This is a genomic window from Ruegeria sp. H7 (genome assembly GCF_056532945.1).
Genome location: NZ_JBQFNZ010000008.1, coordinates 1 through 106,599 on the forward strand (window position 1 = coordinate 1; position 106,599 = coordinate 106,599).

The following is a 106,599-nucleotide window of genomic DNA, read 5'->3' on the forward strand; positions in this document are numbered from 1 at the left end:
CGGCGTGGCCGGGGCAGTCAACGTGCGCATAGTGGCGGTTGTCGGTCTCGTATTCCACGTGGGCGGTCGAGATGGTGATGCCGCGCGCTTTCTCTTCCGGCGCGCCGTCGATCTGGTCATACGCTTTGAAGTCACCGAAATACTTGGTGATTGCTGCGGTCAGCGTGGTCTTTCCGTGGTCAACGTGGCCAATCGTGCCGATGTTGACGTGCGGTTTTGTACGCTCAAACTTTTCCTTTGCCATTCCTCAGGCGCCCTTTTGCGATTTGGGGGACCCTTGGTCCCGTGGTTACATCTGCGCGCGCGAGATATTTGGTTCACGGGGGAAAATCAAGCACATCCTTGGGGAAATGCGCCGATCACGCCGGATTTTGCGTAACCTCGGTGGATTCGAGCGGTCGGATCAGGTCTGGGCGCTTGTCGAACCAGCCATTGTCCTTGTGTTCTTCTGCCAGCCATTCCTCGACCCGGTCGGCCACTTTCAGGGCCAGACCGCTCATTTGTTCTTCTTTGGTCCGCTCATTGCCGGACCCTTTCAGCGCGCTGCCTCCGGTCGTGTCTTCCAGAACCTGGAACTGCTTGGCCTTGGCCAGAAATTCTTTCTTGTTCACATCGTAGACATTGACCAGCACAATCGCCGTGCTTTTGGGGTTGTAGATGACCGGAATGCCCGGAGGGGCCAGCATGTAGCCTTCGAGGCTGATACCGATGTCGTAATCCTGCGCGCCCTCATAGCGACCCAGCCGGATATCCACGGCGTTCTGAATCGCAGCTTCCCATTCCTGCGGCGTCGCATCGCGCGAGACTGGGCCTTGTTTGGCTTTCTCGGCAAACGCGTAATTCACCCGCAGCTTGAACTCGCCCAGCGACTCGGGTTCTTCATAGACCTGCGTCTGGGTGCACGCGCCCATCAGGGCCAGTCCGGTGATCAGGGTCAGAATGCGCAACATGATTGTGTCTCGATAGGCCTGTTTTCTTTGATCTAGCGCACCGATACGGGTTGTGCCAAGCCGTATCGGCAGAAATCCACCCGAGACCTGTTCAGATCACGAGAACTTATAGTCGCGCGGGAACCCGTAAGGCGGCTTTTTCCCGACGCTGGCGCGTTTTGCCAGCCATTGGGACATATCGGCCTCGTGCCGTGTCTTGTCGCCGCCCATGGACCATTTCAGGCCCTCTTCCCAGTTGAAGGTGGTGATGTCCGACAGGCCGCCATCTAGTTCCAGCGTTCCCTGCCGGCCACGTGCCATATTGTATCTCTGCAGGCGCACGCCCTTGCCGCGGGTCATCTCGGGCAGTTCCTCTGCCGGGAAGACCAGGAACTTGCCGTTCTGAGATACCACGGCCACGTGGTCGCCCGCGACCGGCTTGCAGATCATCGCTGTTTCGTCACCTTTGACGTTCAGCACCTGTTTGCCGTTCCGTGTCTGCGCCAGCACCTCATCCTCGGACACCATAAAGCCGTTCCCCGCATCCGAGGCCACCAGCAGCTTGCGCCCCGGCTTGTGGATCAGAATGTCGATGATCTGCGCCTCGTTCGGCAGATCAACCATCAGGCGCAGCGGTTCGCCCGTGCCCCGCCCGCCGGGCAGGTTGGCCGCGCTGACCGTATAGAACCGTCCGTTTGAGGCAAAGACCAGCAGGCGGTCGGTTGTTTCCGCATGGAAGATGAAACGCGGGCCGTCGCCGTCTTTGAACTTCAACTCGCGCTTCAGGTCGATATGGCCGGTCATGGCGCGAATCCAGCCCATCTGAGAGCAGACGACCGTGATCGGTTCGCGGTCGATCATCGCCTCAAGCGGCACTTCCTCGACCTGTCCGGCCTCAGCAAACTGAGTGCGCCGCGCGCCGCCTTCGTAGTCTTTACCGAAGGTCTTTTTGGTCTCTTTCAACTGCTCGGCGATTTTGGCCCATTGCAGGGTGGGATCGGCCAGCAGGTCTTCGAGGTTGGCGCGCTCCAGCATCAATTCGTCACGCTCACGCACCAGCTCCATCTCTTCCAGACGGCGCAAACTGCGCAGACGCATGTTGAGGATCGCGTCGACCTGAACCTCGGACAGTTCCCCCTCGCCCGGTTTGGGCGTGACGTAATCAGACTCGTCGGTGGCGCGAACATGATCAATGCCCCAATCCTCGCGCATCAGCGCGGCCTTGGGGTCATCGTCATAGCGGATGATGTCGATCACACGATCAAGGTTCAGGAAGGCGACGATAAAGCCCTCCAACACCTCTAACCGATGGTCGATCTTGCCCAGACGGTGACGCGAGCGGCGGATCAGCACCTCTTGCCGGTGATCGAGGAAGGCCCGCAGCACTTCCTTCATCGAGCAGACCTTGGGCGTTACCCCGTCGATCAGCACGTTCATGTTCAGGCTGAACCGCACCTCGAGGTCCGAGTTGCGGTAGAGCATCCCCATCAGCACCTCGGGGTCCACGTTTTTCGAACGCGGCTCAAGGATCAGGCGGATGTCGTCGGCGGATTCGTCGCGCACATCGGCGAGGATCGGGATTTTCTTGGTCTGGATCAGTTCCGCGATCTTTTCGATCAGCTTGGATTTCTGAACTTGATAGGGAATCTCGGTGACAACGATCTGCCATTGACCGCGGCCGAGGTCTTCGACCTCGAACTTACAACGCAGGCGGAAAGATCCACGCCCGGTGCGATAGGCCTGCGCGATATTCTCGGGCGGTTCGACAATAACGCCGCCGGTCGGGAAATCCGGGCCGGGCACGTAGTTCAACAGCGTGTCGTCACGGGCATCCGGCGTCTTGATCAGATGCAGACAGGCATCGCAGAGTTCCGAGATATTATGCGGCGGAATATTCGTTGCCATACCCACCGCGATACCGCTGGCCCCGTTGGCCAGCAGGTTCGGGAACTGCGCAGGCAACACAACCGGCTCGGTCAGCGTCCCATCATAGTTGTCGCGGAAATCAACAGCGTCCTCGTTCAGACCCTCAAGCAGCGCCTCGGCCACGATGGTCATCCGTGCCTCGGTGTAGCGCGAGGCCGCCGGGTTGTCGCCGTCGATATTGCCGAAGTTCCCCTGCCCGTCGACCAGCGGGTAACGCACGTTGAAATCCTGCGCCAGACGCGCCATCGCGTCATAGATCGCGGCGTCCCCATGCGGGTGATAGTTGCCCATCACATCGCCGGAAATCTTGGCCGACTTCCTGAAACCTCCGGTTGCACTGAGTCGCAGCTCTCTCATCGCATAGAGGATTCGCCGATGAACCGGCTTCAACCCGTCCCGCGCATCCGGCAAGGCGCGGTGCATGATGGTGGACAGCGCATAAGTCAGATAGCGCTCACCAATCGCGCGGCGCAGGGGTTCGGCTACCTCACCCCCGTTATCGGGGGCCTCCATATTGGGGTCGTCGATCGTGTCATTCATACATGATGTGATACGACGCTAGGCCGTCTGGGTAAAGCAAGCAGAGTGCATTTTGCTGGGGACAAGTCGCGCTTTTTGCAACAGGGGGAGACAAGCTGGTGTTTTCCCCGAATTTTCGACTCGGCCACTCAATTATGGTACCATCCCAACAATTGAATGATTGCTGCCAAATTTTTGTTCTGTTGTTGTAACGATTGACCTTGGGGGATGCGCCATGACGCGCCTGATACTGATTACTTTTGCCGCACTCGGCTGGGCCTTTTACGTGATGAGCGACGGTCCTGATTTCGAACCGCGTGGATTGCGGGCCGATAATCCGCAACGCATGGCGGCGGCCTTCCAGCCAACCCCCGAACCCAAGGCCCCGGCCCCGGCCCCAGTCGAAGATCTGGTAACGCAGGTCAGCTTTGCACCTGAACCGGCTGTGGAACCCGCGCCTGCGCTTGATGCGCTGGCTCAGCCTGAACCGGCACTTACCGAGGATGAGACCAAAGCCCTGTTGGCGCAGGTTGCTGCGGGGCTGCAGGCCAATCCGTCGCTGTTTGAAGACCAGACCGTGACGCTGGCACTGGCGTCTTTGGAAGACGGCATAACCTCGTTGCAACAAGTCGCAACTGACGCCGACCCCGAGGTCGTAGAGGTGCCGGCGCTGCCTGAACCCGAGAAGGACATCCGGGAAATCTCGGGTACGCGCGTCAATATGCGTGACGGGCCGGGAACGATCTATCCGATCATTGGCAAGGCCCGGATCGGCCAAAAGGTCGAAGTGCTGAGCGAGTCCGGAACCGGCTGGTTGCGACTGCGCGTGTTGCCCGGGCAACAGATCGGATGGATTTCCGCATCTCTTGTTCAAAAAACCCAAGACTAAGGTTGCCCGTCATTGTCCTGCCCCAATGCCCGCCATAGCTATTGGTGACATTCTGGGGCGGGATTCTCATGCAGAAATCGATTCTCATTACCGGGTGCTCATCCGGCATCGGCCTTGACGCGGCACACGGTATGCGTGCGCGCGGCTGGCGGGTTTTTGCCTCGTGCCGTCAGCAACGCGATTGCGACCGGCTGCGCGCCCAGGGGTTCGAAAGCCCCAGAATTGACTATCAGGACGCCGACAGCATCAAGGCCGGTCTGGCCGAGGTTCTTGCAGCCACCGGCGGCACGCTGGACGCGCTGTTCAACAACGGCGCGCACGGGCTGCCCGGCGCGGTCGAAGACGTCCCGACAGATGGTTTGCGCCATATCTTTGAAGCGAATGTATTTGGCTGGCACGAGCTGACACGCCAGGTGATTCCCGTCATGCGGGAACAGGGGCATGGCCGGATAGTGCAATGCTCGTCGGTGTTGGGACTGGTCGCGTTTCCGTGGCGCGGGGCTTATGTCGCGACCAAATACGCGATTGAAGGCCTCAGCGATACGCTGCGCCTTGAATTGCGGGGCACCGGTATCCGGGTGATCCTGATCGAACCGGGTCCCATCACCTCGAAGCTGCGGGAAAAAGCCATCCCGGTCTTTGAACGGTTCATCGACTGGGAAAACTCGGCGCTGCGCGAGAAATATGAAGAAACGCTGCTCAAGCGGCTGTACGAAAGCTCGGGTCCAGATAGGTTCGAACTTCCGGCATCAGCCGTAACGGCCAAACTCGCGCACGCAGTTGAAGCGCGCAGACCAAAGCCCCGGTACTACGTGACCACACCCACCTACATCGCCGGGTACCTGCGTCGGATTCTGCCGACCGCAGCGATTGACCGGATTCTGTCCCGCATCTGAGACGAAATTACTGGTTCGCTTTTTGATCCTGTGGGGCTAGATCAGGTCCAACGAAACTAAAACGCAGACGGTGATACCTGATGGACCTATTGATGGTCGTTTTGCTTCTGGCCATGGCGGCGGTGGTCGTCGTGCTGACCCTTGGCATCGCGAATTTCGGCAAAGGCGGCATGGCGGCTGCAAAGAAAAGCAACAAGATGATGCGGCTGCGTATCCTGTTTCAGTTCATTGCCGTCGTTTTGATCCTTCTCTACGTCTATCTCAGCGGACAGGGAGCGCAGTAAATGGTCGTACTCAACAAAATCTACACCCGCACAGGCGATGACGGTAAGACTGCGCTGGGGAACGGAGAACGTGTCGCCAAATACTCTGGGCGTGTGGCGGCCTATGGCACCGTGGACGAGTTGAATTCCTTTGTCGGCGTGGCGCGGACCGAGGCTGATGGTCCAACCGATGCCGCACTGGCCCGAATCCAGAACGATCTGTTCGATCTGGGCGCGGATTTCTGTCGCCCCGATATGGAAAAGGATGCCGAGGCCAATTACCCGCCCTTGCGCATCGCCCCGGCCCAGATCGACCGGCTGGAGGCCGAGATCGACGCGATGAATGCCGATCTGGAACCCTTGCGCAGCTTCATTCTGCCGGGCGGATCGCGTCTGGCGGCCCAATTGCATGTGTGCCGCACCGTGTCACGCCGGGCCGAGCGGCTTGCCGTTGAACTGACAAACATGGAGCCGGTGAACGCGGTGGCCGTCAAATACCTCAATCGCCTGAGCGACTGGTTCTTTGTCGCCGCACGGTGCGCCAACAACAACGGCAAAGACGACGTCTTGTGGGTTCCGGGCGCGAACCGCTGAAAGCGGCGAAACGTCCAGTGGACGTTCTGGCGGCCGGAAGGGCAAAGCCTAGGGCTCAATCCCCGCAGGCACGAACGAGCGTTGCCCCGTAACAGGCTGAGACCCAGTTGTTTGACGCCACGACATGCCTGATCCCGCATGCTCAAAAATCGGCCCCACCCCGCACTGTTATTTTCCGCCGTGGCGTCAAAAATTACGAAACGCGACGTCCCGAGCCCCTGACGTGACGATTTTGCCCTGTTGCACCGTGAATTGAGACGCTATTCAGTCGTCCGAGAGCATTGGTGGAGTCGCGTTGCGACTTACCGTTTTTGTGAGGAGAAAGCGCAAAATGAAGGTACTCGTGCCTGTCAAGCGCGTGATTGACTATAATGTGAAGGTCCGCGTGAAAGCGGACGGTAGCGGTGTTGATCTCGCCAATGTCAAAATGTCGATGAACCCGTTCGACGAGATTGCCGTGGAAGAGGCGATCCGCCTGAAAGAAGCGGGCAAGGCTGACGAAGTGGTTGCCGTTTCGATCGGCGTCAAGCAGGCGCAGGAAACCCTGCGGACCGCGCTGGCCATGGGTGCGGACCGCGCCATTCTGGTTGTTGCCGCCGATGACGTCCATCAGGACATCGAGCCGCTGGCCGTCGCCAAGATCCTGGCCAAAGTGGTCGAGGAAGAGCAGCCCGGCATCGTTCTGGCGGGCAAGCAGGCGATCGACAACGACATGAACGCCACCGGCCAGATGCTGTCGGCCCTGCTGGGCTGGTCGCAAGGCACCTTCGCGTCCGAACTGGACATCGAAGGCGACACCGCCAAGATCACCCGCGAGGTTGACGGCGGCCTGCAGACCATCAGCGTCAAGATGCCGACCATCGTGACCGTTGACCTGCGCCTGAACGAGCCGCGCTATGCGTCACTGCCCAACATCATGAAGGCGAAGAAAAAGCCGCTGGACGAGAAAACCGCCGCAGATTACGGCGTCGACGTCACGCCGCGTCTGGAAATCGTCAAGACCGAAGAGCCGCCGGCACGTGCCGCAGGCATCATCGTGGGCTCGGTTGACGAGCTGGTCGGGAAACTCAAAGAAGCGGGGGCTGTGTAATGGCTGTTCTTCTTCTGGCTGAAGTCAACAATGGCGAGCTGTCGCTGGACGCCACCGCCAAGGCCGTAGCCGCCGTCAAGTCGCTGGGCGACATCACCGTTCTGGCCGCTGGCGGTTCCGCTGCCGCAGCTGGTGAGGTTGCTGCAAAGATCGAAGGTGTCTCGAAAGTTCTGGTTGCCGAAGACGCATCGCTGGGCCACCGCCTGGCGGAATCGACCGCAGCCCTGATCGTTTCGCTGGCCGATGGGTATGAGCACATCGTTGCCCCTGCGACCACCGACGCCAAGAACGTGATGCCGCGCGTTGCCGCGCTGCTGGACGTGATGGTGATCTCGGATGCGTCCGGCGTGGTTGACGGCTCGACCTTCGAGCGTCCGATCTATGCGGGCAACGCGATCCAGACCGTGAAATCGAACGACGCCAAGAAAGTTGTCACCATCCGCACCGCGTCCTTTGACGCAGCGGGCGAAGGCGGCGCGGCATCGGTTGAAACCGTTGCGGTTCCCGGCTCCGAAGGACTGTCGTCCTGGGTTGAGGACAAGGTGGCCGAGAGCGACCGTCCGGAACTGACCTCGGCTGGCGTTGTTGTTTCGGGCGGCCGTGGTGTCGGCTCGGAAGAGGACTTCAAACTGATCGAAACGCTGGCCGACAAGCTGGGCGCGGCGGTTGGTGCCTCGCGCGCGGCGGTAGACTCGGGCTATGCGCCGAACGACTGGCAGGTGGGTCAGACCGGTAAGGTTGTTGCTCCCGATCTGTATGTTGCCGTCGGCATCTCGGGCGCGATCCAGCACCTTGCTGGTATGAAAGACTCGAAGGTCATCGTTGCGATCAACAAGGACGAAGAAGCGCCGATCTTCCAGGTCGCCGACTTCGGACTAGTCGCTGACCTGTTCCAGGCCGTGCCGGAACTGACCGAGAAGCTCGGCTGAGCAAAGACCCCAGGTCTTTGAAAGTGATGTTAGCAAAGGCCCGCCATTGGCGGGCCTTATGCGTTCAGGTCCCTCAGGACCGGCACAACCGCCTCGGCAATCTGCCTGTGCGCGGCCGGGCCAAGCATGTGTTCTGCTATCGGCTGTTGTAGCGTCCCGAACAACATATCCTCAAGCGTGTCCGACGCGCCGGACACGGCGACAGAGCACGTGACTACCCGCGCGGCCTGCGGCCTCAACGCCTCGACCATGCCGGCGTTCACCGGGATGGGGTCGTCCTCGATCGTATGAACCCGCTGAATCTGCAGATGCAGCAGCACCGTCTGCGGGTCCAGCTGCTCCAGAAACGTGCCAAGGGACCGCAACCAACCCTGACGCAGTTCATGTGCGATCACTTCGAACCGCGCATCATGTCTTGCCTGCAGACGCTTTAGTAAGTGGCGCACAAAATGCACCTCGGTAAAGTCGATATCGGGATACAAATCCAGCAGGTCCTGCGTTGGTTCTAGAAACCGGTCATTGCGGCGGGGATGCACGCGGTAAAACCGGTTCGACTGGCCATGAACCTGAGGCAGTTGGATCACGCATCTCTGCGCCCGGTTTGCCAACCTCAGCAGACCTTGATCGCGCGTCAGCGCCTCGACACCCGCGAACAGGCTGCCAAAATTGGCGCAGGTTTTGCCCAGTTGCTTCTGTACTGCATCCGGAAACGGAGAATCGACAAAGCGCCCGAAGGTTTCATCCCCGCCGATGCAGGCGATAAACGGAAGGTCCAGCGTGCAGGGCGGCCCCCTAAACCACAATCTGGTTCCGTCATACTGGCATACGTCATTCTCGGCCATGCCCGAGCCTGTCTGATGATAGCTCATCTCACTCACCCAATTTTCACCCGGTTGCCATCTTGCCGCCCCGGATGTTGAGATTCCCCTAATGTGCGCATTTGAAGCGAATTCGAGCGACCTCAGCCCCTTGCCGCAAGCCCCGAACTGTCGATACTGTCGCCGTAACGCGCAAGGCAAAGGCAGCTGAATATGGATGTGAAATCGGTCGGAGTGATTGGCGCAGGTCAGATGGGCAACGGGATCGCCCATGTGCTGGCATTGGCGGACTATGACGTTTTGCTGAATGATGTCAGTCAGGAGGCCCTGGATCGCGCCTTGACGACGATTGAGGGCAACATGGCCCGGCAGGCGTCACGCGGGAAGATCAGCGATGACGCGATGCAGGCCGCCTTGAAACGGATCACAACGACGCTGGAGCTGCCGCAACTGGGGCAAACCGATCTGGTGATCGAAGCCGCGACCGAACGCGAGACCATCAAACAGGCGATTTTCGAGGATTTGCAGCCGCATCTTCAGCCGCATACGATTCTGACCTCGAACACCTCCTCAATTTCCATCACCCGACTGGCCAGCCGCACGGACAGGCCCGAACGGTTCATGGGGTTCCACTTCATGAACCCGGTGCCGGTCATGCAGCTTGTCGAGTTGATCCGGGGGATTGCCACGGATGAACCAACGTTCAAAGCCTGCAAGGCAGTGGTGGACCGTCTGGGCAAGACAGCCGCAAGCGCCGAGGATTTCCCGGCCTTCATCGTCAACCGCATTCTGATGCCGATGATCAATGAGGCCGTCTACACCCTGTATGAAGGCGTTGGGAATGTGCAATCCATCGACCAGTCCATGAAGCTGGGCGCAAACCACCCGATGGGGCCCCTGGAGCTGGCCGATTTCATCGGGTTGGACACTTGCCTGGCAATCATGAACGTGTTGCATGATGGCTTGGCGGACACCAAGTATCGCCCCTGCCCGCTGCTGACGAAATATGTCGAGGCCGGTTGGCTGGGCCGCAAGACCGAACGCGGGTTTTATGACTATCGGGGCGAAGTGCCTGTTCCGACGCGGTAAGAGGGGGCCAGCCCCCTCGCCCGGATTTCATCCGGGCTCACCCCCGGGATATTTCTGGCCAGATGAAGGGCGGATTAGGGTTTGTCTGATGTGCCCAGCGACATGGTGCGGTTTCTGAGCCACGCCATGAAGCCGCGCGGATCGCGTTCCAGCAACTGCATGTCGTCGTCATTGATCGGTTCGCCGATAACCGGAGATTGCGGTTTTTTGCAGGACCGGACGATTTCGTGCAGCAGCAGACCCTGCCGCAGGATCGGCGACAGTTTGTTGGCGATCTGATACCAACGCGAGTTGCTGCCGGGGAAGAAGATCGGCAGCACTTGCGCACCCGAGCGTCGGATCATCTTGGCGGTGAAGACGTTCCATTCCCGCTCGATCGCCGGGCCGAACCAGTCGTCCGAGGACATAACAACGCCCGAGGGGAACAGGGCCACAACGCCGCCGTTTTTCAGATGCTCCATGGCCTTGCCGCGCATTTCAAGCATCTTGGCCTGTGCTTCGGGGTCGTGCGGAAAGGGAACCGGAATCATGAATGAGGTCGCAGCCTCGTCCAGCCCGGTCAGCACGGACCGGGTCAGGATGCGATAATCGCTGCGCACGCGCCCGATCAGTTCGGCCAGGATCATGCCGTCCACCATGCCGTGCGGATGGTTGGCCACGACAACAACCGGGCCTGTCTTGGGGATGCGGGCGATCTGTTCCTCGGGTGTGGTCAGGTCGATGCCCATGGTTGCCAGAGCACCGCCCCAAAACCTTTGACCTCGATAATATTCGTTCTTTTTCTCGAACTTGTTGACCATCCGCAAAATGGTCAGTTTGCCGGTACACCATTCGATGGCGCGAATGGCGGTCGAGGTCCAGGCATCGTCGAACGAGTTCGCGTAGGTCAGGGTTCTACGGTCGTAGATTTCGCCCTGGTCTTCGGTCCCATCAACCACCGGGCCTGTCTTGGTCTCGTGCGTTGTTTCCGCCAATTCCTGGTCTTCCCGTTCTTTCTGTCCCGCGGGGCAGCCTTAGAACCCCTCTCCGAACTTGTCATTCACAAGCGTTTCCAGAGCTTCTGCCAATGCCTCAGCATCCGGCCCGGACGTCTCGACGTCAATAGTCGTTCCGCGCGAGGCTGCCAACATCAAAAGGCCCATAATGCTGTCTCCGGATGCAGAAAGGCCGTCCTTGGACACTTCGGCACTGGCGTCAAAGCCTTCCACAACCTCGACCAGCTTGGCGGACGCGCGGGCGTGCAGGCCCTTTTCGTTAATGATTTTCAAGCTTCGGTTGGTCATTTCAATGAGTCCGGTCTTAATCCAATGTCACATTTTGCGCATTGATGTACTTGCGTCCAGCCTCCATTGCCTGCCGCACGGCATCAGGGACCGGCAGGTGGCGGCTTTTGGCCAATTTGATCAGCATGGGCAGGTTGGCCCCATAAAGGATTCGGCGATCCTGAGGGGCACAGGCCCGCAGGCTGAGATTCGAGGGGCTGCCGCCGAACAGATCCGTGACGATCACAACGCCGTCGCCAAGGTCCACTTCATCCGCGGCGCGACAGATTTCAGCCTGTTTTTCGTCACGGTCATGATCGGCCTCGATCGCAATGGCTTTCAGGCCGGGCTGCGGCCCGACCACATGCTGCATGGCGGCCAGATACTCCTGAGCCAAGCCCCCATGCGCTACGATCACAATCCCGATCAATCCGGCCTCACATTCAACGATCGACGTTCCATCTCGCGGTGCCTAATTGCCACCTGCTGCCCCCCTTCCGCAAGGGCCTTTGCAACCGCTTCCGCCATCGCCACCGATCTGTGCTGGCCACCGGTGCAACCGAAGGCCACAGACAGGTGCGCTTTGCCTTCGGCGCGGAAGGCTGGCAGCAGCAGGTTCAGCAGATCTATGACGCGGTCAAAGAACGGCGCGTAATTAGCATCTGACTGGACATAGCGCGCCACATCCGGGTTTCGACCATCCTCGGACCGCAATTCGGGCCGCCAATAGGGGTTGGCGAGAAATCGGCAGTCAAAGACCATATCCAACCCGCGTGGCAGGCCGCGTTTATACGAGAAGGATTCGATTGATACCGCCAGATGCCGCCCGCCCTGGGGGGCAAACCAGCGCTCGACCTCTTCGCGCAGCTGATGCACGTTCAGGGTGCTGGTGTCGATCAGGGTGTCGGCAATCTCGCGGATGGGGGCCAGCAGCTCTTTCTCGCGCCGCACACCGGTTTCCGGCCCTGCATCCTGGGCGACGGGGTGACGCCTGCGGGTTTCCGAAAAGCGGCGCAGCAGGACTTCGTCGCTGCAATCAAGGTACAGAACCGTCAGATCCACCTGCGTCATCCGGCCCAGCTTTGCGGCCAGTTCGATAAATCCTATGGTCGAGAAATCGCGGTTGCGCGCGTCGATACCCAGCGCCATGGGCCGGTCAGGCTCGGCGCCTTCAAGCAGACGCGCCAGCAGGCCCATGGGCAGGTTGTCAATCGCTTCGAACCCCAGATCTTCCAGCACGTGAATGGCGGTCGAGCGGCCCGCGCCCGATGGTCCGGTCACCAGAACGATTCGCTTTTGCGCTGTCATTTGTTCGGCCATTCCGGGTCTACGCGTCCCATTCTAAGAAGTTGCATCAGGGCTGGTGCCAAATTGGGCACGCCCGCGCCGCGAAGCAAGGGAACAGTTTGCCTCAGCAACGGGGTCGTGACGGGTTCTGGCAGGCGTGCGGGTTCGGATTGGTCAAGGTCGAGGACAAAGCGCAGCGGCACAGGCTCCGTAGGTTGCGCACGAAGCAGGCCAATCCCGCGTGCCTCGATCAGACCCGCGATTTCGGGGACTGCGGAGGCAATGATTTGATCGTCGCGCATCGCCAGATCAATGCGATCATCGCCGACTAGCACCGCGCCCAGAGCCATCATCTGCAACGCCAGCGACGACTTTCCGGCCCCTGATGCGCCCACAATCAGCAGGCCGTGGCCACCTGAGGCGACGCAACTGGCGTGAACGCGGGCGCTGTCCCGGTTCACCGCATTTGTCAGGGACGGAATAGTCATGACCTCAGACAGGCAGCCCCACCACAAAACGGGCGCCCAGCGGGTCCGAGGTGACGTCCGCTTCGGTCGGGCGGATGTTTTCGGCCCAGATCACACCGCCATGCGCCTCGACAATCTGTTTCGAGATCGCCAGCCCAAGGCCCGAGTTGTTGCCGAAATGCTCAGCCGGGCGTTGCGAATAGAACCGTTTGAAGATTTTGGTCAGGGCCTGTTCCGGGATGCCGGGGCCGGTATCTTCGACCACCACAAGCACGCGATTGTCGCGCTGGCGGACCCAGACCCGGATGGCGTCGCTTTCTTCGCAGAAGGAAATCGCATTGGTGATCAAGTTGACGAAGACCTGTGCCAATCGCGCCTCAAGCCCGTTGATCACAATCGGATCCGACGGCAGGTCAGTGATATAGTCGATCCCCTTCGCGCGGGCATCCTCACCCAGAAACTGCCCGATATTGCCCAGCAGCTTGAGCAGGTCAAAAGGTTGTTCTTCTTCCTTGACCAGTTCCGCATCCAAACGCGAAGCATTCGAGATGTCGCTGACCAGCCGATCCAGCCGCTTCACATCATGCTCGATCACACCAAGCAATTTTTCGCGCTGATCATCGCGTTTGACCATGCGTAGTGTGCCGACAGCAGATTGCAGACTGGCCAGAGGGTTCTTGATCTCATGCGCGACATCGGCGGCAAATTGTTCGTTCGCATCGATCCGGTTGTAGAGCGCAGTGACCATCCCACGCAACGCACGGCTGAGCCGACCGATTTCATCCGGGCGCGCGCTGAGGTCCGGGATGCGGATACGCCCCGGATTGACGCCCGTACCCCGATCCTTGCCCATTTCCGCCGCCGAGGCGAGGTCGGCCAGCGGGTTGGCAATGGTCGAAGCCAGAACAAGGCTCAGACCGACTGAGACCAGCAGGGCGACGACAAACATCTGCAAAATGCGCTCCTGCTCGCGCCTAGCCAGCGCGTCAATCTCACCGGCAGGGCCGGATATTGCGACAGCACCGGCCGGGATGCCTTCGTAGAGAATAGGTGCCGCGGCCACGATCACAGTGTCGCCCGCGTCATCCTGCACTGCCTTTACCTGATTTTGACCCGCCAAAGCTTGTGGGACTATGGCCTGAACCTGCTGCGCCAGCGTCGGTGCTTCGGAGTCGGACGACCAGTTGAAAACCCGCGACAGACCCGTCCAGACCGCGTTGAGTGCATCGCTGATGACGGTGCCTCCGGTCTGCATATCCGCGTCCGATCGCAACAGGATGGGCATGTCAGATGCCTGTGGCGCGCCGCGGGTCCAGCCGATCAGGGTACCGCGGGAGTCGTAGACAAACACCTCTCCCCCTTCGGGCAGGCGAAGGCCGGACAGCGTGTCTTTCACATCAAGCTGGGCCGCATCGCGTGATGATTGCACCGCGCCCTGCCGCAGCTGCGTCTCGAACACGTTGCTGACAAGATGCGCGTCTCCGATCAGGTTGCGCGCGGTCTGCTGCACCTGCTCGGATCGCGAGTCATCCAGGTAAAGCAGCCCCGTGACAAGGATCACAAGGGCAATCAGATTGAACGTGATGATCTTGCGGGCCAGAGGCGAGCCGCGCAGTGAAAACAGGTTTCTGCGGGATCGTTTTGCGCTTAGCTCTGCAGAATCGGGGTCTTGCGGGATGACCCAGTCATCCCCAAGAACGACATCACCGTCGCGCAATTCATTGGCTTGTTCGGTGTCGCGCACGGAACCCCATTACCCCTTGTAGATGGCCGCGCCTATTCTTCGTTGTATCTGTACCCGATACCATAAAGGGTTTCGATAGCCGAAAACTCGGGATCAGCAGCACGCATCTTCTTGCGCAGCCGCTTGATGTGGCTGTCGATGGTGCGGTCGTCCACATAGACCTGATCGTCATAGGCCACATCCATCAACTGATCCCGGCTTTTGACAAAACCCGGACGTTGCGCCAGCGCCTGCAGCAACAGGAACTCGGTCACGGTCAGGGACACATCCGTCCCCTTCCAGGTGACCGCATGGCGCAGCGGATCCATCCGCAGGTCGCCGCGTTCCATCACTTTGGTATCGCCGGTGTTGGCGGCCGAAGCGTCACCGCTGGTTGCCTCTTGCCGCCGCAGCAACGCGCGAATGCGCTCGACCAGCAGACGCTGCGAGAACGGCTTTTTCACGTAGTCGTCCGCACCCATACGCAGACCCAGAACCTCGTCAATCTCATCGTCTTTCGAGGTCAGGAAGATCACCGGCATCTGCGTCTTTTGGCGCAGGCGCTGCAACAGATCCATGCCATCCATGCGCGGCATCTTGATATCTAGTACGGCCATGTCCGGCAGCTTTTTGTTAAACGCGTCCAGCGCGGCCTGACCGTCATTGTAAGTTTCAACCTCGAACCCTTCGGCCTCGAGCGTCATGGATACGGACGTCAGAATGTTTCTATCGTCATCCACCAGTGCAATCTTTGACATCGGGCTTACCCCTATTCCTGCTCACTTACGCAATAATACGCTTTTTTGTAAGGCATTGTTGGCGTTTTTGATGCGCCGAATCAATGCGTAACTGCGAATCGTGCCATTGTTGCGGCAGCTATGAGGCAAAAATGCCTTGCTGCCCGCAAAATGCTGCCCGGTTTTCCGACAGGAAATCTTTGGTGGCGCTAAACTTTAACTTGGTTGCGCTAACTGCGCCAAACCGTCCTGTTCATGCCCCAAACGACCGTGATAAGACCCGCCCATCGGCCGGTATGTCCCGGCAAAATGCCCCAAGAGCGCACCCGGCCAACCGCCGCCGCGCCGCACAGGAGAAGATACGCATGACATCTGGACGGGTTAACCCGCAATTCCGCCTCGAAGATCAGGGCATCGAGGGTCTGGGCAATGTCTATTACAACTTCATGGAACCGGCGCTGCTCGAAGAGGCCCTAAAGCGGGGCGAAGGCACCCTTGGCAATGGCGGGGCCTTCCTGGTCACCACCGGTAAATTCACCGGCCGTTCGCCCAAGGACAAACACGTCGTCAAGACCGACAGTGTGGCCGACAGCATCTGGTGGGAAAACAACGCGGCGATGAGCCCGGAAGGTTTCGACGCCCTTTATGACGACATGGTCGAGCATATGAAGGGTCGTGACTATTTCGTGCAGGATCTCGTCGGCGGGGCCGATCCGGCCTATTCGATCAATGTGCGCATGGTGACCGAACTGGCCTGGCACAACCTGTTCATCCGCCACCTGCTGCGTCGCCCGGATCGTGAGGATCTGGACGAGTTCATCGCAGATTTCACTGTCATCAACTGCCCCAGCTTCCAGGCCGACCCGGCCAAGCACGACTGCCGCAGCGATACCGTGATTGCAATGAACTTCGACCGCAAGCTGATCCTGATCGGTGGCACGGAATATGCAGGCGAGAACAAGAAATCCGTCTTCACCCTGCTGAACTACATGCTGCCGGAAAAAGGCGTGATGCCGATGCACTGCTCGGCCAACCACGCGGTTGGCAACCCGGTGGATACTGCCGTGTTCTTCGGCCTGTCGGGCACCGGCAAGACAACTCTGTCGGCAGACCCGTCGCGGATCCTGATCGGGGATGACGAACACGGCTGGTCGGATCGCGGCACGTTCAACTTCGAAGGTGGCTGCTATGCCAAGACCATCAACCTCAGCGCCGAGGCCGAGCCGGAAATCTACGCGACGACCAGCAAGTTCGGCACCGTCATCGAGAATATGGTCTTCGATCCCGAAACCAAAGAGCTGGATTTCGACGACGATTCGCTGACCGCGAACATGCGCTGCGCCTATCCGCTGGAATACATCTCGAACGCGTCGAAAACCGCGCTGGGCGGGCATCCGAAGAACATCATCATGCTGACATGCGATGCCTTCGGCGTTCTGCCTCCGATCGCGCGGCTGACACCGGCGCAGGCGATGTATCACTTCCTCTCGGGCTTCACCTCGAAGGTGGCGGGCACCGAACGTGGCGTGACCGAGCCGCAGCCGACCTTCTCGACTTGTTTCGGCGCGCCCTTCATGCCGCGCCGCCCCGAGGCCTATGGCAACCTGCTGCGCGACAAGATCGCCCAGCATGGCGCGACCTGCTGGCTGGTGAATACCGGCTGGACCGGTGGGGCCTATGGCGTTGGCAGCCGGATGCCGATCCGCGCGACCCGCGCGCTGTTGACCGCGGCTCTGGAAGGCTCGCTGCGCGACGCCGAGTTCCGCAAGGATGCCAACTTTGGCTTTGACGTCCCGGTCACAGTGCCCGGCGTCGCTGAGGTTCTGCTGGATCCGCGCCGCACCTGGGATGATCAGGAAGCGTTCGACAAGCAGGCCGCAAAGCTGGTGCAGATGTTTGCCGAAAACTTCGAACAATATGTCCCCTTCATCGACGAGGACATCAAAGCCGTCGCAATCGGCTGATCCGGATTAAGGGGCGTCCGCGCCCCTTTTTTCTGCGCTTGCGAATCCACTGATGATCAACCCAAAGTTGCATCTGACGCACCTCACGAACAAATTTATTGTTCTGAATGCCTGGTTGGGATAGGGATTTGGGTCATTAAACCGAAAAGACCCGGCGCATTTGCACCGGGCCGAAACTTAAAAGACCTTTGGGTTGCCTAAGCCAGCACACTCACCTCGGCAAATTGGGCAACCTAATCAGACTGGTAGTCTACTGGCATGGGGATGAGTGTCAATATGGGACTTGCTGACATATCTCGCGATCAGCGTGTTCTGAACCGTCGTGACTGGACGGCGTTTGGCACGGACAAAGACAGGTAAGAATTATGACCGAAATCTCGAAACTGACCGAACTGCGCAAGCTGATGCAAAGCATGGAGCGAACGCTGGGGCTGGAAAAGCTATCCCCGGTTGAGCGTGACATCTACTACGCCGCCGAGGAACTTTCCAAGGCCGATCAGGAGGTTCGCACCTTTGGTCTGATCGAACACACATTGGTTCAGAGCGTCTCGCGCCCGACATTTTTCCGCGCGCTGAAATCTCTGGTCGAAAAAGGCTATCTGTCGCAAAGCGGCAATGCCAACCGGGGACGTTATATCGTACATGCGCCCAGATAAGCTGGGCCTTGGGCGCATCGGTGGCTAGTTCCGGTGCGCAAGTGGGCCTCTGAAACCTTCTTTGCCTCTTTGGCCTATGTGGTCGCGTCGTTCCTCACCTTCGAGGTTCTGATGCCGCTTCAGAACATGTTCTTTCCGGAATACCCAAGCCGGGCCAGCCTGCTGTTCCTGCCCCATGGCGTGCGCGTGCTTTCCGCCTGGCTGTTGGGCTGGCGCGCGATCTTTGCTCTGCTGCCCGGCGTTTTTCTGGTCTTCGCCTTTCTGGGGGGAACGGATGTTTTCCTGCCCAGCCGCCTGATGGCGATGGCAATCGCTGTCACGACCGTTCCGTTCGTCTTCTACCTGCTGAAATGGGCCGGATGGGACCTGTTCCCACGCTCCGACAAAAAGCCCTGCTGGATTTGCGTGATGGGCGTTGGGATCGTCACATCTTTTTTGGTCTCGGGCCTGACCAATCTGGCCTTTGGCAGCGCGACGGTCGAGTATATCGCCTTTTTGATCGGCGACATCTCGGGCCTGTTCTTCCTGATGCTCGGGCTCTATTTCGCCTTTCGCTTTGCCGACAAACGGCGCTGAGGCGCTGCCATCGCCAGACGGTTGACGCCTCGGGCCTGCGACAAATACCCCCAATTTGACCCCGGCCCGGCCCTGTGGAAATCAACGGATTTGCCGCTAATTCCCCAAATGGACCCATTCTGCACTGCAAAACGATCGGGAAATTTTCGAACTTTATCGCCACGTAATACGTATTTTTGTTGCGCTGCATGTGCAAAATGATATGACCAGACGACCCAGAAAAGGACACGATTCATGGCCCATGACGGACAGGATATGACCCAGATGACCACACACGCGATTTTGCCCGATCTTCTGACCTTGACCCGGCAGGCCGTCCCGGCTGTCGAAGCCGTTTTCGAGAAGGCGCGCAATTCGGTTCGCGAGATGGTGACATCCGACGGTCGCGTGTCTGGCGCCCTGATCGAAGCCAACCAGACCGCCGCCCATGGGCTGGCCTGGCTGGCCACCTACTACCAGTCGTTGAAGCAGATGCAGCGCTGGGCCGAAGCGTTGGACGCAAACGGCAAGTTCGGCGAAATCGAGCAATTGCTGCACCAGATCGCCTTTGGGGAATACCTGCATCAGGTCGCGGGCGGCATCCCAATGAACCAGAGCGAGCTTGTGCGCCTGCAGGATCTGGGCCTTGGCTGGGACGCGCTGTCCAGCTTCCAAAGTTCCGAAATTCAAACTCTGATGGCGCAGGCCAACTCGCAAGCCGCTCGGACGCGGCTGGTCGAGCTGATGGAGGCGCAAGCCGGTTCTGCCATGTTCGGAGCTTCGGGCCTTGATGAAGAGCTTGAAATGATCCGCGACCAGTTCCGCCGCTACGCGGTCGAAAAGGTCGAGCCGAACGCCCATGACTGGCACCTCAAGGACGAATTGATCCCGATGGAAATCATCGAGGAACTGGCCGAAATGGGCGTGTTCGGCCTGACCATCCCCGAAGAGTTCGGCGGCTTCGGTCTGTCCAAAGCGTCGATGTGCGTCGTGTCCGAGGAACTGTCGCGCGGCTATATCGGCGTCGGCTCGTTGGGTACCCGGTCCGAGATCGCGGCCGAGTTGATCCTGGCGGGCGGTACGGATGAGCAAAAGGCCAACTGGCTGCCCAAACTGGCCAGCGCCGAGATTCTGCCCACCGCCGTCTTCACGGAACCCAATACCGGCTCGGACCTTGGCAGCTTGCGCACCCGCGCGGTCAAGAATGCCGAAGGTGATTATGAGATCACCGGCAACAAGACCTGGATCACCCATGCGGCCCGCACCCATGTCATGACCCTGCTGGCGCGCACCGATCCTGACACCACCGATCACCGTGGCCTGTCCATGTTCCTGGCCGAGAAAACCCCCGGCACGGATGACACCCCCTTCCCCACCCCCGGCATGACCGGCGGCGAGATCGAGGTGCTGGGCTATCGCGGCATGAAGGAATACGAGCTGGGCTTTGACGGCTTCAAGGTCAAGGGTGAAAACCTGCTGGGCGGCGAAGAGGGCAAAGGCTTCAAACAGCTGATGGAGACGTTTGAATCCGCCCGCATCCAGACTGCTGCCCGCGCCATTGGCGTCGCCCAAAGCGCTCTGGATATCGCCATGCAATACGCACAGGACCGCAAGCAGTTTGGCAAGTCGCTGATCAATTTCCCGCGCGTGTCGGGCAAGCTGGCGATGATGGCGGTCGAGATCATGATCGCGCGCCAGTTGACCTATTTCTCGGCATGGGAAAAGGATCATGGTCACCGCTGCGATCTTGAGGCGGGCATGGCCAAGCTGCTGGGCGCGCGTGTCGCCTGGGCTGCTGCCGACAATGGGTTGCAAATCCACGGCGGCAACGGCTTTGCACTGGAATACAAGATCAGCCGCGTCCTATGCGACGCACGCATTCTGAATATTTTCGAGGGAGCCGCCGAAATTCAGGCACAGGTCATCGCACGACGTCTGCTCGGCTGACCGAATTCGGCACTCCTGTTTCCCCAACTGACCCGGCCTTTGCGCCGGGTCTTTTTCTTTCGTTGACCGTTTTGCCTGAATCCAGGGTACCGCACCAATGGGAAATGGATGTGATCCGCCGATGTCAGAACTTCCCCTTTGAACTTGGCCCAAAACCCGGTTAGAGCGCCCCGACGACCCTCAAGACGGTTTACAGGCACCCGAAATGACCAGACGACTTTTTTTGCTTTTGGCCACCTTGGCATCCTTTGCCTTGGCGGGGTGCGCAAAGACCGTGCCAATCGCCAGCCAAACCGATGTCGATGCGCTGGCACAGGCCATTCAGTCCCTTGGGCCAAATGTCGATCCGGTCGAGGCGCGTACGGCGGCGCAGATTTCCTACAGCTACTCTCGGCAACTGGCGCAAGAGTGGAACGTCACCGACCCTGCGATCATTCACAACGCAAAGATCATCAACGGGTTTCGCGAAAAGGGCCTGTGCAATGACTGGGCACAGGCAATGACCACACGGTTGCGGCAGGAGAATTTCCGGACGCTGGACCTGCACTGGGCCACATCCCCACCGACAGAGTTTCGGATCATCCACCATTCGGCCCTGATCAGCGCCAAGGGGGATTCGATGTATGACGGCCTGATCCTGGACCCCTGGCGTCAAAGCGGCGCATTGTTCTGGGCGCCCGTCCGAGAGGACACAAGATACAACTGGCGTCCAAGGCTGGAGGTGCGAGAGCAATTGCTGAGCGGCGAACTGGCGTTCTAGCATCGCCCTTCTCGCCTGTCGCACAAGCGCTCGCAACGACTTGACCAGCTGAAACGAAGCGGCCTAAACGCGTATTGCAAAGGCCCGTGACCGAAGGAGGTTGCAATGATCCGCTATGCCTTGATCCTGCCGCTGATGGGGCTGTTTCAATGCCGACAGGACGAAACGGTGGCTGCCTATGGCGCAGACGGTCAGACCTGGAAGCTGCAAGAGATCGATGGTCAGCCCTATTCCGCCAACGCTCTGCTACAGTTCCCGGAAGAGGGGCGGATCGCAGGACAGGCCCCCTGCAACAGCTATCAGGGCAGCCTGAACGCGCCATACCCGTGGTTCGAGGTCCAGGACCTGAGCGCCACACGCGCCGCCTGCCCCGAGCTTGAGCAGGAAGGCATGTACTTTGCCGCCCTGCTGACCATGACCCAATCCGAAGTGTCCGGCGATGTGCTGATCCTGCGCAACGACGACGGGCACGAGATGGTGTTCACAGCCGCCGAGTAAGCTGATCCACAAACCTTGCCCGCGCTTCGGGCAATGGTGTGTGCCCCAAGGCCGGGGCCACGCGGTGGTGCAAGAAATACCCTGTCGTTTTCAAGGCATCGACGATTTCGGTATCCGGTGCGGCCCCCTCGCCGCGCAGGCAAGGCGGCAGCGGCAACAACCGGTCCGCCCAGTCACCCGCCCCTGCCGCGCTAACCGCCCGCCCGGTTTTGGGCGAGACAAAGACCAACCCCTCGGTGGATCCGGTCACAGCACAGGTGGTCAGGTCCAGCCCAAACCCCAACTCCTCAAGCAATGCCACCTCCCACCGCAGATAAGCAAGCGGCCAGATGTCGTCCTGCCCCAGAAGGTCCATAAGCTGTTCGGTCTGCTTGTAGATGGCGGGATGCGGTTCGCGTTCAGGCAGGCAGAAAGACAGCAGGGACACCACCGCATTCAGACCCGCTAATGCCAGCCGCCCCGAAAACGCTGCCGCCGCGCGGGATCGCAGCGGTTCGACCTGAAATGTGCCGATATGCTCTTCCAACCGAGCGCGCCACAGCACGTCCAACTGCGCGCCCGGCTGCAGGATCGGGGCGATCTTGCGGCTGGTGCCGCCCCGCACCACCCCGGCGTGGCGTCCGTGGGCTTCGGTAAAGACCTCAATAATCGCGGCGGTTTCACCGTGGCGGCGAGAGGTCAGAAGTATGCCGTGATCGCGCCAGTCCACGTTTGGCCTCGTTAGGTCATCAGATATGTGCGCAGGAAATCTCAACGCTGTTACAGGTTCAAGATAGAAACGGATCAGGGTGGCTTTGCACGCAGCCAAAAACACGTTGCGTGAAACCTGTTAACGCAGTAATGTTCCCTTATTATTCCCTTTATGTTCTCAACGTAAGGATTCAGCAGATGTCCCTTAACTACGTCATGATCGGCTCAAACGATGTCGAAAAAGCCCGCAGCTATTACGACGCGGTTGTGCCCAAAATCGGCGGCAAGGTCATCGCGGAATATATGCCGCACGCGGTCTGCTATGAACTGCGGGGCGGTGGGTCCATGTGGGTCGCGACGCCATTTGACAAAGAGGCGGCGACAGTCGGAAACGGAAACATGGTTGGTCTGCTGTGCGACAGCAAAGCGGAAGTGGGCGAGGCGCATGCGGCGGCTCTTGCCAATGGGGGATCGAACGAAGGTGATCCGGGTGACCGGCCTCAGTATGGCCCTAACTTCTATGCCGCTTACGCGCGCGACCCGGACGGGAACAAAATGAGCTTTGTCTATTTTGGCGATGCAGGCTGAACGCCCGCCTCAGAAGGTCATACCCGCGTGGATCAGAATGCCGATCACCATCAGAAGGTTCAGCACCATCGAAATCCCGTTGCCCACATAGATGGGCAGTTTGCCGACGACCAACCCATAGGCAAACCACAGAAACGACAGCGCAGCATAAAGGGACCAGGACAACAGGGACTGGCCGGTCGCGTGCTGCGAGTGGGTGAAATAGAGTTTGATTAACTGCGGAAGCGTGGCAAAAGGACCAACGACCCCGATGAAAACCATGAACCCCTCGAACCGCTGCATCCAGTGACCGAGCTCGGATTTTTCCAGTTTCTCCGCAAGCGTTTCAGCCAAGCAAACACCTCATTGTCTTGCGATATTCCAAAATCAGGCCAGTTTTCCCAACCACATCCTGCATCAAAATAGTCGCTTTGAGCGGTGCGTCAAAGACCCAACTGCCAAGCTTATTCCAACCCCTCTTCCCCTAGCAAATGCCGACCCTGCCGATCTTCGACCTCGATCACCCAGAGGTCGGGATCATAGCGGCGTTGGCGTTGGATGGCCTCGTCCACGTCGCTTTCGGGGCCGGTGGACAGCGCAAATCATTTCGGCTGACCGTTCATTGGGTCAGGGTTGGCGCGATAACGGCTTGCCACAAGGCAGAGATGTCCCGAACACGTTTAAACTGCAGAAAACCTACACAACAACATACGAAAATCTGCTCAATACCAATCACAGGTTGGTCCGGCACGTTCAACTTCGTTTACCGCACCTTTTCCAGTTCAAGGATTGTTCTATGAAAGTCATTAGATGCTTTTTCTTCGCAATTGTCGCGTTCTTCTGCCTCGTTGCAGCTACGATAGCTACAATTCGCCACCCTACAGTTTCTGTCGCCTTCGAAGCACCCGACCGGAAAGTCGGAGGAACGTCTGTAAAAGGTTTGACTATTGCAGTGCAGAAGGCCCCGATACCACGTTCACTCAGTTGGAAAAAACACCGTCGGGTGGTGGTCTGTGATGACCCTGTCTTTTGCACCTCAGAATACCTCATCGCTGACTTCTCACGGAAGCTGAATCTTTACCGGCACCAAGACAGTTCAATCGTCCTGACAAACGACATTTGGATGATCGAATTGCAGGCCGGCCCGGAAGTTCGTGTCTTTGACAGCCAGGAAGAAAAGGCCGCTCAATTGAGAGACCCCGGCTGGGATTGCGGCATAATAGGACCATTGGCAGAGGTCGGGTTTCCTGCATCCCTCTATTTTAGAGACATGGAGTTCATTGGTGCGTTCTACATGACTGGAAGCCAGCCGCGGGCAATGGATTGTTTTGTTTATCGTGGGTCAAAATTCTTACCATCTGCGATGCATGGTGAAGATTTGTGCAGCTATCCCAGCAGAGGTTGAAGCGCCGCCCGCTATTCCAACCCCTCTTCCCCGAGCAAATGCCGTCCCTGCCGATCTTCGACCTCGATCACCCAGAGGTCCGGATCAAAGCGGCGTTGGCGTTGGATGGCCTCGTCAACGTCGCTTTCGGGGCCAGAGGAAAGTTCAATCCACTTCCGCTCGCCGCTCATCAGGTCAAAGCTGCGCTGGAACGCGACGGCCTGACCGTCCAGCGTGTTCAGTTTGATCAGTACTGCCCCGGCGGTGTTGTCTCCATGGGCGACGACAAAGGCCGGGATTTCCTGAAAGCGCAGCCGTGCCAAATAGGCGTGGACCCAGAACTCGGCTGTCAGACGGGTCATGCGTTGCCGTCTTTGAAATCCAGACCCATTTCCGAATAGCGCTCGGATTCCTCAAGCCAATTGGGTCGGACTTTGACCTGCAGGAACAGGTGGATTTTGCGGTCGAGGAACTCTTCCAGCTCCGCCCGTGCGGCCTGACTGACGGCCTTGATGGTCTCGCCACGTTTGCCCAGAACAATCCCTTTGTGACCGTCGCGCATGACGTAGATGACCTGATCGATCTTGGCCGAGCCGTCCTTACGCTCTTCCCAGTTCTCGGTCTCGACGGTCAATTGATAGGGCAGTTCCTGATGCAGGCGCAGGGTCAGCTTCTCGCGCGTCATCTCGGCGGCGATCATGCGCAGGGGCAGATCGGCGATCTGATCTTCGGGATACAGCCACGGGCCTTCCGGCAGTTCCGAGGCCAGCCATTTGCGCAGGTCGTCGACCCCGTGACCCTTTTCGGCGGAAATCATGAAGGTTTCGGCAAACGGATAACGCCCGTTCAGATCGCTGGTTAGCGCCAGCAGCTTCTCGGATGGCACCTTGTCGATCTTGTTGATCGCCAGCGCAACAGTGCGTCCCTGCCCGATCTCCTCCAGCCCCTCAAGGATACGCTCGACCCCTTCGGTGATCCCACGATGGGCTTCGACCATCAGCACAACGACATCGGCATCCGCGGCCCCGCCCCACGCAGCGGCGACCATGGCGCGGTCCAGACGGCGGCGGGGTTTGAACAGGCCCGGCGTGTCGACAAAGACCAACTGCGCGTCGCCCTCCATCGCCACGCCGCGAATGCGCGCGCGGGTGGTCTGCACCTTATGCGTCACGATCGAAACCTTGGCCCCGACCATACGGTTCAGGAGGGTGGATTTGCCTGCGTTGGGCTCTCCGATCAGGGCGATAAATCCGGCGCGTGTGGTCATGTCTCTGGCGATCCTGTTTGCAGGTGCGCACCCCTATAGCAGAATGGCGACGCGGGCCAGAGGGATTTGTCGCATTGCGGCCATGCGTTTGCGGTGACACCTTCGGATCACGCCGCGCCAGATCCAGCCAGGCATCCCCATTTTCAAAGAGGCAAGACATGAAACGTCGTGAGTTTCTAATCGGCAGCGCAGCCGCTGCAGGGGCGGCGGGACTGGGTGGTTTCGGGCGCGCGTCAGGTACTGAGGAATTGGTTATTCAACCGGCCAGTTTTACCCTGCGCGATCAGACCACAACCGGCATGGTCAGCGTGTCACCCGATGCGCCGCCCCCGGTGCTATATGGCAAACAGGGTGAGGTGATGCGGCTGTCTGTACGCAACACGCTGCCCGATTACACCGCGATGCACTGGCACGGGTTGCGTATCCCGAACGGGATGGACGGGGTGCCTTATCTGACCCAGATGCCGATTGGGCCGAATGAGGTTTTTGAGTATGAATTCACCCCGCCGGATGCGGGCACATACTGGTACCACCCGCATTGCATGACGATGGAGCAGATGGCCCATGGTCTGACCGGCGTCATGGTGATTGCCGAGGCGGACGATCCGGGTTTTGACAGCGAACAGGTGATCAATCTGCGGGATTTTCGGCTGGATGATGACGATCAGTTTCTGCCGGCTTATACCGCGCGCGGGGCGGCCCGCGCCGGGACGTTCGGAAATGTGCCGACGGCGAACTGGCTGACGGAACCTGTCTACGATCACGTGGCGGGCGGGCTGGTGCGGTTGCGGGTCCTAAATTCCGATACCACCCGTATCTACAAGCTGCACCTGACCGGGGCCGAAGCGCGGATCATTGCCTGGGACGGACATCCGGTTGAGGTCGACCTGCCGATGCCCAGTGCCGAGGAACCCTTGTTGGTTGGTCCGGGTCAGAGGGTCGATTTTGCCGTTTCGATGCCGGATGGTGAGGGGCAGATTGTTGATCTGATGGCAAAACTGCCGGGAAACCCGCCACGCCCCATGGCCAGACTGCGCGCCATCGGCAGATCGGTTGCGCGGGATTTGCGGGACTTGCGCCCCCTGCCCGCCAATCCGCTTGCCAAACCAGATCTGACGCGGGCTGAAGTGCATGAGTTCGTCTTTGGCTGGACGCCCGAGGGTGGGACGCCGAATAACGGGTTCTGCGGATCACTGGGTTACAATTTCTGGTCGATCAACCGAACGCCGTGGTCGGGCGACGCGGCGCAGGATGTGGGGCCTCTGGCCACTTTGGAATTGGGCAAAAGCTATGTACTGCGGCTGCGCAATGAATCGCCCAATCTGCATCCGATCCACCTGCACGGGCTGGCCTTTGTGCCCCTCACGTCGAACCAGCGCAAATTACCGCCTCTGATGACGGACACGATGTTGTTGCTGAAGGATGAGGTGGTCGAGATTGCGCTGGTTGCGGACAATCCCGGCGACTGGGCGTTTCATTGCCATGTGATCGAGCATCAGAAAACCGGGCTGACCGGGTTTATCCGGGTTGTTTGAGGGTCGAATTGGCTGCGCCAATCCGACCGGAAGGGGGCCAGCCCCCTCGCCCGGATTTCATCCGGGCTCACCCCCGAGATATTTTTGGCCAGATGAAGAGCGGATCCGGGTTAGGCCGTTATTTCGGCAGGTCGTTGAGCAGAGCTTTGGCGGCGGCTTGTTCGGCTTGACGTTTTGACCCGGCGGTGGCTTGTGCCTCGGTCCCGTCCTGCAGGCGGGCGGCGATGGTGAAGACCGGCGCGTGATCCGGGCCGCTGCGTTTGATTTCGACATAGGATGGGGGCTTTTGCCCACGTGCCTGAGCCCATTCCTGAAGCGAGGTTTTGGCGTCGCGGGCGTCGGCCTCGACCGTGTGGATACGATCCCCCCAAAGCGCGAGGATCACATCGCGTGCGGCTTCGAAACCGGCGTCGCGGTAGATGGCAGCGATCACCGCCTCCATCGCGTCGCCCAGAAGGGCCTGTTTGCGACGACCACCTGACAGCATTTCGGATCGACCCAGTTTCAGGACCGCGCCCAAATCGATCTGACGGGCGACATCGGCACAGGCCTCTTTGCGGACCAGCGCGTTGAAGCGGGGGGCCAGTTGGCCTTCGGTGGCCTTCTTGTCGGCCTCAAGCAGCGCCGTTGCCATCACAAGACCCAAAACCCGGTCACCGAGGAATTCGAGCCGTTGGTTATCCGGTCGCGTGGCCGAGGAGACCGAGCCATGGGTCAGCGCGCGCAACAGCAGTTCGGGGTTGGTGAATTCGTACCCCAAACGCTGCTGGAACGCCTTTATCTCGGCCGATAGCTTCAATTGACCGCCTTGAAGAAGCGATCGCCGCGCCATGTCCAGAAGAACAGCATGGACCGCCCTGCGGACGAGAACATGATCCGGTCGGCGCGACCGATCAGGTTTTCGTAAGGCACATAACCGACACCACCAGCGGATTGCGGAAGGCGGCTGTCGCTGGAATTGTCGCGGTTGTCACCCATGAAGAAATAGTGACCCTCGGGCACCGTATAGATGCCGGTGTTGTCAGACCCCTGATTGCCGATATTCAGAACGTCGTAGGATACGCCGTTGGGCAGGGTTTCAATCAACCGGGTTTTTTCACAGATGCCGCCGATCCCAACAGGGCCGTTTTCGCAGCGCGGGCGCAGGCGTTGCGGGCCCTGCGGTTCGGCGATTTCGGTGAACACGCCATCGGGCTGCTGCGGAACCGGGGTACCGTTCAGGATGATCTGCCCCTGACGCATCTGGATACGGTCGCCGGGCAGGCCGATCAGACGTTTTATATAGTCACGACCCGTGACCGGGTGGCGGAAGACGATGACATCGCCACGGTCTGGCTCGCCCGCCCAGATGCGGCTGTTGTCGTCGCCTTGCATCCAGCCACAGAGATCCTCGGCATCGATGTTCAGGCCAACGCTTGGGATGATCAGGCTGGGGCAGGACGCATAGGAATAGCCATAGGCCATCTTGTTGACGAACAGGAAATCCCCGATCAGAAGGGTCTGCTTCATCGAGCCGGACGGAATCCAGAAGGGCTGAAAGAACAGGGTGCGGAAGACGCCCGCGATCAGCAGGGCGTAGACGATGGTTTTGATCGTTTCCCACACGGCGTTACCTGATTTGGCTTCCTCGGCCATACTGCTCTCCGGTCTTTTGGATTGTTGGGTGCTACATGCGGGTCGGTTGGGGGTGAGTCAAGGCTGCGTCCGGGTCTGTGACGACACGTGCCTCGATCACCACAAAGGCTTGGGCCCAAGGATGATCATCCGTCAGGGTGACATGGATGATGGCCTCGTGCCCTTCGGGGGTCATTTCCTTGAGGCGCTCGGCCGCCCAGCCGGTCACGTGCATCACAGGCTGGCCGGTTTTCAGATTGGTGACGGCCATATCCTTCCACGCGATCCCCATGCGCAATCCGGTGCCCAACGCCTTGGAGCATGCCTCTTTCGCGGCCCAGCGTTTGGCGTAGGTTCCGGCGGTGTCATGGCGGCGCTCGGCCTTGCGCTGTTCGATCTCGGTGAAGACGCGGTTGCGAAACCGGTCGCCGAAGCGGTCGAGCGTGCCCTGAATGCGGTCGATATTCGCGAGGTCTGTGCCGATGCCGAGGATCATTGGCTTGTCTTTTCCATTTTCAGAAAGGTCGAATATCCTCGCTTAACTCCGAAAACGAAAGCATAGCGGCACAGCAAAAATGAAACGATAATACAAAGCGCCAACTCGGCACCTGCTATCAGGGCCGTGTTGCTCAGAACGTTGATATCTGAAGGGCCATCGAAAACGAGTGCGAAAGTTATCAGCACCGCCACCGCCGCCAAAGTTGTGAGAACCATCTGACGGGCGATGATCCAACTTTTGTAGCTATCGCCAAGAGGCTTGCCGCGAATACCTTTGTCCATTCCGTAGGACGTGGCAGCCAAAAACATCGCCAGTCCCAGTGGAAGGGTTGCGAATGGCCATTCGAATTCGAACCACCACTTTATTAGATACAGTCCAATCAGATCGACGAAGACGAAGCACAAAAAGCCGAGACGGTTCAAGCCAACATCTTCGTGAGATTTGAAGAGCGTTTTCAATGGGCTTGCTGTCTCGTGTAGTTTCATCACGACAACCGTACCGTCAAAATCTTGTAACTCGCCACCCCGAAGAACCCGGCAAAGGCGAAATCAAACCAGCGGCGGGCGCGGCGGTAGGTGCGGACCATACGCTCGGACGAGAACAGGAAGGCGTAGCCGATGAAGATCAGCAGTGAGCCTGCGTAGAGCATAGCGAAATAACCCAACAGCATCGCAAGGCTGGCGTCGTTCGGCGCGACGATGGCGTAGATCGATCCCCAGCTGACGATTGCCTTCGGGTTCGTCAGGTGGATCGCCGCTCCTTTTGCAAAGATCGTCGGCAGAGACCCTGTGACCGGATTGCCCAGCGCCACCTCGTCGGAAGTCATCGCCCGGCGCAGGGCCTTGAGGGCCAGCCAGCCCAGATAGGCAACACCGATATAACGGATCACTTCAAACGCCCAGACATTGGCCAGCATGATCGCCGACAGGCCCAGCGCGGCGGCAATGCCCCAGGCAGCAGAGCCCGCGCAGATGCCCAGCGCAAAGACCAGACCGGCGCGGCGGCCTTCGTTCATGGCGGTTCCGGCGATGCCCATGGTCGCCGGGCCCGGAGAGCCTCCGGCCATCAGCCAGGCCAACCAGATGGCTATGAAGCCAGGCGTGATCACGCCCGCGCCTCGTCCATCAGGCGGCGCATTTCGGTAATAGCAGGAGACAGGCCCAGAAAGATCGACTCGCCGATCAGGAAATGGCCGATATTCAACTCGCGCACCTCGGGGAAGGCCGCGACCGGTTGTACCGTGTCGTAGGTCAGGCCATGGCCCGCGTGAACCTCAAGGCCCAGCGAATGGGCGAAGGTGGACATCTGGCGCAGGGCCTCCAGCTCGCGGGCGGCGTCTTCCATGCGACCTTCGGCATGGGCATCGCAATAGGCGCCGGTGTGCAGTTCGATCACCTCGGCCCCGATGCGGTGAGCAGCCTCGATCTGGCGCTGATCGGCAGCGATGAAGATCGAGACACGGCAGCCGACATCGCGAAGAGGGGCGATGAAATGGGCCAGCTTGTTTTCCTCGCGCGCGACTTCAAGCCCGCCTTCGGTGGTGCGTTCCTCGCGCTTTTCGGGAACGATGCAAACGGCATGAGGTTTGTGGCGCAGGGCGATTTTCTGCATTTCGTCCGTCGCGGCCATTTCGAAATTCAAAGGCACCGACAGAACCTCCATCAGCCCGTCGATATCAGCATCCGAGATATGACGGCGGTCTTCGCGCAAATGGGCGGTGATGCCATCGGCCCCGGCCTCTTCGGCCAGTTTGGCGGCGCGCAGCGGGTCGGGATAGGCCCCGCCACGCGCGTTGCGCACGGTGGCCACGTGGTCGATATTTACACCAAGACGCAAGTGGTTGTCAGACATCACGCGATTCCTTTTTCACGGTTTGACCCGAACCTAGAGCCTTTTGCACGGAAACGTCAGGCTTTGCTTCGGCCAGACGTTTGATTTCTTCAAACTTCGCCTTGATTTTGGCGCGTCGGCGATTCTGATAGCTGCGGATCAGGGGCAGGCTCAGATAGCCACAGATCAGCCCAGCCAGAATGCCGGGCAGGACACCACCGATCATGTAGGGATAGAAAACCTCGCGGTAGAAAACGCTCAGACCGTGCCAGTCGGCAATGCGGTCGGTGAACATCGCGAGGAAATTGTTCTTGAGGTCCCCCATCGCGTCGGCAAATTTGCCCATCAGGCCGCGGGTTTCGCTTTTTTCGAATTCGGTGCCCAGCAGGAAATGCCCCGTCTGCAGGCAGATCACACCGATCGGAACATAGGTTAGCGGGTTGCCGAAGAACGTGCCGCTTAGGGCGGCCAGTATGTTGCCGTTGATCAGCCGGGCACCAATGGCAGCTACGACGAAATGCAGGCCGTAAAACGGTGTGAAGGCTGCAAAAACGCCTGCTGCGATGCCACGTGCAATACGTTCAGGCGAGTCCGGCAGGCGACGGACGCGGTGTTTGACATAGTGAAACGCGCGTGTCCAACCGCCACGCGGATAGACAAATTCCGATGCGATCTGGACAGGCGAGCGTCGATCTCGGCGCTTGAAAACCACTCCTGATCACCCCTTCTCAGCCGGCCGAAACGGGTGATTTGGCCCGGTCCCGGTATCGCTCGACAGCGGCAACGTCGCTTTCAGCCTCAAGCGTCAGCATCAGGGAATGCAACTGTTCCAGATCGCGCAGTTCCACATTGATCAGCAGGCGGTAAAAATCCGGTTTCCGGTCAACGAATTCCAGGTTCGAGATATTGGCCTTTTTCTCGCCGATCAATGTGCAAATGCGCCCCAACACACCGGCGTCATTGCCAATGGTCAGATCCAGCGTCGCGCCATAAACGGCGGGGTGTGTGCCGGAATGCCAGTGCAGATCGACCCAGCGTTCGGGTTCATTTTCAAACTCGCCCAGACGGTCGCAATCAATGGCATGCACGACCACGCCCTTGCCGCGATAGGTAATGCCGACGATGCGTTCACCGGGCAAGGGCTGGCAGCAGGGCGCGCGGTCGAACTTCTGCCCCGGTTCCAGGCCGATCACCGCGCGGCGCAGCGGGATGGCGTCACCTTCGTCCTTGGTCAGTTCGGGGTAAACCGCCTCGACCACGTCATGGGCGGTCAGTTCGGCGCTGCCCAGACGGGCCAGCAATTCGTGGCGATCCTTCAGACGCAGGTGTTTGGCGGCGGTGTCCAGCGCTTTGTCGGTTGCCTTGCGTCCCACATGCTCAAAGCCCGAACGCGCCAGTTCCTTGCCCAGCTTGATAAATCGCTCGCGGTCGACTTCGCGCAGGGCACGCCGGATGGCCGTGCGGGCCTTGCCGGTGACAGCGATCTCAAGCCATGTGACCTGCGGCGTCTGACCGTCAGCCGTGATGATGTCCACCGACTGACCGTTCTTGAGACGGGTCCACAACGGCACGCGGATGCCATCGACCTTGGCCCCCACGCAGGCATGGCCGATGCGGGTGTGGATTGCATAGGCAAAATCGATCGGCGTCGCCCCACGTGGCAGTTTCACCACGTCACCCTTGGGCGTAAAGCAGAACACCTGATCGGAATACATCTCAAGCTTCACAGCCTCGAGGAAATCTTCGTGATCCTCCTCGTTATCGAACTGTTCGGTCAGGTTGGAAATCCACTTGGCCGGGTCAACGGCAAAGGGGTTTTCCGTGCGCACCCCATCGCGATAGGACCAATGCGCTGCAACGCCGGTTTCGGCCACGTCATGCATTTGACGAGTGCGGATCTGTACCTCGACCCGTTTGCCATCGCGGCCCGACACCGTGGTGTGGATCGAGCGGTAGCCGTTCGATTTCGGCTGGCTGATGTAATCCTTGAACCGCCCCGGCACCGCGCGCCAGCGCTGGTGAATTGCGCCGAGGGTGCGATAGCAGTCTTCTTCGCTGGGCGTGATGATGCGGAACCCGTAGATGTCGGACAGGCGGGAAAAGCCCTGATCCTTTTCCTGCATCTTGCGCCAGATCGAATAGGGTTTCTTGGCGCGACCAAACACCTCGGCCTCGATCCCGGCCTTGTCCAGCTCGTGCCGCATGTCACCGGTGATGCGGTGGATCACGTCGCCGGTTTCCCGTTGCAGCGTGATGAAGCGGCGGATGATCGATTGGCGGCCTTCGGGGTTCAGGACACGAAAGGCGAGGTCTTCCAACTCCTCACGCATCCATTGCATCCCCATCCGGCCCGCAAGCGGCGCGTAGATGTCCATCGTCTCGCGCGCCTTGATTACCTGCTTTTCCGGGCGCATCGCCTTGATCGTGCGCATGTTGTGCAGACGGTCGGCCAGCTTGACCAGAATGACCCGCAGATCCTTGGACATGGCCATGAACAGTTTGCGGAAGTTTTCCGCCTGCTTGGTTTCCCGGCTGGACAATTGCAGGTTGGTCAGCTTGGTGACACCATCGACAAGCTCGGCAACCTCATTCCCGAACAGATCGGCCACTTTGCCATAGCTGGCCTTTGTGTCCTCGATCGTGTCGTGCAGCAGGGCCGTGATGATGGTCGCATCATCCAAACGCTGTTCGGTCAGAATAGCGGCAACGGCAACGGGATGGGTGAAATAGGGCTCGCCCGAGTGGCGGAATTGCCCCTCGTGCATCTGCATCCCGAACTCATAGGCCCGGGCGATGCGATCAGCATTAGTCTTGGGGTTGTAGTTGCGGACCAGCGCAATCAGGTCGTCAGCAGAGATCATCCGGTCCGCACCTTCGTGTAGCTTGGGGCTTACCCCTGGCCTTGAGCCTCCATCAGAGCGCGCAGCAGCTTCTCTTCGGACATATCGTCATCCGCAGGCTTGTCGGATTCCGCACCCATCAGCAGCGCCATCTGATCTTCTTCCGGCTCGTCCACCTCGATCTGGGTCTGGTTGGCCTCGATCAGACGCTCGCGCAGTTCGTCCGCGCTTTGGGTCTCATCGGCGATCTCGCGCAGGGAAACGACGGGGTTTTTGTCGTTGTCACGATCCACAGTGATCGGACCGCCGGCAGAAATCTCGCGCGCCCGGTGGGCCGCCAGCATCACCAGTTCGAACCGGTTTGGAACCTTGTCAACGCAATCTTCAACCGTCACGCGGGCCATGGGGCGCTCTCCGTTACTGAATCCATGTCAGGAAGAGGCTTATCTAAGACCGATTGCCCGCCTTGACAAGCACGAAATGCCGCAAAAGCAGGGATCACAGGGGCGTGACGGCCTGAACATCCCCGGCAGGCAAAGCTGCAACCATCTGTGTGACTGTCTGCTGCAACACCGGGTGGCACCAATCCGGCGCAATATCCGCCATTGGAACCAGCACAAACGCCCTGTCCTGTAGGCGGGGATGGGGCAGAATCAACTGATCCGGCACCGCCTTCCGTTGTTCATCCGGGGCCAGATCCAGCCAGTGCGCATAGGTGGCCTTGTCAGGAAGAACCGTATCCGCATAGCACACCAGATCCAGATCAAGCGTCCGCACTCCCCATCGCTGTATACGCTCGCGCCCAAACTCATGCTCGATCGCATGCAGCACGTCCAAAAGCTCTGGCGGCGAAAGGTCAGTGTCGATCGCCGCCGCCGCATTCACGTAATCCGGCCCCGCCCCTGCGGGGAAACAGGGGGTCGCAAAAAACCGGCTGACAGCGCGAATCACCACCCCATGACGTGAAAGCGCGTCAAGGGCGCGTCGAAGTGTCACTTCGGGTCCAAATCCTCTCAAATTGAGATTTGCCCCTAGGGCAACTATAGCATTTCGCGCGGAATCGCTCATGTATCTTCCTATGTTCGGCGCACTGCATACTTGCGATGGCCAACAAAAGCCCTAATTATAGGGTCACTACAGCGCGACATATTTACACTCACACACCAATCACTCAACGCGCTGCATTGTACCGGAAGGAAATATTTATGTTTTATAAAGACGAACGGCTAGCGCTGTTCATCGACGGCTCAAATCTTTATGCCGCCGCCAAAGCACTCGGGTTCGACATCGACTACAAACTTCTGCGGCAGGAATTCATGCGCCGTGGCAAGTTGCTTCGGGCCTTTTACTACACAGCGCTGCTTGAAAATGACGAATATTCGCCGATCCGCCCATTGGTGGACTGGCTGCATTACAATGGCTTCACCATGGTCACGAAACCGGCCAAGGAATACACCGACAGCATGGGGCGTCGGAAAGTCAAAGGGAACATGGATATCGAACTGACCGTCGATGCCATGGAGCTTGCACCACGGGTCGATCATATCGTGCTGTTCTCGGGCGATGGGGATTTCCGCCCGCTGATCGCCAGCCTGCAGCGTCAGGGTGTGCGCGTTTCGGTTGTCTCGACCATCCGCAGCCAGCCGCCGATGATCTCGGACGAGCTGCGCCGCCAGGCGGACAACTTCATCGAACTGGAAGATCTGCGGGACGTCATCGGCCGCCCTCCGCGCGAGATGACCGCTGAACCGCGCAGCGTCGCGGTTGCCTCGGGCGGCTGATCTTTCGGCCCGACATCGATGGAAAAATTTGCGCGGTCAGGATTCACCACCCTGGCCGCGCTTCCTTAACTATGGATTGGTTCTGAAACATCGTCTGGCTAGCACCGATTCATGTCAGATCAATGACGCTGTCCTGTCTGGACCAAGGCCGGGAAAAGACTTACCTGTGCAGTAAGGAGACAGCGACATGACCAAGCCGCCACTGACACTGTATCTGGCCGCCCCGCGCGGCTTTTGCGCAGGCGTAGACCGTGCCATCAAAATCGTCGAGATGGCGCTGCAGAAATGGGGCGCACCCGTCTATGTGCGCCATGAGATCGTGCACAACAAATTCGTTGTCGACGGGCTGCGCGAAAAAGGCGCTGTTTTTGTCAGCGAACTGGACGAATGCCCCGATGACCGCCCGGTGATCTTTTCCGCGCATGGCGTGCCGAAATCGGTACCAGCCGAGGCGTCCCAGCGCGAGATGATCTATGTCGACGCGACCTGCCCGCTGGTATCGAAAGTGCATATCGAGGCGCAGCGCCACTATGAGGCCGGGTTGCAGATGATCATGATCGGCCACAAGGGGCATCCGGAAACCGTCGGCACCATGGGGCAACTGCCTGAAGGCGAGGTGCTGCTTGTCGAAACGGTCGAGGACGTGGCCGAAGTTCAGGTACGCACCCCCGACAAGCTGGCCTTTGTCACCCAGACCACCCTGTCGGTTGACGACACCAAGGACATCATCGCCGCGCTTCAGGCAAGGTTCCCTTCTATCGTCGGCCCCCACAAGGAAGACATCTGTTACGCCACCACCAACCGGCAAGAGGCCGTCAAGGCCGTCGCCCCAAAAGCAGACGCTTTGCTGGTGGTCGGCGCGCCGAACTCGTCAAACTCACGCCGATTGGTCGAGGTCGCATCGCGCGCCGGATGCACCTATGCGCAGCTGGTGCAACGCGCGCCTGACATTGATTGGCGCGCGCTAGAGGGGATCAAAAGCGTCGCGATCACGGCCGGGGCATCGGCCCCCGAAGTGCTGGTGAACGAGGTTATCGACGCATTTCGCGAGCAATACGATGTGACAGTTGAACTGGCCCAAACCGCCAAGGAAAACGTCGAGTTCAAAGTCCCCCGTGTTCTGAGGCAACCCGCGTGAACGGCGTACCCAAGTCGGCACTATATCTGGGTCTGGCGGGTCTGATCCCGTTTATCTGGGGCGCATTGACCTATCTGAACACGGACCTGCAAACCTGGGGCACGCGCGAGATCGGGCCACGTTTTGTTGGCCCCTACGTTCAGTTGTTCTATGGTTCGGTGATCCTCAGCTTCATGTCGGGCGTGCTGTGGGGCTTTGCCACTAAGACCTCGGGCAGCAAGGCAACGGTGGGCTATACGCTGTCCGTCCTTCCAGCGCTTTGGGCGTTTTTCATGACCGGAGGCGGCCCGGTGACCGCCGGCACCAACCTGATGACCGGCTTTGCCGGGCTTTTGGTGCTGGACGCGCTGTTCTGGTACTGGGGTCTGGCCCCGAACTGGTGGATGCGGCTGCGTATTCTGCTGACCGTCATCGTGCTTATGTGTCTTGCCGTTGGAGTTTACCTATGAGCGACCGCGACACCATTTCCGTCTATGACGCGCAGGCCGCGCGCTATGCCGCGCTGACGGATGACGACAATACGGGCGACCCGCAACTGACGCGATTTATTCAGGCCGTGCCCGAAGGCGGCAGAGTTCTGGATCTGGGCTGCGGGCCCGGAACGTCCGCCGCGCTGATGGCGCAAGCCGGGTTGCAGGTCGACGCGACGGATGCATCTGCCGAAATGGTCAGGCTGGCCTCGGCCCATCCCGGTGTTTCGGCGCGCCATGCCAGCTTTGACGCGCTGGAGGCTGACGGGGTCTACGATGGCATCTGGGCCAATTTCAGCCTGCTGCACGCCACGCGCGCCGCCTTCCCCACACATCTCAGCGCCATTCACCGCGCCTTGAAATCTGGCGGTGCGTTCTTCATCGCCATGAAACTGGGTGAAGGCGAAGGCCCCGACCGTTTGGGGCGCTATTACAGTTACTACTCCGAGGACGAATTGAAGACCTATCTGAAAGACGCAGGTTTCACCATCACCGATCAAAGGCTTGGCAGCGGCACCGGGCTGGACGGTTCGGTCTCTGACTTCATTTCGCTGGCCGCGCATGCCTGATCTGTTTGCCTATACGGATGGCGCCTGTTCCGGCAACCCCGGACCGGGCGGCTGGGGCGTGCTGCTGCGCGCAATGGACGGGGAAACCGTTCTGAAAGAACGCGAATTGAAAGGTGGCGAGGCCGAGACCACCAACAACCGGATGGAATTGCTGGCCGCAATCAGCGCGCTTGAAACGCTCGAGCGGCCCTCGACCATCACCATCGTCACCGACAGCGCCTATGTGAAAAACGGTGTGACCGGGTGGATTTTCGGGTGGAAGCGGAACGGGTGGAAAACCTCGAACAAAAAGCCCGTCAAGAATGTGGACCTGTGGCAGAGGCTGGATACCGCGCAAGACCGGCATGACGTGACGTGGGAATGGGTCAAAGGTCATGCGGGCCACCCGGAAAACGAAAAAGCCGATGAGCTTGCCCGTGCAGGCATGGCCCCGTTCAAACCCAAAAAGGCACAGGCGTGAGCGGTCTTGCGCTGCTCGACTATGTCTCGGTTCTGATTTTTGCCCTGACCGGTGCGTTGGTGGCCAGTCGCGCACAGCTTGATCTGGTGGGTTTTGCCTTCATCGCCTGTCTGACTGCCGTGGGCGGCGGCACCGTGCGCGACTTGCTGCTGGATCGGCATCCGGTCTTCTGGGTCGGCCAGCCCGATTACATCCTGATCGCGGTTGCAGCGGCGGTGCTGGTGTTTTTCACCGCGCATCTGGTTGAAAGCAGATACAACTGGCTGGTCTGGCTGGACAGTTTCGCCCTGTCCATTGCCGTTGCGGCGGGCACCGGTGCGGCCCTGTCGCTGGGACAGTCCGGTACCATTGTTGTATTGATGGGCGTGACCACGGGATGTCTGGGCGGATTGATGCGGGATGTGGTCTGCAATGAGGTTCCGTTGGTCCTGAAACAGGGGCAGCTCTATGTGTCCTGCGCTTTTGCGGGGGCTTTGACTGCCGTATTGGCGACAAAGCTGGGATTGGATGGCCTTCTGACGCTGGGCCTGTGCGCCTTGGTCTGCTGGGCGCTGCGGGCTGGCTCGCTGCTGTTCGGCTGGCAATTGCCCGTCTATAAGGCCCGCCCACCCCGCCAATAGCGCCAAGATGGACGGCTCGCCCCTGCGCTGCTACCAAGTGCAAAACCATTCGGAGCGCGGATTCAGATGAAAGCATTGTCGGTTCTGGCGGGATTGTCCCTGTTGGCGGCCTGCGGCGAGTCCTACACGCCAGTAGGTTTCGTCGCCCAAGGCGATCAGATCATCGCCACGGGCACGATCGATCACACCACATTGGATGCGTTCGAAGATGCAATCGAACAGAACCCGCAGGCCTCGACCCTTGTTCTGCAGTACATCGAAGGTTCGGTGGACGATGACGCCAATGTCGTCTTCAGCCGCGTTGTCCATGACGAAGGATTCAACACGGTTGTCCCCTCGGGCGGTCTGGTCGCATCAGGCGGCACCGATCTGTTTCTGGCTGGCCATAAACGCACCTTGCACCCCGGCGCCTGCGTCGGCGTTCACAGTTGGAGCGGGTCGGGAATTGTCGCAACCGAGTTGCCCGAGGATGACCCGGAACACGACCGCTATCTGGACTATTTTCAGGACATCGGCGTGGATGACGAGTTTTACTGGTTCACGCTAGAAGCCGCCCCTGCGGACCAGATGCACTGGATGACCGCTGCCGAGACCGACCGGTTCGACATGACCACGCGCGCAGCACCCCGGCTGGGCTCAGCCTCTGTCTGCGACGAGCGATAGGTTCAGCGCGTCAACAACCTTGCACCGATCTCCTTAACGAATTTCGCGGCCACCATCGCGGTCATGCCATAGGGGTCGCGGTGGGGGTTCAATTCGACGATATCAGCGCCGACCAATTGACCCTCGAACCGGTGGATCAAGTCGATCACCTCGCGTGTGCTCAGCCCGCCGGGTTCGTGGTGGGACACGCCGGGCGCAAAGGCCGGGTCCAGCGCGTCCAGATCCAGCGACAGGTAAACCGGTCCATCGAAAGACAGGTGTAAGTCCGCGCGCCAGTTGCGCATGTCGATAACTTCGACGCCGAACTTGTCGGCCTGTTCGCGTTGATGCGCGTTCATGGTGCGAATGCCGACCTGCACCAGACGGTTGATCTGACAGCTTTCCATCACCCGCGCAAAGGGGCAGCCATGACCCAGCGGACCGATATCCTGCGTGTCATAGAGGTCGGGATGCGCGTCGATATGCAGGATGTTCAGCCCCTCATACCGCTCGGCATGGGCCTTGATCAAAGGGAACGCGACCGAGTGATCGCCGCCCAGCGACAACAACCGCGCCCCGGTTGAAATGCGCTGCGCGGCCCCGGCTTCGATCCGGTTGATGGGCTCCTGCCCGCGCATCTCGAACACGTCCAGATCGCCGGTATCCCTGAAACGTTCGGTTGCGCCAAGGTCGGTGCCACCCTCGGCCGTCAGATTGGCGGCACCCGAATGCAGCGCCTCGCGAATGCGTCCGGGTGCGAAGGCCGGACCTTGCAGAAAGGAAGAGTGCAGGTCCAGCGGAACGCCCATCAGGGCGACGTCACCGGGGTTCAGATCATAGGACATGGGCCACCTGTCATCAGATTTTCTGTGATCTGGCGGGTGATGCCGAGAAAGGTCAAGGCCTAACGGCGGCGGATGACCTGCCACAGCCAGATCACCAGCAAAGCCCCCAGCACCGCGCCGACAAAACCTGACAACCACCCCATCATCGTCGCTAAAGCGCGCAGCAGGAAACCCCCGACCAGAGCGCCCACGATACCGATCAGCATTGTCGTGGGGATATCAGCCTCGATCCGCATCAGGCGGGTGGCCAGAAAACCCGCAGCCGCGCCGATGACGATCAGGGCGATGACGGGCATGTCATCTCCTCCAATGGGTCGGCACGATGATCAGCGCGCCGATTGAGGACAAAACCGCGTTCAGCCCCGGTGGGCCAAAGCTGATACCGAACATGATGCGCACGAAATAGAACAGGAAGGCCCCGCCGACGCAGATGATGATCGATTGCAGATAGCCGTTATGGGTAAAGCCGGTTTTCTCGGACAGGTATCCGACGATCCCGGCGATCACGACTGTACCCATCAAGACCATGAACATTCAGTGTTACTCCGATGTCAGCCGTGTGCCGATCGGGATCGGACAGCCGCGCAGAAAGGTTTCCCGATCCTGCGCACCTTTACCAGCCCTTTGCAAGCGCAGCAGCTCGACCGCGCCCTGCCCGCAAGCCACATGCAGATCATCATTCAGCACCTGCCCCGGCTGGCCCTGCCCGTCTGCGCGGCGCGAGGCCAGCAATTTGATGCGCTCACCGTCCATTTCGGTCCAGGCCCCCGGAAATGGCGACAGGCCACGAATCTGGCGGTCGATCTGTTCCGCCGAGCGCGACCAATCGATCCGCGCCTCGGCCTTGTCGATCTTCGAGGCATAGGTCACACCATCCTCTGGCTGCGGCTCGGGCGTCAGATCGGACAGGCGGCTCAGCGCGTCAACGATCAGATCCGCACCCATAACTGACAGGCGGTCGTGCAGCTGGGCCGTCGTTTCCTCAGACTGAATCGGGGTCGCTTGCCGCAGCAGGACCGGGCCGGTGTCCAGACCGGCCTCCATCTGCATGATACAGACACCGGTTTCCGCATCCCCCGCCATGATCGCGCGATGGATCGGGGCCGCGCCGCGCCAACGCGGCAACAGGCTGGCATGGATGTTCAAACAGCCCTGCGCGGGCGCATCCAGAATGGCTTGTGGCAGGATCAGCCCATAAGCGACGACAACCGCCACATCGGCGTTCAATGCGGCAAAGGCGGCCTGTTCCTCGGGTGATTTCAGCGATACCGGATGGCGGACCATCAGGCCCAGCGCCTCGGCCCGGGCATGAACCGGGGTTTGTCGATCCTTCTTACCGCGACCCGCCGGGCGCGGCGGTTGGCAGTAGACAGCGGCGATCTCATGCCCGGCATCGACCAGCGCATCCAGAACCGGGACCGAGAAATCGGGCGTACCCATGAAAATGACGCGCATGATCGGCTCCAGGTTATGCGGGTGCCGGGCTGAAGCCCGGCCTACGTTGATTTTCGCGCCTTGCGCAGCAGCATGTCGCGTTTGACCTTGCTCAGCCGGTCGAAATACATCCGCCCGTTCAGATGGTCGATCTGATGCTGAACGCTGGTGGCTTCGATGCCCACAAAATCGCGGCGATCGATCATCCCGTTTTCGTTCAGAAATTTGACCGTCACAGCGCGCGGGCGCTTCACTTTGGCCGACACGCCGGGCAGGTTCGGGCTGGCCTCCTCATGTTCGCGCAATTCGATCGAACTGTGCAGGATTTCCGGATTCGCAAGCCGCACGGCCCGGCCCCGCTCGGTCGAGCCATCCACCACGGCCAACCGCAGCATCACCCCGATCTGGGTAGCAGCAAGGCCAACGCCCGGCATCGCCTCCATGGTATCGATCATGTCATCCCAGATTGCGCGGATGTCATCGGTGATTTCAGCCACGTCCGCAGCCTTGGCGCGCAGGCGTTTGTCAGGCCACGGCAGGCAGGTGCGAACCGTCATGTGCGCGCCTTTTCGCGTTTCAGCTTCTGCATCTTGCGCGTGATCATCTGCCGTTTCAGCGGTTTGAGGTAATCGATGAACAACTTGCCGTTCAGATGGTCGATCTCATGCTGTACGCAGGTGGCCCAAAGACCGTCGAACGTCTCGTGCTGGGCGTTACCGTTCTGATCCATCCAGGCCACATCCACGACCTTGGGGCGCGTCACCTCGGCATATTGTTCGGGGATCGACAGGCAACCTTCCTCATACACATTGGTTTCGTCCGAAGACGCAATGATCTCGGGGTTGAACATGACCAGCGGGCGCGGGGCCTCGCCCTCTTCCTTGACGCAATCCAGCACGATCAGCCGATCCAGCACGCCGATCTGCGGTGCGGCCAGACCGATACCGGGCGCGTCATACATCGTCTCCAGCATGTCGTCGGCCAGCTTGCGCAGCTCGTCCGTCAGATCAGCCACGGGCGCGCAGACCTTTTTCAGGCGGGGGTCGGGATGGATCAGGATATTGCGTTTCATGGGGCTGATTTAGGCCATCGCGCCCGCCGCCGCAACGCCCCCCTTGCACATGCCCGATTTGCCGTTAGCTTTCGGCCAGAGAAACGGAGCTGACATGACCTTCAACACCCTGATCGACCGCCGCGGCACCCAGAGTTCAAAATGGGACAAGATGGAGCAACTCTATGGCGTTTCGCCCGAGGACGGGTTGGCCATGTGGACCGCCGATTCCGATTACCAGACAGCCCCCTGCGTGATCGATGCGGTCCGGCGCGCTGCGGATCATGGGGTGTTTGGCTATTCGTGGAAGCACCCCGAGTATCTGGGTGCGGTCCAGTGGTGGATGCAGAACCGGCATGACTGGCAGATCGACACCGATTGGATTCTGACCACGCAAGGGCTGGGCAATGCAATCGCCCTGTGCCTGGACGTCTGGAGCGATCCGGGCGACGGCGTGGTGATCTTCACCCCCGTCTACCATGAGTTCGCGCACAAGGTGAACAAGTCCGGCCGCCGCGTGGTGGAATGCCCGCTGGTCCGAGATGGTGACAGCTATGGGATCGATCTGGAAGACGCGCAGTCGCGGCTGGACGGGTCGGAAAAACTGTTGCTGTGGTGCTCGCCCCAGAACCCCTCGGGGCGCGTTTGGACATCTGATGAACTGAAGGCGGTCGCTGCATTCGCGGAACGTAACGGGCTGATATTGGTATCAGACGAAATCCATCACGATCTGGTTTACCCCGGAGCCAAGTTCGTCCCGATGGATGTTGCAGCGCCCGAGGCGCGCCCTTGGACCGTGACGCTGACGGCAGCATCGAAGACCTTCAACATCGCCGGACAGCGCACCGGCAATATGATCATCCCCGACCCAAAGCTGCGCGCGGCGATGAATCACCGGTTGGTTACGCTGGACTATGACCCCGGCGCACTGGGCGTCGCCATGATCACCGCCGCCTATTCGCCGGAAGGGGCCGAATGGGTCGATGCCCAGGTCGCGCATCTGGACGGCAACCGCCGCCTGTTTGATGCCGCCATCGCGGATATCCCCGGCCTATGGTCGATGCCCCTGCAGGCGACCTATCTGGCGTGGGTCGATTTCTCGGGCACCGGTATGGATCATGCCGAATTTGTCCGACGCCTGCGCGAGGACGCCCGGATTGCCTCGTCTTCCGGCCCCGGATTTGGAAAGGGTGGAGAAACCTTTGAACGGTTCAATCTGGCCACCCAACGCGCACGGGTGGAAGAGGCCTGCGCCCGGTTGAAACAGGCGTTTGGAGACCTGCAATAAGCCTGCTCTCGCCGGGCCGGATTGCTGTAGCGGCACCGACCGACAAAACCCGGCCCGAGAGGTTTCGCCTACTCCTCGTGCCCCAGCAACGCGATTGGGGCATCCGGGGCGCGGTAGAAATCCAGCGGCGCTTTGTCATGGGCGGCGGTGCTGCGCTTGAACTCGTATCGCATTTCGCCACCCTCTTCCTCATCCGCGATGATCAGGCACTGATACAGGTGGTTGGCGCCGTCGTAGATATCGACCAGCCCGCGCAGGCGCGGCGTGGTCTCGGCCTCGACCGTAAAACCGTCTTTCCACAGTTTGAGGATTTTGTAGCGATTGTCGCCAATCTCTACCCGCAAACGGCTGGATTTCTTCAGGGATGCGATTCGCGCAGCGTCTAATTCGGCGCGAATCTCCTTGGAAACATAGGTACTCATCAAAAATATCCCCCTTGAATGCATAATATTGTGAACACCGATACGTAAAAATCCAGTGAACTGCGTCACATAGGCTGAACCAACCGGCAAAATGTTGCGCGGACATCTCAGCGCTGTCTGTGCGCAAGCGCAGGTTGGTTGCGCAAAAGCTGGGATAGGAAGGGCAGCCTCTGCGCCCTATCTTTGCCCTGACACTTGGGATGCGGAGGACGCGCGATGGGCCTGCTGGTCGATGGAAAATGGCACGACACATGGTATGATACCAAATCCACTGGCGGGGCATTCAAACGCAGCGCCGCGCAGTTTCGCAACTGGCTGACCGCCGATGGCAGCGCGGGCCCGTCGGGCAAGGCGGGCTTCAAGGCGGAGCCGGGCCGCTATCACCTCTATGTCTCGCACGCCTGCCCGTGGGCGCATCGCACGCTGATCTTCCGCGAGCTAAAAGGCTTAAGCGATCTAATCCCGGTCTCGGTCGTGCATCCTGACATGATGGACAAGGGCTGGACGTTTGAGACAGACGATCACGGCGCAACAGGCGACGCCCTCTACGGTCTGGATTTCGCCCATCAGATCTATACCAAGGCCGATCCCGGCTATTCCGGGCGCGTTACGGTTCCGATCCTGTGGGACAAGCAGCAACAAACCATCGTGTCGAACGAAAGCTCGGAAATCATCCGCATGTTCAATTCCGCCTTCGACGGGATCACCGGAAACACCGATGATTACTGGCCCGAGGCGATGCGCGACGACATCGAAGAGGTCAACGCCCGCATCTATTCCGACGTCAATAACGGCGTCTACAAATCCGGCTTTGCCACCACGCAAGAAGCTTATGATACCGCCGTTCATCCGCTGTTCGACACGCTGGACTGGCTGGAGGACCGGCTGGGCCACAACCGCTATCTGATGGGGGATCGCGTGACCGAGGCGGACTGGCGCCTGTTCACCACCCTGATCCGCTTTGATCCGGTCTATCACCTGCATTTCAAATGCAACAAAAGGCGGCTGGTCGATTATCCGAACCTCTGGGCTTATACCCGCGAGCTATACCAATGGCCGGGCGTTGCGCAGACGGTGAACATGAACCATATCGTGCGGCACTATCACTACAGCCATGACAGCATCAATCCGCACCGGATCATCCCGGTGAACCCGGCGCTGGACTACATGGAACCGCATGGTCGTGGTCAGCGACCCGCCGCGTAATGTTCAACCATCGCCGCCAGATCCTCTGGCGGCGTTGCACTTTGCACATAGGCACAGGCATTGGGGCTGTGGGCAAAGATGGACCCGTCCGAAAAAAACGTGGTGTTGGTGACAAAGATCACCCGCGCCTCGGGGCGGCGATAACTGGCGAAATCGGCCACGGCCAGCGCACTGCCGCTTTCCAGCACCAGATCCAGCACGATGATGTCAAAGGCCGTGCCATACAGCGCGAGGATCGCAGCCTCTTGCCCGGCGACCAGTTCAACCTCGGCACCTTGTCGTTCCAGATGCCTTTTCCAGACCCGACCAAGGTCGGGGTTACTCTCAACAATCAGAACTTTCATTTGCAACAACCTCGGCACTTGGTATGGTGAGTGGTGCCGACCCCCATGGTCTGTGATCCCGTGATTTCCTTAACAAAGTGTTAACGATGGTGCCGACACGCGCTGTTCACGCGGATTTGCTTGTCAAAACGGCAAAAATCCGCTTGAAGCAGGTCGAATCCGGCGTTTGGGACTTATGGCGCGATGACTGACACCAATTTGAACCCGCGCACCAAACGCGACCACGGCGGCGGGCTGGACGATGCGATCAAGCGGTATGGCGGCACGCGGGACGGATGGATTGATCTGTCCACCGGAATCAACCCGCACCCCTATCAGGTCTCAGACCTGATCGCGTCAGACTGGACGCAACTACCCGATCATGGCGCGTTCGAACGGCTCAGCGAGGCCGCGCGCCGCTTTTGGTCCGTCCCGGACGCCGCCGCGATTCTGCCCGCGCCCGGAGCGTCAGCCGTAATCGCGCGCCTGCCCGCACTTGCCGCGCCCGGTCGGGTTCAGATCACGACGCCAACCTATAACGAACACGCCGCCGCCTTTTCCGCACAAGGCTGGCAGGTGCATGCGGATGCCCCGGCTGAGGCCCGCGTCATCGTGCACCCCAACAACCCGGACGGGCGGCTTTGGCAGGAGGCCGACGCCAACGCCCCCCTGACAGTGATCGACGAAAGCTTTTGCGACGTAATCCCCGAAGCTTCCTTGATCCATTTGGCATCTCGTCCCGGTATCATTGTTCTGAAGAGCTTTGGCAAATTCTGGGGGCTGGCCGGGCTGCGCCTGGGTTTTGCCATTGGTCAACCTGACACAATTGCCAGGTTGAACGATCTGACCGGGCCATGGGCGGTATCCGGCCCCGCCCTGCGCATCGGCACACGCGCCTTGCAGGACGAGGCTTGGGCCGCGCAAACCCGAACCAGACTGGCGCAGGAGGCAGCCCGTCTGGACACAATGCTGACAAGCAAAGGGGCCAAGCTGGTGAGCGGAACGTCCCTGTTCCGTCTCTATAATGTTGATGATGCGCACGTCTGGCAGGACCGTCTGGCTCAGGCTCATATCTGGAGCCGCATCTTCCCCTATTCCAAAACCTATCTGCGCCTCGGCCTGCCCCCCTCGGACGGCTGGTCCCGGCTGGACGCCGCGTTATGAGCGCAGCGCTGCTGCTGGCCTGCGCCCTGTGTCTGGACGCAGCGTTGGGTGAGCCTGATTGGCTGTGGTCGCGCCTGCGTCATCCTGCGGTGCTTATGGGCAATGGGGTCGGCCAACTCGACAAACGCCTGAACCAGGGCGGAAACAAACGCCTCAAGGGCGTGATCGCGCTGGTTCTGCTGGTCGGTATCGCCGGGGCGTTGGGCTGGCTTCTGGCCTTGCTGGGACCGGTGGTCGAGGTCGTGATTTGTGCGATCCTTCTGGCCCAGAACTCGCTGGTTGCCCATGTCCGCGCCGTGGGCGACGGGTTGCTTGACTCGATCACCGAAGGGCGCGCCACAGTCGCCATGATCGTCTCGCGCGATATCTCCGACATGACCGAGGCTCAGGTCGCGCGGTCAGCCATCGAAAGCGCCGCCGAGAACCTGAGCGACGGCGTCATTGCGCCTGCTTTCTGGTTCCTGATCGGGGGGCTGCCGGGGCTGCTGATCTACAAGGCCGTCAACACCGCAGACAGCATGATCGGGTACCGAAACGAAACCTATCGCGACTTCGGCTGGGCCTCGGCCCGGTTTGACGATCTGCTGAATCTGATCCCGGCGCGACTGACCTGCCTGATGATCGTCGCACTTTCGGGCCAATGGTCCCGCTGGACCGAGATCATCGCGGACGCGCGCCGCCATATCTCACCCAATGCCGGATGGCCCGAAGCGGCAATGGCACGCGCGCTGGACATCGCCTTGGCCGGACCCCGCAGCTATCACGGGCAATTGCGCGATCTGGCCTGGGTGAACGGGAATGCAAGGCGCGAGATCGGCGCGGCAGAGGTTTTCCGCGCATGCCGTATGCTGTGGTCCGTCTGGGGGCTTGCACTCGGCCTCGTGTCAGTGTGGGTTGGGGTCACGCTGATTTTCTAAAGGACACCTTATGCGCTTGTTGCCTTCCCTGTTCGCCGCCGCCTTGTTTTCGGCACCCGCTTTTGCCCAATGCGGTGGCGGGTTCAGCCAGTTCGTGGGCGGCCTGAAAACCGAAGCGGTGCAGAAGGGTTTTGATCAGGGCACCGTCGATGCGTTCTTTCAGGGCGTTCAGCAGGACGGCGCTGTGCTGCGGGCTGACCGGGCGCAGGGCGTGTTCCAGATGCCTTTCATTGATTTCTCGCGCCGCCTGATCTCGCAAAACCGGATTGACCGCGGCCAGTCCATGTCGCGCAAATACGAGGCCGTGTTTGACCGGATCGAGCGGGAATACGGTGTCTCGCGCGGCGTGTTGCTGGCCTTCTGGGCGTTCGAAACCGATTACGGCGCGGTGCAGGGCGATTTCAACACCCGTAACGCGCTGGTGACCCTGGCCCATGACTGCCGCCGCCCCGATCTGTTCCGCCCACAGATCTTCGCGGCGATCGAGCTGTTCCGCCAGGGCAATTTCGACCCGCAGCGCACCACCGGAGCCTGGGCCGGCGAGATCGGTATGGTTCAGATGCTGCCGCAGGACATTCTGGACAATGGTGTAGACGGGGATGGGGACGGTCAGGTTTCGCTCAAGACCTCGGCCCCCGATGCGCTGATGTCCGGGGGCAAGATGCTGTCCCATCTGGGCTGGCAACCCGGCCAGCCCTGGTTGCAGGAAGTCACCGTGCCCGCGCAGATGGACTGGTCCCTGTCAGGCCCCGGCAAACCGCGTTCGGTGGCCGAGTGGCAGGCGATGGGCATCGAGGCACGCGGCGGATCTTTGGCCGACCTGCCCGCCTCACTGATCCTGCCGCAGGGCCACAAGGGGCCTGCCTTTCTGGCCTATCCGAATTTCGACGTCTATTTCGAATGGAACCAAAGCTTCGTCTACGTCCTGACCGCCGCCTATTTCGGCACCCGTCTGGAAGGCGGCCAGATATACAACGCGGGCAACCCGACACCGGGCCTGTCGGATGCTCAGATGAAACAGCTACAGACCAAGCTACAGGCGCGCGGGCATGACGTCGGCAAGATCGACGGCATTCTGGGCGCAGGAACGCGGTCAGCCGTTCAGGCGGAACAGGTGCGGCTGGGATTGCCCGCGGATGCTTGGCCGACGGCGGAGTTGTTGGGGAAGTTGTAGCCCATTAATCGCCTTGATCGCTTTCAAAGACAGGTCGCGGTGCACCTGTATCGTCCAAAGCAACAAATACGAAATCCGCGTCGGTTACCTTTTGACCATTGTGGGATTGTCTCGGGCGTGCCCAGACATCCACATGCACACGCATGGATGTGCGACCAATTTTAACCAGCGTTGCGTAAAGCGTCACTTCATCCCCAACCTTGACCGGTTGCAGGAACTGCATTGCTTCGACCGATACCGTCGCTGTTCGTCCCTGTGCCACGCGCGCCGCCATATTGCCCGCAGCCAGATCCATTTGCGACATCAACCACCCACCGAAAATGTCACCCGCCGGGTTGGTGTCAGCGGGCATCGCAATGGTGCGAATGACAAGAACGCCGTCATCCTGCTGGCGACCATGCGATCCTCGTTTTTTTCCAAGTGCGAGCCGTGTGTCGGTGTCTTCAGTCACAGATCAAGTCCTTCGATGGGCAGATGTCAGGCAAGTATCTCGTCAGTCTGACAAGTTTAGCGTTCAAACTAAAGAGACGACCTATTTGCATGGTGGTTAAAGGCTGACCACATTGCCGACTATCACTCCGGCCGCACCGGATACCGATCCCCCTTCTCATCTATCAGAATTAATCGATCTCCACTGCGCACGTACAAATCACACCGGCTGAATCCATTACGATAGGCAATGCAGACGCTGCCATCCTCGGCGATGCTGTAGGTGCCGAAGGCCGATTCTCCGCTGGCATAGGTGTAGGAATACGCCCCGCCCGCCGAAAACTTGGATTGACCGTCATCGTAAAAGGTCAGCGTGCGGCCCGCCAATGCGTCCAGTTCCTCGGGGCTGAGGGGGACGTCGCCGGGTTTGGTTGGCCATTCAGCCGCCGCAAGCGGGCTGGCCAATAGCAGGGCAAGGATCAGAATACGTCTCATGCGCCCAAGTTAGCCCGATATCTTCGCAACGTTCATAACGTTGCGGTGAGCGGTCAGGCGACCATCTGCTCGGCCTTCTTCAGATCGACCGAGACCAGTTGGCTGACGCCCTGTTCCTGCATGGTCACACCGAACAGCCGGTCCATCCGCGCCATCGTTACCGCGTGGTGGGTGATGATCAGGAACCGCGTGTCGGTCTGGCGGCACATCTCGTCCAGCAGGTCGCAGAAGCGGGTGACGTTGGCGTCGTCAAGCGGCGCGTCGACCTCGTCCAGAACGCAGATCGGGGCGGGGTTGGCCAGAAAGACGCCAAAGATCAGCGCCGTCGCGGTCAGGGTCTGTTCGCCACCCGACAGCAGGCTGAGGGTCGAGAGCTTTTTACCCGGCGGCTGGCACATGATCTCAAGCCCCGCATCCAGCGGATCGTCGCTTTCGACCATGACCAGATTGGCCTCGCCACCGCCAAACAGGTGCTTGAACAGCATGGCGAAGTTCGAGTTCACCTGCTCAAACGCGGTCAGCAGCCGTTCGCGGCCTTCGCGGTTGAGGCTGGCGATGCCGCTGCGCAGGGCCTTGATGGCCTCTTCCAGATCGGCCTTTTCGCCGTTCAGGGTGTCGAATTCTTCCTGAACTTCCTTGGCATCCTCTTCGGCGCGCAGGTTCACCGCGCCCATCGCGTCGCGCTGGCGCTTGTGGCGGTTTACCTCGGCCTCAAGTGCGTCGGCGGCGGGCATCTGGTCCGGGTTCACGTCCAACTGGTTCAACAGTTGGTTTGGCGTCAGTTGCTGATCCTCGGCAATCCGCTCTGCTGCGGCGACAACGCTTTCCTTGGCCGCATCGCAACGCGCCTCGGCTGCAGCGCGAGTTTCCCGCGCCTCTGAGGCCAGTCGCTCGGCCTCACGCTCGGCCAGCACAACTTCGCGCTGCTGGGTCTCGGCCTCGGCCAGCTTGTCGGCGGCCTCGGCGCGGCGGGCCTCGGCGGTTTCGATCAGCTCGTTCAGTTCCTCACGCGCCTCGGCGATCTCGCCGGGGGCGGCCATGGCCTCGGTCAGTTCCTCTTCCGAACTTTCCTTGCGTTCGGCCAATTCCGAGATACGCTTTTCGGCGGTCTCCAACCGGTGCTTCCACCCGCTGAGGTCTTTCGTCACCTCCTGACTGCGACGCGTTCGCGCCTCACCCTCACGGCGCAACTCGTCATGGGAGGACCGGTGGGTCAGCATGGTGATCCGCGCCGCTTCGACCGTCTGCTTGATATCTTCAACCTGCGCACGGGCGCTATCGAGGTCACCCAGACCAGTCAGCGCGCCCTCAGCTTCGCGCAGCTGTGCGCGGGCCGACATGGCGTCTTCTTTGTGGCGGTCCACGGCCAGCGTCAGTGTTTCCAGCTTGCCCTGTGCCAGATTGCGGTCGGCCTCGGCCCGGCTGAGCAAGCGGGCGGTTTCGGCCATGCGCTGGTCGGCGGCACGACGGGCTTCGCGTGCGCGGCGGTCGGCCTCTGTCACATCAGCCAGTTGCTGCGACAGCGCCTCATGCGCAGCGCGGGCACCATCGGCCTGCGCCTCGGTCCGGGCCAGTTCCTGTTTCAGCGCCTCCAGCTTGTTGAGCTGTTCCAGCCGCAGGGCCGCCGCACTTGGCGCATCCTCGGCCCAGGCACGGAATCCGTCCCAGCGCCACAGATCGCCCGAGCGCGATACCAGCCGTTGACCCGGCTGCAATGATGCCTGCAACCGCGCACCCTGATCCGCATCAACCAGCCCGATCTGAGCAATCCGGCGGCTGAGACGATCGGGGCCGGATACATGCAGCGCCAGCGGCTCAGCACCTTCCGGCAGTGGTTGGTCTGCGTCATATCCCGCAACCTGCACCCAGCCCGACGGGCCATCTCCATCCACCAACGGAGCACGCAAATCATCGGCCAATGCCGCGCCCAGAGCTTTTTCGTAGCCCGGCTCAACACGCAGCAGGTCCAGCACTTGCCCGCCCTCGGCTGTATCTCGTTCGACCAGTTTGGCCAGCGCCGACGTCTCGGCGCGAATTGCGCCCAGCTCGCCCTCAGCCTCGGACCGTTGCGCACGGGCCTCGGCCTCACGCGCCTGGGTGTCGTTGCGCAACTCATCTGCGGCGGCCAAGGCCTCTTCGGCGGCTTCAGCCGCTTCGCGGGCCTCTTCTTCGCCCTCTTGCGCAGACTCGAACGCCTCGCTGGCCCGAGTCAGGGCCGATTTGGCGTCAGCAACTGCCGAGCGGGCCTTGTCCTCTTCGGCTTCCGACCGGGCCAATGTCTTGCGGCTGTCCTCGACCAGACGCTGCGCGGACTGGTGACGCGCGACAAGGCGGGCCATATCCTCGGTCTGCTGTGACAGGTGATCCTCGCGGTCCTGCAGCACCGATGCGGCCTCGCGCGCAATCTCAGCGGCCTCAGAGACCTTGTCGTCATGCCCCTCGGCGGCCTTGGCCAGTTCGCGGGCTTCCCATTCCAAACGCTCGATCATCTCACCCGCGTCGCGGTTCAGACCGGCCTCGCGCTCGATATCGTTGCCCAGTTGCCTGATCCGGTTGGTCAGCGTCTCGATGGTCTGGCGCGCGCGGGTCTCCTGATCCGAAAGCTGATCGCGCTGCACCTGCTGGCGTTGCAGGACGGCGGCGGCGATGGCTTCTTCCTCGCGCAGGGGTGGCAAGGTCTCTTCGATCTCGGCGCGTTTGGCGGCTGCGGCGCGGGCTTCGGCCTCGGCCCGGGACGCTTCGGTCAGGCGCTCGCGTAGCTTTTCCTCGGCCTGCTGGCGGGCCATGTCGGCCTCTTTCCAGCGGCGATACAGCAACATCCCCTCGGCCTGCCGCAATTGCTCGCCAATTTCACGATACCGCGCGGCCTGACGGGCCTGACGCGCCAGCTGCGCCAGTTGCGCGCCCAACTGTTCCAGCACGTCATCGACACGGGTCAGGTTGGTCTCGGTCCCTTTCAGCTTCAACTCGGCCTCGTGCCGGCGCTGATAAAGGCCGGAGATTCCCGCAGCCTCCTCAAGAATGCGGCGGCGGGCGCGGGGCTTGGCGTTGATCAGTTCGGCAATGCGGTTCTGCCCCACCAGCGCCGGGGAATGCGCCCCGGTCGAGGCGTCGGCGAACAGCATCTGCACGTCACGCGCCCGCACGTCCTTGCCGTTTGTCTTGTAGGCACTGCCCACATCGCGGGTGATGCGGCGCACGATCTCAAGCTGATCGCTGTCGTTGAACCCCGAGGGCGCGAGGCGTTCTGAGTTGTCCATGGTCAGGACCACTTCGGCGAAATTGCGCGCCGGACGCGTGGCGGCACCGGCAAAGATCACATCCTCCATCGCGCCGCCGCGCATGGATTTGGGGCGGTTTTCGCCCATGACCCAGCGCAGAGCCTCAAGCAGGTTGGACTTGCCGCAGCCGTTCGGCCCCACCACACCGGTCAGCCCGTCCGCGATGATCAGATCGGTCGGATCAACAAAGCTTTTGAAGCCGGTCAGTTTGAGTTTGCTAAAGCGCAAAAGCGACGAGTCCCTTGATTCCTGTTGTCAGGAAGTCTGCGCAACGGAGGGGCGAGGTGTCAACGTGATTGCGCAGGATATGGGATATTGGCCCGACTTATCCACAATATCTTGCCGAAATACGCAAATAAGCGCAGTTCTCAATATGGCGTACACTCGAACACTTCGTAGGCATAGCCGCTGGACGCGCCATAGTTGATACATTCGTAATTGGGTCGCGAGATGGCGGTCAGCAGCAACCGCTCCCCCGCCTCGCGGTCGCAACCCAAAACGCCGACCGTCACCGCCGCATCGCCCAGCACATCCAGGATCGGGCAACCCGACACCTGCGCCATGGCCAGCGCTGCACGATCCCGGATTGGGCCAAGGCGTGGGGCGTATTGCGCGTTGACGCGGACCGCCTCGGCCAGTTCGCCGCGCACGCGCACGTCAAACACACTGCCGTTTACGGCAACGCGCGTGGCAGGGACGTTGCGAAAATGGGGCGTGCCAGCCGAACAGGCCGCAAGCAGAAAGAGGGCGAGATACCGGATCATGCCGCAGGGTTGCAGTAAATTGGTTAACAGACCCTTTCCGCGTCAGGCCCGCAGCACGTTGCCCAACCTGCGAATACCTTCGCGGATCGTTGCCTCATCCGAATTGGAAAAGCTCAGCCGGATGGTATTGGCCCCGCTGCCGTCCGGAAAGAACGCCTGACCGGGCACAAACGCCACTTTCTCGGTCGCCAACGCACGCGCCAGCAGGTCGGACCCGTCTGTGCCCACCGGAAGCGTGACCCAGATGAACATGCCGCCCTCGGGCCGGGTCCAGACCACGCCATCCGGCATGTGCTGCTGCAAGGCGGCCAGCATCGCATCGCGCCGCGCCTGATAGGTTGCGCGGACCTTGGGGATATGGGTGTCGAAACACGCCTCGGCCACCTGATGCACGGCCATCTGGTTGATGGTGGCCGAGTGCAGATCAGCGGCCTGTTTCATCAGCACCATCTGCGAGATGACCGGCTTGGCAGCGACCACCCAGCCCATCCGCAATCCCGGCGACAGTGTTTTCGAAAAGCTGCCGCAATAGATCGTGCGGCAGTTTTCAATCGTTCCTTTCTGCGCAAGTTCCAGCGCCAGAACCGGTGGAATAGCCTCGCCATCATAACGCAGGGCCTGATAAGCCCCATCCTCGATCACCGCGCATTCCAGTTCTTCGGCCAGGTCCAGCAGCGCCTCGCGCCCGTGCAAATCAACCGTCTCTCCGGTCGGGTTCGAGAAATCCGGTGACAGATAGGCGAACTTGACCGCCCCGTCCCCGGCCGCCTCACGATATTCCCCAGCACCGCGATTGCCGTTGATGCTGAGCCGGTCAAACCGCGGCTCATAGGCGTTGAAAGCTGCCAAAGCCCCAAGATAGGTCGGCCATCCGACCAGGGCCGTATCGCCCGGCGACAGGAACAGCTTACCAAGATAGTCCAGCGCCTGTTGCGAGCCCGAGGTGATCAGGATGTTGTCGACCTCGCACTCGACCCCGATCTCCCGCATATGGCGGACCAGCCACTCGCGCAGCGGCGCATAGCCTTCGCTGACCGAGTATTGCAGCGCCTGCGCCTGAGTGTCCGGCCCAAGCGCTGCCTGGAACGCCTGCAAAAACGCATCTGCCGGGAACAGGGCCGGATCGGGGATTCCACCAGCGAATGAGATGATGCCGGGCTGGTCCAGCAGTTTCAGCAATTCCCGTATCTCGGACGCTTTCATTCTGGATGTACGGGTGGCGAACAGGGTCTGCGCGGTCATGAGGCTCCTCCGATCTCAATTCGGGCAGCCTATGCAGAACAGTATTAAAGTCAACAATGCTGACCTAATGTTTCAATCAAAGTGAAACTGTCCTTCTTGAACCCGGACCCCCAATGTGGTCATATGTTTTGACCAATTTCGGACGTGTATATGCCCTTTCAAAAAGTTCAGACCGAAAAGCTGTCGATTGCCGTTGTCCGGCAGATCGAATTGCTCATCCTGCGCGGCATCCTGCGCCCCGGCGAGCGTCTGCCGTCGGAGCGGGAACTGGCCGAGCGCATGGGCGTGTCCCGCCCATCTTTGCGGGATGCCATTTCCGATCTGCAGGACCAAGGGTTGCTGACCGCAAAGGCCGGATCCGGGATCTATGTGGCCGAAGTTCTGGGCTCGGCTTTTTCCCCTGCCCTGATCCGGTTGTTCAGCAGCCATGACGAGGCAGTGTTCGACTATCTGTCCTTCCGCCGGGATATGGAGGGGCTGGCCGCCGAGCGCGCAGCGCGGCTTGGGTCCACCAGCGACCTCAAGGTGGTTCAGACCATTTTCGACCGGATGGTCGCCGCCCATGACCGCAACGCCGCCGAAGAAGAAGCCAAGCTGGACGCCGATTTTCATATGGCCATTATTGAGGCCAGCCATAACGTGGTCATGCTGCACATGATGCGGTCGATGTACGATCTGCTGCGGCAGGGCGTGTTCTACAACCGTCAGATGATGTTTCAGCAACGTGCCACGCGTGAGGCCATTCTGGACCAGCACCGCGCGATCAACACAGCCCTGCAAGCTCGGGATCCCGAGGCCACCCGTTTGGCGGTCGAACAGCATCTGGATTTCGTCGAGCGCTGCATGAAGGATCAGCAAAAGGCCGAACGCAACGAGGCGATTGCACAGCAACGCCTGGCGCATGAGACGGGTCAGGCCTAGACGCGCCAACCGCTTTGGGCACCTGAAACAAAAAAACCCGGCGACTGCGCCGGGTTTTCTTAATTCGGGATAGGCAATTGTCAGTGCAGCTTTTCGCCCACGTCAGCAATGGCCGCATCGATCAGCTTGTTCGCCTGAGCAGCGGTCATCTGCTTGGCCAGCACAGCGTTAGCTGCCGAGACAGCAACGGTGATGGCCTGATCGCGCACTTCCTTCACAGCCGAAGCCTCAGCCGACGCGATCTGGTCCTGTGCGGCCGCCAGACGGCGCGCGATGGATTTCTCCAGATCGACCTTGGCTTGCTCTGCTGCCAGCGCCGCGTCATCCTTGGCCGCAGCCACGATGGCATCCGCCTGCGTCTGCACTTCGCGCTGCTTACGCTCGTACGAGGCCAGCAGGCTGCGCGCTTCTTCATGCAGGGCGCGGGCTTCGTCCAGTTCGGACTTGATGCCCTCGGCCCGGTTGTCCAGCGCGCCACCGATCATGCCGGGGACCTTGAAGTAGAACAGGACCGCGATGAAGACGATGAAGCCCAGAGTGACGACAAAGTCTGTATTGCCAAGCGAGAAGAACGGGCCGCTTGCGGCCAGCGCCGGGCTTGCGGCACCGAAGGTCAGGATAAGGGCAAGAGTGTTCCGCATGTCACTTATCCTTTCATCTGCGCGTCAACGGCACCGTCGATGGCTTTGGCATCCGCCTCGCCGCCCAGTGCTGTGACCAGTTCAGCCGCCGTATCCTTGGCAACCACTTGAATGCTTTCCAGCGCACCGGCACGGATGTCGGCAATTGCCTTTTCCGATTCAGCCGCCTTTGCAGCGATTTCCGCATCCGCCTTGGCAATCGCGTCGTCCAGACCAGCCTGGATTTCGGCGCGGGCTTCCGCTGCGATACGCTGTGCCTCAGAACGGGCATCGGCCAGCGCCTTGTTATAGGCCTCTTCAGCCTCGACCGCCTTGGCCTTCAGATCTTCGGCCGCAGCCAGGTCATTTGTAATGGTCCCCTGACGTTCAGCCAGGATTGCCGCGATGCGGGGCAAGGCCACGCGGGACAGGACCAGAAAGATGACGACCAGCGTAATGACCAGCCAGAAAATCTGGTTGGGGAACCAATCGAAGCAGAGCTGCGGCATCCCGATGGCAGAGCCATAGGAGTCGACGCACGAGCCGGCTACCTCTTTAGTAATGGGTTCAGTCGCCATGATATCCTCCGTCGGAAACTTGTCTTTACAACAGGTGGGCCGCTATGGCTTGGGCCCACCTGCGCGTAAGGATCAGGTTCCGCAGATTATACGGCGAACATCAGCAGCAGCGAGACCAGGAATGCGAAGATCCCCAGGGCTTCTGCGAACGCGATACCGATGAACAGGGTTGCGGTCTGCGAAGCAGCCGCCGAAGGGTTGCGCAGGGCGCCGGCCAGGAAGTTGCCTGCAACGTTGCCCACCCCGATTGCGGCTGCGCCGGAACCGATTGCTGCCAGGCCTGCGCCGATGTGTGCGAGATCGCCTTCCATGATGTATCTCCTTACGAATTGGAAGTTTCGATGTTGGGTTATCGTTCCTGCGTAGGATGGGTGATTTCACCCATCTTTAGTGATGCGGATGCAGAGCGTCCTTCAGGTAAACACAGGTCAGAATGGTGAAAACGTAGGCCTGAATGAAGGACACGAGGACCTCAAGGCCATACATTGCGGTGATCGCCAGAACGGACACGGGCGAAATCGCGGCAATCGCGGCAAAGCCTGCGAACACCTTGATAACAGCGTGGCCTGCCATGACGTTACCAGCAAGACGAATGGAGTGGCTGACCGGGCGCACGAAGTACGAGATCAGCTCGATGATCGCCAGAATGGGACGCAGCGCCAGCGGGGCGCTGGACACCCAGAACAGGCTCAGGAAGCCTGCGCCGTTCTTGACAAAGCCCAGCACGGTCACGGTCAGGAAGACCGACAGCGCCAGCGGGATGGTCACGGCGAAATGCGACGTTGTGGTGAAGGACATGGGGATCATGCCCAGGAAGTTCGCGCAGACGATGAACATGAACAGAGTCATCACATAGGGGAAGTACTTGACGCCTTCCTTGCCGCAGATGTCTTCCAGCATCTTGTAGATGAAGCCATAGGCCAGTTCTGCGACCGACTGCATCCGGGTCGGAACAATCGCGCGCTTCGAGGTCGGCACGATCAGCAGCAGAATGATGGCCACGATCGCAAGGAACAGCCACAGCGTCACGTTGGTGATCGTGAACATGCCCACCGCACCGTCACCGAACAACGGCTTAACGATGAACTGATCCATCGGGTGGAAAACCAGGCTGCTGCCTTCTGCTGCGGTGGTCTCAGTTGCCACGTTCAGTCCCTCTCGTCCTTCTCGGCCGCCTCAGCCGCCGCTTGTTTCTCTTGAACCTCTTTCGCGCTGCGGAGCATAACCTTCACGCCCGCGACAAGGCCCAGCAATGTGAACAGCACCAGAAAGATCGGGATCGTCCCGAACAGGCTGTCCAGCCCGTATCCGATGCCAAATCCGATCCCCAGACCGGATACCATTTCGATGACCATCCTCCAGGCAAGCTCGCCCCCGGACACGTCAGCATCCGCACGAGGCTTGGGCTGTTTCGCCTTTTTCGCCGCGTCGATCTTAGCCTCCAGCTGCGCCATACGCTGCTTTTGGTCGTCATCGGTCACGGGCGTTTTCCTCGCACAGTCTTGGGGCTAGGTGCTAAGGGGCGCAGGGCACAGAGTCAACGGTGTTGAGCGCCCGAATTGCCGCAGGATAAACTCCTGTTTTCATTCGGCATTTCTGCTGGGAAGGTGCAGGTAAATCGCAAGTCAAAAGGTGGGCAATACGAAATCACCCTGAATCCACATATTCAACCAAATGGTTGACCAAACTCCGGCGCTGTGGTTCAGCGGGATCATGTCCGACGACCTCGACACCGTATTCGCCGCCTTGGCTGACCCGACCCGGCGCACCATCCTTGCGATGTTGCTTGAGGATGACATGGCCGTCACCGACGTGGCCGAACCGTTCGAGATGTCGCTGGCCGCGATCTCGAAACACCTGGTCATTCTGACCAAGGCCGGGCTGATCTCTCAGGAAAAGCGCGGGCGGGTGAAGTGGTGCAAGCTGGAGCCCGACGCCTTGCGGACGGCCTCAGTCTGGATGCAGGGGTTCGGACAATTCGAACCGGTGAACCTGGACGCGTTCGAGCGGTTTCTTGAGGTCGAACTGCCCGCGACGGATGGCGCGGATGACTCGGCTACCTGACGACAAATACGGACACTTTGGCGTGTTTCGCCAGATACCCGGCATGGCTTGAGAAGATATAGTCCGTGATCCGAGGCGCGTGTGTCCCCACAACGATCAGATCGGCGCCAATCTCTTCGGCTGCACGCGTCAGATCCCCATCAACTTCGACCGCAACATCGACTGAATGGATGTTCTTAGTGCCGACCTCTGCACCGCTTTTGGCCGACAGGTCATCTGCCAAAGCCGCAAGGTCCTTGGCGATAGAGGCGTCCGATGCGGTGACATCACCGGGTTGGGTACCAGTCACGCTGACAAGGGTCACACGTGCGTTTTGCCATTTGGCCATCTCACCCGCCACAGCAACGGCTTTATGCACTTCGGGCGGTAAATGAAGATCAACGGGGATCATGATGTGACTAAACATTTCGTCCTCCTCTTCCTTGTGAAAAGTATAGAAGACATGCCCCGTTTTAGCCTTGATCTGCCTCAACGGAGGGGCTGTTCGCCCTCTTGGCGAACAACACAGCCGAACCGCATTCAGCCGGGTATGACGCTGTAAATGACGCCTGTTGGGTCCGCCGAACACGTCCATGGGCGGCTTTGCCCGGCAACAGTAACCGCTGTAACGGAGCCCCGTGGGTCGGGCTGTGTTTCCAGCGCCTTGACGTCATCAATACGCGTGCCGCTTTCGGCAGAGACCAACGCCTCGCAACTGGCTTGCAGAGATGTCTCGTCGCCGGAGCCCTGCAAGTTGTTTTGCGTACAAGCGCCCAGTGCGATCAAAACTGCGCCCGTCAGAAATGGCTTCATTGCCCTGCCCTCGTTTTCGTTTTGGCCGATAGGATGCTGCCAGAAGCTGATAGGAACACAAGCGTCAATCTGCACTGCGCCGAAGGGATGCCGGTTCGGGGACTTCCTCTTTCAGAAGCAAGAGAAGGGCCAGAACTGTCAGGGCAATGCCCACCACGATCAGCCCGGTCGGCACACCGTTGCCCAACGCAATCTCCCACAGGATAACCCAACTGGGCACCAAATAGGTATACGCCATGACTTTGGCCGAGGGCAGCCTCAGCGCCGCAAACTGGACCAGAACGAAGCTGGCTGCCGTTGCAAAGAAGGACAGGTACAGCAAGCCGATCCAGACGATGCCCGGCAGGCTGGACCAATTGGTGCTGATAATATCCGACCAGCCGAAGGCCGTCAGCAGGACGCACCCGGCCAGCAGGGTGCCAAAGGTGAACACCACTGCCGGTTCGCCCCGGTTCAGCTTGCGGACCATGGGTGTATAGATTGCGTGGGCGACGCAGCCCACGAAATAGATGACCTCACCCACCCCGATCTGGAAAGCCCGGAACAACTGCCAGTCGGCGCGAAAAATCACCCACAATGCGCCGACCGCCCCGACGGACAGGGCCAAAGCCATCCGCGGGGTTGTGACCTGCCGCAGCAACACCCACCCAGCAATGGCCGAGACGACCGGCGTCAGCGTGAACACGGCGGCAGCACTAACCGGCGGAGCGGTCTGCAGACCGTAGAACATCAGGACAAAATAGGTGGCGAACAGACCGCCCAGAACCAAATAGCGCCACGGGGCCTGCGTGGCGGAACGTGGCACACCGGTCGTGGCATAGGCAGCAATCCCAATTACTACCGCCGCAATCGCAAAGCGCACCGCGTTCAACGCAGCTGGGGCGATCTCATTCGCGATCATCGACCCCAGCGAGAAGCTGCCTGCTACCAGCGCCGAAAAGCACAACATGGCCAGATGGCCACGGGCTTGCGGCGTCATGGCAGCCAGGTCCGCGACTGTTCCTTCAGGAAGGACAGGAACGCCTGCACCTTGGTCGTGCGGTGCAGATCGACATGGGTGACCAGCCACAGTTTGCCCGACCATTCGGGCAGGCTGTCCATCACTTCCTCAAGATCCGGGTATCTGGCAGCCTCCCATCGGGCCATGAACCCGATCCCGGCCCCGGCCCGAACGGCCTCGGCCACGGTGAAGTTGTTCGAGCACCTGAATGTCAGCGCCTCGGCCGGGGCGTTGGCCCGCAGCCATTGCGAAAACGGCGCGCGGCTGTTTTCGTCATCATTTCCAACAAAGGCGTGTTTGGGGAAATCCTCGACACTTTGCGGCTTGCCCCGGCGGGCGACGTAATCCTTGCTGGCAAACAAGCCCACGTCCTGTGTCACGAAGGGCTGCACAACATTGTCCGGCTGATCCGGCGCTGACCCGGCGCGAATGGCAACATGCGCCTCGCCATATTCAAGGCGAAACAGGCGGTCCCCGGTCAGATAGCGCACGATCAACCCCGGGTGGGCCTTTTGGAACTCGCTGAGAGTGGGCACAACCAACGGCACCAGCGACGCCAGCGAGGTCACCACCAACTCGCCCGAGACATCGTCGCCCCGGCCCTTCATTCGACCCACAAGCTGGTTGAACTGATCCTCGGTCGCCTGCGCCACGCGCAACAGGTCTTCACCCGCCTCGGTTGGCGTATATCCCCGCGCGTGACGCTGGAACAGTTTCACACCCAACCGCGCCTCGATCGCGTCGATATGGCGGATCACTGTTGCATGGTGCACGCCCAAAACCTCGGCCGCGCCGCTGACTGTCCCCATCCGCGCGACCTGATATGCGGTTCTCACTTCATCCCAATTATCCATGGCAAAGCTATCTTTGTGCAATTTCTAACAGACGCTGTTGATGTATCCGACTTTTGTTCGCCAGCGCAACAATCATATTGAGCCCAGACCACATCACCCCTGATCGAAGGACTGCAGAAATGACCAAAACCATTCTCCACATCGACGCCTCGGCCCGCCGCACCGGATCGGCAACACGTGATCTGTCAGACCGTGTCGTCAAACATCTGGGCGCCGGGCGCATCATTCGCCGTGATCTGGCCTCGCCCCTGCCGCTGCTGACCGAAGACTGGATTGCCGCGAACTTTACCCCGGCAGATCAGCGCGACGCGGTTCAACGGGATCAACTGGCCCTGTCGGACGAGCTTGTGAACGAGCTTCGGCAGGCCGACACAATCGTCATTGGCCTGCCGATCTACAACTTTTCCGTACCCGCCGCGTTCAAGGCGTGGATCGACCTGGTTGCCCGCGTGGGTCTGACCTTTTCCTATACCGAAAACGGCCCCAAGGGGCTGCTGGAAGGCAAACGCGCCGTTCTGGCCATCGCCTCGGGCGGCACCGCCGTGGGGTCCGAGATCGACTACGCGTCTGGCTACGCAAAGCATGTTCTGGGCTTTATCGGAATTCACGATGTGGACGTCGTCGCCGCGGACCAATTGGCCATCGACCCTGACGCATCAGTGCAGAATGCGCATAAGGCCGTATCCGAACTGGCCGCCTAAACCGGCACTGGCCTTCGCGACCAGAAATGTCCAATCTGCAAAACAGGTATTTTGCGGGTTGGACATTCAATCATGAAAAAGATCGGAATTCTGGGCGGAGTCGGCTGGGCCTCGACCGTCGACTACTACAGAGCCATCGCCGAAGGGGCGGGCCGGTATTTTGCCGCGCGCGGCCACGGCTCGCCCCTGCCCGTACCGCCGATGACGATCGAGTCGGTGACGCAAGCCAGAACACGGGCACTGCGCGGCGTGGCCGGAAACGAAGAAAGCTGGGCAGAGTTCGACGCGGTCTTCCGTGACGCGCTGCTGACCCTTGAAAACGCAGGGTGTGATTTCGGCATCATTGCTTCGAACACGCCCCATGCCCGCCTGCACGCGATCCGTCAGGGTGTTTCGATGCCCATCCTCAGCATCTTCGATGCCACTGCCGAAGCAACCGCAAAAACCGGCGCATCACATGCGCTGGTGCTGGGAACAACCGTGACCATGCAAGCGATCAACTATGCCGAAAGGCTGGCGGTCGAAGGCGTCACTGCAAACGACCGACTGCCGGATCCGGACATCGCCGAGATGCAGGCCATGATCGACAGCGATTTCTATGGTGGCGCGTCCGGGACCGCGCACGCCCGTTTGCTGGCCTTCTGCAACCGCCACGCAACGCCCGGCACCGCTATTCTGCTGGCCTGCACCGAACTGCCACTGGCCTTCCCCAACCATCTGGACGACCCGGTATTCGAGGCGGACGGGCATCTGTTCATCAACCCCTCAGCCGCCCATGTGGCCGCCGCCCTGAAACAGGCGCTGCCCGCGGACTAAAGCGCCCACCCCTTCTTCTGTTCAAAAATACCTCCGCCGGAGGCACGTGCGCCTGAAAGGCGCACGTTCAGTCAGGGCAGCCACGTCACCTGACAGCCGATCTTTTCGAAAAACGCCATCAGATCACCCCGCGACATCGCAACCGTCCGGTCATTGACCAGCGGATGCATATAGATCACATCGGCCTGCTGTGCGGCTGCATCCATGAAAAAGCGCAGATCATTCTGCACCCCGTTGATCATGGCCAGCGGGCTGACCGCGCCGGGCCGGATACCAAGGTTCTGCAACAACCGGTCTGCCGAGCCGAACGACAGGTTGCCCACACCCAGCTCTGCCCCCAATGCCTTCAGATCGATCTCGCGGCTTTGTTCCAGCGTCACCAGATAGTTCCGCTTTTTCTTGTCGCGCAGGTACAGGTTCTTAAGGCGCAGCGCGTTCTCTCCGGGCACCATGAACTGATCCTCGACGGCCTTCGACTCTTCGACCGTGCGCAGCGGAGGATGAGTGTGCAGCCGGTAAACCAGCCCCCAATCGTCCAGTTGCGCCAGCAAAGCGTCGGAACTGAGCGGCAGCGTGTCCTGAAAAGCGGATGATGCGTCCATCGTGACCTCCTGTCTGATGCGCTCATCGCGCAACAAAGATGGAAATTCAAGCCACGACAGTGCCGGAATTCAGTGTTAGCGTGCCGCCATGAAAGTGTCGCGCAATACCTCGGACCAATTGATCCTGACATACACGCCCTGGTTCATCGGCATCACGCTGGTCTTCTTCATCCTCGCCTTTGTCGGAGCAGGTCTGTTCATGGTCAGCGAAGGCGGCGAAGGCATTCTGTTCGGTCTTTTCTTTGCACTCTTTGGAGGAGGATTGGGGTTCGGCGCGTTCTGCACCTTCGTCCGGCGCGTTCAGGTCATACTAGACCGCAACCAGGGCAGCCTCGTGATCCGCAGGCAGTCGGTCTTTGGCTATGACGCGGTCGAGCATGCGCTGTCAGACCTGTCCCATGCCGAGATCGAAAGCTCGGTGTCGCGCAGCACCAAAGGATCGTCGACCCTCTACCGCCCGGTCCTGATACTCGACAAGGGTATGAGCGCGGGCCGACATCCCATCGTCGAGGCATTCTCAAGCGGACGCGGGGCGCACGGATTGGTGGATGCGATCAACTATTGGCTGCCCGCTGGCGATCAGAAACCAGATCGGGAACAGGCCTGAGGGTTACACGGCCCGACCATGTTCCAGCCACATCCGCTCAGCCGGGGTGACCATGCCGGCCATCCGGGCGTCATATCGCGCCATCTCGGCCTCGGTCAGCTTACCTTCCCACTTGTTGCTGGTGCCTGACGAGAAAAACTGCGCGAAATCGCGAAAAACGCTGGTAAACCCCGGCGTCTGCGACAGGCGTCTGGCATTGTCTTTCATCGACCCGAAGCTTCCCGCTTGCGAAATCCCGGCCACCATGCGGTCGTCGATGTTCATTCCCATGATCCCGGCCAATCGCCTGACCTGTCCCGGCAAGTCGCGGCTTAGCTCGGCATAGTGCAGGAAATGAATATTGGGCAGGTCGCGATAATCCCAGAAAGACCGGAAGTGATGCACGAACGAGGCCAGCGTCAGATCATCGGTCCCTATGGTCGAGGCCGGGCGGTCCAGAAACATCGCAAACGCTTCGGACAGGTCGTCGGGAAACAGATAGTCCAGCCAGTCTTCGGTCATGTTCTCGACATGGCTACGCAGCGAAAAATGCACATCGACCGGATGACGATGAACCACCAGATACTGGGCATCCGGCGAATAGGTGATGCCATCCAGCGGTGTATGCGTTTTGATGCAGCGCCTGTGGTCCTGAACTTCCAGTGAATTGGCCTGCGCGACCCGGTCGCGAAAAGCGCAATCCAGCCAGGGCGAGACCTTGTTGTCATAGATCGACGGATCGGCCTGTTCGGTAATCAGCATTCGCACCAGTGTCTGCGTCCAGGTGGTTCCGCATTTGGGCGGCGTGCAGACAAACAGATCGTCAGGGCGAATCCGGAAATCGGGCCAGATATCCGTATTTGTCACCGGGCCCACGTAGTCGGTGGTCCGCTGTGGAAATGTACCGCTCACCTTCACCCTCCGACCCTTGCATCCTGCTTGCCGACGCTACACCACAGGGGGTTCCATACAAAGCGCCTGTCTTGACTCGGTGCCTTCAGGCGCGTAGACGACGCGCAAACATCCGGAAGAAACCATCCTTCCGGTCCCTTGAGTCGTTCAGGGATCGCCCCCCACCAGCGAGTTTCGCCCGTGGGGGCAATGCCATTTGGCATTACCCCCACGTATAATTCTGTGGGAGGGGGCGTTTGTGCATTTAACCGGCGCATCCTATTTAGGACACGCCAAGAGACAACCGGCGAAGGAGGCCGAAGGCATGTTTGAAAATCTATCCGAACGCCTCTCTGGCGTCTTTGACCGGCTGACCAAACAGGGCGCCCTGTCCGAGGAAGACGTCAAGACCGCCCTGCGCGAGGTGCGCGTTGCGCTGCTTGAGGCTGACGTCTCGCTGCCGGTGGCCCGCGCCTTCGTCAAGAAGGTGCAGGAACAGGCGACCGGTCAGGCGGTGACTAAGTCGATCACCCCCGGCCAGCAGGTCGTCAAGATCGTGCATGACGCGCTGGTCGATACCCTGCGCGGCGAGGAAGACCCCGGCAAGCTCAAGATCGACAACCCGCCCGCCCCGATCCTGATGGTTGGTCTGCAGGGCTCGGGCAAGACCACCACCACCGGCAAGCTGGCAAAGCGCCTGAAAGAGAAAGAGGGCAAGAAGGTCCTGATGGCCTCGCTCGACGTCTATCGCCCGGCGGCGATGGATCAGCTGGCGGTTCTCGGCACGCAGGTTGGTGTGGATACGCTGCCGATCGTGCCGGGCCAGAAACCCGTCGATATCGCCAAACGGGCAAAGCAGCAGGCGACGCTTGGTGGGTATGACGTCTACATGCTCGACACCGCGGGTCGTCTGCACATTGACGAAGTCCTGATGGACGAGGTCGAGCAGGTCCGCAATGTGGTCGATCCGCGTGAGACTCTGCTGGTCGTCGACGGCCTGACCGGTCAGGTCGCCGTCGAGGTTGCCGAGGAGTTTGACGCCAAGGTCGGTATCTCGGGCGTGGTCCTGACCCGGATGGACGGTGACGGGCGCGGTGGTGCGGCGCTGTCGATGCGCGCGGTCACCGGCAAGCCGATCCGCTTTGTGGGTCTGGGCGAGAAGATGGACGCGCTGGAGACCTTCGAGCCGGACCGGATCGCCGGTCGCATTCTGGGTATGGGCGACATCGTTGCCCTGGTCGAAAAGGCCCAGGAAACGATGGAGATGGAACAGACCGAGCGCATGATGAAGCGCATGGTCAAGGGTCAGTTCAACATGAACGACCTGAAAATGCAGCTGGAACAGATGATCCAGATGGGCGGCATGCAGGGCATGATGGGCATGATGCCGGGCATGGGCAAAATGGCGAAACAGATGGATCAGGCCGGCCTTGACGACAAGATCCTGCGCCAGCAGATCGCGATGATCCAGTCCATGACCAAACGCGAACGCGCCAATCCCCAGCTGCTGCAGGCAAGCCGCAAGAAGCGCATCGCCGCCGGTTCGGGGATGGAGGTCAGCGACCTGAACAAGCTGCTCAAAATGCACCGGCAGATGTCGGACATGATGAAGAAGATGGGCAAGATGGGCAAAGGCAAGATGCTGAAACAGGCCATGAAGGGCATGTTCGGCAAAGGCGGCCCCTCGCCCGAGGATATGGCCGCAGGTATGGACCCGAAGGCGCTGGAACAAGCGGCCAAGGCGATGGGCGGCAAGATGCCCGGCGGTCTGCCCGGACTGGGCGGCGGTATGGGGCTGCCTCAGGGCCTCAGCGGGTTCGGGAAGAAAAAGTAAGTGACACTCGCGCCCACCATATCCACCGCGCGCCTGACATTGCGCCATCACCGGCTTGAGGATTTCGAGCCGATGGCCGCGCTGTTTGCGACGGATTGGGCGAAGTACATGGATGGGCCGTACTCGGCGCAGGACCTGTGGTCGATGCTGGGCTCGGACGTGGCGAGTTGGCAGTTTCTCGGGTTTGGTGCGTGGGCGGTCGATCTGACGGAAACCGGTGAGTTCATTGGGCAGGTCGGGATCAACAAACCTCCGAAATTCCCGGAAACCGAAATCGGCTGGTGTATTTTCCCCGGATTTGAAGGTAAGGGCTATGCATTCGAAGCAGCCTGTGCCGCGCGTGACTGGGCGTTTGAGAATACCGGGCTGACGTCATTGGTCAGCTATATCGATGCGCCGAACACCCGTTCAATTGCGCTGGCCAAGCGGCTTGGGGCAAATGAAGACCCAAGCGCAGCGCGCCCGAACCCCGAGGATGTCGTCTATCGTCACCCTCACCCGGATGAGCGGCAAACCGGATCGGAGGCCTACGCATGACCTTCCGGTTCGAAGCTCCGCCAAATGCTCAAGGGGCTGAATTGGCGTCTCGCGTGGCGGGCGCGATTCCGACGCTCGAAACCGAGCGTCTGGTTTTGCGCGCGCCACAATTGTCGGATTTCGACACCTATGCCCGGATCGTGGCCAGCCCGCGCGCGCGGTACCTGACAGTCATGTCGCGCGAGGATGCGTGGTATGATTTCGCTCAGATGGTCGCCATCTGGTCGCTGCGCGGCCATGGCCTTTGGTCGGTTGAGGCGAAGGCAGGCGGTCAACTGCTGGGCTTTGTCGTTCTCGGCTTCGAGCCGGAAGACCCAGAGCCAGAGCTTGGTTTTGTCTTCACCGAGGAAGGTGAAGGCCACGGCTATGCGTTTGAGGCCGCGAGCGCCGCGCGTGGCTTTGCGTTCGAGCAACTCGGCTGGGACACTTTGGCGAGCTTTATCGTCAAAGGGAATGAACGCTCTCAACGTCTGGCAGACCGGCTTGGCGCTTTTGTGGAACGTGAGATCGTTGAAGAGGAAGGTGTGACCTTGGTGTATCGCCACCTCGCCACCGATGGCGACGGCGGGATGGAGGCCTACGCATGACCTCATTCACCATCCCCACCGTTGAGACAGACCGCCTGATCCTGCGCGCGCCGCATCTGGGCGATCTGCCCGCGATGACCGCGTTCTTCGCGACCGAGCGCAGCCATATGGTTGGCGGCCCCAAGGATGCGCTTGAAAGCTGGAATTCTCTGGCTAACCGTCTGGGGCACTGGGCGCTGAAAGGCTTTGGCCTGTGGCACCTGACCGAAAAGGCCAGCGGCGCATTCGTGGGTTGGGCCGGGATGATCGACGTACCCGGCTGGGCCGAACCCGAGCTGGGCTGGACGCTGATGGCCGAGGCCGAGGGCAAAGGGCTGGGGTTCGAGGCCGCAGCGGCTGCGCGCGATTATGCGGCGCGGCATCAGGGGCTGAACGGCGTGATCAGCTATATCGCCCATGCCAATGACCGCTCGCGCGCGCTGGCCGAACGGCTTGGTGCGACGCTGGAGATTGAAAACGCCGAGCTATTGGGCAAACGCGCCCAGATCTGGCGCCACCCGCAGATTGACTTGACCACCGAAAGGACCGGCCAATGACCAACCCCGTGACACAGGCTGCCACGCTGTTGAAAGAGCATCGCGAAAGCATCGACCGGCTGGACGCGATCCTTGTCTACACGCTGGGCGAGCGGTTCAAGCACACGCAGGCCGTTGGCAAGCTCAAGGCCGAACACGACCTTCCCCCGTCCGATCCCTCGCGCGAGGCAGCGCAGATCGCACGGCTCGAAGACCTGGCGAAAGAGGCCGATCTGGACCCCGACTTCGCCAAGGCTTTTCTGAATTTCATCATTCAGGAAGTCATCCGACACCATAAGAAACATCAAAACTAACCGGCATCTGCGCCGGCTCAACAAAAGACACGCCTTTGGCGTGATGCCATTCAAAGGAGATACCACCATGGCAATGAAAATTCGTCTCGCCCGCGGCGGCTCGAAAAAGCGTCCCTTCTACCGCATCGTGGCTGCCGACAGCCGCATGCCCCGCGATGGCCGTTTCATCGAGAAACTGGGCACCTACAACCCGCTGCTGCCGAAAGACAGCGAAGAGCGCGTGAAAATGAACATGGAGCGCATCCAGTACTGGCTGGATCAGGGCGCACAGCCCACCGACCGTATCGCACGTATGCTGGAAGCAGCCGGCACCCGCGACAAGGCCGAGCGCAACAACCCCAACAAGGGTACCCCTGGCAAGAAAGCTCAGGAACGCGCCGAAGAAAAAGCGGCCAAGGCTGCTGAAGCTGCCGAAGCGGCTGCTGCACCGGCTGAAGAAGCGGCAGCAGAAGAATAAGCAGGCGGGCTCGTGCGGGATCAGACTTTCACCGATGATTTTCGCACGCAGTTCGATCTGTTGATGCGGCTCCGGCGCGATGTGCGCCGGTTCCGCACCGACGCGGTTGACGAGGCAGTGCTGACGCGCTGCCTCGACGCGTTTCGTCTGGCCCCCTCGGTGGGGCTGAGCGAACCCTGGCGCGTGATCCGCGTCGAAAGCCAGGCCGCGCGCAATGCGGCGCTTGAGAATTTCCAAACCGCCAACGCGCAGGCGCTGGGTGGATATTCGGGCGAAAAAGCCCAACTTTATAGCCAGTTGAAACTGTCGGGGATGCAAGAGGCCCCAGTTCAGCTGGCCGTTTTCTGCGACGATTCAACGGACAAAGGGCTTGGGCTGGGTGCCGGTTCTATGCCCGAGATGCGGCGTTATTCCGTCGTGTCTGCCGTCACTTTGTTCTGGCTGGCCTTGCGGGCCGAGGGGCTGGGGCTGGGCTGGGTCTCGATCCTTGATCCCGACCAGATGGTGCGCGATCTGGACGTGCCCGAAGAGTGGCGTCTGATCGGCTATTTCTGTGTCGGCTGGCCGGAAGAATTGTCCGACACGCCAGAACTGGAACGTGTGGGTTGGGAAAGTCGCAACGACGCGCTTCCCATCGAGGTACGATAAGCAATGTTCGGTCTGTTACGCCTTCCCATCCTGCTGCTGATCGCCTTTATTGTCGGCGTGTTCTTTGAACGCAGCAATCAACGCGAGGCCTGCGACGGGCTTGGGCAGTGGAAGAACGGGCTATGTGTAACGACGGGTGTGACCAATGAGTGACCTGATCTGCGTCGGCAGCATTGCAGGATCATACGGCGTGCGCGGCGAAGTGCGGCTGAAAAGCTATTGCGCCGAGCCTGCGGATATCGAGGCTTACGCGCCCCTGACCGACGAATCCGGCAAGAAACGTTATCCGCTGGTCCTGACCCGCACCATCAAGAACGGCTTTGCCGCCCGTTTGGGTGGCGTCGAGACCAAGGAACAGGCTGACGAGTTGAAGGGCCTGCGCCTGTTTGCGCGGCGCGATCAGTTGCCCTCGCTTCCGGATGACGAGTTTTACCACGCCGACCTGATCGGGCTTGAGGTCTATGACACCGGCGGCACCCTGTTGGGTCGGGTGAAATCAGTTCAGAACCACGGTGCTGCGGATCTGCTGGAACTGTATGGTCCGGGCCTGAAATCCACCGTCCTGCTGCCGTTCACGCTTGAGGCCGTGCCAACGGTTGATCTGGACAAAGGCCGCATCGTCGCGGACCCGCCCGAAGGTCTGATCTGATGCGGCGCGTCCTGCTGCATCTTGGCTTGCACAAGACGGGCACCACCGCCGCGCAATCCTTTCTTTACGAAAACCGCTCGCTGATCTGGCCGCATTATTCGTTGCTGCTGCCCTATAAGACACGCAAATCTGGCTTGGCGGCGGCGGCCACGCGGCATTCGGTCTATCGGCTGGACGATACGCTGGCCACGTTCGGCAACCAGTTGAACGCATTTCTGGGCGACATCGATTTCGGAACGCGACGCGGCCTTGTGCTGAGCGACGAAAACTTTGCCGGTCTGCGCCCCAGCAGAAACAGCGCCGAAGGATATGCGGCCACGCCCGAACTTGCGGCCACATTGGTCAGCGCAATTCGCCGCCGGTTGGTGGGGGACAAGGTGGACATCACCGTTTACCTGTCCCTACGCGAAAGAACCGGATGGCTGCGCAGTCTTTGGGCGCATGACCTGCAACGCAGGCGTCTTGTTCAGGATTTCGATGAGTTTTGCAGGTCCCTCGATCACCTTCCCGGGTTGCCAACCGTCGCAGACAGAATTCACGAGCGACTGCCAGAGGTGACCGTTCAGACGCGGTGGCTGGAAGACCTGCAGGACACCCGGTTCGGTCCCGGCACGCCCTTTGCAGACTTTCTGAACCTGCCTCATGACAAGACGTCAAAGCTGGTGCCGCCCACAAAATCCAACGCGGGCCTGCCCCATGACGTGTTGTCCGAATTGCTGACGCTAAACCGATCCCCGCTGGACGACACCGCGCTGATCGCGCAGAAGAAGGCCCTTATTCGCAGCGCACGGACCGCATTGGCTGGCCAGACATGACCGACACACCCAAGAAATCCCACGGCCGCAAGGCCATCCGCCCGACATTGAAACCGCGAGAGCTGATGACGCCCACGCCGGATCTGCACGGCGTATGGAAGGCCAAGATCATCACGCTGTTCCCCTCAGCCTTTCCCGGCGTACTGGGCGAAAGCCTGACCGGGAAAGCCCTGCAAGAAGGGTTGTGGCAGCTGGAAACCGTGGATTTGCGCCAGTTCGGCATTGGCAAGCATCGCAATGTCGATGACACACCTGCGGGCGGTGGCGCGGGCATGGTCCTGCGCGCCGACGTGCTGGGCCCGGCAATCGAGCACACGATGTCAGGCATTCGCGGCAACTGGCCGCTGATCTATCTCAGCCCACGTGGGCGTCGAATGGATCAGCGCATGATGCAGACCTTCGCGCGCTGCGACGGAATGACCCTGCTGTGCGGCCGATTCGAGGGCGTGGATGAGCGTGTGCTAGAGCATTACGGCGTTCAGGAAGTGTCTCTGGGCGATTTCGTGATGACCGGTGGTGAGATTGCCGCGCAGGCCCTGATCGACGCCACCGTGCGCCTGATCCCCGGCGTTCTGGGCAATCAGGCCTCGACGGAAGAGGAAAGCTTTTCCTCTGGCCTGTTGGAGCATCCGCAATACACCCGTCCGTCAGACTGGAATGGCCGTCCGATTCCGGATGTCCTGATGTCCGGCCACCATGGTCGCATCGCGGACTGGCGGCATCAGATGGCGGAACAGATCACCCGCGAAAGACGCCCGGATATCTGGCAGGAATATCTGGACTCGCAGGACAAAGATCGCAGCTAATTTATTAAGGCGTCGCGGCTTTCCACAGCGCCCAGGTCTCGGGCGTTCCGTGAAAGACGTTGATGTCGACCCGGCCCTGAACGCCGGGCACCAGACCCGTGCCCGTATACTGCCAGAAACGCCAGACCGAGCGCGGATAGACCTTGCTGGGATGACCGGCGACGGATCTTAACCAGAACTCGGTCTTTGGCAGGCGGCCGATATTGGTGTCGTCGTAGAAATCCACCGTCGTATAAAGGATGGGTCTGCGGCCATAGTGTCGTTCGAGGATATCCAGAAAGCGCTGCGCCTCGGCCCGAACGGTCGCGCCATCGGGGCGCAGGGTGCAGGTTCTGGAATGTGGCGTCCATTCCATGTCCAGCACATGTGGCAGGTCCGCGCCTTTGGGTACGTTCTTGATGAACCACCGCGCCTGTTCCCGCGCAGAACGGCAGAAGTAGTAATAATGATACGCCCCCCAAGGCACACCCGCCGCCTGCGCGCCACGCCGGTGGTCGTCGAACATTGGGTCGAAGACATCGCCACCCTCGGTTGCCTTCATGAAAACAAAGCTGACACCCGACGCCTTGGCCTGCCTCCAGTCGATAGGGCCTTGCCAGCGCGAGACGTCAAGCCCGTGCACCGGGTACAGCCCGGGATGCCGACCTTCCCAGTCATGGGGATCGGCGTCTCCGAAATCCGGGTAGATCACCGATGGGGCCGTTCGATCCACGCCCGGCGTTGGCTCGACCACCTGCGGGGGCGGCCCTTGCCGCCCGCATGACATCAACGCAACGCCCAATAGTGCCAATAAGACGGAAACCCGCATTACCCTGTCCTGATTTTGTTAAATCTGCTCTTTCAATTGACCTCAGAATGCCCGAACCGTGGGCCAAGGCAACGGCGCAGTTGCAAAGTGGCGAATTCTCACCGGTGACGCCTGCAATTTAGGCTTGATCCCTGCCCCCAAACCCCCTAAAGCAGCGCAATCCGGTGCCGCGAACAGCGACTCCGGTGTTTTGGTTTGCATCCTGACGTGACGCCCGGCTTTCTTCAGCCACGGCGCGACAGGGCGGACCGGACCAAAGGAACATTCGATCTGACCTCTGGCGGGCTGCACAGCAGGACCCGGTGAAGACCAAGAGCTCTCAGGCCGTGCCCAAACTTCGTGGACCAACCACGAGCAGATAGGAGTAACTGCGATGGACCTGATCGCACAGCTTGAGGCGGAACAGATTGCCGCCTTGGGGAAAGACATCCCCGATTTCAAAGCCGGAGACACCATCCGTGTCGGCTTTAAAGTGACCGAAGGGTCGCGTACCCGTGTGCAGAACTACGAAGGCGTCTGCATCGCGCGCAAAGGTGGCAGCGGCATCGCCGGTTCGTTCACCGTTCGCAAAATCTCGTTTGGCGAAGGCGTGGAGCGTGTGTTCCCGCTGCACTCGACCAACATCGACAGCATCACCGTTGTCCGCCGTGGCCGCGTCCGTCGCGCCAAACTGTACTACCTGCGCTCGCGCCGTGGTAAATCCGCGCGTATCGCAGAGGTTACCAACTACAAGCCCAAGGCTGGCGCCGAGGCGTAAGGAGCGGAAAGATGAAAAAAGACATCCATCCCGATTATCACGTCATCAACGTCAAAATGACCGATGGCACCGTGGTTCAGATGAAATCCACCTGGGGCGCCGAAGGCGACCAGCTGGCTCTGGAAATCGACCCTTCTTCGCACCCCGCATGGACCGGCGGCTCGTCGCGCCTGATGGACACCGGTGGCCGCGTGTCGAAGTTCAAGAAGAAATACGAAGGTCTGGGCTTCTAAGCCTTACCTTTACCGAATGCGAAAGGCCGCCCGTTTGGGGCGGCCTTTTTTTGTTTGCGGTGCTTCAAGTCTTTACCCAAAGACATAGAAACATAGTTTATTGCCATCGGGATCGCGCACATAGGCCCCATAAAAGCGATCCGGCACACGCTGGCCCGGTTCACCCTCATCCGTTGCACCCAGGCTGATTGCCTTTTCATACATAGTTGAGACTGCCTCTTTGTTGTCCGCCGGAAAGGACACCATGTTGCCATTGCCCGAGGCGCACTCATTACCATCATAAGGCTCGCACACGGCAAGCATCGGTGCAGTGGGATCGTTGCCGATAAAAGCGATGCGGCCCGCATCGATCAGGACTTGCGCGTCTTTGTCTGCAAACAGCGACGTGTAGAACTGCTTGGCGTTGTCCAGGTTGGAAACACCGATGGTGACGTATCCGATCATATGCGGAACCCTTTTATGTTTGATGGGGAATCTCCGGGCATCGTCTGTCAGGTGACCGAGGTATACAAGTCACGAAACCGAGAACGGCCAGAGCTTACAGCCAATAGGACAAGGCAAGCGGCAGAACGAAGATGGTCGCCAAGGTCGACACCAGAATGAACCCTGCAACGTCCGGCCCGTATTCAGGCACATGCTGGTCAATGAACAGATAGGTCGCCACGGATGACGGCATCAGGCAGCACAGGATCAACGCTCCGCGTTCGGCCCCGGTGAAGCCGAACAGCCAGACCAACGCGCTTGCGATGCCCACGGCCATCACCAGATGCAGACCGGTCAGCAGAACCGCGCGCCCAAGGCTGGTGATCCGCAGGGTTGCCAGCGTGTGACCCAATGTCAGCAGCATCAGCGGGATCGACAGGCCGCCCAGAATATCAAAGGACTTTGCAACCGGCTGCGGCAGGCTGATCCCTGTTGCCATCAGTATCAGCGATGCCGCAACGGCGTAGATAATCGGCGACGTCGCGAGTTTCCTGGGCGAGAATTCTCCGGCAGGGATCCACATGCCGAAGGTGAAGATGCTGATCAGCACCACAACGACGAAAGCCATCGTGTAGGCCATGCCTGCATCCCCCAGCGCCAGCAGAGTGATCGGCAGACCGATATTGCCCACATTCCCGTGCATCAACGGCGTCAGGAATGCCCGCACCGGCAGGCGCAACGCCCTGAGCGCGACAAACCCCAGAACACCAAACCCCGCTACGGCCAGCGCGGCGGCGCTCATCATGTCCAGAAACGTCCCCACATCCAGCTTGGTGCCCGTCAGGTGCGAGATGATCAGCGTCGGGTACCCAACCTTCGAGACGATCCCGCCGATCACCTTGTTGTCAAACGGGGCCTTCGTCAGTGCCAGCCCATAGCCGATCCCGGCGCAAATCAGCACAGGCAAAACCACGTTGAAAACGTTCAGAAACAGGTGCTCCAACCCGCGCTCCTCTTGCCCGGCCTCTAAACAGACAGTGAATCGGGCCGGCGTGTTTGGCAAGCAATCCGACCTAACCCGCGAACAGATCAGTGTTTTCCAAATTAGAGCCTGATAAAGGCCCAAACCACGGCCTGAGGTTCTTTTCTTCCCCGCAGACACAACATATAGTGGCTCTCAACAACGTGTGGACAAACACGGCAAGACTTGGGACGACAAGCATGGCACATATAATCGTTGTCGGAAACGAAAAGGGCGGCGCAGGCAAATCGACCGTGTCGATGCATGTTGCAACGGCGCTGGCACGGCTGGGGCACAAGGTCAGCACATTGGACCTGGACCTTCGCCAGCGCAGCCTTGGCCGCTATTTCGAGAACCGCGGAAACTTTTTGAACGGTGCCGAATTCGCGCTGCCCAGCCCGCGCCATCACGACCTGCCCGAGATCGACGCCAGCACGCTGAAGCCCGGTGAGAATATCTATGACCACCGCCTGTCTGCCGCCGTTGCTGAACTGGAAAGCGACAGCGATTTCATCCTGATCGACTGCCCCGGCTCTCACACCCGCCTCAGCCAGGTGGCGCATTCGCTGGCCGATACGCTGATCACACCGCTGAACGACAGTTTCATCGACTTCGACCTGCTGGCGCGGATCGATTCAAAGGGTGAGAAAATCCTTGGCCCATCGGTCTATTCCGAGATGGTCTGGAACGCGCGACAGTTGCGGGCGCAGGCCGGGTTGAAGCCCATCGACTGGGTGGTCGTGCGCAACCGGGTCGGCACCCAGCGCATGGTCAACAAGGAAAAGATGCAGCGCGCGATCGAGATGCTATCGCAGCGCATCGGCTTTCGCGTCGCCTCGGGCTTTTCCGAACGGGTTATCTTTCGCGAGTTGTTTCCGCGCGGCCTGACGCTGCTGGACCTCAAGGATATCGGGGTGAAACAGCTGAACATCTCGAACATCGCGGCCCGGCAGGAATTGCGCGACATGATGCGCGAATTGAACCTGCCTGGCGTTGAGATCGATTTCTAGAGTCGATGGCTCAACTGCCCAATGGCTTGTGCTTTGCCTTATTCAGCACCGGGTTCGGTTGTCTGGCGTGTTTCAAACCGGAAAAAAACACCCGGGTGAGAACTAAGCCCTCAAAATAGTCGATTACGTAAAATTTCAGTTATTGGATCAGCAATAATAGATACGGCGATTGCACTCATAACACCCAATAAAAAAGCCAGGGTTTTTCCACTGGTGAACACCCAAATTCGCCAAAGTACACGCATATGCCTTCCGAAAGAGCCTTTGATTGCATCTCTACCCCGATCGGTTAAACGAACGACAATCTCTTTAGTACCGCTGTGGCTCGACGTTAAAACTTCAATCAAGTTTCGTTTTCGCAAACCCGAAAGAAGCGGTCCATTTACATTTTTAGCCAATTGCGTTTCGGTGAATCTGCGCTCGCTCAATACGGCGCCTGTCGGGCTCACAAACAAGCGAAACAGCGCTTCGCGATGCATCGGTCGGATCTGCATTTGAACGTCCCGCAATAACCGCTCAGAAGCGCTTTGGATGTTACTCGCATGCGCTTTTATCTCCTCCACTGTCTCTTGGGCTTTAGAAATAGCTGTCTCCATAGCGTCCAGGGTGTCATTTTTTTCTATCTTTCCGACGCACAGGGCCACCCCTAACGCCGCTGTTTTCAGATCACGCTCCATTTCTTCCCGTGAATGCATCAAATCCATCAGAGATTTTTTGCCTTCAAAAGAACCTTTTTCCACTATGCGCTGTGCACTGAGCTTTATCGCACGGTCTATCTGATCGACAGTTTTGACCACTGATGAAATAGGATTTTTGCTGTTTTCGGCCATCTGTCTAAACGTCTCAGCAAATCAGGAAAGTATCCATTGAGAAAGTCGAAAAAGTATCGACAGCTATCCCCTAACCAATATCGCATTAACATTTTGGACGTTTGGGGTTGCTAAACAATACATTACGCGCATGCAAAGCAAGAAATCAACGACACCTATGCATGTCTCCGGCATTCGCGTGCGTTCAGAGTTTCGGGTTCTTATCCTGTGACCAAATCTCAACACATAAAAATGTGTCTCACTTTCATGGCACATAAACCGTGAACAGCTCTTTCGGTTCGTTCACGCCCCGCAGCATGTAGCGCCCGACCGAGATCAGTTCCTGCTGGCAGGACCCCGCCGCGCGGGCGACATCGTCCGAGATCAGGATCCGCTGCCCCAGCGACCTGTGCATTCCGGCGATACGCGCCGCCTGATTGACGGCCGGGCCGATCACCGTAAAATCCAGACGGGTTTCCGAGCCGATATTGCCATAGAGAATCTCTCCGGAATGCAACGCCAGTGTGTAATTCGCCACGGGCAACCCTTCCTCGGCACGGCGCGCCTTCAAATCATCCATCCGCTTTTGCAACAAAGGCACGGCTGACAGCGCCGCACGGGCGTCTTCGTCAATCTCGCCGACATCGAACATCGCCATCAGCCCGTCGCCCATGAACTTCAGAATATTGCCGCCGCAGTCATGCACAACACTGACCGCCACGGCCAGATAGTCGTTCAGCATGTCGATAATCTCGGTTCCCGGCAGGTCCTCGGACAAGGTGGTGAAGCCTTCAAGGTCAAAGTTCCAGATTACCGCATCGATCTGCTGCAGGGACCCGCGCCGGATTTCGCCCGACAAGACCCGCTGACCCGCGTCGCGTCCCAGATAAACACGCAGCAGGTCCCGCGACATCATTTGATTTCTGGCGGATTTCAGCGCCAGCCCTAGATGCGGCAATATCGCGTGAAGATGTTCGATATCCCTGTCTTCGAACCCGGTTGGCGCGTCACTGGTCCAGGACATCAACACGCCATCACTGACCTTCTGCGCCCCGGTGTTCCGCATCTCGGTCTTTTCAAAGGGAATGCCGGTTGCGTAGTAGTCCGTCGCACCCTCTTCCCGCAGATCATTCAGCAACGGGAAACGGCTGGGTTCGTTCTGATCGACCAGCCGAACGCGAATGTCCTCGATATCCTCTTCCAGCAGGGCGTATAAGGGGCTGCGCAGCCATTCTTCGCTGGGGGTATCCGAGTTCTCGAACTTCTCGGATGTGCCGCCCTTGGCGCGATACCAGCTATACCCCATCCCGCCATAGACGGGGTGCAGTGTCGACTGGGCCGCATGAAAGCGCATAAGGGGCAGGCCCTGATCGATCAACCCATTGCAAAACCCTTCAAGCAGTTCTTCCTGTCCGGCCCCTTCAAGGCCCTTTGTGACAAGCCAGTCGATCAATTCGTATGTCGCTGGCGACAGGCGTTCAGAAATGGTCATATGAAAATCCGTGTTAGCTCTGTGCCACAGATGGGGTCGGTCATGCGATAGTACCAGAGGTCAATCCATTCCGGCCAGACGCCTGAGCATTTTACGCAACAGGGCGGTCTCGGCCGCATCGAAGGGGCCGGCCAGCCTGGCATCGTATTCCCGGGCAACACCGCTGAGTTCGCGATATACCGTTTCGCCCATCGGCGTCAGCGTCAGCCATTCCACACGCCTGTCCTGTTCATCCCGCGTCCGTTTCAGATAACGCCGTGCTTCCAGTTTCCCAACGGCGCGGCTGATCTTGGTTTTATGCAGCTTGGCGCGATCCCCGATGTCCTTGGCGGTCAAAGTGCCAAACATTCCCAAGTGAAACAGAACCCGCCATTCGGTGCGCAGCATCCCATACCGACCCTTGTAGATCTTCTGAAAATCCAACGAGGCCTCCTCAGCCGCCTGATTCAACAGGAAGGGCAGGAAATTCTGCAGATCAAAGGCATCTTTTTTGCTGAAATCATCGTTTGTCATTCTTGTTAGTTACAAAATCAACTATTATCCGACAAGCAGCAAACGGAGGAACACGCGATGAATCGTCCGACTGATCCACACCGCCTGACCCAGGCCAGCACGCCGGTTGGCACCCATTCGGGCTATATGCCCGGCTTTGGAAACGACTTTGAGACCGAGGCACTGCCCGACGCGCTGCCCCAGGGCATGAACAGCCCGCAGCGCTGCAATTATGGCCTTTATGGCGAGCAGCTCAGCGGCACCGCCTTCACCGCCAACCCGCCCGAGCGGACGTGGTGCTACCGCATTCGGCCATCGGTCAAACACTCGCACCGGTACGAGAAGATTGACCTGCCGTACTGGAAATCGGCCCCCTGCATCGATCCTGATGTGATCAGCCTGGGCCAGTACCGCTGGGACCCGGTTCCGCATTCTGAACAGGGCCTGACCTGGTTGACCGGGATGCACACGATGACCACCGCCGGGGACGTGAACACTCAGGTCGGCATGGCCAGCCATATCTATCTGGTGACCGAGTCGATGGTGGATGAATATTTCTTCTCGGCTGATTCCGAGCTTTTGGTGGTGCCGCAGGAAGGCCGCCTGCGCTTTGCGACCGAATTGGGGATCATCGATCTGGAGCCCAAGGAAATCGCCATCCTGCCGCGCGGCCTGCTGTACCGGGTCGAGGTTCTGGAGGGCCCGGCACGCGGCTTTGTGTGCGAAAACTATGGGCAGAAGTTCGAATTGCCGGGCCGTGGCCCCATCGGTGCAAACTGCATGGCCAATCCGCGTGACTTCAAGGCTCCGGTCGCTGCGTTCGAAGATCGCGAGGTGCCCTCGACCGTGACCATCAAATGGTGCGGGCAGTTCCACGTCACCAAGATTGGCCACAGCCCGCTGGACGTGGTCGCATGGCACGGCAATTACGCGCCCTACAAATACGATCTGCGCACCTACTGCCCGGTTGGCGCCATCCTGTTCGACCACCCGGACCCGTCGATCTTTACCGTCCTGACTGCACCTTCGGGCCAGCCGGGTACGGCCAATATCGACTTTGTCCTGTTCCGTGAACGCTGGATGGTGGCCGAGGATACGTTCCGCCCGCCCTGGTATCACAAGAACATCATGTCCGAGTTGATGGGCAACATTTACGGCCAGTATGACGCCAAGCCGCAGGGCTTTGTTCCCGGAGGCATGAGCCTGCACAACATGATGATCCCGCATGGACCGGACCGCGAGGCGTTCGACAAAGCCTCGAACGCCAATCTGGGGCCGGACAAGCTGGATCACACCATGTCCTTCATGTTCGAAACACGCTTCCCGCAGCATCTGACCGAGTTTGCAGCCAAAGAGGCCCCATTGCAGGATGATTACATCGACTGCTGGACCTCGCTGGAAAAGAAATTCGACGGAACGCCGGGCAAGAAGTAAGCCGGTTTCGGGTCAGATATTTGGAGACAACATGCCATTGATGAAATCCTGGGTGACTTCGGCCAACGATCCGGCCCACCCGTTTCCGCTGAACAACCTGCCCTATGGGGTGTTTTGGTGCCCAAACGATCCGCAGCACATGCCTGAAACACCGTATTGCGGAGTGGCTATTGGGGACAAGATACTGAACGTTACAGAGCTGGAGGAGGAATACTTCTCATACTCTTCAGATACCGTTTTCAATCATGGCTATTGGAACGAGTTTATGGAGCTAGGACCTGAAGTTTGGCAACAATTTCGGACGAAGCTCATTGAGATGCTTCGAGATGGATCACCCTACCAGCAAGAAATCGAACCATTCCTGTTTGACGCAAGCGATGTTGAACTCTTAATGCCCTTCGCAGTCAGCGAATACACCGATTTCTACGCTGGCCGCCACCACGCCTTCAACGTCGGCACCATGTTCCGGGGGCCGGAAAACGCGCTGCCGCCGAACTGGCTGCACCTGCCCATCGGGTATAATGGCCGTGCCTCATCGGTGGTCGTATCGGGCACGGACATACGCCGCCCGTGGGGTCAGTTGAAATCACCTGATCAGGAGCTGCCTGCCTTCCTGCCGAGCCGCCGCTTTGATATCGAGCTGGAGATGGGCGCCATCGTCGGCACGCCGTCAGACGGCCCAATCTCGGTCCAGCAGGCGGAAGATCATATCTTCGGCTACGTCCTGCTGAACGACTGGTCAGCCCGCGATATTCAGGCGTGGGAGTATCAGCCCCTCGGTCCCTTTCAGGCCAAGGCCACGGCCACCTCGATCAGCCCATGGATTGTCACCAAAGCCGCGCTCGAACCTTTCCGGTGCGACACGCCGGACCGCGAGTTCGAATTGCTGGATCACCTGAAGGACTGCGGCCCGATGCTGTACGATCTGGATCTTGAGGTCACGCTTGCGCCCGAAGGTCAGACCGCAACCACCATCGCGCGGACCAATTACAAGGAAATGTACTATTCCGCCGCGCAACAACTGGCGCATCACACGACCTCGGGCTGCCCGATGAACACGGGCGATCTGCTGGGGTCCGGCACGATCTCGGGCCCCGAAAAGGAAAATCGCGGCTCGCTGCTGGAACTAAGCTGGGGCGGCAAGGAGCCGATGACGCTGGACACCGGAGAAACCCGATCCTTTATCGAAGACGGCGACACGCTGACCCTGAAAGGCAGCGCCAAAGGGGACGGGTTCACAATCGGCTTCGGGGATTGCACCGGCACCGTCCTGCCCGCCCTGGAAACCCCGTATAAAACATGACGCTGCAGGCTTCATCTTTTCAAAAATACTCCCGCCGGAGGCGTCCGACACGCGCCACCGGCACCTCGGCGCGGGCCTTTGCGACACGACCCGGGGCATTCCGCCGCATTTGATCCAGATCGTTTTGCGCCACCAGAATCGATGAGACGATGCCCCCAATACCCGCCAGCAACAGTCACGGCGCGGGTCATCGACAGATCAGGATTGGGGGTTGCCCATGAACAAGATATTCGACTTTCCGCTTTACGCCTATGAGCGCAGTTCGGACCAGGATTCCGCTGTTCCGACCCGTCACAAGGTTATCGTGATCGGGGCGGGTCCGGTCGGGTTGGCCGCCGCCATCGATCTGGCGCAACATGGCGTCGAAGTTGTGGTTCTGGACGAAAACGACAAGGTCAGTTTCGGCAGCCGCGCCATCTGTTTCTCGCAGCGCACCCTGGATATCGCCAACCGGCTGGGATGTGCGCGCCCGATTTTGGACAAGGGCGTGCAATGGGATCAGGGCAAGGTCTTCTTTGACACGCGCGAGGTTTATACCTTCGACGTCCAACCCGAAAAAGGCGCGGCCAACCCCGCCTTTATCAACCTGCAGCAATATTATCTGGAAGAGTTCCTTGTGGCGCGCGTGCGCGACCTGCAGGCCAGCGGCGCGCCGATCGACCTGCGGGGCGGCAACAAGGTCGAGGCCATTGGCACCCATGACGATCACGTCCGGCTGGAAGTCGCAACGCCCGAAGGCCCCTATGTTGTCGAGGCCGACTGGCTGATTGCCTGCGACGGGGCCAAATCTCCGACCCGGCAGATGCTGGGCATCGATTTCGACGGGCGCGTGTTCGAGGATAACTTCCTGATCGCCGATGTGATCATGGAGGCTGATTTCCCGTCCGAGCGTTGGTTCTGGTTTGACCCACCGTTCAACCGGGGCCAATCCGCACTGTTGCACAAGCAGCCAGACAATGTCTGGCGGATCGATCTGCAATTGGGCAACGACATTGATCCCGAAACAGAAAAACGCCCCGAAAACGTGATCCCACGCCTGAAGGCGATGTTGGGGGATGACGTTGAATTTCAGCTTGAATGGGTCTCGATCTACACGTTCCAGTGCCGCCGGATGGAGAGTTTCCGCAAAGATCGGGTTCTGTTTGCCGGTGACAGCGCACATCAGGTCAGCCCGTTTGGCGCGATGGGCGCCAATTCCGGCATTCAGGATATCGACAACCTGTGCTGGAAACTGAAACTTGTGATGGACGGCAAGGCCCCCGAAACCCTGCTGGACAGCTATGTCGGTGAACGGGCGCAGGGCGCTGATGAAAACCTGCGCAAATCCAGCCAGTCCACGGAATTCATCACGCCCAAGTCCGACATGTCCCGCCTGTTGCGCGATGCCGTGCTGGACCTGAGCGAGGTCCATGACTTCGCACGCCCGCTGGTGAATTCAGGCCGATTGAGCCAGCCGTGCACTTATGACGGGTCCGCGCTGAACTCGGCCGATGCGTTGGATGGGCCAGCGCTTACCCGTCCGGGCTCGGCCTGTCCGGATGTGCCGTTGGGCGATGGGTTCTTGCTGCCAAAACTAACCGACGGATTCACCCTGCTGACGATTGATGCCGAAGCGCCCGAGACACTCGAAGTAGACGGGATCGAGGTCACGCGTCTGGCACTGTCGGTCAAAGACGATCCGTCGCTGGCGCTGAAACGCGCCTTTCTGGGCAATGCGACCGGCGCGGTTTATCTGATCCGCCCCGATCAGCACATCGCTGCGCGCCGCGACAGTTTCGAAGAAAACGCATTCCGGCAGGCCATTCGCCGCGCCTGTGGTAAGGAGTAAGCAAGATGACGGATGTAACCCTGGCCCCGAACCTTGACGACCCGGATGCGTTCTATGCCGATCTTCTGGCCGCCCATGACGGTCTGGACAAGGCAGCCAGCGATGCGCTGAATGCACGGCTGGTGTTGGTCTTGGCCAATCATATCGGTGATGGCACAGTGTTGTCGCAGGCAATCCGGGCGGCAACGCTCAAAGGGTCCTGACAAGCCGCTTATTGGGGGATCCGCGTGACTGGCACTGTTCTTTATGACTACTGGCGGTCCTCGGCCAGTTACCGGGTGCGGATCGCCCTGAACCTCGCTGGGATAGCCTACCGCGCCGTTTCGGTTGATCTGACCAGCGCCGAGCAGCGCTCGGACACCCATCTGGCCCGCAACCCGCAAGGGCTTGTACCTGTGCTCGAGATCGATGGCGCACGTCTGACCCAGTCACTGGCCATTATCGAGTATCTGGATCAGACCCGTGGGCTGCGCCTCTTGCCTGACGACCCGGCCGAGCGTGCCAAGGCGCAAGCATTGGCGCACAGCATTGCCATCGATATTCATCCGGTCTGCAACCTGTCCGTGGCACAGTATGCCACGCAACTCAGCGGCGGCATCGACGGTATGCCGGGCGATTGGATGAAACGATTTATCCGGCCTGGTCTGCTGGCGTTTGAGGCTCTGCTGGGCGGGTTCCAGCAAGCCCCCTACTGCACCGGATCCCGGCCCGGGCTGGCCGATCTGTGCCTGATCCCACAGCTATACAACGCGCGCCGCTGGCAGGTGGATCTGTCGGATATGCCACGCCTGCTGGATGTCGAGGCCGCGTGCGCAACCCTTCCGGCTTTTCAGGCCGCGCACCCGGACCAGCACCAGCCCGAAACATAGCGCACATATTCTGTGTGCGCGTACGGGTATCAATCCTCTCGGCGCGCTCATACCTTGACGCAATCCGCCAAGAACGAGGTCCCAATGTCCGAGATCACCGGCTATCACGCGCATGTCTATTTCGACGCGCAGACGCAAGACACCGCCCAGCGCATCTGCGAAGAGGCCGCGCGCCTGTTCCCCGTGCAGAAGGGCCGCATGCACGCCCGCAATGTTGGCCCGCACCCCCGCTGGAGTTGCCAGTTGGGCTTTGCCGCCGACGCATTCGATCAGGTCATCCCGTGGCTGATGCTCAACCGGCAAGGCCTGACCGTATTCACCCATCCCGAAACCGGAGATCACCTGGCCGATCACCGCGACCATGCGTTTTGGATGGGAGAGCTGTTGGAACTGGACCTGTCGATTTTCGACAAAGCCTAACCCAACGTGCGCGCCTGATCCCGCAGTACGAATTTTTGGATCTTGCCGGTGGATGTCTTGGGCAATGCGCCGAACACCACTGTCTTGGGCGCTTTGAAATGGGCCATGTTGTCCCGGCAGAACGCAATCAACTCGGCCTCGGTCGCGGATGTGTCGGGTTTGAGTTCCACAAAGGCACACGGCGTTTCGCCCCATTTGTCATCGGGGCGTGCCACCACGGCGGCCTCCATCACCGCCGGATGCTTATATAGGATGCCCTCCACTTCGACGGACGAGATATTTTCGCCCCCCGAAATGATGATATCCTTGGACCGGTCCTTGATGGCGATATAGCCATCCGGATGCATCACCCCCAAATCGCCTGAGGCAAACCATCCGCCGTTGAAGGCCGCGTCGGTGGCGTCGGGATTTTTCAGATACCCCTTCATCACCACATTCCCCTGCATGAATATCTCACCCATCGTCTCGCCATCAGAAGGCACCGGCTGCAAGGTATCGGGGTCGGCGACCATCAGCCCGGACAGCGCGGTATAGCGCACCCCCTGCCGTACTTTCAGAACAGCGCGTTCCTCGGGGCTTTTGTCATTCCATTCCTCTTTCCACGCACAGACGACCGAGGGGCCGTAGGTTTCCGTCAGGCCGTAGACATGAGTCACCTCGACGCCCATCGCCTCCATCGCTTCGATCACGGCGGCGGGCGGCGGGGCGCCTGCGGTCATCACCTTGATCTGGTGCTCGAAGTCCTTCAGATGATCCGGCGCGTGGGCCAGCATGTTCAGCACAATCGGCGCGCCGCAGAAATGGGTCACTTTCTCGTCCCGGAATGCGGCATAAATCGGCTCGGCCCGGACCGCGCGCAGGCAGACCGAAACACCTGCATTGGCCGCCATTGCCCAGGGGAAGCACCAGCCGTTGCAGTGAAACATCGGCAGAGTCCAAAGATAGACCGAATGCTTGGGCATATCCCAGTCCAGCAGGTCCGACTGCGCGTTCAGCGCCGCCCCCCGGTGATGGTAGACGACGCCTTTCGGGTTGCCCGTCGTGCCCGAGGTGTAGTTCAGCGTGATCGCATCCCATTCATCGGCAGGTAGTGACCAGTCGAACTCCGGGTCACCCTCGGATTGCAGAGTGTCATAGGTCAGATCGCCCAGACGCTCACCGCCCTCGAAACTCGGGTCTTCAATGTCCACGACCAGTAGATCGTGATCGACCTGTTGCAACGCCTCTTTGACCACAGCCGAGAATTCAGGATCGACCAGCAGCACCTTGGCCTCGGCATGGTTTAGGATGAAGGCGATGATGGCCGCATCCAGCCGCGTATTGATCGCGTTCAGAACCGCGCCAGCCATGGGGATGGCAAAATGCGCCTCGTAAAGCTCGGGGATATTGGCCGCGATGATCGACACTGTATCCCCGCGCCCGATCCCCCGCGCGGACAGCGCACCCGCCAGACGGCGGCAGCGTGCGTAGGTTTCGACCCATGTATAGCGGCGTTCGCCATACACGACCGAGGGGTAATCGGGGTAAACCTGCGCGGCGCGTTCGATAAAGCTCAGCGGTGACAAGGGCGTGTAATTCGCTCGGCACTTGTCCAGATGATCGTCATATATGCTGGCTGACATCGGCTATCTCCCCATAAACCGTTTGGGCGACTTGATCACAAAGTCGCCATCCTGACAAATCCGTAAAACTACGACACCGATCCCGTCTGGCAATAAGGTATGATATGATCTGGCCCTATCTCAAACTGGCCATTCGCGGTGATCTAGAGCATCTCAAACAACCGACCGGGCGTGGACGCCTGTGTCCCGCGCGAAGCACTTCATTGAAAGGACATGTCATGGACGGCACGTTCAACGAAAACGATCTCTCCCGCGTCGTCGAAGCCGACCGCGCCCATATCTGGCATCACCTGTTCCAGCATAAGCCACTGGAAACAAGTGATCCACGCATCATTGTCGAGGGCAAAGGCATGCGTGTCTGGGATCAGAAGGGTAAAGAACACTTGGACGCTGTTTCAGGCGGGGTCTGGACAGTCAACGTCGGCTATGGCCGCGAGTCCATCGCGAAAGCGGTTTACGATCAGCTGATGAAGCTGTGCTATTTCGCGAACTCGGCGGGCTCGATTCCCGGGTCGATCTTTGCCGAAAACCTGATCGACAAGATGCCCGGCATGAGCCGCGTATATTACACCAACTCGGGCTCGGAAGCGAACGAGAAAGCCTTCAAGATAGTTCGTCAGATCGCCCACAAGCGTTATGGCGGCAAGAAGACCAAAATCTTGTATCGCGATCGCGACTATCACGGCTCGACCCTGGCAACCATGTCGGCGGGCGGTCAGGACGAACGTACGGCGCAATACGGTCCTTTCGCACCCGATTTCGTGCGTGTGCCCCATTGCATGGAATACCGCAAGCATGAGTTGGATGGCGCGCCCGAAGAGAATTTCGGCGAATGGGCTGCCAATCAGATCGAAGAGGTCATTCTGCGCGAAGGTCCCGACACAGTGGGTGCCCTGTGCCTTGAGCCGGTAACCGCTGGAGGCGGCGTGATCGAAGCGCCCGAGGGCTACTGGCCGCGCGTGCAGGAAATCTGCAAGAAATACGACGTGCTGCTGCATATCGATGAGGTGGTCTGCGGCGTGGGCCGCACCGGCACCTGGTTCGGCTATCAACAATATGGCATCAAGCCGGACTTCGTGACCATGGCAAAGGGTGTCGCCTCAGGCTATGCGGCGATTGCCTGCATGGTCACTACCGAGGAAGTCTTTGATATGTTCAAAGATGATGCCTCGGACCCGATGAACTACTTCCGCGATATCTCGACCTTTGGTGGCTGCACTGCGGGTCCGGCGGCCGCGATCGAGAACATGCGGATCATTCAGGATGAGAACCTGCTGGGCAACTGTTCTGCCATGGGCGACCGGATGATGGGCAACCTTCAGGCACTGATGGAAAAGCACAAAGTCATCGGCGACGTGCGCGGTAAGGGTCTGTTCCTGGGCGCTGAATTGGTCGCGGATCGTGGATCGAAAGAGCCGGTGGACGAGAAGTTAGCTCAGGCCGTTGTAGCCGACTGCATGGCACAGGGAGTGATCATCGGCGTCACCAACCGCTCGATCCCGAGCCGCAACAACACCCTGTGCTTCTCGCCCGCACTGATCGCGACGCCAGACGACATCGACCAGATCACCGACGCCGTTGACGGCGCACTGGGGCGTGTGTTCGGGTAAGATACCGCTGCAAAGCAACGATGAAAACCGGCGCCCACTGCGCCGGTTTTTTTGTTTTGATGGCCGATATGCGGACAAAGTGAGCTTTCGCTGTGGCTACGCCAATGTTTACTATACGCTTTTTAAGCGCTTAAGCCTCAGCTCGGATGGATCAACCGCGCACCGTCAACATAGACCTGTTTCCATTTTATGATCGAATACGATTTCCTGAGACCAGTCGGCCAGAACGGGTCATCATGCACCAGTTGATCGACTTCGTCCTCTGTGCCTGCTTCCACAATCCATAAACCGTCGCGCCCTTGACCTTCGGCGTCGGACAAAGGGCCAGCAGCCTCGATCTTGTCTGCGTTCTGCTCAAGGAAATCGAGGTGCTTAACCATGTGCGTTTTGCGGATATCAGGATCAGCGTCTGGTGCGTCTTCAAACAGGATGATGAACTTCAATTGTTTTCTCCTACAGATTTGTGAAATCATAGTTGCCACATCGAAATCGAAGATTGAGTCAGCAATACTGGAGATTTACTCTGCAAAAATGCAGAGTCATGATTGGAATGATCTAAAGTATCTTTTGGCGCTTCATCGCGAAGGAAAACTGACCGAAGCAGGGCGGACGGTTGGCGTCAGCGATACAACGGTAGCACGCCGAATAAAAACGCTTGAAGAGGCTTTGGCTACGACCCTTTTCTTGCGTAGCGCAAATGGGCGGTTCGAACCGACGGACGCTGCGTTGCGCATTCTGTCACACGCTGAGAAAATCGAGACGAGTCACGCTGCGATAAGCGCAATTTCAGGCGAAAGCACAAACAAGGTTACCGGTTCCGTACGTCTGAGCGCGGTGCCTGTTATCGTGAACCGTTTTCTGGTGCCTCATCTTCCTCTTTTGACCCGCCTCCATCCAGACCTCAGCGTCGAGCTTGTTCCGCGTGCGGACAATCTGAACTTGTCCAAGCGTGAGGCCGATCTATCAGTTCGCTTTGCACGTCCATCTGATGGGGGTCTACGCACCAAAGCGCAAAAGCTGGGCGAGATTTCATTCGTTGCCTGTGCTGCAAGTTTTGTCTCACCGGAGCAATGTGCGAAATTGGGTTGGATCACCTACGACGAGGCACATTCTCGCCTGCCGCAGGCGCGTTGGCTTGAAAGGACCGCGAGGTCAGAACACCTGCGTGCGGGTTTGCGAGTAATGGACGTTGAGACGGCGATTCAGGCCGTAGCGGCGGGAATTGGAAAAACGCTACTTCCAAGAGCAATCGTATTGTCCGATTCAAGATTTCGAGTAATCGAGCCAAAAAACTGCGCCAAGCTTCCGAGAAGGGAAGTTTGGATGTTGTCGCATGCGGATCAGACATCAAGAGCGTCGTTTACAGCAGCCAAAGAGTGGTTGATTGGTCTGAACTGGCAATGACGCACGGTTCAAAAGCGGCCATTCATGCAAGGCGAAGCATGTGTCACGTTGGGCTCGAAACCGACATCCCTCCTACCTAAAACAAAAAAGCCGCCCCAAATGGGACGGCCCTTTTTTCACTGTCTCTTTTCAGAGGATCAGGCAGCCAGAGCGGCCTGTGCTTTGGCAACGATCGCGCCGAACGCTTCCGGTTCGTGCACGGCCAGGTCGGCCAGAACTTTGCGGTCCACTTCGATACCGGCCAGGTTCAGGCCGTTGATGAAGCGGGAATAGGTCAGAGCCTCGTCATGCGAACGCACAGCAGCGTTGATACGCTGGATCCACAGCGCGCGGAAGTTGCGCTTGCGGTTCTTGCGGTCGCGGGTTGCGTACTGGTTGGCCTTGTCGACGGCCTGACGGGCAACCTTGAAGGTGCTCTTGCGGCGGCCATAGTAACCTTTGGCGGCCTTGATGACCTTCTTGTGACGGGCGTGAGTTACGGTTCCACCTTTAACGCGGGACATCTCTTAATCTCCTCTTAGCGGTCGTAGGGCATGTAGCCCTTGACGATCTTGGCGTCGGGGGCGGACAGGGTGGTGTTGCCACGGGCGTCGCGGATGAATTTCTTGGTCCGCTTGATCATGCCGTGCCGTTTGCCGGCCTGGCCAGCAAGGACCTTACCGGTCGCAGTCACCTTGAAGCGCTTTTTGGCGCTCGATTTGGTCTTCATCTTAGGCATTTCCGTCTCCTTTTTCGGGTTCGGTTTCAGACGCGACTCGGCATGCCATCTCGGCCGGTCACGCGATCAGAAGCGCCGTTTACGCAAGTTCGGTCATACTGGCAAGGGGGTTCGGCCCAGAATCTGCGATTTTCGCAGGCTGGCGACGTACCGGGGCGACAAAGGCCGCCCCGGTCTTTGGGTCAGTGTTCGAATTTGCGGATCTCGCCGCTTTTCAAACGTTCCGCGTAGGACGCCAGTTCCTGACGCACCACTTTCATCAGGAAGTACAGCGCAAAGACGTTCACAACCGCCATGGCAAAGATCGCCGCATCCGAGAAGTCGATGACCGGGCCAAGATTGGCCGCCGCACCGATCACCACGAAGATGCAGAAGATGATCTTGAACACCAGTTCCTTGGTGTGGCCTTCGCCGAACAGATAGGTCCAGGCCTTGAGGCCGTAATAGGACCAGCTGATCATGGTCGAGAAGGCAAACAGCACCACAGCAATCGCCAGGATGAACGGGAACCAGCTGAACGCGCTGCCGAAGGCCGCCGAAGTCAGGCTGACGCCCGAGTTGCCGTCGACGGTTGCGATGGCATTGCCTGCCTCGTTCAGCATGTAGTTTCCGGTTGCCGGATCAACGATCAGCTGCTGGGTGATGATGATCACCAGCGCCGTCATGGTACAGATCACAACGGTATCGATGAAAGGCTCAAGCAGCGACACGAAGCCTTCGGTGATCGGTTCCTTGGTCCGCACAGCCGAGTGTGCAATCGCAGCCGAACCAACGCCCGCTTCGTTCGAGAACGCCGCACGGCGGAAGCCCTGAATCAGCGCGCCAACCATGCCGCCGGCAACACCGAGGCCGGTAAAGGCGCCAGCAAAGATCTGGCCAAAGGCCCAGCCGATCTGATCCGCGTGCATGATGATGATGACCAGTGCGGCCAGCACATACATGACACCCATGAAGGGAACGACCTTTTCGGTCACGCGCGCGATGGATTTCAGGCCGCCCACGATCACCGCAAAAACGATGGCCGCAAAGACCAAACCGGTGATCCAGCCCGGATAGTCCCCGACGATGCCTGCAATCTGCTGATGCGCCTGATTGGCCTGGAACATGTTGCCCCCGCCCAGCGCGCCAAGGATACAGAAGATCGAGAACAGAACCGCCAGAATCTTACCACCCGGCAGGCCCAGTTCGGCAAAGCCCTTGGACATATAGTACATCGGGCCACCCGAAACGGTGCCGTCTTCGTATTCGTTGCGGTATTTTACACCCAGCGTACATTCGGTGAATTTCGACGCCATGCCCAAAAGGCCCGCGACGATCATCCAGAAGGTCGCGCCCGGTCCGCCGATCCCAATGGCAACGGCCACACCGGCGATGTTGCCCAGACCGACCGTACCCGACAGGGCTGTGGCCAGAGCCTGAAAGTGGCTGACCTCACCCGCATCGTTTGGGTCGGAATAGTCGCCTTTGACCAGGCTGATAGAGTGTCCGAAGAACCGAAACTGAACAAAAGCAAAATAAAGCGTGAACACGGTCGCCGCGACCACCAGCCAGCCGACGATCCACGGGAACCCGGTTCCCGGGAACGGCGCGAAGATAAAGCTGACAAACGGCCCGGTCGCATCGGCGAAGGCCTGATTGATCTTGTCGTCCAGGCCCGGAGCCTCTTGGGCCGTTGCCGCACCTGCCACCAGCATTGATACGACAAGAAGACTGAGATATTTGAAGGTTTTCATTTTCTACCCCCTTAGTTCACAACGGTGACTGGCACGTCGGCATGCATCACCAGATTCTGCGTGGCGCTGCCAAACAGCCGCTTCTTGATGCCGTCAGCCGAAGCGCGGCCAACCACAATCTGCGATCCGCCGTTTTCGACAGTGATCTTGTTCAGCGTCTCGGCCACGTCTCCGTGCCGCACGACGCCATGCGCCTGGAATCCGGCCGCATTCAACGCGTCCACAGCAGGGGTCACGATGCGGGTTGTTGCCAGCTCGACCTCTTCTTCGCGCCGTTTGTGGCGTTGTGCGTTTTCTTCAGGGGTTTGGAATGTGTACGGGGACCATTCGATCACATAAGCGACCAAAAGCTCGCACGTATTCAGCCGTTCCGCCAGGTCTTTGGCGAAGGCCAATGCGCGCTCTCCGGTTTCTGTCCCGTCCAGTCCTATGACAATTTTCGCTGTCATCTCGTTCCTCCGTTTTCGTTGTTATCCGGGGCCCGTGCCCCCGGCAGAGCAGCCGGAACTTGGAACTTGTGAATTTGACTGCCCTTAGGGTCTTTATCCGAAATTTCCATCAGAAAATGAATTCTATTCTGCAAAATTCGCCCCAAGCGGTCAAATTTCGCTTAAAAATCAGCGATATTCGCGTGGTGAAACAAGCCCGCCCGGCATGATGCGGGGCGGGTTGAGGGGCTGATTTGTATCGGGCTTATTCGGGATCGGTGCTGTAGATCAGCCGTTCGTCACATGGTGCAACCCGCAGAATGTTTGTCGTTCCGGGGACGTTAAAGGGCACACCGGCGGTTACGACGATCTGGTCGCTTTCCGTTGCAAACCCGCCGGCCCGTGCGGCGCGTGCGGCGTTGACCACGGCCCCCTTGAACCGTTGCAACTCGGGCGTCATCACGCAGTTGCAGCCCCAGCTCAGGCACAGCCTGCGCGCCGTGCCCATTTGGGATGTCATGGCAATGATCGGCACACCGGGTCGCTCGCGCGCGGTCAATGAGGCTGTGGTGCCACTTTGGGTAAAGCAGCAGATCGCCTTGATGTCCGTTTTCTCGGCGATTTCGCGGGCAGCTGCGACAATGCCATCCGCAACGGTCGTGCCCTTGGCCGTGCGCGAGGCGGCAATGATCTGCACATAGGTCGGGTCGGCCTCGACCTCGATGGCGACCTTGTTCATGGTCTGAACCGCTTCGATCGGATACGAGCCTGCGGCGGATTCCGCGCTCAGCATGATTGCGTCCGTCCCCTCATAGATCGCGGTCGCCACATCCGAAACCTCGGCGCGGGTGGGCATCGGGCTTTCGATCATGCTTTCCAGCATCTGAGTGGCGACGATGACCGGCTTGGCAGCGCCGCGGCACTTGCGCACCAGACGTTTCTGGATCGGAGGCACCGCCGAGACCGGCAGTTCCACGCCCAGATCGCCACGCGCGACCATGATCCCGTCCGAGGCATCCAGAATATCGTCAAAGGCCTGCACGGCGGCGGGCTTTTCGATCTTCGACAGGATCGCGGCGCGGCCATCCGCCAGCGCGCGCGCCTCGAACACGTCCTTGGCGCGCTGAACAAAGCTGAGCGCCAGCCAGTCGACGCCCAGCTGGCAGACAAATTCCAGATCGTCGCGATCCTTGGCCGACAACGCGGCCAGCGGCAGCACGACATCGGGAACGTTCACACCCTTGCGGTTCGAGATTGTGCCACCAATCTCAACCGTGCAATTGGCATAGTTCTGCCCACAATCATTGACGATCAGGCGAATCTTGCCGTCATTGACCAGCAGCCGCGCGCCGGGTTCGAGGGCGGCAAAAATCTCGGGGTGCGGCAGGCAGACACGGGCCGCATCCCCGGCCTGCGGGTCAAGGTCCAGTCGGAACGCGGCACCCTCTTCCAGTTCCTCGGCATCATTAGCAAATACGCCGACGCGCAGTTTGGGGCCCTGCAAGTCGGCCAGAATCGCAATCGGGCTGTCCAGATCCTTTTCCACCTGACGGATAATGCGATGCCGTTCGCGGATCTCGTCGTGGCTGCCGTGGCTCATGTTCAGGCGAAACACATCCGCCCCAGCCTCGTGCAGGGCACGAATGGTGTCATAGTCGTTGGACGCCGGTCCCAGCGTCGCCACAATTTTCACATTTCTAAGGCGTCGCATTGGTCTTGCTCTCCTCGATCCCACGGTGTTAGGGCAATGTTACCGCAAACATTGCCTTGGCTGCTTATTGCGCAATTCCCTTTCCGAAGCAACTGCCATACACCTGCGGCAAACTTGATGACAGGCTTATGACGTACACTCCGTTCTTTATCCACGGCGAGGATCGCCCGTCCCGCTGGCTGATCACCTGCGACCACGCAACCAATACCGTTCCGCCCGATGTGGGTGACGGCGACCTCGGCCTGCCGCGTGAAGATATGGAGCGTCACATCGCCTATGATGTCGGTGCCTATGAGGTATCGAAACATCTGGGCGAAATCCTGAATGCGCCGGTGATCGCCGCCAATTTCTCGCGACTGGTGATCGATCCGAACCGGGGTGAGGATGACCCGACCCTGCTGATGAAGCTGTACGACGGCTCGATCATCCCGGGCAACCGCCACGCCGATGCGGCCGAGCGCGAGCGTCGCCTGAACATGTGCTACCGCCCGTATCACGAAGCGCTTGGGCGGTTGGCCGCCCTGCCCCATGCGGTTGTCGTGTCGATGCATTCCTTCACCCGCCAACTGCGTGGCCGCGACCCACGACCCTGGCATATTGGCGTACTGCACACCCCGGACGAGCGATTCGCGGGTCCTTTGATTGACCGTTTAAAGGCCGAGGACGACCTGTGCGTCGGCGTGAACGAGCCCTATACCGGGGTCCTGCCCGGTGACGCGATTGACAAGCATTGCACAACCCATGGCCGCCCCAACGCCCTGATCGAACTGCGCAATGATCTGATCGCGGATCACGCCGGGCAACGGGAATGGGCCGAGCGGCTGGCAGTTGTCCTGACGGACGCGCTGGAGGAAAGCGACCTTTAGCCTCAGATCCTCAACGGGTATTCCACTCCTGATCCTGCCTCCCCATATAATGAAGGAAAGGAGGCAGGCATGACTCAAGAGTTCCTGACAAGCTTCTTTGGCTGGATGGCGGCACTGAATATCGCCATTCTGTTGTTCACCACCATGATGATCGTCCTGATGCAGGACTGGATCGCCGGTATTCACGGTCGGATGTTCCAGATGGACCGCGCGGATGTGAAACAGGCGTATTTCCGGTATCTCGCCAATTACAAGATCCTCACCCTGATCTTCTGCATCATCCCGTGGCTGGCCCTGAAACTGGTCTGACATCCTGTTTATTGAAACATCCCCACCGGACCGCTAGGTCAGGTGTGACACGCACCAGAACCACCCGGAGCCAGACTTATGGACAAGCAAACCGAAATCGAACTTCAGGCCGCCGCCTTCCGCCGGTTGCAGCAGCACCTGATGGAAGACCGCACGGACGTACAAAACATCGACATGATGAACCTGGCCGGGTTCTGCCGAAATTGCCTGTCGCGCTGGTATCAGGAAGCGGCCAATGAAAAGGGCATCGAAATGGGCAAGGACGAGGCGCGCGAAATTTTCTACGGCATGACCATGGATGAGTGGAAAGCCAACTATCAGACCGAGGCCAGCCCCGAGAAACAGGCCGCCTTCAAGGTCGCCTTCGAGGAAAACGTCACCAAGAAAGGCTGACGCCCCCAAAACGAATAAGGCCCGCCGGATTGGCGGGCCTTTTCTTTAGATCGCCGCTTTACGGCTTTCGTCCAGATAAATCTCGCGCAGACGCTTTGCGACCGGGCCGGGCGTCCCGTCGCCCAGCGTCACGCCGTCAATCTCGATCACCGGCATGACAAAGGCGCTGGCCGAGGTGGTAAAGGCTTCGTCCGCCTCTTTGGCCTCGTCGATGGTGAACAGACGCTCTTCGATTTCCATCTGCGCCTCAGCCGCCATGCGCAGCACGGCCTTGCGGGTGATGCCGTGCAGGATGTCGTTGGACAGCGGACGGGTGACAATCTTGCCGTTCTTGACGAAAAAGGCGTTGTTGCTGGTGCCTTCGGTCACATAACCATCCTCGATCAGCCATGCATCGTCGCAGCCCGCTTTCTTGGCCATCATCTTGCCCATCGACGGGTAGAGCAGCTGCACGGTCTTGATGTCACGACGACCCCAGCGCAGGTCATCAATCGAGATGATCTTGGCACCTTTCTTGGCCGCCGGGCTATCCGCCAGACCCGGCTTGTTCTGCGTGAACAGAACGAGGCTGGGTTTGGTATCCGCCGACGGGAACACAAAATCACGGTCGCCATCCGAACCCCGGCTGACCTGCAGGTAAACCAGACCTTCCTCGATGCCGTTCAATTCAACCAGCTTGCGGTGAATTTCCAGCAGCTCTTCCTTGGAGCACGGCTCGGCCATCTCCAGCTCATCCAAGGACCGCTTGAGGCGCACGGCGTGGCCTTCGAAATCGATCAGCTTGCCGTCCAGAATGCTGGTCACTTCGTAAACGGCGTCCGCAAACAGATAACCACGGTCAAAGATCGAAACCTTGGCTTCGGTCTCGGGCAGGTATTCGCCATTCACGTAAACGGTGCGAGTCATGTATCTCTCCTTAGCCCCAAAGTGCCGCCATGGGCGGGTGCACTCCGGCATCATCAAATGTCAGCGGTGTCGCGCGGTCTTCGGCCAACAACAGCGGGCCGTCAAGGTCCGTTACCATCGCGCCCTGCGCCAACAAGGTCGCAGGGGCCATCGCCAGTGAACTGCCAACCATGCAGCCAACCATCGCGCGATAACCCTCGGCCAGCGCCGCTTCCCGCAGGGCCAGCGCCTCGGTCAGACCGCCGGTCTTGTCGAGCTTGATGTTGACCACATCATACTTGCCCTTCAGCTTCGGCAGGCTGGTCCGGTCATGGCAGGATTCATCGGCACAGACAGGCACCGGGCGCTCCATGCCGATCAGCGCGTCGTCGTCACCGGCGGGCAGAGGCTGCTCGACCAGCGCCACACCCAGACGCACCAGATGCGGTGCCAGATCGGCGTAAACCTCGGCAGACCAGCCTTCATTCGCATCCACGATGATCTTGGCATCCGGCGCGCCCGCGCGCACGGCTTCCAGCCGGGGCATGTCGTCCGGGGTGCCCAGCTTGATCTTCAACAACGGGCGATGCGCATTCTCGGCCGCCTGCTTCTGCATCGCCTCGGGCGTGTCCAGCGACAGGGTATAAGCGGTGATTTCAGCCCCCGGCACCGGCAATCCGGCCAGATCCCAGGCGCGTTTGCCCGCTCGCTTGGCCTCAAGATCCCACAGCGCGCAATCCACCGCGTTCCGCGCCGCACCCGCAGGCAACAGGTCCATCAGCGCCTGACGTGTGAACTCCGCAGGCAACCCGGCAATCTCGGCCTCAACGGACTCGAGCGTCTCGTCATACCGCGCATAGGGCACACATTCGCCCCAGCCTTCATGCGCCCCATCCGACAGCCGTACCGTCAGCACCTTTGCCTCGGTCCGCGACCCGCGCGAGATGGTGAACACCTGCGCCAGCCGGAAAACATCACGAGAGACGTCAATCTGCACGCGCCCGCTCCTTCTTCTCGTTCAAAATACGGCCGCCGGAGGCGGATCAACACCCGCCTCCGGCGCGCCGTTCAGATCACAGCGCGGCCAGCGCGTCCACCAGTTTGCCAGCACCAAAACGGTACGGGTCAGTGGCGGGCAGGCCCATTTCGGCCTCGACCTTGGCGATATAGGCCTTCGCTTCATCCTCGCTCAGGTGCTGGGTGTTGATCGACACGCCGACCACCTGACAGTCCGGGTTTGCAACCCGTGCCAGCGGCAATGCGGTATCGCGCAGCTGCGGCAGCGTCGGCAGGGAATACTCGGGCAGACCACGCATATGCGTCCGGGTGGGTTCATGGCACAGGATCAGGGCATCCGGCTGACCGCCGTGGATCAGGGCCATGGTGACACCGGAATACGAGACATGGAACAAGGACCCCTGCCCTTCGATGTGATCCCAGTGATCCTCATCATTCTCGGGCGTCAGATATTCCACCGAGCCTGCCATGAAGTCTGCAACGACGGCGTCCAGAGGCACGCCCTGACCGGTGATCAGAATGCCGGTCTGACCAGTGGCGCGGAATGTCGATTTCATACCACGGTTGCGCATTTCCGCGTCCATGGACATGGCGGTATACATCTTACCGGCCGAACAATCGGTTCCGACGGCAAGGCAGCGCTTGCCGCTGCGCTTTTTGCCATTTGCGATCGGGTATCCAACGGTCGGTACACGAACGTCGTGCAATGTGCCGCCGTGGGTCTGCGCCGCTGCGACCAGATCGCCCTCATCCCGCAGCAGGTTGTGCAGGCCCGACGCCAGATCGTAACCCATTTCCAGCGCAGCGATCAGAACCTCTTTCCAGGCCTGGCTGATCACGCCGCCACGGTTCGCAACACCGATCACCAGGGTCTTGGCACCGGCGGCCTTGCCTTCTTCCAGCGTCATGTCAGTCATGCCCAGGTCGGCCTTGCAGCCATCCATCCGCAATTGGCCAACGGCGTTCTCGGGACGCCAGTCCCGGATTCCGATTGCAACTTTGGCGGCCAGTTGGTCGGGCGCATCGCCCAAAAACAGCAGGTACGGTGTCTCGATCATTGCGGTCACTCCTTTGATTCCGACGCAAAGTAGACAAGCGCCAGTACGAGCGCTTCGCGTTTTCACCGACTAACCCCACATAGCACGCGAGGTTTTTGCGCAGTGTTCGCTGACCGCGCAAAAATATTCGAAGTTTTCAAACTGATTAAACTTTAATCACCCTTACTTCGCAGTCGAAACTGCGATTTCTGCACGCGCATTGCCGCAGGCGCACAATCCCGCTTGCGCTGATCCGCGTAATTTAATACCTCAATCGAGAGAAAAATCGCAATTTCCTTACCCACAAGAGGCCCCGATGAGTTTCCGCATTCAACCCGCCGCCCCGGCCCGCCCCAATCGCTGCCAATTGTTCGGCCCCGGATCGAACACCAAGCTGTTCCCCAAGATGGCAGCATCGGCCGCAGACGTGATCAATCTGGACCTCGAGGACTCGGTTGCCCCATCTGACAAGGACGCCGCCCGCGCAAATGTCATCGAAGCGCTGAACACCATCGACTGGGGTGGCAAGTATATGTCGGTGCGGATCAACGGGCTGGACACACCCTATTGGTACCGCGATGTCGTTGACGTTCTGGAACAGGCGGGCGACCGTCTGGACCAGATCATGATCCCCAAGGTCGGTTGCGCGGCAGATGTCTACGCCGTGGACGCGCTGGTCACTGCTATCGAGCGCGCCAAGGGCCGAACCAAGCCGATCTCGTTCGAAGTGATCATCGAATCCGCTGCAGGTATCGCCCATGTCGAAGAAATCGCCGCGTCCTCGCCCCGTATGCAAGCCATGAGCCTTGGTGCTGCGGATTTTGCAGCCTCGATGGGGATGCAGACCACTGGCATCGGCGGAACGCAGGAAAACTATTACATGCTGCGCGAGGGCGAAAAGCACTGGTCCGATCCGTGGCACTGGGCGCAGGCCGCCATCGTTGCCGCCTGCCGCGCGCACGGGGTTCTGCCGGTAGACGGGCCGTTCGGCGATTTCTCGGATGACGAAGGCTATATCGCGCAGGCCAAACGCTCGGCCACGCTGGGTATGGTTGGCAAATGGGCGATCCACCCCAAACAGATCGCTTTGGCCAATCAGGTCTTCACCCCGTCGGATGAGGCTGTCTCGGAAGCGCGCGAGATTCTGGCCGCGATGGAACAGGCCAAGGCCAATGGCGAAGGGGCCACAGTTTACAAAGGCCGTCTTGTCGACATCGCTTCAATCAAACAGGCCGAAGTCATCGTGGCACAGGCCGAGCTGATCGCGGCCAACGGCTGACCAGATTGAAAAAGGCGCCAGATCTGGCGCCTTTTTTACCGGCCAAACACGTTGTTTGGCGTCCAGGTGAACCGATCACCCTGTTTGCCCCATTTCATCATCAGGCAGGATGTGCCGTATTTCTGGAAATACTTGATCTTCAGCGGATACCACCCGGCTTGTGGGACTTCGACCGCTGTTCTTTGGTTGGCCTCACAGCCCTGACGCCCGTTGACATAACCGATCTGTTGCCCGCCAACCCAGGCGTCGATGCCGTCATTCGACCAGGTTTCCAGTTCATATACACCCGGTGAATCGAACCGAATATAGCCCGAAACTTCAGCCGCCACGTTATAGGCTTCGTTGAACGTCAGAACCGGATCGCCTTCGGTGGTATCGCGATAGTCCAATCCCCGCAAAGGTTGACCGGGCTTTGCCTTCTTCAGCAAAAAGTCCACTTTGGACAGGTTCTGGATTTTGCGCGGCGGGTTCCCCTCCCACGCGTATTTGACGTCCAGCCCTGCCTTTGGACTGGGCTGAGGGCTTGCGGGCTGCAGCTTCAGCGGTGCCGCCAGCGCAGCCCCGGCGATCAAAACGGCGGCAGCCGCAATCGCACCTGTACGAAAGAGTTTCATCATCATCTCCCTGTGTGCGCCGCGTTTGTTTGGTATTTTGGTCTACGGCATCATTACCGTCACACTAGGATGTGAATTTTTACCCTGCAAGAGCGTGAATCTTCACAATGTGGCCGCTCAGGCCCGCAAATCCTTGGGCGACCCCATAACCACATAGGACGTGATCGAGGTGACATGGGGCAGCGTTCCCAGCACATCGGTATGGAAGGTCTTATAGGATGGAAGGTCGGCGCATTCGACGCGCAGCAGGTATTCGATCGTGCCGGTGATGTTGTGGCATTCGACCACTTCGGGAGCGCGTTGCAAAGCCCGTTCGAACCCTTCCTGCGCGGCCTTGGTATGTTCGCCCAGCCCAACGCCGATATAGGCCACGAACCCCTTGCCCAGTGCGACCGGGTCCAGAACGGCGCGGTAACCGGTGATCACTCCGGCCCTTTCCAATTCCTGCACCCGGCGCAGACAGGCAGAGGGGGACAGGCCCACGCGATCCGCCAGTTCCAGATTGCTGATCCGCCCATCTGCGGTCAGTTCACGCAATATATAGCGGTTTATCTGATCCATCTTGGTCACTAATTGTGAAAATAAACAAGATGCGCACCAAAACGCAATTTCATTTGCCGCTTTTGGCGCAAAAATTCGCCCCATGACTTACGACATCCTTCTGGCCCTGATTGTGTTTGCCTTCGTATCCTCGATCACTCCGGGGCCGAATAACCTGATGCTGATGGCGTCAGGGGCCAATTTCGGCTTTCGCCGCTCGATCCCGCATATGCTGGGGATCGGGCTTGGCTTTACCTTCATGGTCCTGCTTGTCGGCGCGGGGCTGGTGCAGATGTTCAACCAATACCCGGCCAGCTACACGGTGCTGAAGGTCGCCTCGGTGGCGTATCTGCTGTATCTGGCCTGGAAAGTCGCACATGCCGCGCCCGCCGGTGGGAAGGCCGAAGTCGGCACTCCAATGACGTTCCTGCAGGCCGCCGCGTTTCAGTGGGTCAACCCAAAAGCCTGGGCCATGGCACTGACCGCGACCACGGCTTACGCGCCCGATCAGACACTGAACGTGATCGTTATCGTCGCGCTGGTGTTCGGCGCGGTCAATTTGCCCTCGGTCAGCACCTGGACCCTGCTGGGCCAGCAAATGGCGCGGTTCCTGACGAATCCGCGCCGGTTGTTGGTTTTCAATTGGACCATGGCAGCACTGCTGGTCGCCTCGCTGTATCCGGTCCTGTGGCCAAGCTGATCACTTCAGGGGAAGACAGATCTCGGTCAGCAACTCTTCGGGCGGGGTTTCGCGCGGATCGTTGAGGTAGATTTCATAGCATGGCTGATCCGCAGGCTCTTCGCCGGATTCGGGCAACCAGTTGCCGAACAGGCTGTGATAGGCGGCCTCGATCCCGGAATAAGGGCCTTTGTGGGTCAGCACCGCGGTCTTCCCGCCGGGGATTTGCATGTCCTCCATGCCTTGGGGCGTCTCATCGCCCCGGAATTCAGCCCCGGCATAGCTGCGCAACTGATCCTCGGGCACGTCCTCGGGGCTGTCGAGATACAGCGCCAGAACCGGGCCGATCTGCGGCCAGAGCTGGCGGGATTCGCACAAGGCACCAAAGGCCTCGAAACTCTTGCCGATTTCGGAATAGGCCCCCTTGTGGGGCAGCGCGATCACACGGCGGGCGGGTTCGGTACGGGTTGTCACGGGATGCATCGGGTATCCTCCGGTTCTAAAGTTGGGATGAGCCGGCAGAAACTGCCCCGCCTTGCGAAAGGCACCGGGGCTGCTGCCATAGGCCTCGGTAAAGGCCCGCGCAAATGAGCTTGGGTTGGGATAGCCAACGGTTGCCGCGACCTGGGCCACCGGTGTGTCGGTTCGCACCAACAGCGTCGCCGCGCGGTGCAGCCGCAGGCGGCGTACAGCCTGCGCGCAGGTCTCGCCGGTCAGGGCGCGAAACACGCGGTGCCAGTGAAACCGGGACATGGCGGCGACATCGGCCAGCGCGTCCAGTGACAGATCCACGGCAGGGTTGTCGTGGATATAGCTCAGCACGCGCAGAACCCGGTCTTCGTAGCTGGTTGCCATCGGCATCCTTCCTTCTCATTGCTTTCCTCAGCTTGCATATTCACGGCCCACAAATCTTGCTGAGTTGCATCCGGGGCGACGTCAGGTCATATAGCAGGGAACTTCCGCGTTGAGAGGCGTCATGACCCAGTATCTGGATTTCGAAAAACCACTGGCCGAGATCGAAGGCAAAGCTGAAGAGCTGCGCGCATTGGCCCGTGCCAATGAAGAAATGGACGTGAGCGAAGAAGCCGCCGCGCTGGACGCCAAGGCCGCCAAGCTGCTGGATGAACTGTATGCCGATCTGACCCCGTGGCGGAAATGTCAGGTGGCGCGCCACCCCGAACGGCCCCATTGCCAGGACTATGTCAAAGAGCTGTTCACCGAATTCACGCCGCTGGCGGGCGACCGGAACTTTGCCGACGATCTGGCGGTGATCGGCGGGCTGGCCCGGTTCAACGACCAGCCGGTGATGGTGATCGGCCATGAAAAGGGCAGCGACACCAAATCGCGGATCGAACGGAATTTCGGCATGGCCCGGCCCGAAGGCTATCGCAAGGCCGTGCGCCTGATGGAGATGGCCGGACGGTTTGGTCTGCCAGTGATCACCCTGATCGACACGGCGGGCGCCTATCCCGGCAAAGGCGCCGAGGAACGCGGCCAGTCCGAGGCCATCGCGCGTTCGACCGAAATGTGTCTGAAAATCGGTGTGCCGCTAGTATCGGTCATTATCGGCGAAGGTGGGTCCGGCGGGGCTGTGGCCTTTGCGACCGCCAACCGTGTCGCGATGCTGGAACATTCGGTCTATTCGGTGATCTCACCCGAAGGCTGCGCCTCGATCCTGTGGAAAGACGCCGAGAAGATGCGCGAAGCCGCCGAGGCGCTGCGCCTGACAGCGCAGGACCTGCACAAGCTGGGTGTCTGCGACCGGATCATCCCCGAGCCCAAAGGCGGGGCCCATCGCGGTCGCCCCGAGGCGGTTGAATCGGTGCGCGAAGCCATCGCCGCCATGCTGAAAGAGCTGGACGGCAAAGATGCAGCGGCCCTGATCAAGGACCGCCGTCAGAAATTCCTGGATATCGGGTCGAAAGGGCTGGCGGCGTAAACCGTCAACCGCCCAAACGACGCAGTAGGTCAACCGATGGCTCGCCGGTCACAGGCAGGCCATTGGCGCGTTGATAGCCGCTGATGGCGGATTTGGTGTTGTTCCCGATCACCCCATCCGCGCCCTGCGTGTCATACCCGGCCGAGGTCAGGCGGCGTTGCAGGTCTTTGCGGTCCTCCAGCGTCAGACCCGTGGCATCCGGCCCGAATGAGGCCTGAAACGGCGCGCCTCCGGCGATCCGGTCCGACAGGTGCCCCACGCCAATCGCATAGCTGTCCGAGTTGTTATACCGCTTGATAACATTGAAATTGCGGAACACGGCGATGCGTGGCCCCGGCACTTGCGGTTGCAGCACTGCAACCGGCGTACCCGACACGGTGCCGACCTCGCCACCCCAAGGCTGGCCGCGCACCCAACCGGCACGGGATAAATAGGCCGCTGTCGAGGCCAAAGAATCCGTCGGATCCTCGGACCAGATATCGCGCCGACCGTCGCCGGTGAAATCCACCGCATAGGCCAGATACGAGGTTGGGATGAACTGCGTATGCCCCATCGCCCCGGCCCAGCTGCCGGTCATGTTGGCGGGCGAGGTGTCGCCCTCCTGAATGATCTTCAGGGCTGCGACCAGTTGCTTTTCGAAAAATTCGCCGCGCCGCCCCTCATACGCCAAGGTGGACGTGGCCGAAATCACCGGCACGTCGCCGCGCCGCGCGCCGTATCGGCTTTCCAAACCCCAGACGGCCACGACAACCTTCTTGTCGACACCGTACTGCGCCTCGATCTGCGACAGCGTCCCATTGTACCGCTGCAACATCTGCCGCCCGGTGCTGATGCGTTCGTCCGAGGCGGCGATGGCCAGATAATCCTCAAGCGAGCGCTTGAATTCCACCTGATTGCGGTCGCGCTCGATCACGCCGGGCAAATAGCCCGCACCCTGAAAGGCCCGATTTATGGTCGTCTGGGAAATCCCCTGCGACGCGGCACGCGATTTGAAATTGGCCACCCAGGCATCGTAGCCCGCATTCGGCACCGACTGCATACGCGACGCAGGCGCACGGGATGGCGCACCCCCGTCGCTGCACCCGGCCAATATTGCCGCGCCAAGGCCAATGGAAAAGCTCCGTCGATTGATCATGACTGAAATCTGCTCTTGTTTGTGATTTGCCTCAGCCTAGCGCAGACCGGACGCGCAAACCAGAACGACCGAGAGTGGCTGCCGCCAAATCGACGCTTCGGCGGTTCGCCGCTTAAGCAACCAGCAACCGCAACCCCTGTGTTACGTCGGAGCGCACGGCAAGGCGCAACCCCGGCTCGTCCCCGGCCTTCAGCGCGGCGATGATCAGCTTGTGATAATGCGGCGGCTCGGTGCGCCGAAGCCGCCCGTACAAGGACCGCATGGTGGGGCCAAGTTGCAGCCAGACCGTCTCGGCCATGGCCAACATCGCGGGGGCCTGCGCGCGCAGATACAGCGTCCTGTGAAACTCCAGATTCGACCGGATATATCCAACCGCGTCGCGCTTGGTCACCATTTCGGCGACGGTCATGTTGATGGTCTGCAACCGGTCGATCAGCGCGATATGGGCACGCGGC

131 protein-coding genes and 1 pseudogene (1 of these 132 only partly in view) are annotated in these 106,599 nt (G+C 59.8%); 61 read left to right on the plus strand and 71 right to left on the minus strand.

Annotated features, from left to right (window positions below):
* The 3 genes from ACR0AC_RS16340 to parC form a co-directional block, all read right to left on the minus strand.
* On the minus strand, positions 1-244 hold a 244-nt coding region (locus tag ACR0AC_RS16340; protein ID WP_244327575.1), incomplete at its 3' end, for a GTP-binding protein.
* Positions 245-359: 115 nt separating this feature from the next.
* Positions 360-950: a hypothetical protein gene (locus tag ACR0AC_RS16345; RefSeq protein ID WP_480874835.1), complete on the minus strand. Its 591-nt coding sequence runs from the start codon at positions 948-950 to the stop codon at positions 360-362.
* 96 nt (positions 951-1,046) lie between these two features.
* Complete coding sequence (gene parC, locus ACR0AC_RS16350; protein ID WP_480874838.1) at positions 1,047-3,395, minus strand: DNA topoisomerase IV subunit A; 2,349 nt, start codon at positions 3,393-3,395, stop codon at positions 1,047-1,049.
* A gap of 214 nt (positions 3,396-3,609) precedes the next feature.
* On the opposite strand from parC, the gene ACR0AC_RS16355 reads away from it, so the two are divergent.
* The 6 genes from ACR0AC_RS16355 to ACR0AC_RS16380 all read left to right on the plus strand — a co-directional run bounded on the left by ACR0AC_RS16355 (position 3,610) and on the right by ACR0AC_RS16380 (position 8,035).
* Positions 3,610-4,263, plus strand: a complete 654-nt coding sequence (locus tag ACR0AC_RS16355; RefSeq protein WP_480874841.1) for an SH3 domain-containing protein — start codon at positions 3,610-3,612, stop codon at positions 4,261-4,263.
* A gap of 68 nt (positions 4,264-4,331) precedes the next feature.
* Entirely contained in the window at positions 4,332-5,159 is an 828-nt protein-coding gene (locus ACR0AC_RS16360; RefSeq protein ID WP_480874844.1) for an SDR family NAD(P)-dependent oxidoreductase, read from the plus strand.
* A gap of 80 nt (positions 5,160-5,239) precedes the next feature.
* Positions 5,240-5,443, plus strand: a complete 204-nt coding sequence (locus tag ACR0AC_RS16365; RefSeq protein WP_170454604.1) for a twin transmembrane helix small protein — start codon at positions 5,240-5,242, stop codon at positions 5,441-5,443.
* On the plus strand, positions 5,444-6,016 hold the full coding sequence (locus ACR0AC_RS16370; RefSeq protein ID WP_480874848.1) for a cob(I)yrinic acid a,c-diamide adenosyltransferase: 573 nt from the start codon (positions 5,444-5,446) through the stop codon (positions 6,014-6,016).
* Positions 6,017-6,347: 331 nt separating this feature from the next.
* Positions 6,348-7,106, plus strand: a complete 759-nt coding sequence (locus ACR0AC_RS16375) for an electron transfer flavoprotein subunit beta/FixA family protein (RefSeq protein WP_170454609.1) — start codon at positions 6,348-6,350, stop codon at positions 7,104-7,106.
* Entirely contained in the window at positions 7,106-8,035 is a 930-nt protein-coding gene (locus ACR0AC_RS16380; protein ID WP_480874850.1) for an electron transfer flavoprotein subunit alpha/FixB family protein, read from the plus strand. Before ACR0AC_RS16375 ends, ACR0AC_RS16380 begins: the two co-directional genes overlap by 1 nt.
* 56 nt (positions 8,036-8,091) lie before the next feature.
* Here ACR0AC_RS16380 and ACR0AC_RS16385 read toward each other — a convergent pair whose 3' ends face one another.
* Entirely contained in the window at positions 8,092-8,904 is an 813-nt protein-coding gene (locus ACR0AC_RS16385; RefSeq protein ID WP_480874851.1) for a DUF6473 family protein, read from the minus strand.
* Positions 8,905-9,066: 162 nt separating this feature from the next.
* Between ACR0AC_RS16385 and ACR0AC_RS16390 the strand changes: the two genes are divergently transcribed.
* Complete coding sequence (locus ACR0AC_RS16390) at positions 9,067-9,942, plus strand: 3-hydroxybutyryl-CoA dehydrogenase (RefSeq protein ID WP_170454613.1); 876 nt, start codon at positions 9,067-9,069, stop codon at positions 9,940-9,942.
* A gap of 74 nt (positions 9,943-10,016) precedes the next feature.
* On the opposite strand, the gene ACR0AC_RS16395 is transcribed toward ACR0AC_RS16390, so the two are convergent.
* From ACR0AC_RS16395 to ACR0AC_RS16425, 7 genes are read right to left on the minus strand one after another with little or no spacing between them, the layout of a single operon-like run.
* Complete coding sequence (locus ACR0AC_RS16395; protein ID WP_170454615.1) at positions 10,017-10,916, minus strand: lysophospholipid acyltransferase family protein; 900 nt, start codon at positions 10,914-10,916, stop codon at positions 10,017-10,019.
* A gap of 39 nt (positions 10,917-10,955) precedes the next feature.
* On the minus strand, positions 10,956-11,225 hold the full coding sequence (locus ACR0AC_RS16400) for an HPr family phosphocarrier protein (protein ID WP_170380425.1): 270 nt from the start codon (positions 11,223-11,225) through the stop codon (positions 10,956-10,958).
* Between the two features lie 16 nt (positions 11,226-11,241).
* Positions 11,242-11,634, minus strand: coding sequence for a PTS sugar transporter subunit IIA domain-containing protein (locus ACR0AC_RS16405; RefSeq protein WP_170454617.1), 393 nt, complete (start codon positions 11,632-11,634; stop codon positions 11,242-11,244).
* Positions 11,631-12,524, minus strand: a complete 894-nt coding sequence (gene rapZ / locus ACR0AC_RS16410; protein WP_480874855.1) for an RNase adapter RapZ — start codon at positions 12,522-12,524, stop codon at positions 11,631-11,633. The genes ACR0AC_RS16405 and rapZ overlap by 4 nt, the downstream gene beginning before the upstream one ends.
* Positions 12,509-12,979 (minus strand): HPr kinase/phosphatase C-terminal domain-containing protein, encoded by a 471-nt coding sequence (locus ACR0AC_RS16415; protein ID WP_170454621.1) that lies wholly within the window; start codon positions 12,977-12,979, stop codon positions 12,509-12,511. Before ACR0AC_RS16415 ends, rapZ begins: the two co-directional genes overlap by 16 nt.
* Before the next feature lie 4 nt (positions 12,980-12,983).
* Positions 12,984-14,702 (minus strand): ATP-binding protein, encoded by a 1,719-nt coding sequence (locus ACR0AC_RS16420; RefSeq protein WP_170454623.1) that lies wholly within the window; start codon positions 14,700-14,702, stop codon positions 12,984-12,986.
* A 32-nt stretch (positions 14,703-14,734) separates the two neighbouring features.
* The gene (locus tag ACR0AC_RS16425; protein ID WP_170454625.1) at positions 14,735-15,439 is read right to left on the minus strand and encodes a response regulator transcription factor; all 705 of its coding nucleotides are present in this window, start codon (positions 15,437-15,439) and stop codon (positions 14,735-14,737) included.
* A 344-nt stretch (positions 15,440-15,783) separates the two neighbouring features.
* Between ACR0AC_RS16425 and ACR0AC_RS16430 the strand changes: the two genes are divergently transcribed.
* The 6 genes from ACR0AC_RS16430 (at position 15,784) to ACR0AC_RS16455 (ending at position 21,798) form a co-directional block, all read left to right on the plus strand.
* Positions 15,784-17,382: a phosphoenolpyruvate carboxykinase gene (locus tag ACR0AC_RS16430; protein WP_170454627.1), complete on the plus strand. Its 1,599-nt coding sequence runs from the start codon at positions 15,784-15,786 to the stop codon at positions 17,380-17,382.
* Between the two features lie 365 nt (positions 17,383-17,747).
* On the plus strand, positions 17,748-18,038 hold the full coding sequence (locus ACR0AC_RS16435; RefSeq protein WP_170454629.1) for a hypothetical protein: 291 nt from the start codon (positions 17,748-17,750) through the stop codon (positions 18,036-18,038).
* 33 nt (positions 18,039-18,071) lie between these two features.
* Positions 18,072-18,614, plus strand: coding sequence for a hypothetical protein (locus ACR0AC_RS16440; protein ID WP_480781558.1), 543 nt, complete (start codon positions 18,072-18,074; stop codon positions 18,612-18,614).
* A gap of 234 nt (positions 18,615-18,848) precedes the next feature.
* Entirely contained in the window at positions 18,849-20,540 is a 1,692-nt protein-coding gene (locus ACR0AC_RS16445) for an acyl-CoA dehydrogenase family protein (protein WP_480874862.1), read from the plus strand.
* A gap of 205 nt (positions 20,541-20,745) precedes the next feature.
* Positions 20,746-21,300, plus strand: a complete 555-nt coding sequence (locus ACR0AC_RS16450; RefSeq protein WP_480874865.1) for a hypothetical protein — start codon at positions 20,746-20,748, stop codon at positions 21,298-21,300.
* A gap of 105 nt (positions 21,301-21,405) precedes the next feature.
* Entirely contained in the window at positions 21,406-21,798 is a 393-nt protein-coding gene (locus tag ACR0AC_RS16455) for an META domain-containing protein (protein WP_480874868.1), read from the plus strand.
* Here ACR0AC_RS16455 and recO read toward each other — a convergent pair.
* Positions 21,782-22,507, minus strand: a complete 726-nt coding sequence (gene recO / locus ACR0AC_RS16460; protein ID WP_480874871.1) for a DNA repair protein RecO — start codon at positions 22,505-22,507, stop codon at positions 21,782-21,784. The two genes, ACR0AC_RS16455 and recO, sit on opposite strands and share 17 nt — an antisense overlap.
* Positions 22,508-22,686: 179 nt before the next feature.
* Here recO and ACR0AC_RS16465 point away from each other — a divergent pair, with 179 nt between their 5' ends.
* Entirely contained in the window at positions 22,687-23,076 is a 390-nt protein-coding gene (locus tag ACR0AC_RS16465; protein ID WP_170737674.1) for a VOC family protein, read from the plus strand.
* A gap of 9 nt (positions 23,077-23,085) precedes the next feature.
* Here ACR0AC_RS16465 and ACR0AC_RS16470 read toward each other — a convergent pair whose 3' ends face one another.
* Together ACR0AC_RS16470 and ACR0AC_RS16475 are read right to left on the minus strand one after the other, a co-directional pair.
* Positions 23,086-23,409: a SemiSWEET transporter gene (locus ACR0AC_RS16470; RefSeq protein WP_170454640.1), complete on the minus strand. Its 324-nt coding sequence runs from the start codon at positions 23,407-23,409 to the stop codon at positions 23,086-23,088.
* 110 nt (positions 23,410-23,519) lie between these two features.
* A pseudogene (locus ACR0AC_RS16475) lies at positions 23,520-23,651 on the minus strand (DUF1491 family protein); the annotation flags it as partial.
* Between the two features lie 200 nt (positions 23,652-23,851).
* Between ACR0AC_RS16475 and ACR0AC_RS16480 the strand changes: the two are divergent.
* Entirely contained in the window at positions 23,852-24,460 is a 609-nt protein-coding gene (locus ACR0AC_RS16480) for a hypothetical protein (RefSeq protein ID WP_480874875.1), read from the plus strand.
* Positions 24,461-24,471: 11 nt separating this feature from the next.
* Here ACR0AC_RS16480 and ACR0AC_RS16485 read toward each other — a convergent pair whose 3' ends face one another.
* Entirely contained in the window at positions 24,472-24,801 is a 330-nt protein-coding gene (locus ACR0AC_RS16485; RefSeq protein WP_170624229.1) for a DUF1491 family protein, read from the minus strand.
* Positions 24,798-25,706 (minus strand): GTPase Era, encoded by a 909-nt coding sequence (gene era / locus ACR0AC_RS16490; protein WP_170737666.1) that lies wholly within the window; start codon positions 25,704-25,706, stop codon positions 24,798-24,800. Before era ends, ACR0AC_RS16485 begins: the two co-directional genes overlap by 4 nt.
* A 158-nt stretch (positions 25,707-25,864) precedes the next feature.
* Here era and ACR0AC_RS16495 point away from each other — a divergent pair, with 158 nt between their 5' ends.
* On the plus strand, positions 25,865-27,241 hold the full coding sequence (locus ACR0AC_RS16495; RefSeq protein WP_170624234.1) for a multicopper oxidase family protein: 1,377 nt from the start codon (positions 25,865-25,867) through the stop codon (positions 27,239-27,241).
* 118 nt (positions 27,242-27,359) lie between these two features.
* On the opposite strand, the gene rnc is transcribed toward ACR0AC_RS16495, so the two are convergent.
* The 10 genes from rnc to folK all read right to left on the minus strand — a co-directional run bounded on the left by rnc (position 27,360) and on the right by folK (position 35,092).
* The gene (gene rnc / locus ACR0AC_RS16500; protein WP_170455037.1) at positions 27,360-28,040 is read right to left on the minus strand and encodes a ribonuclease III; all 681 of its coding nucleotides are present in this window, start codon (positions 28,038-28,040) and stop codon (positions 27,360-27,362) included.
* The gene (lepB, locus tag ACR0AC_RS16505) at positions 28,037-28,876 is read right to left on the minus strand and encodes a signal peptidase I (RefSeq protein WP_170624236.1); all 840 of its coding nucleotides are present in this window, start codon (positions 28,874-28,876) and stop codon (positions 28,037-28,039) included. The genes rnc and lepB overlap by 4 nt, the downstream gene beginning before the upstream one ends.
* A gap of 31 nt (positions 28,877-28,907) precedes the next feature.
* Positions 28,908-29,351, minus strand: a complete 444-nt coding sequence (gene acpS / locus ACR0AC_RS16510) for a holo-ACP synthase (protein ID WP_170454649.1) — start codon at positions 29,349-29,351, stop codon at positions 28,908-28,910.
* Positions 29,348-29,839, minus strand: a complete 492-nt coding sequence (locus ACR0AC_RS16515) for a hypothetical protein (protein ID WP_170624239.1) — start codon at positions 29,837-29,839, stop codon at positions 29,348-29,350. Before ACR0AC_RS16515 ends, acpS begins: the two co-directional genes overlap by 4 nt.
* Positions 29,839-30,462 (minus strand): LysE family translocator, encoded by a 624-nt coding sequence (locus tag ACR0AC_RS16520; RefSeq protein WP_170454652.1) that lies wholly within the window; start codon positions 30,460-30,462, stop codon positions 29,839-29,841. The genes ACR0AC_RS16515 and ACR0AC_RS16520 overlap by 1 nt, the downstream gene beginning before the upstream one ends.
* On the minus strand, positions 30,459-31,205 hold the full coding sequence (locus ACR0AC_RS16525) for a pyridoxine 5'-phosphate synthase (RefSeq protein ID WP_170454654.1): 747 nt from the start codon (positions 31,203-31,205) through the stop codon (positions 30,459-30,461). The genes ACR0AC_RS16520 and ACR0AC_RS16525 overlap by 4 nt, the downstream gene beginning before the upstream one ends.
* The gene (locus tag ACR0AC_RS16530; RefSeq protein ID WP_170454657.1) at positions 31,198-31,896 is read right to left on the minus strand and encodes a DUF2062 domain-containing protein; all 699 of its coding nucleotides are present in this window, start codon (positions 31,894-31,896) and stop codon (positions 31,198-31,200) included. The genes ACR0AC_RS16525 and ACR0AC_RS16530 overlap by 8 nt, the downstream gene beginning before the upstream one ends.
* 16 nt (positions 31,897-31,912) lie before the next feature.
* Entirely contained in the window at positions 31,913-34,045 is a 2,133-nt protein-coding gene (locus tag ACR0AC_RS16535) for a RelA/SpoT family protein (RefSeq protein ID WP_480874882.1), read from the minus strand.
* A 29-nt stretch (positions 34,046-34,074) separates the two neighbouring features.
* Complete coding sequence (gene rpoZ, locus ACR0AC_RS16540; RefSeq protein WP_010437681.1) at positions 34,075-34,428, minus strand: DNA-directed RNA polymerase subunit omega; 354 nt, start codon at positions 34,426-34,428, stop codon at positions 34,075-34,077.
* A gap of 94 nt (positions 34,429-34,522) precedes the next feature.
* Positions 34,523-35,092: a 2-amino-4-hydroxy-6-hydroxymethyldihydropteridine diphosphokinase gene (folK, locus tag ACR0AC_RS16545; RefSeq protein ID WP_480585355.1), complete on the minus strand. Its 570-nt coding sequence runs from the start codon at positions 35,090-35,092 to the stop codon at positions 34,523-34,525.
* A 137-nt stretch (positions 35,093-35,229) separates the two neighbouring features.
* On the opposite strand from folK, the gene ACR0AC_RS16550 reads away from it, so the two are divergent.
* From ACR0AC_RS16550 to ACR0AC_RS16580, 7 genes are all read left to right on the plus strand, one after another.
* On the plus strand, positions 35,230-35,805 hold the full coding sequence (locus ACR0AC_RS16550; RefSeq protein WP_170454663.1) for a LabA-like NYN domain-containing protein: 576 nt from the start codon (positions 35,230-35,232) through the stop codon (positions 35,803-35,805).
* Positions 35,806-35,992: 187 nt separating this feature from the next.
* On the plus strand, positions 35,993-36,943 hold the full coding sequence (gene ispH, locus ACR0AC_RS16555) for a 4-hydroxy-3-methylbut-2-enyl diphosphate reductase (protein ID WP_480874887.1): 951 nt from the start codon (positions 35,993-35,995) through the stop codon (positions 36,941-36,943).
* Positions 36,940-37,392, plus strand: coding sequence for a DUF3429 domain-containing protein (locus ACR0AC_RS16560; RefSeq protein ID WP_480874888.1), 453 nt, complete (start codon positions 36,940-36,942; stop codon positions 37,390-37,392). Before ispH ends, ACR0AC_RS16560 begins: the two co-directional genes overlap by 4 nt.
* The gene (locus tag ACR0AC_RS16565; RefSeq protein ID WP_170454669.1) at positions 37,389-37,982 is read left to right on the plus strand and encodes a class I SAM-dependent methyltransferase; all 594 of its coding nucleotides are present in this window, start codon (positions 37,389-37,391) and stop codon (positions 37,980-37,982) included. Before ACR0AC_RS16560 ends, ACR0AC_RS16565 begins: the two co-directional genes overlap by 4 nt.
* The gene (gene rnhA, locus ACR0AC_RS16570; protein ID WP_170454671.1) at positions 37,975-38,442 is read left to right on the plus strand and encodes a ribonuclease HI; all 468 of its coding nucleotides are present in this window, start codon (positions 37,975-37,977) and stop codon (positions 38,440-38,442) included. The genes ACR0AC_RS16565 and rnhA overlap by 8 nt, the downstream gene beginning before the upstream one ends.
* The gene (locus tag ACR0AC_RS16575) at positions 38,439-39,062 is read left to right on the plus strand and encodes a trimeric intracellular cation channel family protein (RefSeq protein WP_480874892.1); all 624 of its coding nucleotides are present in this window, start codon (positions 38,439-38,441) and stop codon (positions 39,060-39,062) included. The genes rnhA and ACR0AC_RS16575 overlap by 4 nt, the downstream gene beginning before the upstream one ends.
* Positions 39,063-39,128: 66 nt before the next feature.
* Entirely contained in the window at positions 39,129-39,725 is a 597-nt protein-coding gene (locus ACR0AC_RS16580) for a COG3904 family protein (protein ID WP_480874894.1), read from the plus strand.
* A gap of 2 nt (positions 39,726-39,727) precedes the next feature.
* Here ACR0AC_RS16580 and speB read toward each other — a convergent pair whose 3' ends face one another.
* Genes speB through def (ACR0AC_RS16610) form a run of 6 tightly spaced genes read right to left on the minus strand, consistent with a single transcriptional unit; the run spans position 39,728 to position 43,055 of the window.
* The gene (speB, locus tag ACR0AC_RS16585; protein ID WP_170520262.1) at positions 39,728-40,549 is read right to left on the minus strand and encodes an agmatinase; all 822 of its coding nucleotides are present in this window, start codon (positions 40,547-40,549) and stop codon (positions 39,728-39,730) included.
* A gap of 59 nt (positions 40,550-40,608) precedes the next feature.
* The gene (locus tag ACR0AC_RS16590) at positions 40,609-40,845 is read right to left on the minus strand and encodes a GlsB/YeaQ/YmgE family stress response membrane protein (RefSeq protein WP_170454679.1); all 237 of its coding nucleotides are present in this window, start codon (positions 40,843-40,845) and stop codon (positions 40,609-40,611) included.
* Position 40,846: 1 nt separating this feature from the next.
* Entirely contained in the window at positions 40,847-41,083 is a 237-nt protein-coding gene (locus ACR0AC_RS16595) for a hypothetical protein (RefSeq protein WP_170454681.1), read from the minus strand.
* A 6-nt stretch (positions 41,084-41,089) separates the two neighbouring features.
* The gene (fmt, locus tag ACR0AC_RS16600; RefSeq protein ID WP_480874899.1) at positions 41,090-42,004 is read right to left on the minus strand and encodes a methionyl-tRNA formyltransferase; all 915 of its coding nucleotides are present in this window, start codon (positions 42,002-42,004) and stop codon (positions 41,090-41,092) included.
* A 41-nt stretch (positions 42,005-42,045) separates the two neighbouring features.
* Positions 42,046-42,540 carry a peptide deformylase gene (def, locus tag ACR0AC_RS16605; protein WP_170454685.1) on the minus strand — a complete coding sequence of 165 codons (495 nt, stop codon included), beginning with the start codon at positions 42,538-42,540 and terminating at the stop codon, positions 42,046-42,048.
* Complete coding sequence (gene def / locus ACR0AC_RS16610) at positions 42,537-43,055, minus strand: peptide deformylase (RefSeq protein WP_170454687.1); 519 nt, start codon at positions 43,053-43,055, stop codon at positions 42,537-42,539. Before def (ACR0AC_RS16610) ends, def (ACR0AC_RS16605) begins: the two co-directional genes overlap by 4 nt.
* Positions 43,056-43,149: 94 nt before the next feature.
* On the opposite strand from def (ACR0AC_RS16610), the gene ACR0AC_RS16615 reads away from it, so the two are divergent.
* Positions 43,150-44,322 carry a MalY/PatB family protein gene (locus ACR0AC_RS16615; RefSeq protein ID WP_170454689.1) on the plus strand — a complete coding sequence of 391 codons (1,173 nt, stop codon included), beginning with the start codon at positions 43,150-43,152 and terminating at the stop codon, positions 44,320-44,322.
* Between the two features lie 68 nt (positions 44,323-44,390).
* Here the strand turns inward: ACR0AC_RS16615 and ACR0AC_RS16620 are convergent, their stop codons facing one another.
* The gene (locus tag ACR0AC_RS16620) at positions 44,391-44,744 is read right to left on the minus strand and encodes a hypothetical protein (protein ID WP_170454691.1); all 354 of its coding nucleotides are present in this window, start codon (positions 44,742-44,744) and stop codon (positions 44,391-44,393) included.
* 216 nt (positions 44,745-44,960) lie between these two features.
* Here ACR0AC_RS16620 and ACR0AC_RS16625 point away from each other — a divergent pair, with 216 nt between their 5' ends.
* Positions 44,961-45,950, plus strand: a complete 990-nt coding sequence (locus tag ACR0AC_RS16625) for a glutathione S-transferase family protein (RefSeq protein ID WP_170454693.1) — start codon at positions 44,961-44,963, stop codon at positions 45,948-45,950.
* Here ACR0AC_RS16625 and ACR0AC_RS16630 read toward each other — a convergent pair.
* Positions 45,932-46,294, minus strand: a complete 363-nt coding sequence (locus ACR0AC_RS16630; protein WP_170454695.1) for a response regulator — start codon at positions 46,292-46,294, stop codon at positions 45,932-45,934. The genes ACR0AC_RS16625 and ACR0AC_RS16630 overlap by 19 nt on opposite strands.
* Positions 46,295-46,477: 183 nt before the next feature.
* On the opposite strand from ACR0AC_RS16630, the gene cobD reads away from it, so the two are divergent.
* Genes cobD through ACR0AC_RS16645 form a run of 3 tightly spaced genes read left to right on the plus strand, consistent with a single transcriptional unit; the run spans position 46,478 to position 49,528 of the window.
* Positions 46,478-47,437, plus strand: a complete 960-nt coding sequence (cobD, locus tag ACR0AC_RS16635) for a threonine-phosphate decarboxylase CobD (protein WP_170624257.1) — start codon at positions 46,478-46,480, stop codon at positions 47,435-47,437.
* A complete protein-coding gene (gene cbiB, locus ACR0AC_RS16640) occupies positions 47,434-48,354 on the plus strand; it encodes an adenosylcobinamide-phosphate synthase CbiB (protein WP_480585321.1) in 921 nt (306 codons plus the stop codon). The genes cobD and cbiB overlap by 4 nt, the downstream gene beginning before the upstream one ends.
* Before the next feature lie 10 nt (positions 48,355-48,364).
* Complete coding sequence (locus ACR0AC_RS16645; protein WP_170624261.1) at positions 48,365-49,528, plus strand: lytic murein transglycosylase; 1,164 nt, start codon at positions 48,365-48,367, stop codon at positions 49,526-49,528.
* 4 nt (positions 49,529-49,532) lie between these two features.
* Here the strand turns inward: ACR0AC_RS16645 and ACR0AC_RS16650 are convergent, their stop codons facing one another.
* The 5 genes from ACR0AC_RS16650 to ACR0AC_RS16670 all read right to left on the minus strand — a co-directional run bounded on the left by ACR0AC_RS16650 (position 49,533) and on the right by ACR0AC_RS16670 (position 55,739).
* Positions 49,533-49,880 (minus strand): acyl-CoA thioesterase, encoded by a 348-nt coding sequence (locus ACR0AC_RS16650; protein WP_170455039.1) that lies wholly within the window; start codon positions 49,878-49,880, stop codon positions 49,533-49,535.
* 221 nt (positions 49,881-50,101) lie between these two features.
* Positions 50,102-50,452, minus strand: coding sequence for a hypothetical protein (locus ACR0AC_RS16655; protein WP_170454704.1), 351 nt, complete (start codon positions 50,450-50,452; stop codon positions 50,102-50,104).
* A 53-nt stretch (positions 50,453-50,505) separates the two neighbouring features.
* Complete coding sequence (locus ACR0AC_RS16660) at positions 50,506-53,961, minus strand: chromosome segregation SMC family protein (protein ID WP_480626907.1); 3,456 nt, start codon at positions 53,959-53,961, stop codon at positions 50,506-50,508.
* A 140-nt stretch (positions 53,962-54,101) separates the two neighbouring features.
* Positions 54,102-54,497, minus strand: a complete 396-nt coding sequence (locus ACR0AC_RS16665) for a hypothetical protein (protein ID WP_170454709.1) — start codon at positions 54,495-54,497, stop codon at positions 54,102-54,104.
* Between the two features lie 42 nt (positions 54,498-54,539).
* Positions 54,540-55,739: an aminotransferase-like domain-containing protein gene (locus ACR0AC_RS16670; protein WP_480874907.1), complete on the minus strand. Its 1,200-nt coding sequence runs from the start codon at positions 55,737-55,739 to the stop codon at positions 54,540-54,542.
* 150 nt (positions 55,740-55,889) lie between these two features.
* On the opposite strand from ACR0AC_RS16670, the gene ACR0AC_RS16675 reads away from it, so the two are divergent.
* A complete protein-coding gene (locus ACR0AC_RS16675) occupies positions 55,890-56,660 on the plus strand; it encodes a FadR/GntR family transcriptional regulator (protein ID WP_480874910.1) in 771 nt (256 codons plus the stop codon).
* A gap of 80 nt (positions 56,661-56,740) precedes the next feature.
* Here ACR0AC_RS16675 and ACR0AC_RS16680 read toward each other — a convergent pair whose 3' ends face one another.
* The 5 genes from ACR0AC_RS16680 to ACR0AC_RS16700 all read right to left on the minus strand — a co-directional run bounded on the left by ACR0AC_RS16680 (position 56,741) and on the right by ACR0AC_RS16700 (position 59,339).
* Positions 56,741-57,301, minus strand: coding sequence for a F0F1 ATP synthase subunit B (locus ACR0AC_RS16680; protein WP_170520225.1), 561 nt, complete (start codon positions 57,299-57,301; stop codon positions 56,741-56,743).
* A gap of 5 nt (positions 57,302-57,306) precedes the next feature.
* Positions 57,307-57,858, minus strand: coding sequence for a F0F1 ATP synthase subunit B' (locus ACR0AC_RS16685; protein WP_170454717.1), 552 nt, complete (start codon positions 57,856-57,858; stop codon positions 57,307-57,309).
* 86 nt (positions 57,859-57,944) lie between these two features.
* Complete coding sequence (locus tag ACR0AC_RS16690; protein ID WP_005981269.1) at positions 57,945-58,169, minus strand: F0F1 ATP synthase subunit C; 225 nt, start codon at positions 58,167-58,169, stop codon at positions 57,945-57,947.
* A 76-nt stretch (positions 58,170-58,245) separates the two neighbouring features.
* Complete coding sequence (locus ACR0AC_RS16695) at positions 58,246-59,004, minus strand: F0F1 ATP synthase subunit A (protein ID WP_170454719.1); 759 nt, start codon at positions 59,002-59,004, stop codon at positions 58,246-58,248.
* A gap of 2 nt (positions 59,005-59,006) precedes the next feature.
* Complete coding sequence (locus tag ACR0AC_RS16700; protein ID WP_170454720.1) at positions 59,007-59,339, minus strand: AtpZ/AtpI family protein; 333 nt, start codon at positions 59,337-59,339, stop codon at positions 59,007-59,009.
* A gap of 232 nt (positions 59,340-59,571) precedes the next feature.
* Between ACR0AC_RS16700 and ACR0AC_RS16705 the strand changes: the two genes are divergently transcribed.
* The gene (locus tag ACR0AC_RS16705) at positions 59,572-59,922 is read left to right on the plus strand and encodes a metalloregulator ArsR/SmtB family transcription factor (RefSeq protein ID WP_170633901.1); all 351 of its coding nucleotides are present in this window, start codon (positions 59,572-59,574) and stop codon (positions 59,920-59,922) included.
* Here the strand turns inward: ACR0AC_RS16705 and ACR0AC_RS16710 are convergent.
* From ACR0AC_RS16710 to ACR0AC_RS16725, 4 genes are all read right to left on the minus strand, one after another.
* Positions 59,915-60,328: a universal stress protein gene (locus ACR0AC_RS16710; RefSeq protein ID WP_480874914.1), complete on the minus strand. Its 414-nt coding sequence runs from the start codon at positions 60,326-60,328 to the stop codon at positions 59,915-59,917. The genes ACR0AC_RS16705 and ACR0AC_RS16710 overlap by 8 nt on opposite strands.
* A 113-nt stretch (positions 60,329-60,441) precedes the next feature.
* Positions 60,442-60,714: a hypothetical protein gene (locus ACR0AC_RS16715; RefSeq protein ID WP_480874917.1), complete on the minus strand. Its 273-nt coding sequence runs from the start codon at positions 60,712-60,714 to the stop codon at positions 60,442-60,444.
* 64 nt (positions 60,715-60,778) lie between these two features.
* Positions 60,779-61,693, minus strand: coding sequence for a DMT family transporter (locus tag ACR0AC_RS16720; RefSeq protein ID WP_480874920.1), 915 nt, complete (start codon positions 61,691-61,693; stop codon positions 60,779-60,781).
* On the minus strand, positions 61,690-62,568 hold the full coding sequence (locus ACR0AC_RS16725) for a LysR family transcriptional regulator (RefSeq protein WP_170454731.1): 879 nt from the start codon (positions 62,566-62,568) through the stop codon (positions 61,690-61,692). The genes ACR0AC_RS16720 and ACR0AC_RS16725 overlap by 4 nt, the downstream gene beginning before the upstream one ends.
* Positions 62,569-62,687: 119 nt before the next feature.
* On the opposite strand from ACR0AC_RS16725, the gene ACR0AC_RS16730 reads away from it, so the two are divergent.
* Together ACR0AC_RS16730 and ACR0AC_RS16735 are read left to right on the plus strand one after the other, a co-directional pair.
* Entirely contained in the window at positions 62,688-63,269 is a 582-nt protein-coding gene (locus ACR0AC_RS16730) for an FMN-dependent NADH-azoreductase (protein WP_480874924.1), read from the plus strand.
* A 72-nt stretch (positions 63,270-63,341) separates the two neighbouring features.
* Positions 63,342-64,085, plus strand: coding sequence for an aspartate/glutamate racemase family protein (locus ACR0AC_RS16735; RefSeq protein ID WP_480874926.1), 744 nt, complete (start codon positions 63,342-63,344; stop codon positions 64,083-64,085).
* Positions 64,086-64,156: 71 nt separating this feature from the next.
* Here ACR0AC_RS16735 and ACR0AC_RS16740 read toward each other — a convergent pair whose 3' ends face one another.
* Positions 64,157-64,687, minus strand: coding sequence for a prolyl-tRNA synthetase associated domain-containing protein (locus ACR0AC_RS16740; protein WP_170454737.1), 531 nt, complete (start codon positions 64,685-64,687; stop codon positions 64,157-64,159).
* A gap of 88 nt (positions 64,688-64,775) precedes the next feature.
* On the opposite strand from ACR0AC_RS16740, the gene ACR0AC_RS16745 reads away from it, so the two are divergent.
* Positions 64,776-65,294 (plus strand): hypothetical protein, encoded by a 519-nt coding sequence (locus ACR0AC_RS16745; RefSeq protein ID WP_480874930.1) that lies wholly within the window; start codon positions 64,776-64,778, stop codon positions 65,292-65,294.
* Between the two features lie 3 nt (positions 65,295-65,297).
* On the opposite strand, the gene ACR0AC_RS16750 is transcribed toward ACR0AC_RS16745, so the two are convergent.
* Positions 65,298-66,185, minus strand: a complete 888-nt coding sequence (locus ACR0AC_RS16750) for a sulfotransferase domain-containing protein (protein WP_480874932.1) — start codon at positions 66,183-66,185, stop codon at positions 65,298-65,300.
* A 304-nt stretch (positions 66,186-66,489) separates the two neighbouring features.
* Here ACR0AC_RS16750 and ffh point away from each other — a divergent pair, with 304 nt between their 5' ends.
* The 11 genes from ffh to trmD all read left to right on the plus strand — a co-directional run bounded on the left by ffh (position 66,490) and on the right by trmD (position 73,326).
* Entirely contained in the window at positions 66,490-67,998 is a 1,509-nt protein-coding gene (ffh, locus tag ACR0AC_RS16755; RefSeq protein ID WP_480801953.1) for a signal recognition particle protein, read from the plus strand.
* A complete protein-coding gene (locus ACR0AC_RS16760) occupies positions 67,999-68,535 on the plus strand; it encodes a GNAT family N-acetyltransferase (protein WP_170520199.1) in 537 nt (178 codons plus the stop codon).
* Positions 68,532-69,122: a GNAT family N-acetyltransferase gene (locus ACR0AC_RS16765; protein WP_170520196.1), complete on the plus strand. Its 591-nt coding sequence runs from the start codon at positions 68,532-68,534 to the stop codon at positions 69,120-69,122. Before ACR0AC_RS16760 ends, ACR0AC_RS16765 begins: the two co-directional genes overlap by 4 nt.
* Positions 69,119-69,658 (plus strand): GNAT family N-acetyltransferase, encoded by a 540-nt coding sequence (locus ACR0AC_RS16770; protein ID WP_170520193.1) that lies wholly within the window; start codon positions 69,119-69,121, stop codon positions 69,656-69,658. The genes ACR0AC_RS16765 and ACR0AC_RS16770 overlap by 4 nt, the downstream gene beginning before the upstream one ends.
* The gene (locus ACR0AC_RS16775; protein ID WP_050605269.1) at positions 69,655-69,951 is read left to right on the plus strand and encodes a chorismate mutase; all 297 of its coding nucleotides are present in this window, start codon (positions 69,655-69,657) and stop codon (positions 69,949-69,951) included. Before ACR0AC_RS16770 ends, ACR0AC_RS16775 begins: the two co-directional genes overlap by 4 nt.
* Before the next feature lie 67 nt (positions 69,952-70,018).
* On the plus strand, positions 70,019-70,408 hold the full coding sequence (gene rpsP, locus ACR0AC_RS16780) for a 30S ribosomal protein S16 (RefSeq protein WP_170350323.1): 390 nt from the start codon (positions 70,019-70,021) through the stop codon (positions 70,406-70,408).
* Between the two features lie 12 nt (positions 70,409-70,420).
* Entirely contained in the window at positions 70,421-71,056 is a 636-nt protein-coding gene (bluB, locus tag ACR0AC_RS16785; protein WP_170454750.1) for a 5,6-dimethylbenzimidazole synthase, read from the plus strand.
* A 3-nt stretch (positions 71,057-71,059) separates the two neighbouring features.
* Positions 71,060-71,209, plus strand: coding sequence for a hypothetical protein (locus tag ACR0AC_RS16790; RefSeq protein WP_170454753.1), 150 nt, complete (start codon positions 71,060-71,062; stop codon positions 71,207-71,209).
* Positions 71,202-71,705, plus strand: a complete 504-nt coding sequence (rimM, locus tag ACR0AC_RS16795; protein WP_480874938.1) for a ribosome maturation factor RimM — start codon at positions 71,202-71,204, stop codon at positions 71,703-71,705. Before ACR0AC_RS16790 ends, rimM begins: the two co-directional genes overlap by 8 nt.
* Entirely contained in the window at positions 71,705-72,520 is an 816-nt protein-coding gene (locus ACR0AC_RS16800; protein ID WP_480781576.1) for a hypothetical protein, read from the plus strand. The genes rimM and ACR0AC_RS16800 overlap by 1 nt, the downstream gene beginning before the upstream one ends.
* Positions 72,517-73,326 carry a tRNA (guanosine(37)-N1)-methyltransferase TrmD gene (gene trmD / locus ACR0AC_RS16805; RefSeq protein ID WP_170454759.1) on the plus strand — a complete coding sequence of 270 codons (810 nt, stop codon included), beginning with the start codon at positions 72,517-72,519 and terminating at the stop codon, positions 73,324-73,326. Before ACR0AC_RS16800 ends, trmD begins: the two co-directional genes overlap by 4 nt.
* Positions 73,327-73,330: 4 nt before the next feature.
* On the opposite strand, the gene ACR0AC_RS16810 is transcribed toward trmD, so the two are convergent.
* Positions 73,331-74,134: a glycoside hydrolase family 25 protein gene (locus ACR0AC_RS16810; protein ID WP_170624290.1), complete on the minus strand. Its 804-nt coding sequence runs from the start codon at positions 74,132-74,134 to the stop codon at positions 73,331-73,333.
* Between the two features lie 373 nt (positions 74,135-74,507).
* Between ACR0AC_RS16810 and rplS the strand changes: the two genes are divergently transcribed.
* Entirely contained in the window at positions 74,508-74,891 is a 384-nt protein-coding gene (gene rplS, locus ACR0AC_RS16815; RefSeq protein ID WP_170328369.1) for a 50S ribosomal protein L19, read from the plus strand.
* 11 nt (positions 74,892-74,902) lie between these two features.
* Positions 74,903-75,124 carry a 50S ribosomal protein L31 gene (gene rpmE / locus ACR0AC_RS16820; RefSeq protein ID WP_170454763.1) on the plus strand — a complete coding sequence of 74 codons (222 nt, stop codon included), beginning with the start codon at positions 74,903-74,905 and terminating at the stop codon, positions 75,122-75,124.
* A gap of 72 nt (positions 75,125-75,196) precedes the next feature.
* On the opposite strand, the gene ACR0AC_RS16825 is transcribed toward rpmE, so the two are convergent.
* Together ACR0AC_RS16825 and ACR0AC_RS16830 are read right to left on the minus strand one after the other, a co-directional pair.
* Positions 75,197-75,568, minus strand: coding sequence for a VOC family protein (locus ACR0AC_RS16825; protein ID WP_170624292.1), 372 nt, complete (start codon positions 75,566-75,568; stop codon positions 75,197-75,199).
* Between the two features lie 94 nt (positions 75,569-75,662).
* Positions 75,663-76,550: an AEC family transporter gene (locus ACR0AC_RS16830; protein ID WP_170624294.1), complete on the minus strand. Its 888-nt coding sequence runs from the start codon at positions 76,548-76,550 to the stop codon at positions 75,663-75,665.
* Between the two features lie 218 nt (positions 76,551-76,768).
* Between ACR0AC_RS16830 and ACR0AC_RS16835 the strand changes: the two genes are divergently transcribed.
* Positions 76,769-77,578, plus strand: coding sequence for a division plane positioning ATPase MipZ (locus tag ACR0AC_RS16835; protein WP_170454769.1), 810 nt, complete (start codon positions 76,769-76,771; stop codon positions 77,576-77,578).
* Positions 77,579-77,688: 110 nt separating this feature from the next.
* Here the strand turns inward: ACR0AC_RS16835 and ACR0AC_RS16840 are convergent, their stop codons facing one another.
* The 3 genes from ACR0AC_RS16840 to ACR0AC_RS16850 form a co-directional block, all read right to left on the minus strand.
* A complete protein-coding gene (locus ACR0AC_RS16840) occupies positions 77,689-78,408 on the minus strand; it encodes a hypothetical protein (protein ID WP_480874944.1) in 720 nt (239 codons plus the stop codon).
* A gap of 244 nt (positions 78,409-78,652) precedes the next feature.
* Positions 78,653-79,879, minus strand: coding sequence for an adenylate/guanylate cyclase domain-containing protein (locus ACR0AC_RS16845; RefSeq protein ID WP_170624298.1), 1,227 nt, complete (start codon positions 79,877-79,879; stop codon positions 78,653-78,655).
* Positions 79,880-79,939: 60 nt separating this feature from the next.
* On the minus strand, positions 79,940-80,392 hold the full coding sequence (locus tag ACR0AC_RS16850; RefSeq protein ID WP_170454773.1) for a MarR family winged helix-turn-helix transcriptional regulator: 453 nt from the start codon (positions 80,390-80,392) through the stop codon (positions 79,940-79,942).
* Positions 80,393-80,449: 57 nt separating this feature from the next.
* Here ACR0AC_RS16850 and hmgA point away from each other — a divergent pair, with 57 nt between their 5' ends.
* From hmgA to ACR0AC_RS16880, 6 genes are all read left to right on the plus strand, one after another.
* A complete protein-coding gene (gene hmgA / locus ACR0AC_RS16855) occupies positions 80,450-81,805 on the plus strand; it encodes a homogentisate 1,2-dioxygenase (RefSeq protein ID WP_480874948.1) in 1,356 nt (451 codons plus the stop codon).
* 31 nt (positions 81,806-81,836) lie between these two features.
* Positions 81,837-83,108: a fumarylacetoacetase gene (gene fahA / locus ACR0AC_RS16860; protein ID WP_480874951.1), complete on the plus strand. Its 1,272-nt coding sequence runs from the start codon at positions 81,837-81,839 to the stop codon at positions 83,106-83,108.
* Positions 83,109-83,325: 217 nt separating this feature from the next.
* Complete coding sequence (locus ACR0AC_RS16865) at positions 83,326-84,936, plus strand: FAD-dependent oxidoreductase (RefSeq protein WP_480874954.1); 1,611 nt, start codon at positions 83,326-83,328, stop codon at positions 84,934-84,936.
* Between the two features lie 5 nt (positions 84,937-84,941).
* Positions 84,942-85,139, plus strand: coding sequence for a DUF2783 domain-containing protein (locus ACR0AC_RS16870; RefSeq protein ID WP_170454781.1), 198 nt, complete (start codon positions 84,942-84,944; stop codon positions 85,137-85,139).
* Between the two features lie 24 nt (positions 85,140-85,163).
* The gene (maiA, locus tag ACR0AC_RS16875) at positions 85,164-85,805 is read left to right on the plus strand and encodes a maleylacetoacetate isomerase (protein ID WP_170454783.1); all 642 of its coding nucleotides are present in this window, start codon (positions 85,164-85,166) and stop codon (positions 85,803-85,805) included.
* 84 nt (positions 85,806-85,889) lie between these two features.
* Complete coding sequence (locus ACR0AC_RS16880; RefSeq protein WP_170454785.1) at positions 85,890-86,225, plus strand: DOPA 4,5-dioxygenase family protein; 336 nt, start codon at positions 85,890-85,892, stop codon at positions 86,223-86,225.
* Here ACR0AC_RS16880 and ACR0AC_RS16885 read toward each other — a convergent pair.
* Entirely contained in the window at positions 86,222-87,847 is a 1,626-nt protein-coding gene (locus tag ACR0AC_RS16885) for an acyl-CoA synthetase (protein WP_480874958.1), read from the minus strand. The two genes, ACR0AC_RS16880 and ACR0AC_RS16885, sit on opposite strands and share 4 nt — an antisense overlap.
* Positions 87,848-88,065: 218 nt before the next feature.
* Between ACR0AC_RS16885 and ACR0AC_RS16890 the strand changes: the two genes are divergently transcribed.
* Positions 88,066-89,457: an aminotransferase class III-fold pyridoxal phosphate-dependent enzyme gene (locus ACR0AC_RS16890; RefSeq protein WP_170520125.1), complete on the plus strand. Its 1,392-nt coding sequence runs from the start codon at positions 88,066-88,068 to the stop codon at positions 89,455-89,457.
* Positions 89,458-89,594: 137 nt separating this feature from the next.
* Here ACR0AC_RS16890 and ACR0AC_RS16895 read toward each other — a convergent pair whose 3' ends face one another.
* Entirely contained in the window at positions 89,595-89,900 is a 306-nt protein-coding gene (locus tag ACR0AC_RS16895; protein WP_170454790.1) for a YciI family protein, read from the minus strand.
* On the opposite strand from ACR0AC_RS16895, the gene ACR0AC_RS16900 reads away from it, so the two are divergent.
* On the plus strand, positions 89,890-90,861 hold the full coding sequence (locus tag ACR0AC_RS16900; RefSeq protein ID WP_480874962.1) for a LysR family transcriptional regulator: 972 nt from the start codon (positions 89,890-89,892) through the stop codon (positions 90,859-90,861). The genes ACR0AC_RS16895 and ACR0AC_RS16900 overlap by 11 nt on opposite strands.
* A 137-nt stretch (positions 90,862-90,998) precedes the next feature.
* Here ACR0AC_RS16900 and rplT read toward each other — a convergent pair whose 3' ends face one another.
* From rplT to pyk, 5 genes are all read right to left on the minus strand, one after another.
* Positions 90,999-91,364, minus strand: coding sequence for a 50S ribosomal protein L20 (gene rplT / locus ACR0AC_RS16905; protein WP_008756009.1), 366 nt, complete (start codon positions 91,362-91,364; stop codon positions 90,999-91,001).
* Positions 91,365-91,378: 14 nt separating this feature from the next.
* The gene (gene rpmI, locus ACR0AC_RS16910) at positions 91,379-91,579 is read right to left on the minus strand and encodes a 50S ribosomal protein L35 (protein WP_010443552.1); all 201 of its coding nucleotides are present in this window, start codon (positions 91,577-91,579) and stop codon (positions 91,379-91,381) included.
* Between the two features lie 182 nt (positions 91,580-91,761).
* On the minus strand, positions 91,762-93,312 hold the full coding sequence (locus ACR0AC_RS16915) for an alanine/glycine:cation symporter family protein (protein ID WP_170520119.1): 1,551 nt from the start codon (positions 93,310-93,312) through the stop codon (positions 91,762-91,764).
* 11 nt (positions 93,313-93,323) lie between these two features.
* On the minus strand, positions 93,324-93,761 hold the full coding sequence (locus ACR0AC_RS16920) for a universal stress protein (protein ID WP_170454796.1): 438 nt from the start codon (positions 93,759-93,761) through the stop codon (positions 93,324-93,326).
* 244 nt (positions 93,762-94,005) lie between these two features.
* Positions 94,006-95,451 (minus strand): pyruvate kinase, encoded by a 1,446-nt coding sequence (gene pyk / locus ACR0AC_RS16925; RefSeq protein WP_480585233.1) that lies wholly within the window; start codon positions 95,449-95,451, stop codon positions 94,006-94,008.
* 128 nt (positions 95,452-95,579) lie between these two features.
* Here pyk and ACR0AC_RS16930 point away from each other — a divergent pair, with 128 nt between their 5' ends.
* From ACR0AC_RS16930 to ACR0AC_RS16940, 3 genes are all read left to right on the plus strand, one after another.
* Entirely contained in the window at positions 95,580-96,317 is a 738-nt protein-coding gene (locus tag ACR0AC_RS16930; RefSeq protein WP_480585230.1) for an N-formylglutamate amidohydrolase, read from the plus strand.
* Positions 96,318-96,386: 69 nt separating this feature from the next.
* A complete protein-coding gene (locus tag ACR0AC_RS16935; protein ID WP_480585227.1) occupies positions 96,387-96,626 on the plus strand; it encodes a DUF6868 family protein in 240 nt (79 codons plus the stop codon).
* A gap of 78 nt (positions 96,627-96,704) precedes the next feature.
* Positions 96,705-97,019: a DUF1244 domain-containing protein gene (locus tag ACR0AC_RS16940; protein ID WP_170454804.1), complete on the plus strand. Its 315-nt coding sequence runs from the start codon at positions 96,705-96,707 to the stop codon at positions 97,017-97,019.
* 45 nt (positions 97,020-97,064) lie between these two features.
* Here the strand turns inward: ACR0AC_RS16940 and ACR0AC_RS16945 are convergent, their stop codons facing one another.
* The 3 genes from ACR0AC_RS16945 to dgcN all read right to left on the minus strand — a co-directional run bounded on the left by ACR0AC_RS16945 (position 97,065) and on the right by dgcN (position 99,979).
* A complete protein-coding gene (locus ACR0AC_RS16945; protein WP_170520102.1) occupies positions 97,065-97,925 on the minus strand; it encodes a D-amino-acid transaminase in 861 nt (286 codons plus the stop codon).
* Positions 97,926-97,935: 10 nt separating this feature from the next.
* Positions 97,936-98,901: an N-acetyl-D-Glu racemase DgcA gene (gene dgcA / locus ACR0AC_RS16950; protein ID WP_170520099.1), complete on the minus strand. Its 966-nt coding sequence runs from the start codon at positions 98,899-98,901 to the stop codon at positions 97,936-97,938.
* A 76-nt stretch (positions 98,902-98,977) separates the two neighbouring features.
* Complete coding sequence (dgcN, locus tag ACR0AC_RS16955; protein WP_170520096.1) at positions 98,978-99,979, minus strand: N-acetyltransferase DgcN; 1,002 nt, start codon at positions 99,977-99,979, stop codon at positions 98,978-98,980.
* Between the two features lie 295 nt (positions 99,980-100,274).
* Between dgcN and ACR0AC_RS16960 the strand changes: the two genes are divergently transcribed.
* Positions 100,275-101,237 carry an L-malyl-CoA/beta-methylmalyl-CoA lyase gene (locus ACR0AC_RS16960; protein WP_480874969.1) on the plus strand — a complete coding sequence of 321 codons (963 nt, stop codon included), beginning with the start codon at positions 100,275-100,277 and terminating at the stop codon, positions 101,235-101,237.
* A 35-nt stretch (positions 101,238-101,272) separates the two neighbouring features.
* Here the strand turns inward: ACR0AC_RS16960 and ACR0AC_RS16965 are convergent, their stop codons facing one another.
* Both ACR0AC_RS16965 and ACR0AC_RS16970 read right to left on the minus strand, forming a co-directional pair.
* Positions 101,273-101,851: a PA14 domain-containing protein gene (locus tag ACR0AC_RS16965; RefSeq protein ID WP_170520094.1), complete on the minus strand. Its 579-nt coding sequence runs from the start codon at positions 101,849-101,851 to the stop codon at positions 101,273-101,275.
* A 117-nt stretch (positions 101,852-101,968) separates the two neighbouring features.
* Positions 101,969-102,421 (minus strand): Lrp/AsnC family transcriptional regulator, encoded by a 453-nt coding sequence (locus tag ACR0AC_RS16970; RefSeq protein ID WP_480874972.1) that lies wholly within the window; start codon positions 102,419-102,421, stop codon positions 101,969-101,971.
* Between the two features lie 73 nt (positions 102,422-102,494).
* Here ACR0AC_RS16970 and ACR0AC_RS16975 point away from each other — a divergent pair, with 73 nt between their 5' ends.
* A complete protein-coding gene (locus ACR0AC_RS16975) occupies positions 102,495-103,091 on the plus strand; it encodes a LysE family translocator (RefSeq protein WP_480874974.1) in 597 nt (198 codons plus the stop codon).
* Here the strand turns inward: ACR0AC_RS16975 and ACR0AC_RS16980 are convergent, their stop codons facing one another.
* Positions 103,092-103,925: an AraC family transcriptional regulator gene (locus ACR0AC_RS16980; protein ID WP_480874976.1), complete on the minus strand. Its 834-nt coding sequence runs from the start codon at positions 103,923-103,925 to the stop codon at positions 103,092-103,094.
* 121 nt (positions 103,926-104,046) lie between these two features.
* On the opposite strand from ACR0AC_RS16980, the gene ACR0AC_RS16985 reads away from it, so the two are divergent.
* The gene (locus ACR0AC_RS16985) at positions 104,047-105,009 is read left to right on the plus strand and encodes an acetyl-CoA carboxylase carboxyltransferase subunit alpha (RefSeq protein WP_170454823.1); all 963 of its coding nucleotides are present in this window, start codon (positions 104,047-104,049) and stop codon (positions 105,007-105,009) included.
* A gap of 4 nt (positions 105,010-105,013) precedes the next feature.
* On the opposite strand, the gene ACR0AC_RS16990 is transcribed toward ACR0AC_RS16985, so the two are convergent.
* Entirely contained in the window at positions 105,014-106,144 is a 1,131-nt protein-coding gene (locus ACR0AC_RS16990; protein WP_480874980.1) for a lytic murein transglycosylase, read from the minus strand.
* Between the two features lie 112 nt (positions 106,145-106,256).
* Positions 106,257-106,599: the 3' portion of a GntR family transcriptional regulator gene (locus ACR0AC_RS16995; RefSeq protein WP_170454826.1), read on the minus strand. 305 nt of this gene lie beyond the right edge of the window; the window shows 343 of its 648 coding nt (coding positions 306-648); its start codon lies beyond the right edge, outside the window — the gene reads right to left on this strand; the stop codon is at positions 106,257-106,259.

What these genes read in the sequence shown, in the direction of transcription:
- ACR0AC_RS16345 (WP_480874835.1), bottom strand. Translation starts at nt 950, where the DNA reads ATGTTGCGCATTCTGACCCTGATCACCGGACTGGCCCTGATGGGCGCG.
- parC (WP_480874838.1), bottom strand. Translation starts at nt 3,395, where the DNA reads ATGAATGACACGATCGACGACCCCAATATGGAGGCCCCCGATAACGGG.
- ACR0AC_RS16355 (WP_480874841.1), top strand. Translation starts at nt 3,610, where the DNA reads ATGACGCGCCTGATACTGATTACTTTTGCCGCACTCGGCTGGGCCTTT.
- ACR0AC_RS16360 (WP_480874844.1), top strand. Translation starts at nt 4,332, where the DNA reads ATGCAGAAATCGATTCTCATTACCGGGTGCTCATCCGGCATCGGCCTT.
- ACR0AC_RS16365 (WP_170454604.1), top strand. Translation starts at nt 5,240, where the DNA reads ATGGACCTATTGATGGTCGTTTTGCTTCTGGCCATGGCGGCGGTGGTC.
- ACR0AC_RS16370 (WP_480874848.1), top strand. Translation starts at nt 5,444, where the DNA reads ATGGTCGTACTCAACAAAATCTACACCCGCACAGGCGATGACGGTAAG.
- ACR0AC_RS16375 (WP_170454609.1), top strand. Translation starts at nt 6,348, where the DNA reads ATGAAGGTACTCGTGCCTGTCAAGCGCGTGATTGACTATAATGTGAAG.
- ACR0AC_RS16380 (WP_480874850.1), top strand. Translation starts at nt 7,106, where the DNA reads ATGGCTGTTCTTCTTCTGGCTGAAGTCAACAATGGCGAGCTGTCGCTG.
- ACR0AC_RS16385 (WP_480874851.1), bottom strand. Translation starts at nt 8,904, where the DNA reads ATGAGCTATCATCAGACAGGCTCGGGCATGGCCGAGAATGACGTATGC.
- ACR0AC_RS16390 (WP_170454613.1), top strand. Translation starts at nt 9,067, where the DNA reads ATGGATGTGAAATCGGTCGGAGTGATTGGCGCAGGTCAGATGGGCAAC.
- ACR0AC_RS16400 (WP_170380425.1), bottom strand. Translation starts at nt 11,225, where the DNA reads ATGACCAACCGAAGCTTGAAAATCATTAACGAAAAGGGCCTGCACGCC.
- rapZ (WP_480874855.1), bottom strand. Translation starts at nt 12,524, where the DNA reads ATGGCCGAACAAATGACAGCGCAAAAGCGAATCGTTCTGGTGACCGGA.
- ACR0AC_RS16415 (WP_170454621.1), bottom strand. Translation starts at nt 12,979, where the DNA reads ATGACTATTCCGTCCCTGACAAATGCGGTGAACCGGGACAGCGCCCGC.
- ACR0AC_RS16425 (WP_170454625.1), bottom strand. Translation starts at nt 15,439, where the DNA reads ATGTCAAAGATTGCACTGGTGGATGACGATAGAAACATTCTGACGTCC.
- ACR0AC_RS16430 (WP_170454627.1), top strand. Translation starts at nt 15,784, where the DNA reads ATGACATCTGGACGGGTTAACCCGCAATTCCGCCTCGAAGATCAGGGC.
- ACR0AC_RS16435 (WP_170454629.1), top strand. Translation starts at nt 17,748, where the DNA reads ATGACCGAAATCTCGAAACTGACCGAACTGCGCAAGCTGATGCAAAGC.
- ACR0AC_RS16445 (WP_480874862.1), top strand. Translation starts at nt 18,849, where the DNA reads ATGGCCCATGACGGACAGGATATGACCCAGATGACCACACACGCGATT.
- ACR0AC_RS16450 (WP_480874865.1), top strand. Translation starts at nt 20,746, where the DNA reads ATGACCAGACGACTTTTTTTGCTTTTGGCCACCTTGGCATCCTTTGCC.
- ACR0AC_RS16455 (WP_480874868.1), top strand. Translation starts at nt 21,406, where the DNA reads ATGATCCGCTATGCCTTGATCCTGCCGCTGATGGGGCTGTTTCAATGC.
- ACR0AC_RS16465 (WP_170737674.1), top strand. Translation starts at nt 22,687, where the DNA reads ATGTCCCTTAACTACGTCATGATCGGCTCAAACGATGTCGAAAAAGCC.
- ACR0AC_RS16480 (WP_480874875.1), top strand. Translation starts at nt 23,852, where the DNA reads ATGAAAGTCATTAGATGCTTTTTCTTCGCAATTGTCGCGTTCTTCTGC.
- ACR0AC_RS16485 (WP_170624229.1), bottom strand. Translation starts at nt 24,801, where the DNA reads ATGACCCGTCTGACAGCCGAGTTCTGGGTCCACGCCTATTTGGCACGG.
- era (WP_170737666.1), bottom strand. Translation starts at nt 25,706, where the DNA reads ATGACCACACGCGCCGGATTTATCGCCCTGATCGGAGAGCCCAACGCA.
- ACR0AC_RS16495 (WP_170624234.1), top strand. Translation starts at nt 25,865, where the DNA reads ATGAAACGTCGTGAGTTTCTAATCGGCAGCGCAGCCGCTGCAGGGGCG.
- lepB (WP_170624236.1), bottom strand. Translation starts at nt 28,876, where the DNA reads ATGGCCGAGGAAGCCAAATCAGGTAACGCCGTGTGGGAAACGATCAAA.
- acpS (WP_170454649.1), bottom strand. Translation starts at nt 29,351, where the DNA reads ATGATCCTCGGCATCGGCACAGACCTCGCGAATATCGACCGCATTCAG.
- ACR0AC_RS16515 (WP_170624239.1), bottom strand. Translation starts at nt 29,839, where the DNA reads ATGAAACTACACGAGACAGCAAGCCCATTGAAAACGCTCTTCAAATCT.
- ACR0AC_RS16525 (WP_170454654.1), bottom strand. Translation starts at nt 31,205, where the DNA reads ATGTCTGACAACCACTTGCGTCTTGGTGTAAATATCGACCACGTGGCC.
- ACR0AC_RS16535 (WP_480874882.1), bottom strand. Translation starts at nt 34,045, where the DNA reads ATGATCTCTGCTGACGACCTGATTGCGCTGGTCCGCAACTACAACCCC.
- rpoZ (WP_010437681.1), bottom strand. Translation starts at nt 34,428, where the DNA reads ATGGCCCGCGTGACGGTTGAAGATTGCGTTGACAAGGTTCCAAACCGG.
- folK (WP_480585355.1), bottom strand. Translation starts at nt 35,092, where the DNA reads ATGAGCGATTCCGCGCGAAATGCTATAGTTGCCCTAGGGGCAAATCTC.
- ACR0AC_RS16550 (WP_170454663.1), top strand. Translation starts at nt 35,230, where the DNA reads ATGTTTTATAAAGACGAACGGCTAGCGCTGTTCATCGACGGCTCAAAT.
- ispH (WP_480874887.1), top strand. Translation starts at nt 35,993, where the DNA reads ATGACCAAGCCGCCACTGACACTGTATCTGGCCGCCCCGCGCGGCTTT.
- ACR0AC_RS16565 (WP_170454669.1), top strand. Translation starts at nt 37,389, where the DNA reads ATGAGCGACCGCGACACCATTTCCGTCTATGACGCGCAGGCCGCGCGC.
- rnhA (WP_170454671.1), top strand. Translation starts at nt 37,975, where the DNA reads ATGCCTGATCTGTTTGCCTATACGGATGGCGCCTGTTCCGGCAACCCC.
- ACR0AC_RS16580 (WP_480874894.1), top strand. Translation starts at nt 39,129, where the DNA reads ATGAAAGCATTGTCGGTTCTGGCGGGATTGTCCCTGTTGGCGGCCTGC.
- speB (WP_170520262.1), bottom strand. Translation starts at nt 40,549, where the DNA reads ATGTCCTATGATCTGAACCCCGGTGACGTCGCCCTGATGGGCGTTCCG.
- ACR0AC_RS16590 (WP_170454679.1), bottom strand. Translation starts at nt 40,845, where the DNA reads ATGCCCGTCATCGCCCTGATCGTCATCGGCGCGGCTGCGGGTTTTCTG.
- ACR0AC_RS16595 (WP_170454681.1), bottom strand. Translation starts at nt 41,083, where the DNA reads ATGTTCATGGTCTTGATGGGTACAGTCGTGATCGCCGGGATCGTCGGA.
- fmt (WP_480874899.1), bottom strand. Translation starts at nt 42,004, where the DNA reads ATGCGCGTCATTTTCATGGGTACGCCCGATTTCTCGGTCCCGGTTCTG.
- def (WP_170454685.1), bottom strand. Translation starts at nt 42,540, where the DNA reads ATGACGGTTCGCACCTGCCTGCCGTGGCCTGACAAACGCCTGCGCGCC.
- def (WP_170454687.1), bottom strand. Translation starts at nt 43,055, where the DNA reads ATGAAACGCAATATCCTGATCCATCCCGACCCCCGCCTGAAAAAGGTC.
- ACR0AC_RS16615 (WP_170454689.1), top strand. Translation starts at nt 43,150, where the DNA reads ATGACCTTCAACACCCTGATCGACCGCCGCGGCACCCAGAGTTCAAAA.
- ACR0AC_RS16620 (WP_170454691.1), bottom strand. Translation starts at nt 44,744, where the DNA reads ATGAGTACCTATGTTTCCAAGGAGATTCGCGCCGAATTAGACGCTGCG.
- ACR0AC_RS16625 (WP_170454693.1), top strand. Translation starts at nt 44,961, where the DNA reads ATGGGCCTGCTGGTCGATGGAAAATGGCACGACACATGGTATGATACC.
- ACR0AC_RS16630 (WP_170454695.1), bottom strand. Translation starts at nt 46,294, where the DNA reads ATGAAAGTTCTGATTGTTGAGAGTAACCCCGACCTTGGTCGGGTCTGG.
- cobD (WP_170624257.1), top strand. Translation starts at nt 46,478, where the DNA reads ATGACTGACACCAATTTGAACCCGCGCACCAAACGCGACCACGGCGGC.
- cbiB (WP_480585321.1), top strand. Translation starts at nt 47,434, where the DNA reads ATGAGCGCAGCGCTGCTGCTGGCCTGCGCCCTGTGTCTGGACGCAGCG.
- ACR0AC_RS16645 (WP_170624261.1), top strand. Translation starts at nt 48,365, where the DNA reads ATGCGCTTGTTGCCTTCCCTGTTCGCCGCCGCCTTGTTTTCGGCACCC.
- ACR0AC_RS16650 (WP_170455039.1), bottom strand. Translation starts at nt 49,880, where the DNA reads ATGCCCGCTGACACCAACCCGGCGGGTGACATTTTCGGTGGGTGGTTG.
- ACR0AC_RS16655 (WP_170454704.1), bottom strand. Translation starts at nt 50,452, where the DNA reads ATGAGACGTATTCTGATCCTTGCCCTGCTATTGGCCAGCCCGCTTGCG.
- ACR0AC_RS16665 (WP_170454709.1), bottom strand. Translation starts at nt 54,497, where the DNA reads ATGATCCGGTATCTCGCCCTCTTTCTGCTTGCGGCCTGTTCGGCTGGC.
- ACR0AC_RS16670 (WP_480874907.1), bottom strand. Translation starts at nt 55,739, where the DNA reads ATGACCGCGCAGACCCTGTTCGCCACCCGTACATCCAGAATGAAAGCG.
- ACR0AC_RS16675 (WP_480874910.1), top strand. Translation starts at nt 55,890, where the DNA reads ATGCCCTTTCAAAAAGTTCAGACCGAAAAGCTGTCGATTGCCGTTGTC.
- ACR0AC_RS16680 (WP_170520225.1), bottom strand. Translation starts at nt 57,301, where the DNA reads ATGCGGAACACTCTTGCCCTTATCCTGACCTTCGGTGCCGCAAGCCCG.
- ACR0AC_RS16685 (WP_170454717.1), bottom strand. Translation starts at nt 57,858, where the DNA reads ATGGCGACTGAACCCATTACTAAAGAGGTAGCCGGCTCGTGCGTCGAC.
- ACR0AC_RS16690 (WP_005981269.1), bottom strand. Translation starts at nt 58,169, where the DNA reads ATGGAAGGCGATCTCGCACACATCGGCGCAGGCCTGGCAGCAATCGGT.
- ACR0AC_RS16705 (WP_170633901.1), top strand. Translation starts at nt 59,572, where the DNA reads ATGTCCGACGACCTCGACACCGTATTCGCCGCCTTGGCTGACCCGACC.
- ACR0AC_RS16710 (WP_480874914.1), bottom strand. Translation starts at nt 60,328, where the DNA reads ATGTTTAGTCACATCATGATCCCCGTTGATCTTCATTTACCGCCCGAA.
- ACR0AC_RS16715 (WP_480874917.1), bottom strand. Translation starts at nt 60,714, where the DNA reads ATGAAGCCATTTCTGACGGGCGCAGTTTTGATCGCACTGGGCGCTTGT.
- ACR0AC_RS16720 (WP_480874920.1), bottom strand. Translation starts at nt 61,693, where the DNA reads ATGACGCCGCAAGCCCGTGGCCATCTGGCCATGTTGTGCTTTTCGGCG.
- ACR0AC_RS16725 (WP_170454731.1), bottom strand. Translation starts at nt 62,568, where the DNA reads ATGGATAATTGGGATGAAGTGAGAACCGCATATCAGGTCGCGCGGATG.
- ACR0AC_RS16730 (WP_480874924.1), top strand. Translation starts at nt 62,688, where the DNA reads ATGACCAAAACCATTCTCCACATCGACGCCTCGGCCCGCCGCACCGGA.
- ACR0AC_RS16735 (WP_480874926.1), top strand. Translation starts at nt 63,342, where the DNA reads ATGAAAAAGATCGGAATTCTGGGCGGAGTCGGCTGGGCCTCGACCGTC.
- ACR0AC_RS16740 (WP_170454737.1), bottom strand. Translation starts at nt 64,687, where the DNA reads ATGGACGCATCATCCGCTTTTCAGGACACGCTGCCGCTCAGTTCCGAC.
- ACR0AC_RS16745 (WP_480874930.1), top strand. Translation starts at nt 64,776, where the DNA reads ATGAAAGTGTCGCGCAATACCTCGGACCAATTGATCCTGACATACACG.
- ffh (WP_480801953.1), top strand. Translation starts at nt 66,490, where the DNA reads ATGTTTGAAAATCTATCCGAACGCCTCTCTGGCGTCTTTGACCGGCTG.
- ACR0AC_RS16765 (WP_170520196.1), top strand. Translation starts at nt 68,532, where the DNA reads ATGACCTTCCGGTTCGAAGCTCCGCCAAATGCTCAAGGGGCTGAATTG.
- ACR0AC_RS16770 (WP_170520193.1), top strand. Translation starts at nt 69,119, where the DNA reads ATGACCTCATTCACCATCCCCACCGTTGAGACAGACCGCCTGATCCTG.
- ACR0AC_RS16775 (WP_050605269.1), top strand. Translation starts at nt 69,655, where the DNA reads ATGACCAACCCCGTGACACAGGCTGCCACGCTGTTGAAAGAGCATCGC.
- rpsP (WP_170350323.1), top strand. Translation starts at nt 70,019, where the DNA reads ATGGCAATGAAAATTCGTCTCGCCCGCGGCGGCTCGAAAAAGCGTCCC.
- ACR0AC_RS16790 (WP_170454753.1), top strand. Translation starts at nt 71,060, where the DNA reads ATGTTCGGTCTGTTACGCCTTCCCATCCTGCTGCTGATCGCCTTTATT.
- rimM (WP_480874938.1), top strand. Translation starts at nt 71,202, where the DNA reads ATGAGTGACCTGATCTGCGTCGGCAGCATTGCAGGATCATACGGCGTG.
- ACR0AC_RS16800 (WP_480781576.1), top strand. Translation starts at nt 71,705, where the DNA reads ATGCGGCGCGTCCTGCTGCATCTTGGCTTGCACAAGACGGGCACCACC.
- trmD (WP_170454759.1), top strand. Translation starts at nt 72,517, where the DNA reads ATGACCGACACACCCAAGAAATCCCACGGCCGCAAGGCCATCCGCCCG.
- ACR0AC_RS16810 (WP_170624290.1), bottom strand. Translation starts at nt 74,134, where the DNA reads ATGCGGGTTTCCGTCTTATTGGCACTATTGGGCGTTGCGTTGATGTCA.
- rplS (WP_170328369.1), top strand. Translation starts at nt 74,508, where the DNA reads ATGGACCTGATCGCACAGCTTGAGGCGGAACAGATTGCCGCCTTGGGG.
- rpmE (WP_170454763.1), top strand. Translation starts at nt 74,903, where the DNA reads ATGAAAAAAGACATCCATCCCGATTATCACGTCATCAACGTCAAAATG.
- ACR0AC_RS16825 (WP_170624292.1), bottom strand. Translation starts at nt 75,568, where the DNA reads ATGATCGGATACGTCACCATCGGTGTTTCCAACCTGGACAACGCCAAG.
- ACR0AC_RS16835 (WP_170454769.1), top strand. Translation starts at nt 76,769, where the DNA reads ATGGCACATATAATCGTTGTCGGAAACGAAAAGGGCGGCGCAGGCAAA.
- ACR0AC_RS16840 (WP_480874944.1), bottom strand. Translation starts at nt 78,408, where the DNA reads ATGGCCGAAAACAGCAAAAATCCTATTTCATCAGTGGTCAAAACTGTC.
- ACR0AC_RS16845 (WP_170624298.1), bottom strand. Translation starts at nt 79,879, where the DNA reads ATGACCATTTCTGAACGCCTGTCGCCAGCGACATACGAATTGATCGAC.
- ACR0AC_RS16850 (WP_170454773.1), bottom strand. Translation starts at nt 80,392, where the DNA reads ATGACAAACGATGATTTCAGCAAAAAAGATGCCTTTGATCTGCAGAAT.
- hmgA (WP_480874948.1), top strand. Translation starts at nt 80,450, where the DNA reads ATGAATCGTCCGACTGATCCACACCGCCTGACCCAGGCCAGCACGCCG.
- fahA (WP_480874951.1), top strand. Translation starts at nt 81,837, where the DNA reads ATGCCATTGATGAAATCCTGGGTGACTTCGGCCAACGATCCGGCCCAC.
- ACR0AC_RS16865 (WP_480874954.1), top strand. Translation starts at nt 83,326, where the DNA reads ATGAACAAGATATTCGACTTTCCGCTTTACGCCTATGAGCGCAGTTCG.
- ACR0AC_RS16870 (WP_170454781.1), top strand. Translation starts at nt 84,942, where the DNA reads ATGACGGATGTAACCCTGGCCCCGAACCTTGACGACCCGGATGCGTTC.
- ACR0AC_RS16880 (WP_170454785.1), top strand. Translation starts at nt 85,890, where the DNA reads ATGTCCGAGATCACCGGCTATCACGCGCATGTCTATTTCGACGCGCAG.
- ACR0AC_RS16885 (WP_480874958.1), bottom strand. Translation starts at nt 87,847, where the DNA reads ATGTCAGCCAGCATATATGACGATCATCTGGACAAGTGCCGAGCGAAT.
- ACR0AC_RS16890 (WP_170520125.1), top strand. Translation starts at nt 88,066, where the DNA reads ATGGACGGCACGTTCAACGAAAACGATCTCTCCCGCGTCGTCGAAGCC.
- ACR0AC_RS16900 (WP_480874962.1), top strand. Translation starts at nt 89,890, where the DNA reads ATGAACTTCAATTGTTTTCTCCTACAGATTTGTGAAATCATAGTTGCC.
- rplT (WP_008756009.1), bottom strand. Translation starts at nt 91,364, where the DNA reads ATGTCCCGCGTTAAAGGTGGAACCGTAACTCACGCCCGTCACAAGAAG.
- rpmI (WP_010443552.1), bottom strand. Translation starts at nt 91,579, where the DNA reads ATGCCTAAGATGAAGACCAAATCGAGCGCCAAAAAGCGCTTCAAGGTG.
- ACR0AC_RS16915 (WP_170520119.1), bottom strand. Translation starts at nt 93,312, where the DNA reads ATGAAAACCTTCAAATATCTCAGTCTTCTTGTCGTATCAATGCTGGTG.
- ACR0AC_RS16920 (WP_170454796.1), bottom strand. Translation starts at nt 93,761, where the DNA reads ATGACAGCGAAAATTGTCATAGGACTGGACGGGACAGAAACCGGAGAG.
- pyk (WP_480585233.1), bottom strand. Translation starts at nt 95,451, where the DNA reads ATGCGACGCCTTAGAAATGTGAAAATTGTGGCGACGCTGGGACCGGCG.
- ACR0AC_RS16930 (WP_480585230.1), top strand. Translation starts at nt 95,580, where the DNA reads ATGACGTACACTCCGTTCTTTATCCACGGCGAGGATCGCCCGTCCCGC.
- ACR0AC_RS16935 (WP_480585227.1), top strand. Translation starts at nt 96,387, where the DNA reads ATGACTCAAGAGTTCCTGACAAGCTTCTTTGGCTGGATGGCGGCACTG.
- ACR0AC_RS16940 (WP_170454804.1), top strand. Translation starts at nt 96,705, where the DNA reads ATGGACAAGCAAACCGAAATCGAACTTCAGGCCGCCGCCTTCCGCCGG.
- ACR0AC_RS16945 (WP_170520102.1), bottom strand. Translation starts at nt 97,925, where the DNA reads ATGACTCGCACCGTTTACGTGAATGGCGAATACCTGCCCGAGACCGAA.
- dgcN (WP_170520096.1), bottom strand. Translation starts at nt 99,979, where the DNA reads ATGATCGAGACACCGTACCTGCTGTTTTTGGGCGATGCGCCCGACCAA.
- ACR0AC_RS16960 (WP_480874969.1), top strand. Translation starts at nt 100,275, where the DNA reads ATGAGTTTCCGCATTCAACCCGCCGCCCCGGCCCGCCCCAATCGCTGC.
- ACR0AC_RS16965 (WP_170520094.1), bottom strand. Translation starts at nt 101,851, where the DNA reads ATGAAACTCTTTCGTACAGGTGCGATTGCGGCTGCCGCCGTTTTGATC.
- ACR0AC_RS16975 (WP_480874974.1), top strand. Translation starts at nt 102,495, where the DNA reads ATGACTTACGACATCCTTCTGGCCCTGATTGTGTTTGCCTTCGTATCC.
- ACR0AC_RS16980 (WP_480874976.1), bottom strand. Translation starts at nt 103,925, where the DNA reads ATGGCAACCAGCTACGAAGACCGGGTTCTGCGCGTGCTGAGCTATATC.
- ACR0AC_RS16985 (WP_170454823.1), top strand. Translation starts at nt 104,047, where the DNA reads ATGACCCAGTATCTGGATTTCGAAAAACCACTGGCCGAGATCGAAGGC.
- ACR0AC_RS16990 (WP_480874980.1), bottom strand. Translation starts at nt 106,144, where the DNA reads ATGATCAATCGACGGAGCTTTTCCATTGGCCTTGGCGCGGCAATATTG.